Origin of the sequence: Haloarcula sp. Atlit-47R, assembly GCF_003665985.1 — an archaeon.
Taxonomy (GTDB): domain Archaea; phylum Halobacteriota; class Halobacteria; order Halobacteriales; family Haloarculaceae; genus Haloarcula; species Haloarcula taiwanensis.
This window is the reverse complement of record NZ_QPLQ01000005.1, coordinates 1-109035: the sequence shown is the minus strand read 5'-3', so window position 1 is coordinate 109035 and position 109035 is coordinate 1. Positions and strand designations below refer to the sequence as shown.

Sequence of the window (109035 nt, the reverse complement as noted above, 5' to 3'; positions counted from 1 at the left end):
AATCGTCGTCGCTATCGGCACGGTTCTGGGATGGGTGCTGTTTGTCAGAACACCTGACAACCTCGCCCAGTTGCTCGGCGTCCTGCTGGTCGTCGCTGTCGCCGTCGCCACAGCCCGTATCGGCAGCAACATCGCCAGCTCCCTCCTCCCGGTACACAACGTCGCGGAGGTCGCTGTCGAAGGGCCGATCAGCCGTGACGGCGGTAGCGGCATCACCAGCCCGCCGGTCGGTGCGTCGGCTGACGACATCGTCGAACAGATCGAACGGGCCGACGAGGACCGCGGCTCGAAGGCACTGCTCCTGAAGCTCAACACGCCGGGAGGCGAAATCGTCCCCAGCGAGGACATCCGCATCGCCGCCGAGGAGTTCGACGGCCCGACCATCGCTTACGCGACGGACGTGTGTGCAAGCGGCGGCTACGACATCGCCGCCGGCTGTGACGAGCTGTGGGCGCGAGAGGGCTCTATCGTCGGGTCAATCGGCGTCGTCGGATCGCGGGTCAACGCCAAGGAACTGGCCGACCGGTTGGGCCTCTCTTACGAGCAGTTCACCGCCGGTGAGTACAAGGACGCCGGCGTGCCGCTGAAGGAGATGTCCGAGGACGAGCGCGAGTACCTGCAGGGTATCGTTGACGATTATTACGACCAGTTCATCGACACCGTGGCCGAGGGCCGCGAGATGGACACCGAGACGCTCAAAGCCACCGAGGCGCGTATCTTCCTCGGCGAGGAAGCGGACGAGCGTGGACTCGTCGACCGACTCGGCACGCGAGACGATGTCGAGGCGAGTCTGGAACAACGGCTGGGCGAGGATGTGACGATCAAGGAGTACGAGCCTGAACGCGGACTTGCAGGGAAACTCCGCGGGGGCACACAGCAGGTCGCCTTCGCCCTCGGTGCGGGTATCGCCGGCGTCGCCGACGGCGATATCGAAGGCCTCTCCTTCCGGCGATAGCTCGGGAGGTTTTTTATTCGGGGACCGCCTTCGCCGTAGTGTGACTACGCTGGTGGTGTGTATCGACAGAGACAGTCCGGCTGCAGCGGCGTGTCCCGTCGTCGGCCGCGACGCCGTCGAGTCACTCATCACCCAGACGGGCGTCGTTGACCCGGAAGACAGCCGGGTCAACTGCCTCCTCGAAGGGCTCGCAGTCACCGATGAACTCGAAGCCGAGGGGTCCTCGCCGGTCCTCGCCGTCGTCGGTGGCGGGAGCGACAGCGTCGGCTCGGACCGGGAGATAGCTAGCCAGATAGAGAGTCTGGTCGCCGAGCACGACCCCGACTCCGCGGTCGTCGTCGTCGACAGCGCCGACGACGAGCGGCTGGTTCCAATCATCGAGAGCCGCGTTCAGGTCGACGCCGTCGACCGCGTCGTCGTCCGTCAGGCCCGCGACATCGAGTCGACGTACTACCTGCTCAAGCAGTTCCTGGCCGACGAGGAACTGCGAAAGACAGTGCTGGTCCCCGTGGGAATCATCATGCTCGCGTTCCCGCTGTTGCTCGTCGTCACCAGCCCGACCATCGCCGTCGGCGCTATCGCGGCCGCCGTGGGCGTGTTCCTCATCTACAAGGGACTGGGTATCGACGCGTACCTGTCGCGGCTTCCCGGCCAGACCCGGGAAGCGCTGTATTCGGGACAGGTATCGCTCGTGACCTACGTCGTCGCCGCCGGGCTCTCGCTCGTCGGGGTCTTCGCCGGCGTGCTGGGCGTCTCCGCGGTCGGTGACATCAGTCCGTTCTTGCTTGCGAACCGTTTCGCCTTCGCGTCCGTCCCGTGGCTGACCGGCGCGGCGCTGGCCGCCTCGCTCGGTCGCCTGCTGGACGAACTCATCCAGCAAGAGGGGGTTCGGAGCGCGTACGTGAATCTCCCGTTCGGTGCGGTCGCAGTCGGCCTCGTCGTTCGTGGTTTTTCTGCGTACTTCCTCGAACGCGGTGGCGTGTTCGAGCCGTTTCAGGTGCCGGAGACGAACCTCGGCATCGTACAGATTCAGGGGTTCTTGCTGGAGGCTGGCACCCGTCTCGCGCTATTCATCCTCGCGGGTATCCTCATCAGTCTCGTTGGCGTCCGAGTGGCGACCTACGTCAGCCACACCGATATCGAAGACGAACTGGTGGAATAGACAGCGATTTACGCCGCCGACGGCTACCGGCGGCCATGACAGACGGCGCGTGGGTTTCGCTGTTCTCCGGCGGCAAAGACTCCTCGTGGGCGCTGTACCGGGCACTGGAGCGTGGCTACCCCGTCGAGCGACTGGTGACGGTGCATCCGGAGGGCGACTCGTACATGTATCACGTGCCGGCGACCCGGTTAGCCCGCCTGGCTGCCGAGAGTATCGGCATCCCACTGGTCGAGGTCGAGCCTGCCGATTTCGAGGCCGAGGACGTGTCCGACTCGGGCGAGCAGGGCGACGCCGAACTCGAACCGCTGGAAGCAGCACTGCGCGAACTCGACGATGAACTGGACGGCGGCATCACCGGTGTCACCGCCGGGGCTGTCGAGAGCGAGTACCAGACGACCCGCATCGAATCGATGGCCGAACGACTCGAAGCCAACGTGTTCGCGCCGCTGTGGCAAGAGAACCCACGCGACCTCGCCGACGCGATGCTGGATGCCGGCTTCGAAATACAGATTATCCGCGTGGCCGCCTACGGCCTCGACGAGTCCTGGCTGGGTCGCACGCTCGACGCCGACGCGCTCGACGAACTGGAATCGCTCAACGACGAGTACGGTGTCCACATCCTCGGGGAGGGCGGCGAGTTCGAGACGCTGGTCACCGACGGCCCGCACATGGACCGGCGAATCGAACTGGCGTACGAGACGGAGTGGGACGGCAGTCGGGGGACGCTCAAAATCGAAGACGCGTGGCTGGCGTAACTCACAGCGCCTGCAACATCGGTGGCTGTTAGCTCCCGTCCGTCAGCTGCGTGTGTGCACCGATGAGTGCGCCGGCGAGGTCTAAACTCTCGACCTGTGTCTCTCGGTCGATAATCGACTGGCGGATATCCGAATCGAGGATCATCGTGTCCGGGAACACGATGGTGTTGTCGAGGCTTGAGTTGACGACCTCGGCTCCCGAGAGGACGTGGACGTTCGCTCCGAGCGTAGTGTTCTCGATGGTCGCGTCCTCCGCGACAACGCTGTCCCCGTCGAGTTCCCACGCGACGGCCTCCAGATAGCTTTCGGGCGTCCCGATGTCGTACCAGGCGTCGTCGAAGGTGAACGCACGGACTGGCCCGTCCTCGACGAGCCACTGGATGAACCAGCCGGGTTCGTCAGGGTTGTTCCCGTCGTCGAGGTACTCGTCGAAACGAATCGCACCGGGCGGAAAGGCGTAGCAGGCAATCGAGACGAGGGTACTGGTGGGGTCGTCGGGCTTCTCCTGGAACTCCGTAACTTCCTCGCCGTCGAGTTCGATGAGACCGTAAGAGCTGGCCTTTTCTAGGGATCCGACATCGTAGGCGGCGAGCGTGGGGTCGTCGTACTGCTCGAAGTAATCGACGAACTCCGCGATGTCGAAGCTAATGAGGTTGTCGCCGGCAATGACCAGCAGGGCTTCATCGCCGAGTCCTTCTCGGTCGACCAGTTGGGCGAGTGCGCCGACGACGCCGAACTTCTCGTCCTCCTCGGCGGTTTCCTCGACGGTCAGGGACGGCTTCTCGAAGTTGCTCGCGGCGATGTGGTCCCGGAAGTCGTCGGCAAACCGCTGGTTCGTGCTGACAAACACGTCGGTAATGCGATCGTCCGCCTCTAACTCGCCGAGAATCCGGTCGATGACAGTCGTCTCACCGACAGGAAGCAGCATCTTGGGCCGGTGCTTGGTGACAGGCCAGAGTCGGGTGGCATACCCGCCTGCAAGGACAATCGCTTTCATGTTCGAAAAGAGACAAGCAGAATACAAGTTCTTTTTCATCGGCTGGACCGCGGCACTTATCGGTGCCCCGGAGTACAACCCCGTATGACTGACGACGCCGACGGGCAGGGGACTGCGGATGCGAACCTCACGGAAAAGATCAACCAGACGAACGTCGACGAGCGCATTTCCAGTCTGGAGGCGGCCTACGACGAGGTTCCGGTCACCGAGAAGACCTTCGAGCTATCACCTGACGAATATGCCGACGTGTTTACTGCGACACGTGGCACTGGGTACTCCGGGAACAGCGTCGTGTTCGTCACCCGAGACGGCTCCAATTTTCCGGACCTAAGCCAGCAGATACCCGAGCAGGCTGCCGGCGACACCCGCGACCGGGTGCTGCTGGTGCTGGGGCGCGGCGCTGACATGTGGGCACTCCCGGGCGGCGGCAAGGGCGATGAGTACGAGTCAGTGCAAGGGACAGCCATGCGCCGTGTCAACGAACAGACAGGGATCCGCTGTACGGTCACTGGAGTCGCGGAGGTCGTCCACTCCAAGTACTATCCGAACACCGATGCACAGGGGTCGGTACATACGCTCGATATCTACCTCGAAGCGGAGTACAAGAAGGGGAGCCTCGACGTGGACGAGTCGGAACTCGTCGGCGCGGCGTGGTTCGCGGAGCCACCCGAGCGCCTGACGCCGGGAGCCGAGGAACGGTTTGCGGCCCTCCTCGACGACAAGTGAGTATCGCAGGCGGTCAGTGCTCGACCAGTTCCACGAGCACGCCGCCGGTCGACTTCGGATGGAGGAACGCCACGTCGTGGCCCCACGCGCCAGGTCGCGGTTCCTCGTCGATTCGGTCGATACCACAGTCACTGACAGTCTCCAGCGCGGCAGCAATGTCGTCTGTCGCTAGCGCCACGTGGTGGATGCCTGGACCGTTGCTGTCGAGGTATCTGGGAATCGCGCCGTCGGCGTCCGGCAGCGGCTCTAGCAGTTCGAAGTAGCCGTTGTCCATTTCCAGAAACGTCACGTGGAGGCCATCAAACGTCTCCTCGTGGACGACCGGTGTCCCGAAGGCGTCAGCGAACAGTTCTGCGAGCGGGTCGGCGTCATCCGTCGCGATGCCGGCGTGGTCGAATTGCATGGACGGCCGTACACCGGGATAGCTTATAATTCTGGGAGCATGGTGGGCCGGAAAACAGGCTGCAATTTACGTTTCGACCGAGCTTACATCGACGAGCCGGGCTGGTACTCGCCGAACACGTCCCGGAGCACGTCACACACCTCGCCGGTCGTGGCGTACACCTTCACGGCGTCGATGATGTAGGGCATGACGTTCTCGTCGCCCTCGGCGGCCTGTCGGAGCGCATCGAGTTTCGCTTCGACGGCCTCCTCGTCGCGTTCCTCCCGAACTGTGGCGACGTTGTCCTGCTGGGCCTGCTCGACGGCCTCGTCGACCTCCTCGATGTCTTGCTCGCCCTCTTCCTCGACCTGATACTCGTTGACGCCGACGATGATGCGCTCGCCCTCCTCCTGTTCGCGCTGGCGCTCGAAGGCCACGTCCTGAATCTGGCGCTGGACCCACTGCTCCTCGATGGAGCGGCGCATGCCGCCGCGCTCGTCGACCTCTTCGATGAGTTCGCGGGCCTCCGCTTCGAGTTCGTCGGTCAGCGACTCGACGTAGTAGCTCCCGGCGAGCGGGTCGATGGTGTCCGCCGCGCCGGACTCGTGGGCGAGAATCTGCTGGGTCCGCAACGCCGTTCGGACGGACTCCTCGGTCGGCAGGCCGATAGCCTCGTCTTTGCCGTTGGTGTGGAGGCTCTGGGTCCCCCCGAGGACGGCCGCGAGCGCCTGGTAGGAGACCCGAACGACGTTATTCTCGATCTGCTGGGCGGTCAGCGTTGATCCGGCGGTCTGGGTGTGGAACTTCAACTGTTTTGACTTCGGGTTCTGGGCGTCGAAGCGCTCGTCCATGATTCTCGCCCAGAGGCGACGCGCCGCCCGGAACTTCGCCACCTCCTCGAAGATGTTGTTGTAGGAGGCAAAGAAGAACGATAGCTGGGGCGCGAACTCGTCCACATCGAGGCCGGCGTCGATGGCGGCTTCGACGTACTCGATGCCGTCGCCGAGGGTGAACGCGATCTCCTGCGCGGCCGTGGAGCCGGCCTCGCGGATGTGATAGCCCGAGATGGAGATTGTGTTGAACTTCGGCGTCTCGGCGGCGCAGAACTCGAAGATGTCGGTGATGAGCCGCATCGACGGCTCCGGCGGGTAGATGAACGTGTTCCGGGCGATGTATTCCTTGAGGACGTCGTTCTGGATGGTCCCGCGAAGTTCCTCGCGGTCGACGCCCTGCTTGTCGCCGACAGCGATGTACATCGCCAAAAGCACCGATGCGGGAGCGTTGATGGTCATGCTCGTCGACACCTCGTCCAGCGGGATGCCGTCGAACACGGTCTCCATGTCGTCGAGTGAGTCGATAGCGACGCCGGTCTTGCCCACCTCGCCGGCGGCCATCGCGTGGTCGGAGTCGTAGCCCATCTGCGTCGGCAGGTCAAACGCCATCGACAGCCCGGTCTGGCCCTGATCGAGCAGGTAGTTGAACCGTTCGTTGGTCTCCGTCGCGGTCCCCATCCCGGCGTACTGGCGCATCGTCCAGAGTCGGCCCCGATAGCCGGTCGGATACACGCCGCGAGTGTATGGCTCCTGGCCGGGGAAGCCGATGTCCTCCTCGTAGTCGACATCGGAGATGTCTTCGGGGGTGTACAGGCGGTCTACTTCGTGTCCCTCGGTGTCCGTGGTGAACGTCTCCTTACGTTCGCCAAAGCGGTCGACGGTGGGCTGGACGTCGTCTTCTTCCCACTGAGCCTTCGACTCCCGTATCTCCGCCAGCTCGTCGGGGTCAAACATGGGCGGACTGTCGGACGGCGGAGGCTTAAGGGTTCTTAAATCCTTCACGGTTTGTAATACATCTCCTACGGCGATCCACGGCGGGGTGTTCCGAGGTGGGTTTATATCGTCGTCATCTACCGAGGACGTATGCCAATCGAACCGGGTGACGGTGTCACCATCGAATACGTCGGCCGCTTCGAGGACGGGGACGTCTTCGATACGTCACGTCCCGAAGTCGCCAGAGAGCACGGCCTTATCGAGGCACAGGGCGTCGACGCGAGCGAGTACGCACCGCTTTCATTCACTGTCGGTGCAGGAGAGATCATCGAGGGGATCGACGAGGCGCTCGTCGGCATGGCTGCGGGCGAGGAAGCAACTGTCACAGTCCCCCCGGAGAAGGCCTACGGTGAGTTTCAGCCCGACCGCGTCCGCGAGTACGACCCCGACACGTTCGAGGGCATGGTGGGAAAAGAGCCCGACGTCGGAATCCATGTCGAGGCCGAAAACGGGCTTCACGGAGACGTGACTGCTGTCCGAGACGACGTCGTCGAGGTGGACTTTAACCACGAGTTGGCCGGCAAGACACTCGTGTTCGACATCGAAATCGTCGACGTCAGATAAGCCGTTCGTCGTGGGTAGCCGATCAATCGCCCGTGTCGTACTTATAGGTCGCTTCGTCGGGGTCGATGCCGAAGTCTTCGGGACCCTCCTCCGGCTCGGCCTCCTCGGATTCCCCGGCACTAGCCTGCTTGAACCGCGTGCGGAGGTGGCCGGGTACCTCGAATCGGTCGACGGCCACCCGGAGCGGTACCGCGTCCGGCTGGATGTTCTCCTGTTTGGTCGCGAGCCGGTCCCGAAGCGAGTCAGGGAGTTGCGCCGGCTCGAGGCGCTCGAAGCCGAACTGCGCGAGGAACTCCGAGGCGTTCGTCAGCGAGTAGACGGTGTCGAACCCTTCATCGCCCGCGTACTCGACTAGCCGCTCGATGACGTGGGCACCGACGCCCTGATTGCGCCATTCGGACAGGACACCGATGCTGGTCAGTTCACAAACCGGTTCGTCGCCGCCCTTGTGGATACGGATGCGGCCAAAGCCCGCCTTCTCGTGGCTCTCCTCGTCGATAGCGACAACGTAGTCCCGGGATCTGAAAGCCGTCTCGTCCAGCCCCATCTCCTCGATACGGTCGAGCAACCAGACTTCCTCGCGGTTTTTCGCATCCCGGACGTACATACCTAAAAGTTAACTGCCGCAGTCAAAAGGGTTTGCGGCGTGGCTGACATGGGCTAACGAGGTGGCGGAGAGGCAATCACTAAGGCAATCCAACATGATTGATTGCCCATGATATCGCTCGAGATGGACATGGTCCAGTACGACTGTCCGTACATCGACACGACACGGGACTACGAGGTGTCGTTTCTGGCCAAACAGTGGGATTTTCACCCTGTCGAGCGAGAGCTTGAGACCCGGATCATGGTCAACGGGGCGGACCGGGAAGAGCTGGACCGGGGGCTGAACGCGCTCGAAGCACACGACCACATGGAGTCTTATCAGCTGCTCCGCCGGAAGGGCGATCTGGCGCTCATCCGCTCGCGCATCGATGAGACGAACGCGATGAGCGTCATCCGCGACCACAGCGGCTACATCACCGGGCCGTTCCGCATCCGGGATGGGTCGGAGATCTGGCACGTCGGCTTCGATACCGAGCGCGTCGCCGAGGGGACCCTGTCGGAACTGGACCGGGACAACGACTACACGATCCGGTCCCGCGAGTCAGTCGACCTCGAAGATTACTACGACTTGCTACAGAACATCGATTCAGCGAAGCGGCTGGTCGATGGCTGTCGGGAACTATCGGACGTAGAACGAGATACGCTGGAGAAAGCCGTCGAAGGCGGCTACTTCGACACGCCCCGAGACGCCACCCTGTCGTCGCTCGCCGAGGAGTTCGGCGTCTCAAAGATGGCCATCTCAAAGAACCTCCGGCGGAGTCAGCGGAAGATACTCGACCGCGTCACGACGGCGATGAACGACGTGACGGAGTGAAGGTAGTTGATATTTGCCGCTACTCCGCCCCGCTCCCCTGCATCAGTTTCTGGATGTCTTCGTCGGCCGCTAGCTCTTCGGGGTCGCCGCTGGCGATGATATCTCCGCGCTCGATGACGTACAGGCGGTCCACGACTTCTGGGACGTGCGTGACGTTGGACTCCGCGATGAGAACCGCGATGCCTCGGTCGTTGATAGCCCGGATGTAGCGCTTGAGGCTCTCGACGACGACCGGAGCTAATCCCTCCAGTGGTTCGTCGAGGATGAGCAAATCAGGCTGGAGCGCCAGCGCCCGGCCGATAGCGACCATTTTCGCCTGGCCGCCACTGAGGTTCTGGACCTTCGCGTTCCGGCGGTCATCGAGTTCGGTGAGCACGTCGTAGACGCTCTCGATAACTGCGTCCTCGTCGTCGATGGCGCGGGCCTCCCCGCTGGTCCATATCGGGAGCCGGAAGTTCTCGTCGACAGTCATCCCGGTAAACAGCTTCCGGTCTTCGGGCTGATAGCCGATGCCTCGCTTGGGAATCAGCTCCGAGCGGATGCTGGTCAGCTCCTCGCCGCGAAATTTGACTGAGCCGCTCCAGACCGGTGTCAGACCCATGATACCGCGGAAGGTACTCGTCTTACCGGCTCCGTTGCGGCCAACGAGCCCGACCGCCTCGCCGGCGTTCACGTCGAGGTCGATGTCCTCGGTCACCTGGAACCCCTCGACGGCGGCGTTGAGGCCGCGAACGGACAGCAGCGAGTCGCTACTCATCCTCACCCACCCCAAGGAGGAGCCGCCGGAGTTCGTCGTCGGTTTCGAGCATCGTCGGCGGGCCGACCCCGTGGACTGCGCCCTGATGGAGCGCGACGACGCGGTCGGCGTACTCCGTGACGATGTCCATGTCGTGCTCGATGGTGATCGTCGTGACGCCCTCGGCCCGGCCGACCTCGACAATGGTCTCGATGACGTACTCCTTCTCACGGGTCGACACCCCGGAGGTCGGCTCGTCGAGCAGGAGGTAATCCGGGTCGAGGCCGAACGACATCGCCACGTCGAGCAGTTTTCGGTCGCCGTGGGGGAGCTCTTCAGCGACGGTGTCGGCCGCGTCTTCTAGGCGGAACTTCTCGAGCAGTTCCTCGACCTGTGCCTCGACCTCCTCGTGACCGTCGGCCATCGAGAACAGGCTCCAGGTCTTGTCCCGTTCGGTCAGCACGACTGTTCGGAGGTTCTCCCGGACCGTCATCTCCTCAAACACCTTGACGACCTGAAAGCTCCGGGCGATACCGGCGTCGACGCGCCCGTTCGCCGACATCCCGGTGATGTCGTCGCCGTCGAGGACGATGGAGCCCTCATCCGGTGAGAGGAAGCCGGTGAGGAGGTTGATGAACGTCGTCTTCCCGGCCCCGTTCGGGCCGACGATGAAGACGAGTTCGCCTTCCTCCTTGCCGAATTCGAGCGTGATATCGTCCGTTGCGACCAGTTCACCGAAGGACTTCCGCAGATTGCGTGCTTCGAGCATCTCAATCGACTCCAAAGAGGATTATCCGCAGGCTGGTCAGTGCCGCTGTCACCTTCCGTTCTATCGACTGCGCGGCGCTCCGGCCCCACGTCGACAGGATGGACGGTTCCCGGCGCAGTTCACTGAGCCGCGCGTTGACGACACCGCCGGACCGGAGGGACCCGACGATGCCCCGTGGGAACCCATACACCAGTATCAGGAGCACCACGCCGGTCAGGAACTCGTAGTACTGGGTGATGTCCTGCCCCACGTCCTGCAGGAATATGAGGACGACACCGCCGATGAGCGGGCCGACCAGCGTCCGGAACCCGCCCAGAATTGCCATGAACAGGATGTCGCCCGACCGGAGGAAAAACAGCGTCCCCTCCGGGCGGACGTACTGGCGGACGACGGCGTACAGCCCGCCCGCCACGCCGCCGTAGAGGCCCGAGATGACGAACGCGGCCCAGACGTACCGTCTGACCGGCAGGCCGATGAACCGCGCCCGGGTCCGCTCCTGCCCGATGGCGTCTAAGGCGTTGCGGAACGGCGACTGCGTGATGCGGTACATCACGAACAGGCCGACGAGGATGACGACCACTGTCAGGTAGTACGTCAGAATCTGGTACACATCGGGGCTGAACGCAGTCCCGAACAGAAGCGGCTGGTTCGCCGGCCCCGGCCGAATCGGAAGTCCGTCGCTCCCGCCGAGGGCGCTCTGTCCGAGCGCGATTGCGTAGAGGAGCTGTCCGAAGGCCAGCGTCAGGAGCGCGAAGTACAACCCCGTGTGTCGCAGCGACAGGACCCCGATGGTGGCAGCCATCACCGTCGCGGCCGCGATGGCCCCGAGCAACAGCAGGCCGACGCTCTGGACGCCGGCATAGCGTGCGAGGACTGCGGTCGCGTACGCGCCGGTGCCGAAGAAGGCCGCGTGGCCAAACGATGTGAGCTTCGTATGGCGAAGCAGGAGATTCAGTCCGACTGCCGCGAAGCCGAACAACAGCCCCTGATGGATGACGCTGAGCTGGAGGCTATCTGAGAGGCTCGCGATGTCGGGGATGAGGAACAGGAACACGACCCCGAAGACGAGAAAGGCTCCTTCCCGACGGGTCAGCTCAACCCCGAGGAAGCGGTACGCTGGCGTTCCGTCGCGGTCGATGCGCTCAGGCATCACGCTGTCTCACCCCACGTTCCGAACAGGCCCTCTGGCTTGACCAGCAGGATGAGCGCCATGATTGCGAACGGGGCCGCGATTTCGCCGGGCGGGTACAGCGTAATCATCCAGCTCCGGATGACACCGACGAGGAGTGCGCCGACGAACGCGCCGCGGAGGCTTCCGAGGCCGCCGATGACGATGACGACGAAGGAAAGCACGAGCGGATTGGTGCCCATCTCAAGCGTCGCCGCCGTCGGCGGGACGGCCATCGCGCCAGCGAACCCCGCGAGGAAGGCTCCGAGAGCGAACACGAGCGTGAACACGCGGTCGGTGCTGACGCCGATGGCAGTCGCCATCTCGCGGTCGATGGCCGTAGCTCTGATGATGCGCCCGGTCTTCGTGCGTTCGAAGAACCAGAACAGTCCCGCAACGACGGCCGTGCCGACGAAGATGACGAACACGTTGTAGGTCGGGTAGTTCAGCCCGACGAGTTCGCTCGTCGGGATTGTGTTGATAGCGCTGTAGACGGCGTCGGTCCGTATCGAGCTGTCCCCCCAGATGAACTTCTTCACGTCGAGGAGGATAAGCAAGAGAGCGAAGGTCAGAACCAGCTGGTACACCTGGTCGCGGTCGTAGATCTGGCGCAGGAACACCGCTTCAAAGAGGGTGCCGACGGGGAGGAGGATGGCCGCCGTCACCAGCACGGCGGCGAGGACCGCGAGTATGAACACGGCGGTGCCGACGACGCCACCGCCCGGCGGGCCGACGATACCGATAAGAAACCCGAACACGCCGATGGCGGTGTACGCGCCCAGCGAGAACAGTTCTCCGTGGGCGAGGTTCAGGACATCCAGAATCCCCAGGATGACGGTCAGTCCCGAGGCGATCATGAACAGGATGAACCCGAACTGGATGCCGTTGAGCGTCTGGACGAGCGCGGCTGTGGGTGTTACGGCCATGGCTCGGTATCAGGCGCTCCAGCTGTCCAGCCAGTCGCTCCCGGTAACGCCCGGCGGCGGCGCTGTCTCGGTGGCGGCGTAGGTGTTCACGTCTTCGAGCCTGGCCGCGCCGAGATCGTCGTCGTACACCATCTGCCCGGCGAAGGAGTTCGACGCGCCCTGATGGTCCTCGGCGATGTTGTGGTAGCCGGCCGGTGTGAAGAAGCCGTGGCCCTCCAGAACCTGCGCGATCTGCTCCTGACTCGGGTAGGTGCCCAGCAGGTCGATGGCCTTCTCGACGGCCGTCGCCCAGGCGGTGACCGCCCCGTACCCGCTCATGTAGTGAGCCGTCGGGACCGTCACGCCATCCTGCTGTGTCGCGGCGTCGAACAGTTCGCGGCCGGGCTGCCAGTTCCCGAGCGCCGGCAGGCCCCAGTAGTAGTTGCGCGACCCGGAGTAGATGTCCGTCCCGGCCAGTGCATCGCCCGGCACGTCGCCGGCCGCGCTGTACAGCGTCGTGCCGAACACCGTCGTGTTCTCGAACATGTCGTTGGCGTTGGCCTGCCGGACGAACGTCGTCACGTCGCCGCCCCAGAGGCTAGAGAAGGTCACGTCCGGCTCTTCGTTGTTGATCGAGGTGATGTGATTCGACATGTCACTGGCCCCGAGTTCCGGGAACCCCTCGTAGACGATTTCGGCGTCCGTGAGCTTCTGAATGGCCTGTGTGAACACCCGCATCTCGTCCTCGCCGAAGGAGTAACCGGGGTTGACACCGGCGACGGTCGAGATGTTGTCAGCGCCGATGCGCTCGACGGCCTCGCGGGCCATCGTCACCACCTCCATGATGTCGTAGTTCTGGAAGCGGAAGGAGTAGGTCGGGTCGGTGACCGTCTCCTCGTAGAGCGTCGTCACCGTCCCGTCGGTCCCGACGTTGATGACCTCGTTTTTCTCGACTTCGGGGGCGATCTGACTGTGCGTGCCACTGGAGATGGGACCGAAGGTGACCTCTTTCCCTTCCTCGATGAACTGGTTGTAGCTGTCAAGGGGATTTGACCCCTCGTTGACCACGTCCAGTTCGATTTCTCGTTGCCCGCCGATGCCGCCCGCCTCGTTGATGCGCTGGACTGCGAGCTCGGCCCCGCGCTGGGCCTGAATCCCGAGGACGCCCGGTGCGCCACGGGTGAACGTCAACAGCCCGGCCTGTATCGGTTCCTCGGAGATGCCGCCGCCGGACTGCCCGCCCTGGTCCGCCGTGTCGCTGTCGCTCAGCAACGTCGAGCAGCCAGCGAGCGCTGCGGCGACGGCCGAGCCGCCAATCGCGGAGAGCAGTTGTCGCCTGCCGATACCTTCGCTGTCATGGTCCGTTGTCGTTCGTTTCATAGGTGTGTCCCAATACGCCCCGGACGAGTCCGGGGAAGCTGGTCACGCAGTGTGTGCCACGCTCACAGGGATAGCTGTTGATTCCGACGTAACCCCCGAATAACGAGAGGTTTACACGTAAACCACGGTAGCCGGCGAGACAGCGGCACGGCGTTCTCGCGCCGGACTGCGGGTCCCCCACAGCAGCCAGTCGGGTATACATGTCAACCCGCCCCTATTCGGACGTGTCTGGAGAACGTGTGACCGAATGGCATCCAGCACCTCTCACGAACGGCTCGAAGTCGAGCCGATCGACGAGTCCTCGATCCTGTTCGTCGACGACGACCACTACACGAGCGACACCGTCTGTCTGGTGACCGGCGGCGGGTCGGGCATCGGGCGGGCGACGGCGCTGGCGATGGCCGCCAACGGGGTGACCGCCGTCGCGACGGACATCGACGCGGACGGCCTCGGCGAAGTCGCGGACACAGCGGCGGCCCTCGACCTCGATGGGACCGTCGAGACAGTGACCGGCGACCTCGCGAATGATGCGGACATCGAGGCCATCGTCGAGACTGCGGCTTCTCACGGCACGGTTCGCTACCTCGCCAATATCGCCGGCCTCCAGCATATCGACGCCATCGAGGACTTCCCGATGGAGAAGTACGACCAGATGCACGACGTGATGTTGCGCGCCCCGCTCGCGCTGTCGAAACGCGTCATCCCTCACATCCGCCGGACCGACGACGGCGTCGGTGCCATCGGGAACATGGCGTCTGTTCACGGACACTACGTGACCTCGGATAAGGTGGCCTACAACGTCTCGAAGTTCGGCCTGCGGGGACTGACACAGTCAATCGCCGCCGAGGGCGGTGACGGGCTCCGCGGGTTCTCTATCAGCACCGGCTACGTCAAGACGCCGCTGGTCGTCGACCAGATCCCCGACACTGCCGAGCAACGAGGAATCAGCGTCGACGAGGTCATCGACGACGTGATGCTGGGACAGGCCCGGGTCAAGGAGATGATGGACCCCATCGACGTGGCGAACCTCTTCGTGTTTGGCTTCTCGGCCCACGCCGACCATCTCAACGGCGGGGACCTGCTGTTCGACGGCGGCATGACAAAGACGTACGAGTGAGACAATGACGTGAGTAGCTGACCGGCCCCTGTGTCACACGGGCGGTGCGGAACCGGACTACCCGACCGGCCCAGTAACGCGTGCCGGGCGGCGGTACCAGTTTATACCAGACGACCAAACACTACGGAATACTGACGCAATGAGCGAACAAAACCACGTCGACTCCATCGTCCACGAACCGAGCCACGCGTTCGTCGAATCGACGAACGTCTGGAAATTCATGCAGGCGTACGACATCGACAACTACGACGAACTCATCGAGCGAACGACCACAGACCTACCCGAGGAACCCGACTCGGGCGTCGAGTGGTTCTGGGACCTGCTCCCGGAGTACCTCGACATCGAGTTCTTCGAAGACTACGATCAGGTCCGGGACAATAGTGCGGGGCCACAGTTCACCGACTGGTACACCGGCGGGACAATCAACGCCGCCCACAACGTCTTGGACCGCCACGCAGCGCGGGACAGCCCGACCCGAAACACAGTCGCGCTCATCTGGGAGGGCGAACCCGGCGACGTGCGGGAAGTCACGTACCACGAACTGAATCGGCAGGCCAGTAAAGTAGCGAACTACCTGGAGTCCGTCGGCGTCGGCACCGGCGACACCGTCGGCCTGTATATGCCGATGGTTCCCGAAGTCGCGTCGATACTGTACGGCTGTCTCAAGGTCGGCGCAATCGCCGTCCCCATCTTCTCCGGGTTCGGCGTCGACGCGACGGCGACCCGTATCGCCGACGCCGAGTGTTCCGTCCTGTTCACCGGCGACGGCTTCTACCGCCGCGGTTCCGGTGTCCACCTCAAGGGCAGCGCGGACGAGGCCATCAAGCAGGCCGGCGAAGAACTGGGGACGACGCCGGTCGAACACACCGTCGTTTATGACCGCCTCGGCGTCGCGGACGACCCCGACGAGACGATCCGCTGGACCCGCCGCGATGAGTGGTGGGACGAGGCTATCGAGACCGCCGACGACGAGTACGCGGCCACAGAGCTTCCGAGCAATCAGGAGTCGATGCTGCTGTACTCCTCTGGAACGACCGGCAAGCCGAAGGGTATCGTCCACACGCACGCCGGCGCGCTCATGCAGGCGGCCAAAGAGATATACTTCGGCTTCGACCACAAGCCCAGCGACCGCTTCTTCTGGGTGAGCGACATCGGCTGGATGATGGGGCCATGGACGCTGCTGGGGAACCACGCCTTCGGCGGGACTGTCTTCATGTACGAGGGCGCGCCGGACCACCCGGAACCGGACCGCTTCTGGGAGATGATCGACCGGCACGACATCACCACCTTCGGTGTCTCGCCGACCGCGATTCGGGCGCTCCGCAAGAAGGGCGACGAGTGGCTGGAAGGGCACGACCTCTCCAGCTTGCGGCTGTTGGGGTCGACCGGCGAACCCTGGGACCCCGAGAGCTGGCAGTGGTTCTACGAGAACGTGGGCAACGAGGACTGTCCAATCATCAATATCTCCGGTGGGACCGAGATCATGGGGTGTTTCCTGATGCCGATGCCGATTCAGTCGCTCAAGCCCTGCACGCTGGGTGGTCCGGGGCTGGGGATGAACATCGACATCGTCGACTCCGCCGGCGAATCCATCGCTGACACGCACGAGCGCGGCTATCTGGTCGCTCGGGACTCCTGTCCGTCGATGACGAGGTCGCTGTGGAGCGGCGACGAACGCTACCTGAACGAGTACTGGTCGACGTGGGACGACGTCTGGGACCACGGTGACTGGGCACAGAAGGACGAGGACGGCCTCTGGTTCCTCCACGGCCGGGCCGACGACGTGCTCAACGTCGCTGGACGGAAGGTCGGACCGGCGGAAGTCGAAGGCGCGGCGATGGAACACGACGCCGTCAATCAGGCCGCTGCCGTCGGTGCGCCGGACGACACCACCGGCACTGCCGTCGTTCTTTACACCGTGCTCGAGCCCGGCTACGAACCCTCGGCCGACCTCCGCGACGATATCCGCGCCGCCGTCGGCGAGGAACTCGGCAAGCCGTTCCGACCCCGTGAGGTGCTGTTTGTCGACGAGTTCCCCAAGACGCAGAGCGGGAAAATAATCCGCCGAGCAATTGCTGGCGTCTACCGCGGGGAGGACCTGGGTGATATGTCCAGCATCGAGAACCCAGAGGCGCTTGACGAGGTCCGCGACGCGTCGTAATCAGCCCCTGACGGCATCCTCGGTCGGCTGCTCCAGCCGTAGCAGTCCGGGCAGTGCGAGCACCGCGAGGACGACTTCCGTCCCGCCGGCGACGAGGAACGCGGCGGGGTAGCCGAAAGCGCCAGCGACGGTGCCACCGACGAGGATGCCAGCGAGGAAGCCAACGCTACCGAAAATGTTGAACCCGGCCATAGCGGTGCCGCGCTCCGTTTCGCTGGCGAGGTCCGACACGAGCGCCATCGTCGCCGGGGCCATCAGCGCGCCGATAACGCCGGTCAGTACCATCCCTGCGCCGGCGATGGTGACCGTCGGCGCTTGCCCGACGCCGACAACAGTGAGTCCGTACAGCACCGACCCGACAACAATCGGACCGGTTCGGCCGATGCGGTCAGAGAGGATGCCGAAGGGATACTGCAAGAGGGCGAACGGGGCGAAAAAAAGCGCCAGCATGACGCCGGTTTCGCCGGGTCCAAGCTCGAACGTCTCTCTGAAATACAGGGTGCCGACGAGCGCGAAAAAGCCCGCGGTGAGGCGGTCAATGAACCCGAAGGCGTACGGCACGCCGAGCGTCGGCCGCTGTTTGAGCCCGGACACGGTCGCAGAAAGGCCCGACCGCCCGTCCGACGGTGCGCGGTCGGTGACAAGCAAGGCAGCCACTGCGACGACGAGTGACAGCGTGCTCGCCACGTACAGCGGAAGCGTCGTCTGAATTTCGTACAGTTGGCCGCCGAGTGGCGCTCCGAGCGCTGTGCCACTGCCGATCGCAATGCCTGCCGCACCCATATTCTTGCCGTGGCCGCCGCCGAGGTCCATCAGCATCGTCATCGCCAGGGAGAACGCGGCGATTGTCGCTCCACCCTGCAGCACCCGCAAGACCAGCACGCCGACAAATGGAAGCGAGACTGCCTCGGGAAGCCACGCGATGAGGGCGTACAGCACTGCGCCCGCGCCCGCCCCGCCGGCGATGTATGGCGTTCGCCGTCCGGTGGCGTCGCTGAGCACGCCCCACACGCCAGCGAAAACGACGAAAGCCCCGAACTCAGCGGCGAGGAACCACATGCTCGCATTCAGGTCCGTGGTCGCACCCAGCCTCCGGACGAGTCTGTCGACACCCGGATACAGCAGGACCTGCGCCAGCAACACGGCAAAGATAACGCCCGCGAGAACGCCCCGGTCTGTGCGGTCGGTCACAGACAACGGATACAGCGAGCCGAGAAAAATAGATGTCGGACCCGAGTATGGGACTCTCCTCGTGGAACTCGATAACCACCGACGACAGAACAGCACGTCCGGTTACTCGTCCCAATCCGCGTTACTCGGCACTGTGGGGCGGAACGAAACCGCAGTTCGAACAGCCGTTGTGCTTCGTCGTCTGGTAGCTCAATTCCGCCCCGCAGTTCGGACAGTTGTACTGGTCTGAACTCATTCGCTTACCTGTAGTGTTCGACAGTACCTAAACCTTTTCTCGACAATTGTACATAGCTCATCTTACGCATGATTTCAGGGAGTAGACGCCCTCAAATCCGAGGCGGCCTGCTGGTATGGCGGATATTCACACTGTTCAATTACAGTGAACAAGTCACAACATAGAATCGCTGGTCGACATGTATGGCTGTTCCTCTGTAGAAACTGGAAGAAACGCACACTCTGTTGGAGTGAACTGCGCAGTTCCACATGTCCTGAGACCGGGACAGGCGCGGACGACATCGACTCGCGTCGAAGTACTATCACGCCACCATTCAGTGCCGGCTGTCGGCTCCGAGTTCAACAACCACCTTACCGATTGATACGTCACCTCGTGGGGGTGTGGGGACAGATGTGAACGACTCATCGAGGGCAGTGACATAGGTGTTCCTGTCAAAAAAAGAACGACGCAGAAACGGCGAGGCTTGCGCCCGTTTACATGTAGCCGAGGTCGCGCAGGCGCTCCATCAGGTCTTCCTTGTCCTGGGCGCGGCCGGCGCGCTCGGTCGTGTTCGCCATGTCCTGCAGCCAGGCAGGCTCTTCCGCGGACTTGTCGGTGCTGACCTCGCTCCCGAGCGAACGGAATCCAGCGAAGTACTTCGGCGAGACCGGTACGTCTTCCTTCTCGATGCCCTCGGGCAGGTCGTCTTGGCCCTGCGGGACGTAGCCGTCGTCCGGGTACCCCTCGACTGTGTCTGGGACGACGAAGTTCCAGAAGGCTTCCCACACGTCAGCCTCCGCGAACTGGAGAATCGACTGGATGCGGTCGTGCGGCGGGTAGATGTCCGGGTCGTGACGCGGCGAGAAGAACGTCTCGTCGGCGCGAGACTCCTGCTCGTCCCAGCGGATGCCCGACAGGATGCCGTCGACGTCGTGTTCCTCGATAGTGTCGTTGAGCGCCACCGTCTTCAGGAGGTGGTTGCCGACGTAGGTGTCGAGCAGGAACGGGAACGTGTCCTCCTCGTATTCGAGGATGTTCCGGATGTGGTGCTGGTTGTGCTCGGAGAGTTCGTCGACAGGGATGTCGTCACCCGGTTCGAGACCGTTCTCGTCGACGTAGTTGCCCACGTCCTCGTTGCGCGCCCAGATGACGTCGAGGTCCCACTCGTCGGCCCAGTGCTCGACGAAGTCGATGAGCTCGTCGAAGTGCTGGTAGTGGTCGATGAAGACGACCGGTGGGACTTCGAGGTCGAACCGCTCGGCGACTTCCTTGACGAAGTACAGCGTCAGCGTCGAGTCCTTGCCGCCGGTCCACATCACGACAGGGTTCTTGTACTCTTCGAGGCCAGTCTTCGTAACCTCGATAGCCTTCTCGATCTTGTGGTTGACAGTCGGGTACTCTTCGGGGTCTTCGCCTTCCCCGTCAGTGTAATCAACGTCCAGATAGTCCGGGAACTCTGCTGATTCGGACATAGTGTAATGAGATATAATTACGAATGCCAAGTACTTTTTGGATGACCGACAGGTGTGTGAGACAGTGGCAAATGGCTGACGGTCGCGTGCACACGGTCACTCGGTTTTTTGCGGCCCGCGCAAAAGACGTGATATGGACGACCGCCCAAGCCTCCCGGCCCGTCTCTTCCACCGCTGGCTGTTACGCTACGTCCCCGCCGCCGCGCTGATACTGTTTGCCAGCGCGCTGGTCGGGTACGGACTCGGCAGCCAGGTCCCCACCGAATGGCTTCAGACCCCCGGAACGACCGGCGAAAACCCCTTTATGCCGGCTGAGTTAACGACCCTCTCGCTGACGGTCAACAACCTCGGTGCGTTGCTCGTGATGTTGCTCGGCGCGATTTCGCTCGGTTCGATGACGGTCCTCTCACTCGTCTTGAACGGATTGCTCATCGGGGTCGTCGTCGGTATCGCACTCAAGCAGGTTTCGCCTGTCGTCGTCGCTGCACTCATCGTCCCACACGGCCTTATCGAGATTCCCGCACTGCTCATCGTCGCCGCCGTCGGACTCCGGTTCGGCTGGCGCACGATTCAGTACATTCGCGGCCGGACGAACGAACTGGCCACTCGACAGGATATCCGGGAGGCCGGATGGCTGCTTGCGACGGCCGCCGTGTTCATCGTGATTGCGGCCTACATCGAAGCGAATCTCACCATCGAAATCGCGTCGCGATTTACCGACGCTGACCTCTCAGGCATTGCGCCGGCATAGCGGCATAGACCGCCCGGTAACGGTGTTGAGCTGCAGCTCGGCAAAACTGAATCCGTGACCGGGACGGGGCCGCGTTACGAGATAAACTCGTTGTCGCGCCAGTTGACGCCCTCTTCTTCCTCGCCGTCGCGGGGTTCCTCTGCAACGTTGATTGCAGCGGGCCGCTCTTCCCCATCGACGATGCGGACAGCTTCGAGTTCCTCGTCGACCGCCGCAATTGCCGTCAGCGTTCCCTTCTCTGCGACTTTCGCGACGTCACACAGGACTTCGAACATCGCGTACTGGAGTGCAGTGTTCTGGAGCACGGTCTCGCGGTCGCCTTTGAAACAGGCGTACTCGACGAGTTCAGACTCGATCTCTTCCTCCTCCTCTTCGAGTGCGCCCCACTGGGGGCCACCTCCGGAGCTTCCAGTACTCGCGGCTCCGGGCGGCCCCATTTCGTCGGGGTCCTCCTCGTACACCCGATTCTCCGTGACGCTCGCCTTGAGTTGGGCCGTCGGAGTGTACTTGCTCATAGAGTCGTCTTTGGCGACGGCGCTGACGATGAGCGTATTGTTTCGACGGGTGATATCGATGTCAGCGATTTCAGGTGGAAGATCCGGATCCTCGAAGAAATCGTATGCGTCTTCCAGTGGCAGTTCAAGTGTCGAGTGAAGTCTGTATACGCGGCTGGTCATGGTTGGGGAAGCGTGTATCAGTCGTCGAAGGCCGTCCGCTGACGCTGTAGTCACTACACCATAGGGGCCACTTGCTTATATGACCTGTCCTTCATTCGCGGTTGCACCGCTCTATATCAGGCAATCTATCAGGCGTATGTTAAAGGTATTTACAGACCTTCTAGTAGGCCATATGCTAGTAGTATCCAGTGCCTACTAGTCGTCCGCTGGTGTGGGGTCGCCGTCTTCCGGGGTCACATCCCCTTCAATACTGGGCGGGTACTTCCCGCGGTCGAGTTTCAGGTCCGACTGCGGTCGTGCCATGCAGGTCAGTGCGTAGTTCTCCCGTTCCCGGTCGGTCAGTCCACGGGCGGCAGGCTGGGTAACCGACCCCTCGACAATTTCCGCCGAACAAGCCAGGCACATCCCCACGCGGCAGGAGTACTCCTGTGCGATACCCTCCTCGATACACCGCGAGAGAATCGTCTCCTTCTCGGAGACAGTAATCTCCTCGCCCGTCCCCACAAATGTCACCGTATGCTCGGTCATGATCGGCCATTTGATACCCCCCAGCAAAACTCTTTATCACCGCTGCCCCGGAGTGAAACGGACTGTTACCGTCGACGCCACACCAAACACCCGCAACGGACCGCTCATTGCGAAGAATGGTTCCAGTCGTCCGCTGAAACCCGTAGCGGAATAATTTTCTCTCTCCGGGCAGGACGAGAGTGCATGACCACACACCAGGACGGCAACGCCGACGGAGCGTCGGCGACGGCACGGACCGTTTCCGTGGACGTTGTCGTCGTCGGGGCCGGGACATCCGGCTGTTACGCCGCCGCGACTGTCGCGGACGCGGGCTATGATGTCGTCGTCGTAGAGCGCAAAGACGAGACCGAAGCCGGCCACATCGCCTGCGGAGACGCACTGAAGGGAGCCAGCGACTTCCCCGATGCGATTCCGAAGTCACAGCTCGAACCGGCCTTTACCAACACAAATGTCGACCACGGCCGCTTCGAGATTCCGCAGGAAGACACTGTTCTCGAGATCCCCGTCCCGGGCGAACTCGCCGTCATCGACCGCTGGGAGTACGGTCGTTGTCTCATTGAAGGGGCAAACAACAGCGGCGTGGAGTTCCACTACGACACGGTCGTTCAGGACGTGCTACAGGACGACAGCGGCCGTGTGACCGGCGTAAAAGCCATGCGGAAAGGCGACCCCGTCACGTACGAGGGTGACATGGTCATCGACGGGGCCGGCGCACTGTCTATTCTGCAGGACAAGACTGACCTCGAAGACGCGACCTTCGACACGAACGTCCAGTACTCGCAGTTCTGTTCGGCATACCGTGAGATAATCGAAGTCGACGAGCCAGTCGAGTGGGACGACGCGCTCGTGTTCAAGCCGACCGAGCGCTCTGCCGGCTATCTCTGGTATTTCCCGCGCACGGACACGGAGATCAACGCCGGCCTTGGCTTCCAGATGAACGAGGAGCCGATGGAGCTAGTCGACGACCTCAAGCGCGACCTCCAGGGTCGAAGCGAGTTCGAGGGCGCGAAGGTACAGGATAAACTCGGCGCTGCGCTGCCGACACGCCGGCCGTACGATTCCGCCGTCGCGCCCGGATTCATGGCCGTCGGCGACGCCGCCGGACACGTCAATCCGACGACCGGCGGCGGTATCGCCGGTGCAGCCTACGCCGGGACCTACGCCGCTGAACAGGCTATCGAAGCCATCGAATCTGGCCGGACGGACGACGAAGCCGCGCTCTGGGAGTACAACGAGCGCGTGATGGACCACTTCGGCGCACGGTATGCGGCGCTTGACGTGTACAACATATTCACCACCGCCTACGACGTCGACGACCTGATGGCCCTGCTGGCCGCGTTGCCCGGCGAGAAGCTCGCAGAGGCACTGTACGGCGGTTCGACCAGCATCGGACTCGGACTCAAACTCAAGATGGCCGTCAAGAGCATCGGCCACCTTGGGACGATCAGGGACCTCTACCAGACAAAGAAGGCTGCCGACCGGCTACTGGACCATTACGAATCCTACCCGAGCGACCGGAGCGGCTTCGAAGCCTGGCAACGCGAGCGCGATTCGATTATGGACGATATCTACGACGTCACTGGCGCAGACCCCAAGTACTGATTCAGCGGTTCGTTGCGGCTTTCGGCTACATCTAACTCTCTGATAGACGTCTGTCAGTGTCAAGTGTCTGGTTTTGAATGTTATCTCGATAGTAATTAATTACTATATGAACTGAAATTCTGAACGACAAGTTTTATTATTCGACAACATGATAACAAAATGAAGTCGCACCGGCGTCGGTTGACCGGGGGGTCACCGAGATGGTGACAGCGTGTCGACCGTCGCCGAGTGGGGGTCAATCATGCTAGCACGTAGATTCAAATCTGACGACAGTGCAGTCTCGCCAGTTGTGGGTGTCATCCTAATGGTTGCAGTAACAGTACTGTTAGCGGCGACAGCAGCGACGTTCTTCCTCGACTTCGGCTCAGGGAACATCGGCCAGAGCGCGCCACAGGCGGCGTTCTCATTTGATTACGATGCCGGGAGTCCCGACACCCTGACAATCGAACACCGAAGCGGCGACTCGATTCGGGCCGGAAATCTGTACATCACTGTTAGCGGGGCTTCAGGAGCCAACGGACAGCACGATTTCTCGAGTCTCAGCGGCGCGCTGTCGGCTGGTTCGGAAATCACGGCCGGGTCACGGGTGACGTTTTCCGGGGCATCGGACCTTTCTGACGCGACAGTCACACTGAACTGGAAGTCGCCGGATAGCGGCAAATCGATCCGACTCGCCAGCTGGGAAACGCCGTAGCGTAGTCACTCGCTCAGCCGGCGGACTGCCCCGGTGACGACATCGACGCCGATAGCCAGCGAGTCTTCGCCGACATCGAATGTGGGGGTGTGGTGGCCGCCCGGATGGTCGGTCCCGATACCGACAAACGTCGCCGTCCCGCCGTGATTCTGGACGCGGTCCATCAGATAGGTGGCGTCCTCGCTGCCGCCGAGATCGTCGGTTCGAAGGCGGCTGGTGACGCCGGGAACTGTGTCGGCCATTTTATACACCACGTCTGCAAGCGTGTCGTCGCTGACCGCGCTCGGTGCTTCCGCCGTCGTCTCGATGGCGACCTCGCAGTCGTGCATCTCTGCAGCCGACGACATGACGGTGTCTGCCCGCCCGCTCATGTACTCCTTGAGCGGGGTCGTTTCGCCGCGGACTTCCCCTTCCAGCGTCGCCTCCCCGGGGACGATGTTCGTCGCTGTGCCGCCCTCGACGACGCCAGCGTTGACCCGTGTCGCGCCCTCGCCGTGGCGGCGAATCGCATGGAGGTTCTGTACGGCGGTCGCAAGGGCCTGTACAGCGTCCCGTCCCTGTGCTGGATGTCCTCCTGCGTGGGCTGTCTCACCGCTGAACGTCGCCTCGAACTGCCGAACGGCGAGGAAGCCGCCGACGCCGGCGACAATCTCTCCAGTCGGATGGTCGAGACCGACGTGTATCGCCAGCAGGTGGTCCACATCGTCCAGATGACCGCTTTCGGCGACGGCCTTCCCGCCGCCGATGACCTCCTCGGCGGGCTGGAAGACGACTTTGAACGTGCCGCGGAAATCACTCTCTTTCACCGCCTCCAGCACGCCGAGGCCGATTGTCGCGTGGGCGTCGTGGCCGCAGGCGTGCATGTACCCCTCGTTCCCCGAGCGGAACCCCGCGGCCGCCGGGGCGTGTGCGGCGCTGTCGGCCTCCCGTATCGGGAGCGCGTCGATGTCGACCCGGAGCGCGACGGTCGGTCCCTCGCCCTGTTCGACGACGGCCAGCGCACCGGTGAACCCTCCGTTGGCGGCCTCCAGCACGTCCTCCCGGGCACCGGCCTCGCGGGCCTTCGTCCGCCAGGCGTCGAGCTCATCGTCGTCGGGGACCGCCATCCGCGCGTCGGCGTCGACGACATCCCGCCCGAGATGCAACTGGTCGACGCCGATGCGTTCCAGTTCGTCGACGATGCGACTGGTGGTGTAGAACTCCCGCCACGCGGGTTCGGGATAGCTGTGCAGGTCACGCCGGAGGGACCGGAGCCGCTCCTGTTGGGACTCGTTCATGCCGGCGAAACGGGGCACACTCACTTATAATAATCCACGGGAACGGCGGCGGGCCTACGACCCGCTGCCGACCTGCGTGCGCTGTTCGACGCCGGCCTCGACGTGGATGGCGTCCGGGAACGTCCGCTGAGTGACTGTCCGAGCGAACTCCTCGTAGCCGACTATCTCTATGGTCCGGGTGTAGACGGTGTGAGTCCAGGACTCGAAGCGGCCGCCGCCCGGCCCCAGCGACTTCGACTGCGGGATGCGTAGCTCCTGTGGCTGTTTCGGATGGGGGCCTTTCAGTTCGACCCCCTTCTGCTCGGCGTTTTCCTTGATCTCCGTGACGACGTCGTCGAGTCGGTGTCGGTCCCCACTGGTGAAAGTAAGCGTCGTGACAAAGGGCATCTGTAGACGAACACTCAGCCGCGAGTGACAAAAGACCATCTGTTTCCGTTGTGTCTCCGATATTCTCTTAAGTAGCGGTGTCATAAAATCCGATAATGATAGAGGCCACGAGCGCGGGAGCCATCCTCTTTCGCGATACGCGTGGCCGGCGGGAGTACCTCCTGCTCAAGAGCCGACCCGGCGATTGGGAGTTCCCCAAGGGCGGCGTCGAGGGCGAGGAAGAGCTCCAGCAGACCGCCATACGCGAAGTGAAAGAGGAGGCCGGTATCGGCGATTTCCGGCTTTTAGACGGGTTCCGCGAAGACTACGACTACGTGTTCGAGGCGAACGGCAACACCATCCACAAGACGGTCCACCTGTTCGTCGCGAAATCGTTCGAAGCGTCAGCCGAACTGTCCACAGAACACCGCGACCTGCAGTGGCGCGACTACGAACAGGCCATCAACACGGTCACGCAGGACGGCCCGCGCGAGATACTCGAAGAGGCACACGAGTTCCTCGACGAGCGCGACGACGAGGAAGAGTAACCGGAGTCGTGAACCCGGTTCTCAGAGCGCGACGCCGGCCAGCAGCGCCACTGCCGTCGCGTTACCCATACCGATGACGAAGCTCCCGACGACGGCGGCAAAGAGGAGCAGCAGGACCGGAATCCCCAGCAGCGCGACCGCGATGGCGATTTTCGCGCCCGTCTCGCCGCCGAGTTCGACCGCGACGATGCCGAGGATACCGACGAGGATGACCGCCCACGCCTCCCAGGCCCCCTGCTCACTGGCGGTGCCGTTCGAGGTCTTGATGTAGAAGTAGGCCGGCACGGCGATTCCGATGGGGAAGGTCAGCAACGCGACGATGCCCGCCGCAATCCACTGTATCGTCGTGTACTGGTCGAATATCCCGTCGCCGCGGGCGGCGGAACTCATACTGTCCCTCCACTGAGGGCACTGAACGCGGCGTCGCCTGTCGGCTGGGGCGCTGTGTTGAGGGCAATCGCGGCTGGACTGTCTCCAGGCTTCTGGTGTGTCATTCGTAACCGACGGTTTGTTTCTGAAGCTATCACATAAATAATCGGGTTGTGTCACCGAACGAAACGATTGCCAGGGACGCCGGCCCGGACAGGGCTCCGGCATCGGAACGAAGGGTTTTGGTCCGAAGCCGACAACGACTGCTCGTGGCTCCTGACTCCGAGTTCGCCTTCGAACTGGCCGTCTGCCAGTGGGCCGAGCGAGCGTGGTCGCCGTCTGACGACGCCGCGGTGCTGGTCGCCAGACAGTTCGGGACGAAACACCGCCGCTGGGACACCATCATCCTGGAGTGTGACCCCGATGGACTCCGCGAGCGAGCGACGTTCGGCGGAGACGCGTTCGACTCGGACCTCCTGCACGTTCTACAGAACGCGCCGGCCGACTGGACGTACTACCGCGACGCGCTGCCTGATCCGGGCTATCCGTGGCGGTACGTCCGGGAATCGATTCACGAGGCGGCCGACCGGGGTGCCGTCGAGACCCGCAAGCGCGGCAATCGCATCGAAATCCGTCGGGTACGCCCCTATCCGGACTGGCTCCGCCGAATCGTCGCCATAGAGAACAAGCCCGACCTGACTGCCAGCGCCGCCAGGAACCTCGTTCCGCAACTACAGCGGGACATCGCGCTGTCGCTTGCCGACGAGGTGTGGGTCGCGACGGCGGCGACCGACGAGCGCGTGGAGCCGATTCTGCTAGCGGACCTGCCCGCTGCCGCCGGTGTGTTGACAGTCGACCCAGAAGCCGGTACGGCCGAGGCGGTCTGGCAACCGCGGTCGCTGTCGGTCGACGACCCCGGAACGCGCATTCTCGACCGCCCGACCGACGACACCAGCGCGGCCCGCTTCGAGTACGTAGACCCCGACTGGAAGCAGGAGCGGCGACTCACCATCGCGGAGCGAGCGTACGCTCGTGGGTGGCGCGCCTACGCCGACACGATGCGCCCCGACTGCCGGCACTTCCAGCTCACCGCTGGCGAGACTGGCGTGTATCCCTACTGTGCGGCGAAAGACTGTCTGCCGACAGCGGCGGAGTGTCGGGGCCAGTGCCCGTCCTACGAGCCGGAGCCGCCGGCGTGGCGGTCGATGGATTGGCCGCTCGACGGCGGGCCGGGCAAGGCAATAAAGCGGTTGTTAGCGCGGCGACGACGCCGCCAGCGGCCGGGGCTGTCAGAGTAACCGACCGATACCGCGGTCCGGTCTCATTCCTCGGACAGCTCGATATCTAGTTCGTCACGCGGAACGGCCAGCCTGAACGTCGGCACGGTCTTCTCAACGGTCTCCACGATACCCTTGTCCGCGAGGCTGCGAAGCGCAGAGCGAACCTCGTCGGTGTCGCGGTCCTCGCCGACCTCGCGGAGGGCGTGTAACACGGCGACGACACTCTGGCTCTCCTCGTCCGGTCCAGCGATTACGTCGACGATAGCCTGCTGGAGCGGGGTGACCGTCACTGTCTGAATCCGCTCGGAGTCTTCCCCGTCGATGAGCGTCGTCGCCTCCGGCGTCGCACAGATGAGGCTGTTGTCGTTGCGGTAGTAGTACTCCTTGAGTTCGGCTTCGAGGTACTGGTGGACCTCGCTTCCGCTGTCCATGTCCCAGCGCTCCTGCAACTCGCCGTTTTTCGTCGGCTGGAGCTCGACGATGTCGGCGAGTCGCTCGCGGGCCTCCTCCGAGAGGGTCATGGCCCGTCGGTACGACGACCACGTATTTCGGTGTTCTGAATCCGGGTAAGGCTCACTCGTGTCTGAGTGCGTCGATCGGGTCGACCCGTGCCGCCCGCCATGCCGGGTAGAGACCGGCGACGACGCCGACAAGGACGCCGACGCCAACAGCCAGCGCCATCCACAGCGGCGCGAGCGAGAACGTCACTTCAGCGTACCGAGTCGCGCCGTAGCCGACGAGGAGTCCCAGCGGGACGCCGAGCAGCGAGCCAATCGTCCCGAGCAGTGCGGCCTCGACGAGGAACACCTGCATCACGTCTCGGTTGCGCGCCCCGACGGCTTTCATGATGCCGATTTCACGGGTGCGCTCGGTGACGCTGACGAGCATCACGTTGGCGATGCCGATAGCGCCGACGACCAGCGCGATGACGGCGATACCTGTCACGAAGCGCGTGATGCGCTCGATAACGTCGCTAATCTCCTCAACGAAGTCGTTGCCCGACCGCGCGACCAGTTCCGTGTCGTCGGCCGACAGCGACCGCGCGTCCGCGTCGCCGGAGATGTAGCCCTGAATCGCCGACTGGGTCTCCGGAATCGCCCGCGGGTCGACGACGAGCGTCACCTGCGGGTACGCGCGCTGTCGCACGCCCGCCGCCGGGCTCTCGACGACGGAGTCGTAGAACGGGTCGATGGGGACGTACACCCGCGGCTGGCGGGCGAAGTCGCTAACCGGGACTTCCCCGCGAGTCCCGTTGACGACGCCGACGACAGTAACGTTCCGCTCGCTCCCGTCAGGCATCGTCATCGTGAGCCGCTCGCCGGCCGTGAGGTTCTCGGCGAACGACCCGGCCATGCGCTCGTTGACGACGACCGCCGACTCCTCGGCCCCGAAGGACCGGCCCTCGACGAGGACGCCGTCGCCGATGCTGGCCGGTCGCACTGCCGTGACCTGCTGTCTGGCCAACGTCCGGTTTCCGTGTCGTATCGACTGGGTCCGGACGATACCGCGCGGAAGCGCCGCCTGTACGCCCGGAGTCCCCTCCAACTGCTGGACGTCGTACTCGGTAAACACCGGCTGGAGCGTCCGGTCGAAGTCGTCGTCGCCGGCGGGCGTCCCGAACACGTAGATGTTGCCCGCGTTCGAAGTCTCGATGTCGCCGACGATTTCGGCCTCGACGCTGGCCCCGAACGTGGCGAAGGTGATGACCGACGCGATGCCGATGATGACGCCGACGACCGTCAGCGCCGACCGGAGTTTGTGGGCCCTGATAGACCGGAGCGTGATGCGGACGCTCTCGCCGGCGTCCATCACTGTTTGCCCCCGGAGACGTCCTCGACGGACTGGATGTGGCCGTCCTCGACGTGGACGATGCGCTCGGCCCGCTCGGCGACGTGGCGCTCGTGAGTCACGAGCAGGAACGTGTTGCCCGCCGCGTGCAGGTCGTCGAACAGGTCCAAGATTTGCGCGCCGGTGTCCGTGTCGACGTTGCCGGTGGGCTCGTCGGCGAGAATCAACGCCGGGTCGGTCGACAGCGCACGGGCGATGGCGACCCGCTGGCGCTGGCCGCCGCTGAGTTCCGCGGGGACGTGGTCGGTGCGGTCGCCGAGTCCAACCTCAGAGAGGAGCGACCTCGCCCGCTCGCGGCGACGGGCGCGGTCCCAACCGTCGAAGACCAGTGGCAGAGCGACGTTTTCCACCGCGGAGAGTCGCGGCATGAGATTGAACGTCTGGAAGACGAACCCGACCTCTGTCCCGCGGATGTCGGCCCGCTCGGCCTCGCTGGCCGCCGAAACGTCCTGTCCGTTGACCACGACCTGCCCCGACGACGGCGTGTCCAGCCCGCCGATGAGGTTCAACAGCGTGCTCTTGCCGGAACCGCTCGGACCCATCACCGCCGTGTACGACCCGGCCGCCAGGTCCAGGCTCACGTCGTCGAGCGCCGTCACCGTCCCGCCGAGGTCGTACTGCTTGCTGACGCCCTCGACGCGGACGGTCGTGTTCGCTGGCTCGCTCACGGCCCCGCGTACGGACTGGACAGCAATGAGGGGTTCGACCGTGGTCAGCCCCGACGAAAGTTCCGGTGCTGTGATAGGAGCAACCCACTTACCACTCCAGTCCTAAGGCAGGCCAATGACAGCCAATACCGGACGGAGACTGGCTATCGTCGCTGTGTTTGTCACTATCGGACTGCTGGCCGCTGGGGCGGTCGCTGGTGTGTCCGGCCTCAGCGAGATGGGGCAACCGTCCGGCGACGAGGTGCTGGACCAGACCGAGCAGCGCTACGACGCAGCCGAGACGATTACCGGAACCGCGACTGTGACTGTCATGAACGACTCGGCGTCGAAGACTGCAACGGTCGAATATGCCGCCGCTGAGCCGAACAAAACGTGGGCCGCCGTCACGAGCGAGACCCGGTCGTACGAGATGGGGACGAACGGGACTGTCGTCTGGGCGGTCGGCGAGAACCGGTCGTATGCCCGCGAACTGACTGCGGAGTCCGTGGCGATGAACGACTCGACCGACCCGGTTCCCGAGGAGAACGTCACAGCGACGCTCCGCGGGACTTCAGAGGTCAACGGCGAATCGACGTACGTTCTCGACCTCGAACCGACCAACGAGAGCATCGACGCGCCGAACACGACGCTGTGGGTCGATACCGAGGACTACCGCGTTCATAAGATGACCACTGACGACGGAACGAACCGGACGGAGCTCACCGTCGAGGAGACGAATTTCAACGTCAGCATCGACGACAGTCAGTTCGCCCCGCCGGCTGACCGGGTCGCCGTCACGACCGTCGAAACGTACGACACCTACGACGCGGCTCAGTCCGCGACGGATATGGACCTGCCAGAGTACGAGAACGGGACTTTCGAGGAAGCGCGATATATCAGCCGGCCGGAGAGTACGGCCGTGGTCCAGCAGTACGACGCTGACAGCGAGAACGTGACCGTCCTGAGCGCCACTGGCGCGTTGAGGTACTTGGAGGACGTGGAGAACGGGACGGCAGTACAGGTGAACGGCCAGAACGCGACCGCAATCGAGCGCGACGACAGGGCTGTCGTCTACTGGACCGAAGACGCTGTCACGACTGGCGTGGTCGTCGAGGGGACGACCGACGAGGCCGTCGCCGCCGCTGAAGAACTGTAGCGACGCCCGCTAACTGTCTGTATTCTATAGCTCTTCCAGCGTTCTCTTGACTGCTTCCCAGTGGCTCCCTTTCCAGAAGTGTTGCCCGCAGTCCGTACAGCGCCAGACCCGTTCGTCGTCCGCGGTCGGTGCGTACTCCGGCGTGGGTTCGACCGGGTCGACCTGCTCGACCGGCCCGTTACAGACGCCACAGTGGGCCGGCTCGTCGGCGAGCGAGAGTCGGAAGCCGGCGTCGGTGAGTTCCCGCAACTGGTCCTCGACCGCCCGTTCGGTGAGGAGCACGCTCTCGGATGCGCGGGCGGCGAGGTCGCTGTCCCGAGTTATCACCAGCCGGTCCTCACGTGCCGCTACAGCGAGGAGATCGTCGTCGGCCTCGGCGGCCCGGTCCAGCGCGTAGGCCGTGTCGTAGCCACACATCCGGAGATAGGTGGCGAGCTTGCCGAGCATCGCATCGAGGGCGAGCCGGTCGCGCGGGGTCTCCTCAGACATCGAGGAACTCGCGGACCCTCTCGGCGTCGCGGGTGTTCAGCACGTCCGCCGTCTCGGCCCATCCCCGCCGCGCCGTGTGGACGCCGTAGCGCAGGAGGTCGAGGTCGCCCGGGCTGTGGGCGTCCGTGTTGATGGCGATTGTCGCGCCGGCCTCGATAGCCTGCTTTACCGCGCCGCCGCCGAGGTCCAGCCGCGCCGGGTTGGCGTTTATTTCCAGGGCCGTGTCGTTGTCGGCGGCGACGGCCGCGAGCCGCTCCACATCCGCGTCCAGTCCCTCCCGGCGGTTGAGATAGCGGCCTGTCGGGTGGCCGATGACGTTCACGTCGGGATGTTCTGCGGCTGCGACGAGGCGGTCCGTGCCGTCGCCGTCGAGCGCGGCGTGGGGTGAAGCGACGACCACGTCCAGTTCCGCCAGCAAGTCGTCAGCGACCGAGACAGTGCCGTCTTCAGCGATATTAGCCTCGACGCCGGTGAACACGTCGATGTCGGCCTCGGCCGCGACCGATTCGACCTCGGCTATCTGCTCGCGGAGCTTCTCGTCGGAGACCCCGACGCCACCGACCATCCCCGGCCCGGTCGCGTGGTCGGTGACGGCGAGGTAGTCGTGACCGAAGTCGGCCGCGCCCGCGACCATCTCCGCGATAGTGTTCCTGCCGTCCGACCAGTTCGTATGGGTGTGGACGTCGCCACGGACCTCGCCTTCGGCCAGCAGGTTCGGCAGCGTCCCGTCGGCGGCGGCCTCGACCTCGCCGCGGTTCTCACGGAGTTCCGGCGGGACCCAGTCCATTCCCAGCGCGTCGTACACCGCGTCTTCGGTCTCGCTGGCAACCAGTTCGCCGGCCCGCTGGTCGTCGTCCTCGACGCCCTCGACATCGAAGACCCCGTACTCGTTTACCTTCAGGTCCCGCTCTATGGCGCGATTGCGGACCGCCACGTTGTGGTCCTTGCTCCCGGTGAAATACTGCAGCGCCGCGCCGAACTCGGCGGGGTCGACCACCCGCAGGTCGACCCGCACGTCGTCCGCGTAGGCGCTCGCCTTCGTCTCGCCGGACTCGATGACGCGGTCGAGCCCGTCCCAGTCGGCGAACCGCTCGACGACGGCGTCGGCGTCGGTGCTCCCGACGAGCACGTCCACGTCGCCGATGGTCGGCCGCCAGCGCCGAATCGAGCCCCCGAGCGCACACTCCTCGACGGCGTCACCAGCGGCCATGTACTCCCGAATCCGGTCGCCCTGTGGTCTGGCCTCGCCCAGCAGCGACCGTTCGTGGGCCTCGCGGGCGAAGTCGATGTTGTCGAGGATGTTCTGCTCGGTCTTCGCGCCGAAGCCGGAGACCTCCTGTATCTCGCCGGCCTCGGCCGCGGCCTCCAGTTCGTCGAGGGTGGTGATGCCCAGTGCATCGTACAGCGAGCCGACGGATTTCGGCCCAACGCCCTCGACCGCCGTGAGGGCGTCCATCTCGACGGGGAGTTCCTCGCGCAGTTCGGTCAGCTCCTCGATTTCGCCGGTCTCGAAGTACTCGACCACCTTCGCGGAGATGGCGTCGCCGACGCCGTCAATCTCGCCGACGCTGTCCTCGCCTTCGGCGGCCAGCCCCTCGATGGCCCCGGGGTAGTCCCTGATGTTCTCGGCCGCCCGGCGGTAGGCCCGGGGCTTGTACTCGACGCCCTTCGCGTCCAGCAGGTCGGCGAACTCTTCGAGCAGTGTCGCGATTTCGTCGTTCCGGCTCATGTCAGTAGCTCCGCCCGGCACGGCCAGTGCCGGAGTCCGCGTCCTCGTGTCCCAGCGCTTTCTGCAGGAATTTCATCCAGCGTTTTCTGTCAGCCGCCTCCTGTGCCTGCGCTTCCTGCTCGATATCCGCCGCACCGAGCTGTTCGAGGGCGTTGAGCGCCCGGTCGATGCCGATGATGGCCGTGGCGAGCTCTTCGCCGCGCTCGTAGCTCACGTCGTTGTCCTCGATTCGTTGCTTTCGCTGGAGGCGCTCGCGCCGCAGGTTCTTTTTCGCTTGCTCGACGCGCTCGCGCTCGCCCCGCGGAACTGTCTCCCGACGTTTGATTTCGAAGACGAACGACCGAAGTTCGATCTTCTCACCCTGGATGGTGATTTCATCGGGAATGTCCGCACCGACAGTCGCGCTGTCGCGTTCGATGCGCTCCAGCAACTGTTTGCGCTCGAACTCTTTCACTACCGGCTGTTAGGCCGGGGTGCCCTTACCCGCTTCGCCCGTGTTCTATCGAGGGTAGCACAGCGTTGCCCATTTGCTACACTCGCGTGTGCCTAGTTAATAGCCTATCTCAAGCGAACTCTGTGAGCGGTCTCGACCGAGGTCGGCGATATCTTTTTTATCATCTCTATCGTTCGTATGATACGAGAATAACACCGTCCCTCTCGGTTATTATATGACTCTAACCTTCGAACCGCTTGACGACCGTCCGGGACTCGCGGTCATCGACCAGATAGAGCGCCAGCGCTACCGGATACACACGCCCGCTCCCATCGCGCTCAGGGACGCCGCGACCGACGTGTTCCAGTATCCCGTCGGGGACGCCGTCCGGATACGGACCCAGGCCATCGAACTCCCGACGGTCGTTATGGTGTACGTCCGTGACGACGACGGGGCGATAGCCGCTGAGGTCGCACAGTTCGAGTCGGAGACGCTGCCGTCGGACGATTACGTACTGGACCCGCTGACGCAGATAAAGACATATATGCGGGTCGAGGACGCCCAGATTGCCGTCACCGTCGACTCGGACCGGACCCGAATCGAGTTCGATTCCCCGACGGACGTGCTCATCGGCGCTCGGTCCCAGCACGACCGGCCCGCGGCCGCGGTCACGACGACCAAGGACCCGACCGACATGATGGCCGCTGTCGAGACCTTCGGGTCGGCGCTCAAGGCCTACGACCCCGAGCGCTCCTATCCAACGCTTCGCGGCCACCCCCCCGCGCTTGAGATCGGTGAAACGCTGGACATCCCGGCGGCTATCGACAGTCCGGACACCGGTGTCACGCTCGAACTTCCGCCCAATCTCGCGTCGGTTTTCGTCGCCGCACCGCTCTCGTACTACCTCGGAGCCTCGCTCGTCCCCGCATCCGAACCGCGGCTGACGACCGACACCGGATTTACCTACTCGCTCGACACAGCACGGGGCTTCGAATCCGAGGTCGGACGCACGCTCAAACGCCTGTTTTTCCTCGACTGTGTCACGCGCACGGAAGGATTCCATCAGATAGACCTGCACGAACGGGCGGCCATCGAACCGTACGTCGACCTCGACTTCCAATCGCTGTATCAGCAGCCGCTAGCGGAGCAGGTCGCCACCTATCTGCAGGTCCCGTACGACGTTATCGAGGACCACATTCCGAAGTGGCGACTGACGACCCACATCGACCCGGTGCCGGCGAACGCGGAACAGCTCCCGTATGTCGTCGACGACCTCGCCATCGTCCGGACACACCAGCAACAGCGGCTGAACCAGGCGAGCGTTCCGGCGGAGGTCGAGGCCGAGTTCACCCGTGATGATGTCATCACCCGCGCTGCGAGTTCCGACACTGCCACCGCCGCAACCGAGACGGACTACGTCGAACCGCAGGCCGAGGACTCACTGGAACAGGCCTGGATTGGGGACAGTATCCCAATCGGTGCGAGCAAGCTAACCAAAGCAGCGTTCGAACACCGGCTTGACCGCGACACGAACGCCGAGGACATCACGATTCGCGTCGTCCAGAACGACGCCCGGATGGATGAGGAACGACAGCTCGTCGACGACGTGTATGGCACCCGCGACGACCTGCCGTTCGATGTCACGGTCCACGACGACCTGACGACGGCGGAGCTCAGAACAGTTCTCACGACCGACGCGGAGTTCTTCCACTATATCGGCCACACCGAGCATGACGGCTTCGTCTGTAGCGATGGCAAACTGGACGTGACAACGGTCGACTCGGTCGGCATCGACACGTTCCTGCTGAACGCCTGCAACTCCTACAATCAGGGATTGGCGCTCGTCGAAAAGGGTGCAATCGCTGGCATCGTCACGCTCAACGAAGTTCTGAACGACGGCGCAGTTCGCATCGGTGAGACGGTCGCACGGCTGCTGAACTGCGGCTTCCCTCTTCGCGCGGCGCTTACCATTGCACGCGGTGAGAGTGTCCTCGGTGGGCAGTATATTGTCGTTGGTGACGGTGGCGTTACCGTTACTCAGCCAGAAGGAGGAACACCGAATATGCTTAAAGTAACTCCTCGTGGGACAGAGTTTGAAGTCCTCATGAATATGTACCCAACCGATGTCGACGAATTGGGTGCTATTACCATGCCTTTAGTGGATAATTATTCCTATCATCATCTGGCATCCGGCGAGATTGGTCCACTTGTGCTTGATAAAGCAGAATTAGAGGATTTCCTTCTCATGCAAGAAGTACCGGTGCAAATCGGAGACAAATTATATTGGAGCAAATCCCTTGATTTAGCCGAAGCTATCTCATAACTGATCGGTATGGCCTCCTGTCGAACCTGACTCAACAAGCTGAAAAGTTTCTGATTCCCTCCGAAATTACGGACCGAAGTACGAACTATTATTAGCTGCCGCAGTCCCCGCCTGTGACAGTAGCAGCAGGAGGGTGAACAGCGCGCCGGTCATTTTTGGGTGCTCTGCGAGGTATTCGCGCATGGTGGTATCTGACATGATACAACTTCGATGATGGTGGGGAGATAATTAAATTTATTTGAAAAGTACCTACATATTATATATTGTATTAAGCATAGAATTAACAGTCAAATCCAGAAACTAACATCCACAAGACTGGAACCGCACGTTTAGAGGAGAGTAGCGCACGAACCGGTCGTGCGTACACATGAGAGGGAACCAGCGACACCCCCCATCAGTAGCGTTTAGTAGTCTGGTATGTAATTGATAATCAGGGTCTAGTATTGATGCATGAATGGAAAATGGATGATAACTATCTGACAGATACATGTCCTGCTGGTTCGCTCCGGGGGCCGGACGCAGGGCGGATGTATGCGGTAATCGCTACCAGTTTGATGGAATGGCTGCTTGCTGGCGGCTTTGTCGACACCACCCGGAGGAAGGATGACTTCTGAGGAGCAGTGGCGGCTCGGAGACAAGACAGTTGAGCTGTCCAGTGCGGTCATCAGCGGCAGCCGCCGCGCGGCAACGCGCCATACACCGCTTCTCCGGACGGAATCAGTGGACCGACGCGACGAGCTGCGGACAGAGGTTCCGGTTCCACTTGCGAAAGTCGAGCAGCCTCAGGAGTGTACGGTGTTGCACGTCGATGATGATCCGCAGGTCGGTGAGCTGGTCGAGATGTATCTCGAACGCATCAACGACAAGTTCGACGTCGTTACCAAGACCAGCGCCGTCGCTGCGCTTGACGTCCTCCGGAGCGAGCAGGTCGACTGTATTGTCAGCGATTACGATATGCCAAACACCGATGGACTGGAGTTTCTGGAACTCGTCCGTGAGCAGTATCAAGACATCCCATTTATTCTGTTTACCGGCAAGGGTAGTGAGGAGATAGCCAGCGAGGCAATCGCGTCGGGCGTCACGGACTATATGCAAAAAGGAGGGAGGTCAGACACGTACGATGTCCTGGCCAACCGAATCGAGAATGCTGTCGAACAACATCGCACCGAACAGCGGTTCTGGAACGCCCTCTCGTGGTATCAGCGGCTCGTTGAACAGGAGCTTGCGGGCGTCTGTATCATTCAGGACGGGGCGTTTGTCTACGTGAACCAAAAGCTAGCTGATATTTTCGGCTATGACCAGAGTGAACTCATCGACGAGTCTCCGGCCCTCCTCACGGCGGAAGGCGACGGCGACAGACTACCTGAGTCACTCCGAACAGCAGAGTCAGACGAGCTCGATACGTTCCACTCGGAGTTTGAGGGGCGACAGGCCGACGGTGAAACGCGTCCCATCGAAGTATCCGGCGGGTCGATTGAGTACGACGGCGACCCGGCGTGGATAGGCGTGCTCCGAGACGCCAAAAGCAATCCCGGTACTGGCGAGTAAGTCGCTGTTTGGCTGCTGCGTACAGCCCTTTGCTTTTCCGACTCAGACATCGCAGTATCATCGTAGTCTGCCGGTGACTGGCCCAGTATAAGCACAATCCCTTTCCACGGCCCACTCCTACCGTAGTATAATGTCGGAGTGCGATGCCTGTGGGAAGCAGGAGAACATGCCGTATCAGTGCGGGCACTGTGGTGGGACCTACTGTGCGGAACACAGACTGCCAGAGGCCCACGATTGCCCCGGACTTGACAACTGGAGCGATCCGGGCGGCGTGTTCGACAGCGGGTTCGACGAGAGTGTAAACACCGGTCAGACCTCCGGTGGCGTCGCCGACCGGCTCGGTATCGACACCGGGCCCGGCGGGCCGCTGGCGTACTTCCGGGGGAACGTCACGTACCTGTTCTTGGCGATTATGGGTATCGTGTTCATCCTCGAACACGTTGTCATTCTCTCTCTGGGCAGCGACGCGTTTCAGACGCTGTTCGTCCTCCATCCGAACAATCCCGAGTACGTCTGGACCTGGGTCACGTCGGTGTTCTCACACGCTCCCTTCGGGTTCTATCACATCCTCGGCAACGGGATTATTATCTACTTCTTCGGCCGGATCGTTGAGCAGCAGATTGGGTCGAAGAAATTCGCGGTCTTCTTCCTCGCTTCCGGCGCGCTGGCCGGCCTCGGACAGATCGCAATTCAAATGGTGCAGGGCACTTCCGCCGGCGTGCTCGGAGCCAGCGGCGCGGCGCTGGCGATTATGGCGTTTCTGACCGTCTTGAAACCTGACCTCCGCGTATACCTGTACTTCTTGATTCCCGTTCCGATCTGGGCCATCACCGGCTTTTACTTCCTGTTGAGCATCTTCGGATCGCTCAATCCGATGGGGGCCGGCCTGCTCGGCGGTAACATCGCGCACCTCGCCCACCTCATCGGCCTCGTCATCGGACTCTGGTACGGCCAGAAAATAAAGGGACAGGCCCGGATCCCCGGCCAGATACAGTTCGGCGGTGGCGGCGGCCCCGGTGGACCGGGCGGTCCCGGCGGTCCCGGCCGGCGTCGTCCGTGACGATGCAGCTGGTTCGCCCCGAGTTGGTCCCCGACCCGTCGCTCTCGCAGGCCGAGATGGAGGCGCTGCAACGCGACATCGCCGAGGATGCGCGGTTCGAAGACGACCTGGACTTCTCCCCCGAAACCATCGCGTCCGCTAGGGATGCACCGGTCGACGACCAGACGACGCTGCGGACTGGCGACGGGGCCGCTGACCCACCGCTCGTCGCCGGCGTTGACCAGGCCTTCGTCGACGACAAGGCCATCTCGGCCATCGTCGTCCTGCGTGGCGGCGAGGTCGTTGAGCGGGTCAGCGCTGTCGAGCAGACCGAGATTCCGTACATTCCCGGCCTGCTGTCGTTCCGTGAAGGCGGCGCAATCCTGGCCGCGTTTGCGGAGTTGGAGATTGACCCCGACGTAGTGCTGGTCGACGGCAGCGGCCGCATTCATTTCCGGGAAGCCGGGCTGGCGACACACATCGGCGTCACACTGGACGTGCCAGCTGTCGGCGTCGCCAAGAATCTCCTCTGTGGCACGCCGGAGCAGTCGCTCGAGGAGACATACCCGGAAGGGGCGCGGATTCCGATTACTGCCGACGACAGCGTTGAGACCTGCCCTGGTGGAACGGTTATCGGTCACGCGCTCCAGACGCGTCAGTACGATTCACCGAACCGGTATATCAATCCGCTCATCGTCAGCCCCGGCCATCGCGTCAGTGCATCCACGGCGGCGGATATCGTCGACGCTACCACCGACGGCTACAAGCTCCCCGAGCCGACCCGACTGGCCGACAGCTACGCCGATGAGGCGAAGGCGTCCGTGGAGTGATGCTACGGTATCTGCGTCGGATAACCGACAGTATAACTTCCCGGGGTGTGTTCTCCCGGCCAACACATGGCGAAGACGGTGCTGATTACCGGAGCGTCCTCGGGTATCGGGCGGGCGAGTGCCGAGGCGTTCCTGGCCGACGACTGGACTGTCTGGGCGACCGCTCGCGAGGAATCGGACATCGACGATCTCGCCGAAAACGGCTGTCAGACCGCCGAAATCGACGTGACGAACCCCCGCGAGTGCGAGCGGGTCGTCGAGGCGCTCGTCGACGCCGAGGGACGGCTGGACTGCCTCGTGAACAATGCCGGGTATCCGCAGTTCGGCGCAGTAGAGGACGTGTCGACGGCGGCGCTCCACGAGCAGTTTGACGTGAATCTTTACGGGCCGCATCGACTCATCCGCGAGGCCCTCCCGCACATGCGGGCCCGCGAGAACGGCACTATCGTCAACGTCTCAAGCGTTGCAGGCCGAATCGCGTTCCCGAACCAGGGGAGCTACGCCGCCTCGAAGTTCGCGCTGGAGGGCCTCAGCGACGCCCTCCGGATGGAAGTCGAGGAGTTCGGCATCGACGTGGTGCTGGTCGAACCCGGGCCGGTCGAAACCAACTTCAGCGACCGCGCTGACGAGGAACTCGACAACCTGGAAACGTCCGGCGCGTACGACTGGCTGTATCAGGCCCACGCGGATTCGAGCCTCGTCGGCATTCAGGACGCGCTCTCGGTCACGCCCGGGACAGTCGCGCTGACCATCCGCGATGCCGCCAACGCCAGCGATCCCGAACCGCGGTATCCCGTTGGGCAGGGCGCGCAACTGCTGCTCATGCTCGATTACCTGCCGGCGCGGTGGCGTGACGCGGCGTTCGGCGTTATCCGGAAACTGACCAGCTAAGCCGCGGCTGTCGCCTCTCTCAGTCCAGACAGGCCGCGACAACCGACAACAGGCGCTCGCCGCGCACTTCTTCGGCGAACAGCGGGACTCGGCGCACGTCGTGGCCGCGGAACATGTCCTGTGATCGGGCCAGCGCGTCTTGCTGGACTTGCCAGCGCCGCGCGCAAAACTCGCAGTCGGCGTGGTTCGGACCGGCGATGTCCACGTCCTTGCCGAGCACCTCGCTCGGGTCCTGCATCACCCGATTGACGACGACGGTGCTGACCGGAATATTAAACTCGTCGAGTTGAGCGAGCAAGCGCTCGGATTCGACAACAGACAGTTCCTCGGGCACCATCACGATGCGGAAGTCCGTCTTCCGGGGGTCCTGCAGAATCGACCGCAGGTGCTCGATTCTGTCCGACAGCTCCTGAAGATCCTCGATGCCGGCTTCGGCGTCGACCTCGTCGTCATCGCCACCGAACATCCCAGTGAGGTTGTCCATCATCCCCGAGAATCGCTCGCGGAGTTGCAGAATCTTCCCGACCATCGAATCCATCGTCTCGGGGAGTTCCAGCAGTCGGAGCGTGTGGCCGGTCGGCGCGGTGTCGATGACGACGCGGTCAAAGCGGTCGTCGTCGACGTAGTCCAGCAGGAGTCGGAGCGCCGCGGCTTCGTCGGCTCCGGGCATCGAACCACCGAGCAGTCCGTCCTCGCCGCCGATGGGGTCCTCGGCCTGGCTTGGACCTGCCGCACCGCCCGCACCCCCACCGAACATCCCACCGCCGCCGAGGAGTTCGCCCACACCGCCCAGTGCGTCCTCCTCGACGCCCAAGGGCCCCTCGCCCACGGCGGCCTCCGGATCGATCTCTGCGGCGTAGAGGGGAATATCCTCCCGGATGCGCGTCGGTGTCGCCGGGATATCCGCATCCAGCGTGTCTGACAGGGAGTGGGCAGGGTCTGTGGAGACGACGAGCGTCGCCGTGTCATCTCGCGCGGAGGCCAGCGCCGTGGCTGCGGCACACGTCGTCTTGCCGACGCCGCCTTTCCCGCCGTAGAGAACGTACTCCGCCGCGTCGATTCCCGCGGGTGCGTCGATATCGTCGACCGCCTCGACGTCGAGTTCGCTCATGCCAGAAGCTACGCTCGTCCGGCCTTGAGTACTTCCCGAAAAGGAGTTGTCCTACTGTCTCGAAGACCGCGCTTCACGGACATCGGCGCCGTCACGGAGTTTGTCCTCACAGTTCGGACAGACCCGAGGACCGTGACCCTCGACGGCTTCTGGTGTGAAAACCCGTACGTACTGCTCGGTTACGAACTCGCCGCAGTTCTGACACTCGGGCATCTATAGGTACACTCGTTCCACGATGTATATGCCTTCCGCTGCCAACGATTTCTTCCGGTTGATACGCAGGCGGCGTTACCGGTGGTCGGCCCAGAATGAGTCCAGTTGGCTCGCAAGGAAGTCCGGCGTCATCCGAGTGAACTCCTCGCGCTCGCCCGCCGGCAGGTACGGATACACTGAATGTCGTGCGTCCGGTGTGTACCGACGGCCGACCAGTGCCCGCACGCCGACTTCGTCGATGCCACGGATGACGCGGCCGATAGCCTGGCGCGCGCGCCGCACAGCCGGCACTGTCAGGGCGTACTCGAAGGCGTTGTCCTCGCCGAAAGCGTCGCCGTATGCTCGCTGGACACCTCGGACGCGGGGCGAGCCGATGTTCACGAGCGGGATGCCGACGACCGCACAGGTCGAGAGCTTCTCCCCGTCGTAGTCGACACCCTCAGTCAGCGTCCCGCGCGTCGACGTGACCATCACCTTCCCGTCGCCGCTGAAGAACTCGCGTTTCAGCCGCTCGGTCTCCTCATTGCTCGAAGACTCGTCGACGAGGACCGGCTTCTCGACGGCCTCCTGCAGGTATGCGCCGGCCCAGCGCGCCTCCCGATAGTTCGGCATCGCCACCATCACATTTCCGGGTGAGCGGGCCAGCGCGCGAAGCGCCTGTGCGTACTCGTCGCGCGTCGGGTTCCAGTTCTCCCCGAGCGGTCGCATCGTTTCGGGGTCGCCGCGGTTGCGGGCGGTAAACGGCGTCGCGTCGACGAGGTACGATGCCCGGTTTTCCGCCGGGAACGGCAAATCGTAGGTCGTCGACCGGACCGGCCGTCCGTCGCCGGATTGCTCGTCCGGAGCAGTTGACCCTGTCTCGGCCATCGAGTCCAGTCCCGACACGCGAGTAAACACGTCCAGCGGCTCCAGCGTCGCACTCATCAGAATACCGCCCCCGAGTTCGTCGAAGACGTTCCGCAGGGCCGTCGCTGGCATACAGTTGTAACACACTAGACCCGGCGTGTACACGGTCTGGTAGTCGACATCGAGACCCTGTCCGTGGTTCGGTGAGTGCTCCAGTTCAATCTCTCGGAGGAACGTCGCGTGGTCGCGCTCCCACCATTGCCCGGCCAGCACGCCAACGGCGGCACACACCGGCTGGCGGGTCAGGCCCAGTTGGTCGATTGCGTCCTCGACCGCGGCCCCAACTTTCGACAGCGAGCGCCAGAGCGACCCGTCGTAGCCCTTGCGCTCGGCCCACTCGGTCAGTTCGTCCTGCTCAACCGTGTCGGGGTCCCGGAGCGGAATCTCCCTATCGTGTTCCGGCAGGGTCGACGGGTCCGCGCGCCAGCCCTCGTGTTCGGTGTCAAGGAACGACTCGATGCGGTCGTCGAGCCACCGCACGAGGTCGTCGTAGAACTTCCGGGCTTGGTCGACCGCGTCCAGCGGGACCTCCCGAGCGGACAGCACCTCGCGCACCTGCGCCTTGTGGTCGGCGCTCTGCTGGGCGCGCTGAATCAGCATGTTACAGTCGTTGCGCGCCTGCACGATGGTCTGGCGGCCGATGCGGTCCGACAGGAGGTCCCGCACGCGCTCTTCGAGCCGATGGGCCTCGTCGACGATGACGAGCGTCTGGTCGTCGAGCACGTCCGACAGGAGCGGGCGAGAGCCCGGGTCGAACAGGTGATTGTAGTTCCCGACGATAACATCGGCCTCGTTCAGCAGCACGCTCATTACCCGGTGGGGACAGGTCCCTCGTTCCGTCGCCGCTGGGAGGTAGTCGTCCATCGTCACGACGTGCCCCTCCCCGGCGGAGAAATCGACGGGCGAACCCTTGTTGCGGGCGTACCAGTCCGCCTCGAACGGACAGTATAGCGGCGGGTCTGATCCCTCTGCCAGCGACTCCGGGGCCGTTGGCTGGGCCCGCCGGTACGGTGAGGCCGCGCCCGCGGTCGAGAGCGTGTCGTCACCGAGGGTCGACTGCTCGGCCGCGTCGGGGCGCGCGGCCGCGGCAAGGTCCTGTCCTATCCGTGGGTCCCACCACTGGTCGTCGTCGGCCTCACCGTCGATTGCGGCGTCTGCGACAGCCGCGCCGTCCGAGCGCCCATCGTCTTCGACTAACCGCGCTGTCGTCTCCCTGAGGTCCTCACACCGGTCGTGCGTACCTACATCGTCCGGGAACTGACCCTCACGACCGTACGGGCAGAGGTCGCGTTTGCCGACCAGCGAGATGCCGTCGAAAGGCTCCTCGATACCGGCGTTGAGCGCTCGCAGGTCGTCGACAAACTGCTGGAGTTGCTGTTTGACCGGCGTGACGACGACCATCCGCTCGTACAGGTCCGTATCGCGAACCAGCGTCGCGCCGGCGGTGAGCGCGGCCATCGTCTTGCCGGTCCCGCATGGCCCTTCCATTGCGAGAAAGCCGCGTGCCTTGCCCGCCTCGATGGCTCGCTCGACGGCGTCGGCCTGGTTCTCGTACGGCTCGTCGAAGCCGAAATACGTGCGCCAGGACTCCGTGCCCGTCGATGCGGGGTCTGCCATTGAACCGGGGTTAGTCGCCTTCGTATTTGAACCGCAGGGTTCCTCGCCGTCGCAGCTGCTCAGTGCGAATCGCGTCAGAGCCGCAGTGAACCGAAAAACGGGCTGTGACTGACCGCCGTCGTCCAGTCACCGGCACCGAGCCGTTAGTCCAGCAGACCGAGGTCGCTGAGCCGCTCGACGATAGTATCGACGGCTTCTTCGGCGTCTTCCTTTCGCTTGCCACCAGTGACGACGAGCTTCCCCGAACCGAACAGCAGCGCGACCACGTCGGGTTCGTCGAGCCGGTAGACGAGACCCGGGAACTGCTCGGGCTCGTACTCGATGTTCTCCAGCCCGAGCCCGATGGCGATGGCGTTGAGGTTGAGCGAACTCCCGAGGTCCGCGGAACTGACAATGTTCTGGACGACGATTTCCGGGTCATCGTCGACCTGGATGTTCAGGTCACGGAGCTTATCGAAGACGATGCGCAGGCTCTGGTGGACATCGTCCGTGGATTTCGCACCCGTGCAGACGATCTTGCCCGACCGGAAGATGAGCGCGGCGGATTTCGGGTCCTGTGTCCGATAGACGAGGCCCGGGAACTGCTCGGGGTCGTAGTCGGCGCCTTCCAGGTCCATCGCGACGCTCTCAAGGTCGAGTTCTTGTCCGATACCGGTCGAAGCAACGACATTTTCGATGTCAATGCTCTCTTTTGGGTCGACCATATAGTGTTTTAAATACCGGATTTAAATCATATAAACGTTTGTGATGCTGTGATTACTAGTCGTTCTTCGACCTCTACCACGTCCGACAGATTCCATTCAAGTAGGTGTCTGTCGGTTGAGCGCTTCTGCGTTGGCCGGGTATTCCTGCCCTTCAGGCTGCCGGCCCGGCCGTCACTGGGCCGCTAAAAACGAACCTGTAGCGCTATACGGTCCGACCGTCGTTGTCGACGACGCTCGCGAACGCGACGTTTTCCTGTACGGTCTCGATTTCGACGGTCGGTGAGTCGCCCGGTTCGCCGTCGGGGACGATGACGACGTATCCGCGTTCGACCTTGGCAATGCCGTCGCCCTGATCGCCGAGCGATTCGATGGTCACGTTTCGGATTTCGCCCTCGTCGACCGGCGGCTGCGGGACGCCAGTGTCGACCCGGCCCGGGTCGGTCTCCTGTTTGGCCGTCTGTGTCGGGGTTGCCGTCGATGAGCCGGCGTCGACCTGCGAAAGCAGGCCGACACGGTAGGTCTCGCCCGGTGAAACTGCGCCGTGGGAGACTTCACTTTTCGGAACTTCGACAATATATCGGTCCCCGTCAGTCTCTATTTGGGCACTGAACAATGTACTGAGCGCGTCTGGAACTTCGACCATAGCCTATTCTACGGCTCATGATAGATAATGGTCCTGCCCTGTTGTGGTGAAAATTGCCGGCAGTTGTCGATTAGTCGTCGCCTTCGACGCGATTCGTTTCTGTCCCGACCCCGGCTTCGTCGAGCAGTTCCGTCCTGTGCTCGTCTAGCAGCGGTGCGCGACCACTAGGTGAGGGCATCGTCTCGGTCATCTTTATCGGACTGCCAGCGATGGTCATCTGGCTCTCCGCGCCGGGTTGCTCCACCTCGGCGAGCATCTCCCGGTCGTGGATGTGGGGGTCTTCGAAGATGTCCGCGGTGTTCTGGACTGGCGCGGCCGGCACACGCCCTTCGAGCAGACCGAGGAGCGTCTCCGAGTCGATGGTGGCGGTCCAGTCAGCGATCTCGCGGCGCAAGGACTCCCGGTTTGCGAGCCGGCTGCCGGCGTCGGGGTAGTCCGCGGCGAGGTCCGGGCGCTCCATCGCCTCACACAGTGCCTCCCAGTGGCCGTCGGCGAACGCCGCGATGACGACGTGGCCATCGGCAGCCTCGAAGGAGTCGTACGGGAACAGCGTTGGGTGGGAGTTCCCCTGCCGGGTCGGTGACTCGCCGTCACAGGAGTACTGGTACACCGTCCGCTCACATAGTGACACCATCGAGTCGTACATCGCTGTATCGACGTATTGCCCTTCACCAGTACGCTCGCGGTGATGGACGGCCGCGAGGATGCCGACGGCGTTCAGCACGGCGGTGAAGAGGTCGCCGACGCCGGGGCCGACCTTCGTCGGAGGGCCATCCGACTGGCCGGTGATTTCCATGACGCCGCCCAGCGCCTGTGCAATGAGGTCGAACGAAGGCTGGCCCTGCCGGTGAGTTTCGCCCGTCCGCGGGTCGCCAAAGCCCCGGATCGAGGAGTAGATGAGGTCTGGGTTGTGTTCCCGCAGCGTCTCGTAGCCGCAGTCGAACTTCTCCATCGTGCCGGCCTTGAAGTTCTCGACCACCACGTCTGCGCGCTCGACGAGCGAAAGGAACGCCTCGCGGTCTTCATCGGCCTCCAGATCGAGTTCGAGCGAGCGTTTCCCACGGTTGACGCTCTGGAAATACCCGCCGTAAGCCTCTTCATCGCCGTCGTTCACGAACGGTGGGTTCGACCTGATGAGGTCGCCGCCGGGGCGTTCGACCTTTACCACGTCCGCGCCCATGTCCGCGAGCAACATCGTGCAGTACGGTCCGGCGAGGACCTGTGTCAGGTCGAGCACACGCAAGTCGTCAAGCGCACCCATGCAAAAACCACGACGGGGCGGCCGCATAAACCTTCTTGAACGTCCGTTATAAATTCTTTAAGGCCATATTATCATGAAAGACCATTAGGTTTATCACTGCCCGACGACGACGACGTAGTACATGCCCCGGACCGTTATCCTCGGCGTGATTGGCTCCGACGCGCACGTCGTCGGCATCACGATTCTAGAGCAGGCGCTCTCGGCCGCTGGCTTCGAGGTCATCAACCTCGGCGTCCAGACGTCACAGGACGAGTTCGTCTCCGCCGCGAAATCTCACGACGCCGAGGCGGTACTGGTATCCTCGCTATACGGGCACGCCCGCCAGGACTGCGAGGGGCTGCACGACAAGTTCGACGACGCTGGACTCGACGTGCTCACCTACGTCGGCGGGAACCTCGCCGTTGGACAGTCCGACTTCGAGGAGACGCAGGCGACCTTCCGACAGATGGGTTTCGACCGCGTCTTCGACGCGGAGACGGACCCGGAGGAGGCAATCGAAATGCTCCGCGAAGACCTGCAACTGACGACAACAGAGACGGAGCAGATCAGGGTTGACGGGTGACTATGCCAACTGACGAGCGACTCAGCGACGACCAGCTACAGCGCATCGCAAACGACCTCAGAGACAACTGGCACACGGGCCGCGAAGTCGACTTCGAGGAGGCTATTGCCTTCCACGAGTCACTGCCGGCCTCGAAACAGTTCGCCAAAGTGCTGGAATCCGCCGACCAGCCGCTCCTCCAGCCACGGGCGGGCGTTCCCTGCCTCGAAGAACAGATCGATCTGCTGCGGTACCTGCAGGACGAGGGTGGCGCGGACCTCCTGCCGACGACCATCGACTCGTACACGCGGGACAACGAGTACGAGAAGGCCGAGGAGGGACTGGCCGCCTCCCGCGGCAGCGACGAGAACGAACTGAACGGGTTCCCGGCGGTCAACCACGGTGTGGAGGACTGCCGCCGGCTCATCCGTGCGCTCGACGCACCAGTCGAGGTCCGGCACGGCACGCCGGACGCCCGACTGCTGGCGATGGTCACGCTCGCCGGCGGCTTCCAGAGTTTCGAGGGTGGGCCGATATCCTACAACATTCCGTACACGAAACGGCACGACCTCGCGACGACCATCGAGCACTGGCAGTTCGTCGACCGGCTCTGTGGGGCCTACACCGAGCGCGGCGTCACCATCAACCGCGAACCGTTCGGCCCGCTGACGGGCACGCTCGTCCCGCCGAGCATTGCCATCGCGGTGATGCTCGTCGAGGGGGAACTCGCTGCGACACAGGGCGTCCGGTCGCTCACGCTGGGCTACGGACAGGTCGGAAACCTCGTGCAGGACGTGGCGGCGCTGCGCGCCCTGCGGAAGCTCGGCAACGAGTACCTCCGTGACGAGGTGACAGTCACGACCGTCTTCCACGAGTGGATGGGCGGTTTCCCGCCGGACGAGGCCCGCGCTAACGGCGTCATCAGCCTCGGCGGCGCGACGGCGGCCGTCGCCCAGCCGGACAAAGTCATCACGAAGTCCGCCCAGGAATTCCAGGGCGTGCCGACGAAGGAAGCCAACGCGGCCGGACTGCGAACGACGAGACAGCTCATCGACATGATGATAGAACAGGACATCGACCTCGGGGGTATCGAAGAGGAACAGGCGCTCATCGAACGGGAGACGCGCCACCTGATGGACGCTATCTACGAAGCCGGCGGCGGCGACGTGGCACAGGGGGTCATCAACGCCTTCGACAGCGGCGCGCTGGACGTGCCGTTCGCGCCGAGCGACGCCGCCAAGGGGGCGGTATTGCCGGCCAGAGACGACGACGGCCGGGTCCGCATTTTCGAGTTCGCGGACCTCGCGCTCCCTGACGAGATCAAGGAGATTCACGCCGCCCGGCTCGGCGAGCGGGCCGAGACCGAGGGCCGCGACCAGTCGTTCCGGATGGTCGCCGACGACGTGGACGCCATCAGCGACGGGAAGCTCATCGGGCGTCCAACGGGTGACAGCAAGCCCGCAGGGGGGGCCAGCGATGCGGATTGAGGACGTTCGAACAGTCCCGGGTCTGTCGGGCTTTTTCTTCGACGACCAGCGGGCCATCAAGGACGGCGCGACACAGTCCGGGTTCGCCTACGACGGCCAGCCCGTGACCGAGGGGTTCGACCGCATCCGCGAGGCCGGCGAGGCGCTCATCGTCGAACTCGAACTCGCGGACGGCACGGTCGCGACCGGCGACTGCGCCGCGGTCCAGTACTCCGGTGCAGGCGGCCGCGACCCGCTGTTCCGGGCCGAGGCCTACCGCCCGGTCGTCGAGGGGCCCGTCGCCGACGCCCTCCGCGGGCAGGATTCGACGGAGTTCGGGGCCAACGCGACGATGCTGGAAGAGATGAGCGCCCAGCGCTCGGGCGGCGACCAGCTGCACACGGCGGTCCGCTACGGTGTGTCGCAGGCGCTGCTGAACGCCGCCGCGCAAGCGCGGGGCGTGACGCCGACGGACGTACTTGCAGACACCTACGAGACCGAGCCGGCGACCTCTCCGGTCCCGGTGTTCGGCCAGTCGGGCGACGAGCGGCGTATCAACGCCGAAAAGATGCTCATCAAGGGCGTTCCGGTGCTGCCACACGGCCTGTTCAACAGTGTCGAGAAGGTCGGAGAGGACGGCGAAGGGCTGCGAGACTATCTCGCGTGGCTCTCTGACCGGGCGACGACGCTCGGGCCGGAGCCGTACTCGCCGCGCTTCCACGTCGACGTGTACGGCATCCTCGGCAAGGTGCTGGGCCCGCCGTACGACCGGACCGAGGTGATAGACTACTTCGAGACGCTTCGGGAGGCAGCCGCGCCGTATCCCCTACAAGTGGAGGGCCCGATGGACGCCGGCGGGCGGGCGGAGCAGATATCCCGAATGGCCGAACTCCGCGAGGGACTGGCCGATGCCGGCGTCGACGTGGACATCGTCGCCGACGAGTGGTGTAACACCTTCGAGGACGTGCAGGCGTTCGTCGACGCGGAGGCGGCCGACTTGGTCCAGGTGAAGACGCCGGATCTGGGCGGCATCCAGCGCTCGGCCAAAGCGGTGCTGTACTGCGACGGGACGGACACCCGCGCCTACGTCGGCGGGACCTGCAACGAGACGGTCACCTCGGCGCGGGCCTGCGCCCACGTCGCGCTGGCGACCGACGCCGCGCAAGTGCTCGCAAAGCCCGGGATGGGCTTCGACGAGGGCTTCATGGTGGTCACCAACGAGATGCGCCGGGCGCTTGCCAGACGAGACGCCGCCCGGGAGGTGCCGGCCGATGACTGAGTGGTCCGACCCCGACGCCATGGACCTCTCGGACAGCGAGACGTTCGACGCGCTGCTTGACCGCGCCGACACCCGGGAGAAGGGCCACTTCTTCGAGTTCTTCTCGGAGGGCGACGAACTCGCTCACGACCCCGGCCTGCGTCTCTCCCACCACGGCAGCGAGCAGTGGATGGGCCAGACGCTCAACCACGACCCGGCGTACTGGCGGGCCGACACCGCAGCGGAGCGCGGCTTCGAGAAGCGCCCGGTCCACCCGGACTACCTGCTGGCGTGCGTGATGGGCGTCACCGTCGAGGACCTCTCGGAGAAGGGCGGCTACTTCCTGGGGCGCGACGACGTGGAATTTCACAGACCGGCAACGGCAGGCACGCCGCTGTCGGTCACCTCGACCGTCGTCGACACACGTACGTCCTCGTCCCGGCCGAAATACGGCATCGTGACGTGGGAGACAGCGGGCCGGAACCGCGAGACGGGCGAAACGCTGGTGTCCTACCGGCGAACGAACATGATTCCGCGCCGCGAGCCGGCGGCGACCGACGGCGGCGCGGTCGGCGAGCAAGACGAGGGCGGTCCGACGCTCCCCGACACGCTCCTCACGCCTGACGGCGAACGTTTCGAGGACTTTCAGGCAGCCCTCGACCGCGCCGACGCAGAGAACGCCGCCGTCGCCTACCGCCACGAGCGCGGGCGGACGATGGACGACCAGTTGGTCGCCGGCCTGCCGCTGGCGACGCTCAACACCGCGCGCCAGCACCACAACCGCGACGAGATGGCGGACTCGCCGTCGGGTGACATCGTCGCGTACGGCGACGTGACTCGCTCGATTGCGCTGGCCCACGCCCGCTCCGACGAAGCGACATACCGCGAGCAGCGGTTCGCTGACGAGCGGTTCCACGACTTCGTCACGCTCGGCGACACCGTCTACGGCTTCACGCGCGTCCTCGACTGTGACCCCGAGGCCGGGCCGGAGCGGGCCGGCGCGGTCACCTTCGAACACGTCGCGTTCAACCAGGACCAGACCCCGGTCTACTCGGGCCGGCGAACCGCACTCATCCAGCGAGACACATGACACGACTCTGCCGCACCTTCCAGACCGCACCGGCCGCGATACCGAACGACAACAGCGCGAAGTTCCTCGTTTCGGGGCTCACCAGCGAGGGGTTCCAGGCCCCCGACTGGCTCGTCCCCGACATCGAGGACGGCACCGCCCCGTCAATGAAAGGGGAAGCCGTCGACAACATCGTCGAGCACGTCCCCGACCACGCCGACGAGTTCGCTGGGGACATCCTCCCGCGCGTGGAGTGGGCCTACGACGACGCCGACGCCCGCGAACGCGGCATCGAGCAGGTGACTCGTCTGGCTGAGGCGGTCGGCGAGGAACTTGACGGCTTTGTCTTCCCGAAAACCGGTCGGCTCGACGACGTGCGTGACGCTGCGGGGGTCGTCGCCGACGCCGAGCGCGACGCCGGGCTTGCTGAAGGGACGCTGGAAATGGCAATCATTCTCGAAACGGCCCCCGGCCGCTCGGACCTCCGGGAAATCTGCCAGTACGCCGCCGAATCCCGGCTCTCCGGGCTCGTGTTCGGGCCGGTCGACTACACGGCGGAACTCGGCGGCCGCGCGCTCGACGGCGAGCGGCCCCGCTGGGACGGCCTGCTGGAGGCGCTCTCGAACGAGACGAGCGCGGCCGACATCGTCGCCATCGGCGGCCCCTTCGACCAGCTGTTTCACGAACGGGCCGGCGTCACCTACTACAACGCCGAGGGCTACGCCGACCAGGTCGAACACGAGGCGACCATCGGCATCGACGGCTCGTGGTCGCTCCATCCCAAGCAGACCGAGCAGGCCAACCGCATCCACATGCCCACGACCAAGGAACTGGAGCGGGACCTCCACAAGATAGAGTCGTTCAACGAGGCCAAACGGGAGGGGACTGGCGCGGTCGTCGTCGACGGCCAGATGGTTGACGAAGCGACCTACAAGAACTTCGCAAACACCGTCAAAACTGTCAGAGCTATCGACGAGACCCATCCCCCCCAGACCGAGGAGTACTACGATGACGACCTGCTGGCACGAGCGAGGGACGTGGAGCTTATCTTCGGCTAAGTCAGCAACAGCTTTTTATTCGAAATAGTTCCCCAGCCGTTGGGCTGCCTCGTCGACCCGTGGTGTCACCAGCGCAAATCTGACCCAGTCGCTTCTGGACTCGCCGAACGCTTCGCCGGGCATCCCGGCGACGCCGGCCTCATCGATGAGTTCGTACACGTTCTCGAACGACCCAGGGAAGTCGGGGAACCGCGCCATCACGTAGAAGCCGCCTTCCGGGCGGTTGTACTCGGCTCCGGCCGCCGCCAGCGCGTCACAGAAGGCGTCGACCCGGCCTTCGAGACGGCGTCGGCAGGCGGCGTAGTAGTCCGGGCTCGTCGTCTTCAGCGCCCGCAAAACGGCGTACTGGGCCGGCCGACTCCCGGTGACGTTCGTGAGCATGTGCTGGGTGCGAGCACGCTCCAGAAGCGAGCCCGTGGGACCGTCTTCCGGTGGGAAGATCGCGTAGCCGACCCTGAATCCCGTTATTGCCATCGTCTTCGAGAGGGAGTTGGTGGCGACGACGTGGTCGGAGTCGGCGTGCAGCGCCGAACTGAACCGGCCCGCGTAGTCGAAGTGGTCGTACACCTCGTCGCTGAGCAGCAGGGCGTCGTACTCCTCGGCGATGGCCGCGAACTCGGCTATCGCGTCGGCGTCGTACACCGCGCCGGTGGGGTTGTTCGGCGAATTGACGACGATGACGGCCGTCTCCTCGCTCGCGGCCGCCCGCACGTCCGAGGGAGCGAGTCGGTTGTGGTCGTCGACCGGGACGAACGAGATGTCCGCGCCGATGAAGTTCGCCCGGCCGGCGTAGTAGGGGTAAACGGGGTCAGTCAGGAGAATCTCGTTGCCATCGAAGTAGTGGAGCCCGCCGGTCATCGCGAGGTGGTTCGCCTCGCCCGCGCCGTTGGTGACGAGGACGCGGTTCCGGTCCACGCCCCGCCGAGCGGCGATTTCGTCGCGGAGCGGCGTCAGCCCGACGCTGGGCGGATACTGGTAGTCGTCGGCTGGGGCCTCGGCGTAGTCCCTGAGCCCGTCCCGAAGGCCCTCCGGCGGGTCCCAGTCGGGATTGCCCGACACCATGTCCACCACGTCCCGGTCGGCCCGGGCCGCGTACTGCATGACCCGGAAGAACTGGGGTTCCGTGTAGTCCATACGGGTTCTGTGGCCGCCGGCCCCGTCTGTTTTTCTGTCTATTGGCGGACGTACAGCGTCAGCCCGCCAGCCGCCAGCAACAGCAGTCCCCACAGGAGGTCCGACCCCGGCAGGACCCAGAGGAACAGCGTCACGAGGCCCGACGTAACGAGTGACCAGCCAAGCGTCGTCTGATAGCTCATACCCGCAGTTGTGTCTCCGAACTGAAATACCCCGGCCTGCCATGAACGCTTATTCGCCCGTCACGACAACTACCGCCAATGGCAGACGACACAGCGAACCCAGTCGAGAAGCGCGTCGGCAAGCGTCTCCGAGAAGCTGATGCCACAGTCGCTACCGCGGAGTCCTGTACCGGTGGCCTTGTTGGCTCAAAAATAACGGACATCCCCGGCTCAAGCGACTACTTCGACCGCTCGCTGGTCACCTACTCCTACGAGGCCAAGCGGGAACTGCTGGCCGTCTCGCGGGAATCACTGGATGCTCACGGTGCAGTGTCAGAACCGGTCGCAGCGGAGATGGCTCAGGGCGTTCGCGACACCGCCCGAACCGACTGGGGCGTCGCCACGACCGGCGTCGCCGGCCCCGACGGTGGCACACCGGAGACGCCCGTCGGGACGGTCTACATCGCCGTCGCCGAGGCCGCGCCGTGGGGGACAAACGAGTCCGGCGTGACGGTGTCCCGCTACGAGTTCGACGGCACCCGTCGCGAGGTCAAGGCGGCCATCGCGACACAGGCGCTCCGGGACCTGGAAACCGCCTTACAGGAGTAGTAAGCCCTTTCAGTCGGGACACAGACGGTCAGGTAGATGAACAAACGTGGGCACGTCCTGAACGCCGTCCTCCTGAGCATCGGACTGGGGTACGTTCTCGACCCTTCGGGCGACGTGACAACTTTCGCGACAATCGCGGAAGTGTTTCTTCCCATCGTCCTGGGCGCACTGTTCCCCGATGTCGATACGGCCTTCGGCAAGCACCGCAAGACGCTGCACAACATTCCCGTCCTCATCATATTCCTGGCCCACCCACTGTATCACGGCGGCAATCTCCAGTGGGTGTGGCTCGGTGTCCTCACGCATTACGTGCTGGACTACTTCGGCTCCCGTCGGGGCATCGCGCTGTTTTACCCCATCTCGGACACGGAGTACGGCTCACCGACGGGCGTGACAACGTCCAGCGACCGCGCCGAAGCTGTTACCGTCGTGATTACCGCCTTCGAACTACTCGCGGTCGCCCTGCTCGTCCACGTCCTCCCGCAGTACCTGCCGCCGGTGGTCAGAACCTTCGTCGTCGACAACAGCGCATTTCTGGTTTAGTACACCTTCACATCGTTGAACCGACCGTCGTACGCGACATGGTCGGGGTGCGTCGGCTCGGTCCCCTGCAGCATCAGCCGGTCGAACTTGCCCCACGTGTTTTCTAGCCCCAGATGTGCCCACTCGACCGCCCGCCGGAGGTCGTGTGAGAGCCCGTCGCGATGGAACAGTGACCGCTCAACGTCGTTTTTCAGCGCCGTACTGAGCGCCGCCACGTCGTCGAACGCCTCGGCAAAGGTCACGTACGCCTCACCGACAGTCCCACGGACGTGGGCATACGACGAGACGAACGGCTCGTGACCGGTTTCCGACGTGAACGACTGCGCGCGGTCCCGGTGGTGGGCCAGTTGTTTGGGGTTGTACACTTCCAGCGCGTCGATACTGTCCTCATACGCTTCAATATCATCCAGTCCGAGACTGACGTTGAGAAAGCCGGGATGGGGGACGAGGACGGCGGCGTCTTGGCGGTCCAGCTCTCGCATCGCGCCGTCGAAGGTAATGAAATCTGGAATCGGCTCTTCGAGACCGATGGCCAGTACGTGCCGGCGCTGTTGCCAGGTGCCAGTAAAGATCTCTCTGGCTGGAAACACTGTCAGCTCTTCGTCGGAAAACGCCTCTGCTTGCTGCCGTATCTCCGGGAGCCGCGTGAAATGCGGCGCGTACACCAGCCCGTCGAGGCCACGTGCCTTCGCGCGCTCGACGACCCGGTCGTCGAGTACTTTCACGTGGAGATCAACGGCGTACCCCTCGGGTTGCACGGTCGACGCTAACTCCGTACTGCCATTAGGGGTTTCCGTTTCGGCAGTCTGCGAGACAGACGGCTGACAGGTGGCAGCCAACGTTTTTAACCCCGCGTCGCCTGCCACTGAGCAAATGCCACGCTGGGAGTGCGACATCGAAGGGGACGACAGACAGTTCGACCGCGTCGAGGAGCTCATCATCCACCAGTCGGTCGAACACGACCGCATCGAGTGCAAGGTCTGTGGTGCCGTTGTCCCCGACGGCTACTTCGCTATCAAGCACGCGTTCGACGAACACTCCCGCGCGGAGTACGTTCGCGCCTACGACGCCTCCGCCGCCGAGGTCCGCCGCCGCGAACAGATCAAGGAGTCCGTCGAGGCCGCCGCCAACATGAGCGAAGTCATCGACCGACTGGAAGGCGGCGAAGCGTAGCGACTGCCGTTGTGTTACCGCGTCGCCTGACCTGCACAGTGGTGACTGGAAACCAGTTTGAAACCGCTATGTGATCGCTTTTCCGCGGCGTACACCGCTCCGATTCGGGTTGAACGGAGAGCTATCGCTCTTCGGAGTCAAGAACCCGAATCTGGTCACCACGCACGGTAACCGGAATCGGGACCGTCGCCTCGTACAGTTCGACGGTGACCTGGTCCTTGCCCTCGTCGATGCGCTGGACCTGTGCCTTCTCGCCCTTGAACGGGCCGGCGATGAGTTCGACGATGTCGCCCTCTGCGATCCCTTCCACGTCCGGTTTCGGGGAGAGGAAGTGCTCGACTTCCGCCATCGAGGACTCGCCCTGCACGACGCCGTTAGCGTGGGGAATCTCGTCGAGGATACGGTCGAACACCGCAGCGTCGTCGGCTTCCACCATCACGTAACTCGTCAGCGAGTCCGGCGCGAGCGCGGCGTGAATCTCGTCTTCTTCCCGGGAGATGATCATGTCTGCGACGGTGCGTTCCTGGCTGGCCGTGGTTTTGACTGCGTAGATACCCATCGGTTTACACCGGCTTGCTGCCAGGTACGAAGGTCATCACGGCGAAGATGATGAACCCGAGCAGTCCGACCAGCGCGATGCCCGCGCCGGCGATTTTCGCGATCTGGGAGAACTCCTCCCACGACGGCGTACTCGCCAGTTTGAGTACGCGGATGTAGGAGGTGAGATCGTATGGAACGTCCATAGCGGGTCGTACCCACTGGTGGCTTTTCTATATTGTGGTGCGCGGCGACGACTCGAACCGCTCACAGCGTATCGCGTCGCTGAAAAGCGTAGTCGACAGAAGGGCCGACACCCCGGAACGGGCGTACAGAACCCGTTCGGTCAGTCGTCAGTCAGCGCAGTTCCGCCCGCTCCGTGGGTCCCCAGGTCGCCCCCGTCACCGGCATCGTCGGTTTCGAACTGGTCGATAAGCTCCTTGAGGTCAGTCGCCTGACTGGAGAGCGACTGTATCTTCTCGGTGACCTCCGTGATCGACGCCGTCTGTTCCTCGGCGGACGCAGCGACGTTTTCTGCCTCGGCGGATGTCTCCTCGCTGATCGAGCCGACTTCCTCGGCCATCGAGACGACTTCTTCCATCGAGGCGGCCTGTTCGTCAGTCGCGTCGCTGATAGCCTGCACACCGTCGTTGGCCTCGTTGACCTGCTGGACGATACTGGTCAGCGCGTCGGTCGCGTTCTCGACCGTCTCTTTCCCGGTGTCGACGCTCTCACCCATCTCCTGCATGTCCTCGACGGTGGTGTCCGTCCGGGACCGGATGTCGTCGATCATCGACTCGATATCAGTCGTCGCTTCCTGCGTTTCCTCGGCGAGCGTCTTGATCTCGCGGGCCACGACGGCGAACCCTTCGCCCGCCTCACCGGCCCGCGCAGCTTCGATGTTCGCGTTGAGCGCGAGCATATTCGTCTGTTCAGCGATTTCGTCGATAAGCGTCGTAACCTCGCCGATGCGCTCCATCTCCTCTGCGAGGGACTCCACCTGTTCGATAGCTTCGGTGGACTTCCGTTCGAGCGCCTCAATTTCGGCGGCGGCCTGCTCGGCGTATTCGCGGCCGGACTCGCCGTCGTTGACGGCCTGCTGGGACTTCGACGCGACTTCGTCGGTCGACGAGGTGATTTCCTCGACGGTCGCCGACAGGTCGGTCATCTCGTCGCTCACCTGCTGGATGTTCCGGTTTTGCTCGTCAGCGCCTTCGGCGATCTGTTGCACCGACTCACTCACCGACTCGCTGGCCGACCGCACTTCCTGTGCGCTCGCGGAGATCGTCTCCGTCGAGCTGTCGACAGTGCCGGCGAACCCTTCGATGCGGTTGACTGTCCGTTCGAGTTCCGCAATCATCTCGTTGAAACTTTCCGCGATGTCGACCATCGCGTCGTAGTCGCTATCGGTGGCCATCCGCTGGGTGAGATCCCCGTCTGCCGACTTGTCCATCACTTTGCTGAACTCGGCCGCCTTGGCTTCGAGGGCGGCTGCCATCGACTCGGCGTCTTCTTTTGCCGCCTCCGCCTCATCTCTGGCAGCCTCGACGTCGGTAATCAACGCCTGGATGTCCTCGCCCATCTCCTCTAGCGCCGCACCGAACTCGCCGGGGATGCTCTCGTCCAGCGCCGGGTCGTCGAACCGCTTTGCAGCGAGCGCGTCGGCCTGGTCTGCGGCGGTCGTCAGATACGTCTGCATCGATGCGAAGGAGTCGTACAGCTGTCCCATCTCGTCGACGCGAGTAGTCTCCGGGAGGGTGCTGTTGATCTCACCTGCGGCGATATCCTCTGCGCTTTCAGCGACACGGGCGAGTGCGTTCGCGGTTCCGCGTCCGATTGTCACGCCGACGACGAACAGCGCCCCGACGGCAAGCGCAAGCAGAAGCGCAATGTTCTGGGAGACAGCCGACTGCAGTGCGAACGCGCGGTCCTGGGGCACGTGATACAGCAACGCCCATTCAGTGCCGGTCACCGGCGTGTACGCCATCACGTACTTTCCGTCTTCCATGCCCGTTCTGGCAGAGACGGATTTGTAACCGGTTTCGCCGTTCAGCGCCGCCTCAACGCTCGTATCGGTCGCGTCTCCGGTTGCCGCGTACTCTTCGAGAATCGAGCTTTTCCGGTTGTCGAGTATGATCTGGCCACCTGACCCGACGACTTTCACGTCGCCCGTCGCAAACGGTGACGTGAACTCATGAGAGCGCGCCTCAAGCGACGCCGTCAGTACGACGTATTCGTCGCTGCCAGAGACAGGCTGAACGAACGCGATGACTGATTCATTACCGCTCTGGTATGCTTCGGACGTGTCCGTCGGTCCTGACGAGACGACTGCACCACTCGCGTCCGTCCACGGGTCGTCAACGTCGCTCAGTGCGACGCCGTTCAGGTCGTCGTCAGTGCTGGCGGTGACTGTGCCGTCAGCAGCGTCGACGTAATGCAGCGCCCGGACGTCTCCGGGAAGCCCGATGAGCTTCTGTTCGAGCCACCGCTGGTGTTCTGTATCCGAGGTTGACTCGGACCGGTCGCCGATAGACGCCGCGAGGAACGATGCCGTGGATTGCTTGTTCGAGACCCAGCTTGACACGGAACTGGACTGAGACTCCGCAACGCCGAGGATCTGCTCCTCGGTCTGTGACTCGACCAGCGAGCCCGTGTCGAGGTGGATCGCCGCGCCGCCGAGGGCGAGGATGACGACCACACCGAGCAACAGGACGCCGAACTTCGCGGCGTAGCGCCGGCGAATAACGTCAGGGAGCGCACGTTCCGTCGCCTGTACCAGCCGGCTGGGGAGTGAACTCATTGATTGCCTCCTGATTTGAAGAACCGTGACTGCAGTAGCTCCAGCGACTCGACCGACCCGTTCGTGACCCGTTCGATCAGGTACGAACTCAGCGGTTCGAGGTTCGCCGTCAGGTCAACGCTTCCGGACGCGCCCTGATAGTTCACCGCTCGACCTGCCTCGGTGAGTGACCGAACACGACCGAAGTCGCCGACTGAAACAGTGTGTCCAGACCCGCCGGAAACCGACTGAATGGTCTCGGCGATTGCCGGGCCGCTGGCTTCACCGGCCTGTTCGGCGGCACACGCCATCAAAAACAGCGCGTCATACGCGTTGACCGAGTACGCTCTGGGCTGGTCGATATCTGAGAGCCGACGGACGAGTTCGAAGTACGCTTGCGTCCGTGCAGAGGACAGCGACGCGCTGTAGAACCCGTCGTAGTACGACGGGAGGTCGCCACCGAACATCCCTGCAGACAACACCCACGGAACATCGTGCTCCGACTGGCTGTATGCGTCAAGGATACCCCGCTCCTGCCCGGAGACGCTGGTGAAAGTGACGGCATCAGGGTCGTTCTGGAACACGTCCGCAAGCGTGTCGTCGAACGACTCCGACGACGGGTCGTACCGCACATCGGCGACGACCTCGGCGTCCAGCGCCTCACGCTGTGCCGCTGCCAGTCCAGCACCGAACGAGTTGTCGATGCTCAGTAATGCGACGGAATCAGCGTTGATGTACAGCGGGTCGTCGACGACCTTCGCCATCACCACCGCTTGCGTCCCGTCGCTTGGCACCGTTCGGCCGAAGTATTTCCGCCCGTTGGCTCGACCGGCAGTCGATAGCTGCGGGGCAGTACTGGCGGGGCTGACCTCCATAATCTCGTCGCTGGCCGCCTCCGGCGCGAGAGCGAGCGACGCGTCACTGACAAGACCACCGACGAAGCCAATGACGCCACGGTCGACGAGTGTCCCGTACTGCTCGACAGCGGTTTCGGCGTTCGCTTCAGTGTCAAGGATGGTCACTTCGACATCATTCCCGCGGATACCACCGGCCGCGTTGACATCGCTTGCTGCCTGCTCAACCATGCGCTTGCCGTGTTGCCCGAGTGGGGCGAGCGCACCACTGAGCGGGAGGAGCGCGCCGAACTGCACAGTGCCACCGCTCCCGTTCAGGGACCCAAGGCAGCCAGATGAGATGCCCAAACCCCCGGCTGCCAGACATTTTTTGAGTACACCACGCCTCGAATCCGAGTACATGAACAGAGAATCTGAATTTCCGGATAAACGCTTTTCGGCGGGAGTATCATTTATGATAGCAAAAATGTAGATAGAGCGGCACGTAACGGCGATTAGAGGAAAATAAAACCGAGGCGGCGAGGCAGATTAGTCGACGTAGTCGATGTCTTCGCCGAGTTGCTGGGCGGCCTTCTCCTGTTCGGCCTCGCTCTGACCGTAGATCTGTGGACTCTCGACGCCGGTGACGACAATCATCGTCTCCATCTTGCCCTCGAACTCATTGTTGACCGACGCGCCCCAGATGATGCGAGCGTCGGGGTCGATGCGGTCGTAAATCTCCTCGACGACGCCCTCGGCTTCCTCGATGCTCATGTCGGGACCACCGACCACGTTGACGAGCGCGGAGTTCGCGCCATCGAACTCCACGTCGAGCAGCGGCGAGCGCAAGGCAGAGCGGATGGAGTCCTGGGCCTTGTTTTCGGAGTCGGATTCGCCGAGGCCGATCATGGCGACACCGCCGTTCTCCATGATGGTCCGAACGTCGGCGAAGTCCACGTTGACGAGGCCGGGCTTGGTGATCAGTTCGGTCATCCCCTTGACCGAGCGCATCAGCACACGGTCGCAGATCTTGAACGCGTCCTGCAGCGGCATGCTGGGTGCGTAGTCGAGCAGACGGTCGTTCGGGACGACGATGACCGTATCAGAGACGGAGCGGAGGCGTTCGAGGCCGGCGTCAGCGTTGGCACGGCGGCGCTCACCTTCCGCGGTGAACGGAATCGTGACGATGGAGATGGTGAGTGCGCCGGCTTCCTGTGCGGCCTGTGCGACCACCGGGGCCGCGCCAGTCCCGGTGCCGCCACCGAGACCGGCGGTGACAAACACCATATCCGAGCCGTCGATAGACTGCTGGATATCCTCGATATCCTCCTGTGCGGCCTCCTCACCGATCTTCGGGACTGAACCGGCCCCGCGGCCGCCGGTTCGCTTGCGGCCGATGAGAATCTTCGTGTCAGCAGACACCTCGTCGGCGAGGTGCTGTGCGTCGGTGTTTGCGGCGACGAGCTTGGCCCCGTGGATGCCTTCCTCCATCATCCGGGTGACCGTGTTCCCGCCGGCACCGCCACAGCCGACAACCGTGATCTTCGTCTCCAGGTCCTTGACGACGCTTGCCAGTTCCTCGTCGGACATCGTCCCCGACGTCGACATGTCCTGTGACGGCGATGATGTGGTTTCGTTGACAGTTCCTCCGTCCGCGTCCTCCCCGTCTTGTTCTGCCTCGTCGATAGCGTCGTCAATTATCGAATCCATAATTTAAAGCGTCCTTGCAGACGAATAGTTATTAGTTTTCCCCCTCTGTCTGACGCTCGTCTGACGTGTTGATCCCCAGTTTCGGCGGCTAACGCGCCAGTGTTCACAGCGTATATCGACGTATACGCTCGCGCTGGAAGCGCTCCGGTCCGATCTCCTCCCCATCGATTTCGACTGACTCGCCCGAGGCGAGCTTCCCGAATTTCGGTCCTTCAGGGATGCCAGCCGTTCGCGCGAGGTCAGGATCGAACGCTGTCTCGCGGGCGATGAGTTCGTCCGCGGCCCACTCGACACTGTCGAAGCGTCGTTCGAGGATTTCGACGAGCGGGTCGACGACCGCTCGCAGGTCCGTCCCCGCCGGACAGATGATCGGCCCGGTGAACACCGTCCCGTTTTGCTCGGTCACGTACGCGATGGACTGCCGTTCGATGGTCTCGCGCAGCGCTTCGTTATCGACCCCGCGTACGTCCGAGATAAGTTCAGTGGGGAGTTCGAGCACGGTCCACTCGCCGTCGTATCCGGGCGCAAGCTCACCGAACCTCAGGCCATCGTCGACTGGGCAGACAGTGTCTTCGAGCGCCTCGACGAGGGCCAAGTTGACGCCGGTCGTCTCCTGAACGAACGTCTCGCTGACGACGCGGTAGCCCAGCGATTCGATAGCCGCCTGTAGGTCCGGCCGGTCGCCCTCCATGAGGGCGTAGTCGGCCGCACTGGCCTGGAGGGCGCGTTCGAGAACGGCGTCGCGCTCCTCGTCGCTGTCGGCCCACTCCGTCAGCGCATCCAGCGACCAGTCAGCGGCGATGTGACCGACCGCCCAGTCCGTCTCGCGGACAACGCGCTCGAACCGCGGGGCGTAGTGGCCGCCGCCGACACCGAGGAGATGGCGGCGCGTCCCGTTCTCCCGCGGCTTGTCGGCCGGTTCGTCGGCGAGGTCCAGTATGGCTCTGGCGGCGGCCGCAGCGGCATCCGGGTCCTTCCACTGTGGTTCCGCGCTGCCGACCTCGACAAACATCGACGGGACGCCCACCGCTGTCGGGCCGTGGTGCGTACACTCCATGCCGACCTCGTAGTCAGGCGGGGCGTAGCGCTGGAGCGCCGAAACCACTGTCGTGTGTGCACTAGGGCAGGCCCGGGCGAACTGGCCGTCTTCGCCGCCGTACTCCGCGACACCAAAGTTTCCGGTGTGGTGGGCTGTCAGGAGTTCATCCGTCTCGCCGGCGTGTTTCGAGGCAAACACCAGCAGGTCCGGGCTGTCGAACGCCGCCCCGACGCGTTCGATGTCCAGATGCAACGCCTCGAACTCGCGGAGTTCGACGCCGTCAGTTCGGTACACCGTGCCGCCGCCCTCGGCGACGGGCCGCGTCTCGTCGACGCTTGTCTCCCAGTCTCGGAGCGAGCGCAGGTGCTCCCCAATGTGAGTCGACGCCACGTCGGCGTGTGAAATAACGATGCCGAGCATCAGTCCGCGTTCTCCAGAGTAGCTGGGTCACGGCCTATCGCGGTCCGGACGGCGTCTCCGGCCAGCCCGAACAGGTGTTTCAGCGCCTCGCGGCGCTGGACAAACAGTCCGGTCCCGATAATGACGTACAGCCCCGTGTACGCCAGCAGGAGGTCGTGACTCGATATTGGCACAGCGACGAGGTCTCTGATGATAGCGAACTCAAGAACCACCTGCGAGATGAACAGCACGAACAGCCCGATTGCTTCGCGGATGCTGATCTCGAAGTTGACCAGAATGGCGAGCGCAAAGAAGGACTGGGCCGCCGTAATCCAGATCTCTGCGCCCTGTCTGGCGTCGAACGGCAGCACGCTGTACCCGCCGAGCGCGATGGAGTACACCACTGCGATGGTCCCGATGAGCAGTGTCCACTGATTGAGTTTGGACGAGATGAGGGCGTTGAACCCCGCCGTCGACCGGGCCTTGTTGACCAGCACGGCGACGACGATGAGTTCGGGCGACTCGCTGGCCAGCGGGGCGACCCACTGGATCATGAAGAACTCGGGGATGCCGTTCGCGACACCAATCTCCTCCAGCCCGTGGGCGAACGGCTCGACCGCAGTGAAAATCATCGCACCCGAGTAGCCAAACAGCGCCAGGACGACGAGCGGCCGCCACGGCAGCGACCACTCCTGGAAGTACTTCGGCACGCCAACGGTGTGCTCGCTGTGTTCGATGTCGGACTTGAGCACGAGACCGATGTACCCGACGTAGAGGCCGACCAGAAACAGCGTATCGAGGATACCGATGCCGCCGCCGAGGGGGACGAGAAACGCCCACATCGTCGCCAGAAAGAGGAAGGTGATCTCGGTCGCGATGTCGGTGTCCAGCTGGACGGCGTCGGTCAGGAAGCCGTCGCGTTTCGTGACTGCGGGGTCTCGCGTTTTCGCGGCCCGCCAGACGGTGAACACGGCGATGCCGGCCCAGCCGATGCCGATGAGAATACGGTTCGCGCCGGTCATGTTCGCGATGGCGAGATTCGCGTCGTGACAGGCGCGAGCGAGCCCCCCGGTCGCGGACTCGATTTCTGCCGCCGTGAACTGCCGGCAGGCTTCTGTCGTCGCGCCGCCTGCCCCGGCGTTCCAGGCGTACAGCGCGTCGACTGCGTACTCGGGAGCCACTGCGAGAATTGCGAGGACGGCGATAGCGAAGGCCCTCGGCACGTCTTTTTCGGCGGTTTCAGCGCCCCAGGCCAGCAGGAACGACGCCCCGAGAACGGCGAACCCACTGACCGCGACGGTGGTCAGGGTCCCGACGTCAATGCCGGAAGTAAAGAGGTAAATCCAGCCGACAGTCAGGGCCATCGCGACGGCAACCTGCAGCAGTGGGTGACGTAGACGACTCACTGTCGGACATGTGGCTAGGTCCGGCTGAAAAGCTTGCGAAAGTGTCGGCAGGAAGCTGTGTCTCGCAGAGCGTGGCGTTGATACGACCGGGGCGCGCTGACGTTGGTATGGACGTTTACGGACTCATCGGAAACCCGGTCGGGCACTCGCTGTCGCCGCCGATGCACGAGGCGGGCTACGAAGCACTGGGACTGGATGCACGCTACGTCACGTTCGAACCAGCGGCCGACTCTGGTGCCGACGCCATCGACGCGGCGAAGACGCTCGGAATAGACGGCCTCAACGTCACGATTCCGTTCAAGCAGGACGTGCTAGACGCTGTCGACCCCGCGCCGCTCGCCGAGCGCATCGGCGCGGTCAACACCGTCGATTTCACCGGTGAAACGCCCACGGGCTACAACACCGACGCGGTCGGTGCGGTCAGAGCGTTGCGTCATCACGACGTGGCGCTGTCGGGCACAGCTGTCGTCGTCGGGGCCGGCGGTGCGGGCCGAGCGGTCGCGTTCGGGCTCGCCGATGCGGGACTGTCGGTTCGGATTGCGAATCGCACCGAGTCCAAAGCCGACGGACTCGCCGATGAGGTCCCGGACGCCTCCGGCCATGGACTCGACTCGCTTCCCGACCTGCTTGCGGACGCCGACATCCTCGTCAACTGCACCAGCGTCGGCATGGATGAAGATGCGACGCCGGTCCCCGCCGACGCATTGCACGGCGACCTCGCGGTGCTCGATGCGGTGTACACGCCGATTGAGACCCGTCTGCTACAGGACGCAGCGGCCGCGGGCGCAACGACAGTTGACGGCGCGTGGATGCTCCTGTATCAGGGGGTCGAAGCGTTCGAACGCTGGACTGGCGAGGACGCGCCCGTGGATAGGATGAACAGCCAGTTGCGCGAGCGCCTGTAGCGGACCGGTCACCAGCAAGAGATTTGTGTGGGGGATAAATACGTTCATGTATGGGTCTGCTTCAGAAATTGAAATCCGCCCTCGGGCTTGACGGGACTGGGTCAGCCACGTCGGGAACGAACCGCGACGTGGACGTGACCGTCGAGCGAGAGCCCTCTACTGAAGACGAAGACGCTGTGAAGGGGACGAACACCGCTGCGACTACCGAGACCCACACATCCGATACTGCGGACGGGGCCGGGACCGAATCAGGGGATGGGAGTGGAACAGCCACGCAGACGGACGGGTCAGAGCCTGCTGTGTCACCAACTCCCACTGACGACGAAACAGAATCTGTGACCGATGCGTCTTCCGCGGCGTCCGAGCAAGAAACAGCGCTCGACGACGAAGCCGGCGACTCGGAGACCACCGCTGACGAGGAGTCGGCCGAGGCTGCTGCTGGGGACGCGGGTGAGACCGATGACGGGGAAAACACTGCCCCAGTGACGGAGATCAAAGGTATCGGTCCCGCGTACGCCGACCGACTCGCCGGTATCGGCATCGAGACCGTAGGCGAGCTTGCCACTGCGGACGCAGCGGCCATCGCCGCGGACACCGACCTCTCGGAGAGCCGCGTTTCGGGCTGGATCGAGCGGGCGGAAGAGTTCTGAGACAGCTGGCAGTCCATTTCTGAACCGCAAGGGAATTAGTCGCCGCACTGTTTTCGTTCGGTAATGCAATCGGTCGAAACCGACCGGACGACGTTCACCGACCGTGCGGCCGACGCACCCTCAGTGGCGCGCGTCCCTGTCGAGGTTCGGGTGGACGTTGCTGACCCGTTTCTCGCCTATCGCCGGGCGCGCGACGAAACTGGCGGCGTGTATCTGGCGACTACCGGCGGCCAGTCGGGGTGGGGCTACTTCGGGACCGCTCCGGCGGACTTCCGCGAGGTCGACCCCGGAGCGGGCCGGACTCTCGCTGCACTGACCGAGTTCCTCGACGGCGAGCGCCTGGTCCGCGCTGACTGTGACGTGCCGTATCCCTGCGGAGCCGTTGGATGGCTCTCCTACGATGTGGCGCGGGAACTGGAGTCACTGCCCGACAGCGCCGACGCCGACCGCGCGCTCCCGAACCTACAGATAGCTCGCTATGACCGCTTCGCCGCCTGGGAGGAACCCCGCGGTGAGTCGGTGACCTTGCGCGTGACGGCCTGTCCGCGGGTCGGTGACTTCGAGACGCCAGAATTGGCCTACGAGTTCGGCAAACAGCACGCGCTGGACCTGGCTCGGGCGGCCGTACAGGGAGACCCCGCTGTCAAGGAGCCGCCAGTCGAGACCGACGAAGCGACCTTCGAGAGCGACTGCACGCGCGAGTCATTTGCTGACCGGGTCCGAACGGTCAAGCAGTACATCCGCGACGGCGACACGTTCCAGGCGAACGTCTCCCAGCGGCTCCGTGCCCCCGCGGCGGTCCACCCGGTCGAAGCCTTCGACGCGCTGCGAAGCGTGAATCCGGCACCGTACTCCGCCCTGCTTGAGTTCCCCGGCGTCGACCTCGTCAGCGCTAGCCCGGAACTGCTCTTGCACCGCGACGGCGACCGAATTGAGACCGAACCTATTGCCGGAACCCGGCCACGGGGCGAGACGCGCGAGGCCGACGACCGCCTAGAGGCGGACCTGCTCGACGACGGGAAGGAACGGGCCGAACACGCGATGCTCGTCGACCTAGAGCGCAACGACCTCGGGAAAGTAAGCAAATTTGGCAGCGTCGAGGTACCGGACTACCGGCGCGTCGACCGCTACTCGGAGGTGATGCATCTGGTCTCGGTCGTTGAGGGGCGACTCCGTGACGGCGCGTCCCTGCAGGACGCCATCGCCGCGGTGTTCCCCGGCGGCACCATCACCGGCGCGCCCAAACCCCGGACGATGGAAATTATCGATGAGGTCGAAGCCACGCGACGGGGACCGTACACCGGTTCCATCGGCCTGTTCGGCTTCGACGACCGAGCGACCCTGAATATTGTCATCAGAACGCTGGTCCGGTACGCCGAGGAGTACCACCTCCGTGTCGGTGCCGGCGTGGTTCACGATTCAGACCCGGACAGCGAGTATCAGGAGACGCTGGACAAGGGCCGCGCCCTCGTCAACGCCGTCGACGAGGCGCTCGGGAAGCGCGTCGACTTGGCGATGGAGGACAAGGGATGAGCGACCACCGTGGCAGCGGGGGGAGCGGCGACGGCGGGGCCACCAGCGGCAACAACGCCGGAGATAGTCCAGTGACAGACTCGCTGGCTCCGACCGTACTGGTCGTCGACAACTACGATTCCTTCGCGTACAACCTCGTCCAGTACGTCGGCGAAGTAGTCCTCCGCCTCGGCGGGAGTGAGGACGATGTCATCGTCCGGCGCAACGACGCCATCGACATCGAAGACATCCGAGCGATGGGCCCCGACGGTATCGTCGTCTCACCGGGGCCGGGGACGCCCGAGGAGGCGGGCGTCTCGGTGCCGATATTCGAGGCGTTGGAATACCCCACGCTGGGTGTCTGTCTCGGACATCAGGCGCTATGTGCGGCCAACGGCGCGCCCGTCGGCCACGCCGAAGCGGTCGTCCACGGTAAATCCTCGTCGGTTACCCACGACAGCACAGGGGTGTTCGAAGACATCCCGGACCCGTTCGATGTCGGCCGGTACCACTCGCTTGCGGTCGACCGCGAGACCCTCCCCGACGTGCTAACTGAGACGGCCTACACCGTCACCGACGGTGACGCAACGGGCGACGACAGCTCCGAACCGACCGACGTCGGCCAAGGCGGTACCGACGAGTCACGAGTCGTCATGGGCGTGCGCCACGACGACCGCCCGCACATCGGCGTCCAGTTCCATCCCGAGAGCATCCTGACCGACCACGGCAAGACCATGATCGAGAACTTCTGCCTGCTATGCAATACCACGTAAACGGGGCGCTCGTCACCGAAGGCGAGGCGACGGTGTCAGTGCGCGACCGCGGGTTCATGTACGGCGATGCGGCGTTCGAGACGCTCCGGGCCTACGGCGGCGAGCCGTTCCAGTGGCACGCCCACCGCGAGCGCCTCCAGCGGACGGCCGAGACGCTGGGCTTCGCCGACGCCGTGCCCGATGACCTCCGTGAGCGCGTTGACGAGACGCTCGCGGCCAACGACCTCGACGAGGCGTACGTCCGGCTGTCTGTCACACGGGGTGTCCAGCCCGGGAAGCTCACTCCGGGACAGGATGTCGACCCCATTGTCGTCGTCATCTGCAAGGGGCTCCCGAGGGGCGGGCTCAACGGCGAGCGCGTCTGGGACGAGCCGGCGTCGGTCCAGACGGTCCGGACCCGGCGGATTCCGAGCGAGGCCGTCCCGGCGGATGCGAAGACGCACAACTACCTCAACGGGATTCTCGGCCGGCTCGAACTTCGAAAGGCCGCCGCTGGCGGCGAGCCCGCCGACGAATGTCTCATCCGAGACATGGACGGTAATCTGGCCGAAGGAGCGACGAGCAACCTCTTTTTCGTCACGGACAACGGCCTCCGGACGCCGAGTACGGATCTGGACCTACTGCCGGGGGTCACCCGCGACGTGGTAATGGACATCGCCCGCGGCGAGGACTTCCCCGTCGAGACCGGTCACTATTCGCTCGACGCGCTGCGTGATGCTGACGAGGCGTTTCTCACGAACTCGACGTGGGAGATCCGCCCGATTGCGACCGTCGACGGCATCTCCGTCGGGAGCGGGCCGATGACGAAGCTCCTTCAGCGGTTGTTCGACGAGCGAATCGAGGAGCGACACTACTGAGATGGGCTTCGTTTTGTGGGTCATCGCTTCAGTACGTGAATAGGGCCGGAACCGGCGGTTTGAAACGGCTTACGTACTTACGGATGCATAGTATGGACGAGGACAGCCGTATCGTCGCGCTGGACGAGGTGCCCGATGACGGAACGTTTCTGTTCACTGTTCGCGACGGCTTCGACACGAAGGAGGCGATTATCGTCGAGTTGTCCGACGCGGTCGTCGCGTTCGAGAACTACTGTCCACACTGGACAGATGTCCGACTCGACAAGGGCAGTGGGGCGACAGTTCGCAACGGGCAACTGGTGTGTGAGAAACACGGGGCGACGTTCGAATCCGATTCGGGGCTGTGTAACTACGGCCCTTGCGAGGGAGCGGTTCTGGAGGAAGTCTCTATCACCACCGAGGACGGTGACGTCTACCTGACCGACGAGCGCTACGAGTTCGAAAATCAGGGGCCGTCGGGCGACCACGACCTCTCTTCGCGCGGTCGCATCGGCTTCTCGGGGAACTGAACGGCTGGAATCGGCGTCTCCGGGATTCCTTACGGGTTAGCTGATCCGGTACGCCGGCTCCGAGACCGCTTCGCATTTGCACTCCGGACACCGACTCGGTCGGTTTGTCAGGTCGTCGAAGTCCGTGAAGCCGCACTCCTCGCACTCCGGCGGCGCGACGAGGAGCTGTTCGTCGGTCGATTCCAGGGACTTGGAGATATGCTCTACGTGCGTGAGCGCGTCGCTGGTCTGTATCTCGAACTCGTTCGCGATTGTCCCTGCAGCCATCGCTTCGTCGCGTAGTTGGTCAGCGATGCGCTGGCGCGTCGTCCGACTTGCCTCGCGCATGGGAGAAGTTCGCATCCGACTGTTATAGGCTTTGTTCTGTTCTCGGAGCCCCGCAGTGACTCTCTCGGTAGTCCTGTCTCAGCCACGATGCTTTATCACCGACGGCGGTGAATAGCGACACCCAATGTTCGATAGAATCCTCGTTCCGACCGACGGCAGCCCCGGTTCCGAGCGCGCGTTCGAGGTCGCTGCGACGCTTGCCGGCACCCACGATGCAGCGGTCCATGTGCTCTCGGTCGTCGACGAGCACGGGCCCACGGACGACGACTGGGACTACGACGGCGGCTCCCCGGCGGATGCCTTCGTCGAATCCCAGACCGACCACGTCGACACCGAGGGTCTGTCCGTCACCCCCGCCGTCCGCGAGGGAGTCGTCCACGACGCGATTCTCGACTACGCCGACGAGAACGATATCGACCTCATCGTCATGGGAACCCATGGTCGGACCGGTGTCCGACGGTTCCTTCTGGGCAGTGTCACCGAAAAGGTCGTTCGCCTCGCCGATGTGCCGGTCCTCTCGGTCAAAGCCGACGCTGAGCCGGGGACCGTCTCGTTCGACGACATTCTACTCCCGACCGATGGCAGCAGCGGCGCAGAGGCGGCTATTGAACCGGCAGGCGCGCTCGCAAGCGCAACCGATGCCACTACCCATCTCGTTTCGGTCGTGGACACGCGGTCGCTCGGTATCGACGTCGGATCGACTGTCATCGTCGACGAACTGGAGTCGGTCGCGACGGATGCTGTCGGGGGGGCGTCCGACCGGCTCTCCGAGCTGGGAGTCGAGACTGTCGAGACAGCTATCACTCACGGCGTCCCGTATCGGGCCATCCTCGACGCTATCGAGGATACTGACGCCGACCTCGTCGTCATCGGCACTCACGGCCGCACCGGTGTCGACCGCTACCTCCTGGGTAGCGTCGCGGAAAAGCTGGTCCGAACGTCGCCGGTACCGGTGCTGACCGTTCGAGCACCAAGCGCCAGTGACGAGAGCTAACACCGCTACCACCGGTCAAACGGTGAGTTAGCAGGCGGGACGACGCTCGAATGGCGGTGGGACGAGCTATCCGAAGTTCTCGACTTTGGCATCATCAGTGCTAATGCCAGCGGCCTCCAGCGCCTCCGTGGCGGCATCGAGGAAGTCCGCGAAGCCGTAAATGAACACTTGCCCACCGTCCTCAACGGCATCGGCGACTGGCTCGGTCAGGGACGCCTCGCCATCGATGACCGAGACGAGCGCCCCGGCCTCGGCGAGCGCGTCTAGTCGGTCCCCGTGGACCGGCGCGTCGTCCTGATACACGACTGCGGCCTCGTTACCATCGTCCAGTGCACGCTCGGCGATACCGACCGCCGGACCGACGCCGGGGCCGCCGGCCAACACGACGACGCGGCTCTCGCCCTCGTAGTAATCCGACCCGAACGGCCCGGCGATACGGACGCCGTCGCCCGCTTCGAGCGCACCGAGTTTCGGTGCCAGTTCGCCGTCGGGGTCGATACCGACGGTGATCTCGAACGCCTCGTCGACCGTCGGCGAAGAGATAGTGTAGAACCGCGAGATATTCTCCCCGTCGACGGTCAATGTCAGTTTGACGAACTGACCCGGCTGTGCGTCGAAGGCATCCGGTGTCTCAAAGTCAATCGCCACGGTGTCTGGTCCGACATCTCGGACGGCAACCACGTCGAGGACTCGTTCATCCATATCCCAGAGTTACCGTGACTGGGCAAGGGGGTTACGGTCGCGGAGTTTCAGCCTAGTCGGATCGTATTGCCGGTTTTTTCCTACATACGGGTGATTATGCCGGTTTTTGCTCGAGACCATACCAAAATTCACTCAAAAGCGAGTAGTACGCGCGCGGGCGCTTACGGAAGGCTTTTCCTACCACGCTGGCTACCCGAGGGATATAATGCCAGAGGACCTGAACTGGGCCATCGGCGGCGAAGCCGGCGATGGAATCGACTCCACCGGGAAGATTTTCGCGCAGGCACTCTCCCGGGCTGGTCGACACGTCTTCACCTCAAAGGACTTCGCCTCCCGCATCCGCGGCGGGTACACCGCCTACAAGGTACGGACGTCAGTCGACCGCGTTGAGAGTGTCGTCGACCGCCTCGACATCCTGATCGCACTCACCGAGCGCACGATCCACGAGAACGAGGACGAACTCCACGAGGACTCCGTCATCATCTATGACGGCGAGCGTTCGACGATGCAGGACGTGGAAGTGCCCGGCGACGCGACGGCACTCGAAGTACCGCTGAAACGGCTCGCCGAGGACGCGGGTGGGGCCATCATGCTCAACGTCGTCGCCCTCGGTGCGGCGTGTGAGGTCACCGGCTTCCCCATCGAGAACCTCGACGAAAGCCTCGAAAAGCGCTTCGGCGACAAGGGCGAGGCCATCGTCGAGAACAACAAGGAAGCCGCCCGGAAGGGACAGGACTACGTGCAGGAGGAGTACGGCGAGTTCGACTACGACATGGAGACCACCGACGAGGACTACGTGCTCCTCAACGGGGACGAGGCCATCGGCATGGGCGCTATCGCCGCCGGCTGTCGCTTCTACGCCGGCTATCCAATCACACCGGCGACGGACGTGATGGAGTACATGACCGGCCGCGTCGACCAGTTCGGCGGGAAGGTCGTCCAGGCCGAGGACGAACTCTCCGCAATCAACATGGCCCTCGGTGCGGCCCGCGCCGGTGCCCGAGCCATGACCGCCACGTCCGGCCCGGGTATCGACCTGATGACCGAGACGTTCGGGCTGGTCGCCACCAGCGAGACGCCGCTGGTTATCTGTGATGTGATGCGCTCCGGTCCCTCGACCGGGATGCCGACCAAGCAGGAGCAGGGCGACCTCAACATGACACTGTACGGCGGCCACGGCGAGATTCCACGGTTCGTCGTCGCGCCGACCACGGTTTCGGAGTGCTTCTGGAAGACCGTCGAGGCGTTCAACCTCGCCGAGAAGTACCAGACCCCGGTCTTCCTCGTTTCGGACCTCGCGATGGCCGTGACGGAGCAGACCTTCTCCCCCGAGACGTTCGACATGGACGAGGTCGAAATCGACCGCGGCAAGGTCGTCGACGAGAACGACATCGACGCCTGGCTCGACGAGAAGGGCCGCTTCCAGGCCCACTTCGCCGCCGCCGACGGCATCTCGCCGCGTGCGTTCCCCGGGACGACCGACGGCGCGCACATGACGACCGGCCTCGAACACGACGAACTCGGTCGGCGGACCGAAGACACGGACATCCGCATCGAGCAGGTCGACAAGCGCCAGCGGAAAGTCGAGACCGCCCGCGAGCAGGAGGACTTCGACTACCGCGAGTTCGGCGACCCCGACGCGGACACGCTAGTCATCTCCTGGGGCTCCAACGAGGGCGCGCTCCGCGAGGGGCTGACACTGCTGGAGGAGGACGGCTACGACATCCGGTTCCTCTCGGTCCCGTACATCTTCCCCCGACCGGACCTCACCGAGGAGATCGAGGCGGCCGAGGACGTCATCGTCGTCGAGTGCAACGCTACCGGCCAGTTCGCGGATGTCATCGAACACGATGTCCTCGAACGGGTCCAGCGCATCAACAAGTACAACGGCGTTCGGTTCAAGGCAGACGAACTGGCGACAGAGATAAAGCAGACGCTTGACACACCCGCGGAGGCAACACAATGAGTTCCGACGTTCGCTTCACAGACTTCAAATCCGACAAGCAACCGACCTGGTGTCCCGGCTGCGGTGACTTCGGGACGATGAACGGCATGATGAAGGCGCTGGCGGAGACGGGCAACGACCCCGATAACACCTTCATCGTCGCCGGTATCGGCTGTTCCGGCAAGATCGGGACGTACATGCACAGCTACGCGCTCCACGGCGTCCACGGCCGCGCCCTGCCCGTGGGAATCGGCGTGAAGATGGCCAACCCGGACCTCGAAGTGATGGTTTCGGGTGGTGACGGCGACGGCTACTCCATCGGGGCTGGCCACTTCATCCACGCTGTCCGCCGCAACGTAGACATGAGCTACGTCGTAATGGACAACCGGATTTACGGGCTGACAAAGGGTCAGGCCTCGCCAACCTCGCGCGAGGACTTCGAGACCTCGACCTCGCCGGACGGCCCGAACCAGCCGCCGGTCAACCCCAAGGCGCTCGCCTTGGCCTCCGGCGCGACGTTCATCGCGCAGTCGTTCTCCTCGAACGCACAGCGCCACGCCGAGATCGTCCAGAAAGCCGTCGAGCACGACGGGTTCGGCTTCGTCAACGTCTACTCGCCGTGTGTGACGTTCAACGACGTGGACACTTACGACTACTTCCGCGACGCCATCGTGGACCTCGACGAAACCGACCACGACCCGTCGGACCGCGACCAGGCCAAGGACAAGATTCTCGAAAGCGAGAAGGAGTACATGGGCGTCCTCTACCAGGACGAGGATTCGGTCCCGTTCGAGGAACGCGAGGGCGTCGAGGGTTCGATGGCCGAGATTCCCGACGGCGCGCCCGAGGGCGCGATGGACCTCGTCCGCGAGTTCTACTAGGCCAGCCGTTTCTGTTTCTGATCTCCCCGCCCCGTTGGAGCAGTTCCTGCACGTCGATATTGAACTCGGCGGGCAGTTCGAGGGGCGCTTTGAGCATAACACGGGGAGCCGCCGGCACGTCTTCGTGGCAGGTAATCACCGTGGCGGGTCAGAACCTCGATCCTAGCCGGGACAAACCCATCTCTGGTTAGCGGATTACGTCCTCATCAACAGGGGGACCACCGCCGACGTGGCCTGAATTCACGGGGCAAAGCAAGCGTCCGGCACACGAACCCAGACGCGGAAATCATCTGTGCGAACTCGACGATTGCGGCCGATGGGAGCACCATCGCTGGAGAACACGTTCCCGGCGTTGAAGACGGACCGACACTCGCCCACTGTGCTATACTCTATGGCGCCAGATATCTCTTCGGCGCGTGATCACCTACCTCGGCGTTCACGCCGAGGTTTGTCGGTGGACTCCCGGTCTATCCACTATACCGTGGAAGGCGAGTAGTCGCCGTTCCCGTTCAACGTCCCCGACTTGAGGGCGAGGTGATTGGTCGCCCGTCCAGAACCAGACTTGAGGCGATTCTGGACGTACCTGTGTGCGATGTTGCGTGCCGCGTTGTAGTCGCTGTGTAGCTCTTTGCCGCACTTCTGGCAGGCAAACTCGTCGCCGTCGCGGTTGTCCTCGTGCGTGAATCCACAGTCGGCGTGACTACACCGTTGACTGGTGTACGCCGGATGGACTGTCGTTGATGAGGGGCTCTCGCTTGATCCGTGGGTCCCTCTGGCTGCTGGCGTGGTTCTCAGTAGCCGGAAGGTTCTGATAAACAGAAACAACAATCTTTACATATTATTAGGTCAGCCTAAAAATATGGAATATGGTAGTCAGTCAACACGACGCCAGTTACTCGCAGGGACCGGTCTCACAGTCGGCGCGGCACTGGCCGGCTGTGCGTCGATGACCGAGTCAGACAACACGGAAAACTCAAATGAGTCGACTCGGACAGAACAGGCAGACAGCTACGAGGCCTGTATCGAGCCAGTAGGGTGTCAGACTTTCGAGTCGGTACCTGAGACCTACATCGTCAACAACGGCGAGTGGGCCGATATGGCCTTTGCGCTGGGTCAACGCGACGGGTTCCTGACGTCGACGAACATGATACCCGGATTTCTCTTCGAGCCGTTCGGGCTGGACGTACCGCCGCGCTCGGAGACGGAGTCGATGTCGGCGATTAGCTGGGACAAGGAGATCTTCTACGAACGCAAGCCCGATGTGATTTTGATGGACCCTCACTACATGCACGGCACCGGCTGGGACGACTCATGGGACGAGTCAGATACCCGGGAAATCAGCGAAAACGTTGCTCCCTTCTTCGGGAACAACATCCTGCGCCGACGCGATTTCCACGACTACAAACTCTACTCGCTGTACGGGGCCTTCGAGCGGCTCGCTGAGTTGTTCCAGGAACGCGAGCGCTACGAGGCGATGGCGTCTGTTCACGACGATCTTCAGAGGGAGATCCAATCGCGGCTCCCGTCGGATGGCAACCAGCCAACGATTGGTCTCGTCAACAGCGCCACTAATCCGAGCGAAGGGACGTTCTATCCGATGAATACGGATGCCGAAGGTATCGAAATGAAACCATACCAGGATCTCGGCATCGAAAGCTCGTTCACCCCTGAGCTGGTCGAGAATGGAACCATCGACTACGAACAGCTGCTTGAAGTCGACCCCGAGATCATCGTCGTCCACTGGGGAATCAAAACCACCGGCAACACTGATAGCTTCTCGCTGTCAGCGTTCCACAAGCAGTTCGTCGAGCCGATGGAGACCGATCCGGTCGGCAGCCAGCTGACAGCGGTTGAGGCGGGCAATATATACCCCGGTGCGTTCGGGTCACAGGGCCCACTGGTGAACCTGCTCCAGACTGAGATGGTCGCCCAGCAGCTCTATCCTGAGGAGTTTGGCGAGTTCGAACCCGAACGGTTTCCCGAGGTGGCCGACGACAAGCAACTGTTCGACCGGCAGCGGGTGAAAGACATCATTCAGGGACGCTTCTAACTGACGCATGTATCATCTCATGCAGTTCATCGAGGACCACTTAGCCGACGATGAAGCTGTTGGGCGAGAAGTGGCACAGGCCTAGGCGGAGGACCTACAAGAAAGGACGCTCGCGGAGAGACGTTCGTCAGCTTCACGCAACATTGCTATCTCGTTCGCAAACCGGAGTCACGGTAGGTCGGCGATATATGGGAGCCGATGCGCCGGATATCATGCCCTTCTGTCACACACACAATAGAATCGGGTTCGGACCCATATGTCGGTATCTCTAACGGAAGGTATGCACGTCTTCTGGCATCAGCGGGATCTCCGGATACCGGACAACCGCGGGTTGACTGCCGCTGCCGCAGACGACGAGGTACTGCCGGTGTACGTTCTCGATACGGACCTGCTGTCGAAGGTCGGGAAGCGGCAGCGAGCATTCCTGCTGGCCGGTGTCAGAGCGCTGAAAGCGGCGTATCGGGACCGCGACGGTGACCTGCTCGTCAGGAAGGGGGCCGCTGCCGATGTGCTCTCAACCGTCGTCGAGGAGTACGACGCCGACCGGGTGTACTACAACGACCACTACCGGCCGGCGCGCCGGAACCGACAGCGCCGTGTCGATGAGGCCGTGCCGACGAAGTCCCTGACCGACCTCGTCCTCGTCGATCCGGCCGGGCTCGACAGCCGGTACGAGAACCACAGCCGCTTCTACGACGACTGGCAGGCCCACCACAAGCTCCCGCCGGTCGACCCGCCCGAAGCGGACTCGTTTGCCGACGTGTCGGACCCGACGACGGCTCCGAGCATCGAGTCGGATATGGACCTGCCAACCCCCGGCTACGAGGGGGCACGGCAGCGGTACGACGACTTCCTCACCGGTGGCATCGAGACGTACAACGAGACCCGTGATGACATGCAGGCAGCCGTCGAGCGGCCGACCAGCGCCGTCTCGCGTATGTCGCCGTACCTCGCGGCAGGGATGATTGGTATCCGCGAGATATGGCGAGATGCGTCCGACCGCCACACCGAAGCCACCGGTGACGCCCAGCGGAACATCCAGAAGTACCGCTACGAACTCTCGTGGCGCGAGCAGAGCTATCACCTGCTGTACCACAACCCCACGCTGCTGTCAGAGAACTACAAGTCGTTCCCGAACCGTATCGAGTGGGAAAACGACGGGGACAACTTCGAGGCCTGGAAGCGCGGCGAGACGGGGTATCCGTTCGTTGACGCCGGGATGCGCCAGCTCGAACGGGAAGGATACATCCACAACCGGCCGCGCCAGAACGTCGCGTCCTTCCTCACGAAACATCTACTGGTCGACTGGCGCGAAGGCGCACGGCACTTCAGGAAGCGACTGGTCGACCACGACCCCGCTAACAACGCCGCAAGCTGGCAGTGGACGGCGTCTACCGGGACCGACTCCGTGGACGTGCGTATCTTCGACCCGGTCGCACAGATGAGCAAGTACGACAGCGGGGCGGACTACGTCACGGAATACGTGCCGGAGCTTCGTGATGTTCCGGCGAACAAGATCGTCGACTGGCCGACGCTCTCTGACGGCGAACGCGAGGAACTGGCTCCGGATTACTATCATCCAATCGTCGACCGAAACGCCGCCTACGAGCGAGCACAGCGCGTGTTTGAGACGGCGTTAGGGAAACGCTGAGGGAGGGGAAAGACAGTGGCGCTATGCCCTGTACTGCACGAGGAAATAAACCGCCACTGCAACAGAACCGGTGACGCCCGTGAGCCAGATGTCCGTGCTCAGGTACAGCCCCGGCGTGGGCGGGTGGTACTGTGTCAGTGGCCACAGCACTTCGTACGACCGCCCAGAGGCCTTCAACAAAAGCGAATCGGCGAGCAGGTGACTTACAGCCCCGAGCGACAGCAGCATGAACACGCGCCGTCGGTCGGCGCGGTTCACGACGACCGTCCCTACGAGGACTGCAACGAACGCGCCGCCGAGTGTGTGGATACCCAGCCAGTTGAACGGGATCCCCAGCGCCGCCTCGACCGCTGCAGCGTCCACGAGAAGCTTGATCTTCGCCATGTCCGGGATGAACGCGCCGGCCATCCCCACGGTGACGTACTCGCCAGTGAGCCAGTTGTACCGTAGTGACAGGAGGGTACAGATGGTGAACGCGATGAAGGCGTGCGAGAGCAGGTCCGGCATCAGGCACGCACCTCTTGTACTCTCTTGTGAAGCGCCTGTATCGGCCGAAGTGGCTCCTCACGCCGGCACAGTCCCCCTGTCTGCCAGTTCAGCCGCCACCCACAGACCAGTCGCCACAGCGTCCACAGGCCGGCGAGGGCAGAAACGATATACATCGCCATGTAGTTCACTGCCGGCACGCGCACGCTGTTCTCCGCGGTGATGGTCCGGTCTGGACCGAACGTGCCGTACACCTGCAGCGACTCGCCTTCGTCGACGGCTATGTCGACATTCCGGACTGTAACCGTGAGCGTGCCGCTGTGGTACTCGCCGCTGGCAGTGTACTCGTATTCGACGGCGATTTCGACTGGCTCGGTTCCGATGACACTGCCGGTCACCTGAACGGCCTCACCGACGTGGCTGTCAGGATGCTGGGCCAGCGCGTTTCCATCGGGATAGTCGCCCAGTTCGGGGGCCGGCGTGGCCATACCGAATCCGATCATGAGTGCGAATAAGATGGCCAGCAGTCCACAGACAGCTGCGACCCTGCCCACCCGCGAATGAAGCATTCAAATCTCGGTGCGGGCGGCGAGATATAAACTCTGGTGCTTGGGCCGGGCCGGTGTCGCTCGTGGGCCTACTCAGGCTTGCCGGGCAGGACATCCGGATTTCCGGAGCGGTAGATGTACTCAACAGCGACGCCGGTCAGCGGCGAGTCGGCGGCCGTTGCGTACGACTTCGCGAGGTCGAGATACTGTTCGGTCACGTCGACGACTCGTCGATAGGCGGCTTCGTCGTCGGGCGCGAGCAGGTACTCGGCGGTGACGGGCGTCAGTTGGCCCTCCGCTCGATCATCCTCGTAGTCGTCTACGTCGTCGAGCCACACCTGTGCGCCGATAATGGCGAGAACGATGGCCTTGGCGAACTCGTCGTCGATGTCGAGGCCAGCGAGTCGGTAGAGGTCGAGCATCCCGTCGTAGAGGACACCGACGCGGGCGTACTGGGTTTTGCTGTAGGGAAGTTTCTTCTCCGTCTCGGTGAGCGTCGCTGGCGCCTCGTCGTACTCGGCGAACTTGTACGCTTCCCGGATATCGGTCAGCGCATCGGCGTCACCGTCCTCAGCCGCGGTCATCAGTTCCCGGAAGTAGTCGTCGCGGTCCTGATGGGCCTCGCTGTAGTCGACAGCCCACTGGTAGGCGTTCTCGACGACGGGAGGCATATCCTCCAACAGGCCGTCGAGGTGGGACTGCAGCGCGGATTGGGCGACCTCGGCGACGCGGCGGCGGTCCGCTTCACTCGCGTCAAAGTCAACCTCGAAATCTTCGAACTCGTCATCATTGATAGCGTCGCGCATGTCCCCGTCGATGAGCGCCTCGATGGAGAGGCGAGTCATCTGCTCGGCGCGCACGACCATCTCACGGGGTGCAAGGTCCTGTGCTGGCCCCTGTTCCAGCGCCGTCTCATCGACGGTCGGAACGCCGTCGGCGATTGTATCGATGACAGGGTCGCCGGGGGCCTGCTGACGGGCGTTACGGTAGACGTAGCCCAGCGTCAGCTGTGCGGGGAGAATGAGCTTCGTATCGTATGAGAACTCGACCGGACAGCCGAACTCGTCTTCGAGGGCAGCCTCAATGCGGTCGGTCACGTCGTCAACCATCGCTTCGGTCCGGTCGTCAATCTCGGATTTCAGTGAGAGGCTGCCGGCATCGAACACGCCGGTGTCCGCGTAGTATCCCAGCACCGCCCGTAGCGCCGTGGGCAGCCGCCGCCTGTCCGCGAGCACGCCCGCGCCTGTCTTGAGAACCATTGTATGTCGCCCCGGGTGTTCCCGTCATGGTAGTGGGGCCGTCTTTACCCTTTCGAGACCGCCCTCGGTGTATTCGGAAAGACTGATTACCGACAGGCAACACCCACAACCATGCGCGAGCGCTTTGACGTGGTGATAGCCGGAGCCGGGCCCGCCGGGGCGCAGTGTGCCCGTGATCTAGCGGAGCGAAACTACGAGGTGCTCGTTCTCGAAACCGAGTCCGAAGACGAGTTCCCGCGTCAGAGCAACAAGTCCACCGCCGGGACGTTCATGTCGGCGATGACGGGCTTTGCGATTCCCGATGACGTGGTGATGAACTACACGGACAACGTCGTGCTTGAGTCCCCCAACGACCACTACGTCCGTAATCAGACTGGGGCCGTCCTAGAGTTCGCGGAGTTCAAACAGTGGCTTGTCTCTGAGGGACGGAATAAGGGAGCGACCTACCGCTTTGACGCCCGCGTCTCGGCCCCCATCATGGAGAACGGGGAAATCGTCGGCGTCCGCTACGACGGCGACGAGGAGGTGTACGCGGACATCGTCATCGACGCCACCGGCCCCGCCGCGCCGCTGGCGAAGGAACTTGACGTGTGTGACCTCAAGCGGGACCATCAGGCAATCGGCGTTGAGTACGAGTTCGAGGGCGTTGAAATGGATCACGATGACTACGCCGACCTCCGGGATGCGATGATGCTCCGCCTGGATCACGACCTCGCCCCGGGTGGCTACTCCTGGATTTTCCACACCGGTGAAGACACAGCGAAGGTCGGCCTCTGTTACATCCAGAACGGCTCTCACCAGAAGTACGCGAAAGACGGGATGGGCATCGACGACTATCTGGAGTACTGGCTCGATTCGGACCCACGGTTCGATGACGCCGAGCGAATCGAGGGGACGCAAGCCCACCGCGGGTCAGCCCACATCCAGCCTCCTGACTCGATGAGCACGGACAGCTTCATGGCTATCGGCGACACTGTCCCGACTGTTGACCCGTTGTGGGGTGAGGGCATTCACAAGGGCATGAAGTCGGCCCGTGCCGCCGCCGCAACGGCCGACTCGGCGCTCAAGCCTGACGAACCCGACACCTCGGCGGAGAACCTCTCTGTCTACGACCAGCTCTGGCACAGCGAGGTGGCCCCGAAACACAACGCCCGCCTGATGATGACGGAACTGCTGTATCTCGCTCCGAACGAGCGGTACGATCAGTTGATGGACGACCTCCGGAGTACCGGACAGGACACACTCAGGCAAATCAACGGCGGCGACCGTCGGGCGATTGCGAAGCTCACCCATCTCTCGGACATGCCGATTCTCGTCGAATACGCCCGCCGCCGCCTCGATATTTGACGTGACCGCGAGAAGTGCGGCAGGTTTTTTTCCGCCGGCCCGGAGATTCAGGTGATGGGAACCCCCATTGGTGTGGTCGGTGACAACGCCCTAGCAGACGTGCTTCGAGACGCCGGCATGGCTGTTGAACGGGGTCGTGACGGCGCTGTTCCGAAGACCAACCGGGTCGTCGCTGTCGGCGAGGACGCCGTTGCTGCCGTGGCACGGGCTGTGGGTGACCCGCTGGTGTTACCGGTCGCGGCGGGTCGCGGCGTCCGGTCAGTACCCCGGGACGACGCTGTCGCTGCCGTGTCGGGACTTGCTGAAGCACGGGTCGAAAGACATCCAGTTCTCCGCGTGACGATGCCTGACGGGACGGTCGAACAGGCGTTCTGGGACGTGACCCTCGTTACCGCAGACGCCGCCCGTATCTCCGAGTTTACTGTCACGTCGACGGCCGACCGCATCGGACAGTTCCGGGCCGACGGCGTCGTGATCGCAACGGCCGCTGGCTCGCCGGGCTACGCCCATCGCGTCGGCGGCCCAATTCTGGCACCGTCGGAGCAGGCGGTGGTGGCACCGATCGCACCGTTTGCGACTGATCCGGATCACTGGGTCTTGCCGGCCGATGGCCTCAATGCCTTGGTTGAACGCGACGAGGCGACCGTCAAGCTACTCGTCGATGACCACATATCGCGGCCCGTCAGCTATCAGGAGCGTATCACGATCTCGCTCGGGTCCCCCGTTCGAACCGCCGTCGTTGACGAGAGTCGGTCCAGATTCGAGTGAGATTGGAAAGACACTAATGGACGGTGGACAGAGCTTTGCATATGCAGCCATCCGTAACGTTCTTTGGGCCACTGGATACCATTCTGGGGAGTCCCACAGTCGGCGGTGCGCTCCTCATCGAATACATCATCTTCGGAGTGGTAATTGTCAACTTCCTCACGCGGCAGCTCGCCCATAGAAGCCACGTCAAGCAATATAAAAACGATGGCGCAGAGGCGATCAGCCGTCACCCGGCACACACGTTCAGCAACATCGCACTGGTCGTGTTGTCGTTTTTCTACATGACGCTCCACCATCACGGTGGGATGGTCCTGTCCGTACTCGTTCTCGGCGCAGTCATCACTGACTTCTTCGAGTTCGAGTCCCGCAAGGTCGAAGCCCGCCGTGACATCCCGCTGGAACGGCCAAAAGGGGCCATCGTCGCCGCTCTTGTGGTGTTCATGTATGCGGGCTACCAGAGCCTGTTCTGGCTCATCAAGGGCCCGTGGAGCGCCATCGTCTGAAGACAGATTCTCGTTTTACCGACTTCGTCTACCTGTCGCTTCCCAGCCGCGTCTATCGATAGCGCTGCGCGTGCGGCCGGCAATCACCACACAACTACACAACCCCGTATGTGTGGTTTTAGTTTGAAATACTATTTGAGTGTGTAATTGTACTCGCGCACACTGTATGAACAGACGAAAATCTGGCGAAATAGTTTAATACCACCACAACGTTGTGTCGGTGTAGAGGAAGATGTCACACAGGTCCCTCACAACGGCGCTGACGCTGTACCGCGGGGAAACATTCACACTCGAAGAAGCAGCGACGTACAGCGGGGTGTCACCGAGCAAGTTCGCCACGGCGCTTCGGTCCCGCGGGATTCAGGTACGCGACGAAGACCACACGCCGGTGGATCGGACTGCAAACTGAGGGCGGCGTCGGCCCCGATTAGAAAGACATAACGACTGCGTCCTGTTATGCCGACCGCTCGTTGAGGTACGCCTGGAATTCGCTGATCAGCGGGAGCACGACCCAGAAGGTCAGTGCGCCCAGCACTGCGAACCAGAAGAACGCGTCGCCCATGAACAGGGCGATCTGGTCGAACGTGGTCGGTTCCTCGATAGTAAGTTCGCCAGTGAGCTGTGCCCCTTCGAAACTCGGCGTGTTGTACCATCCCTTGATGGTCATCCAACCCAGTCCGCCGACCATGAGGCACGCGAACCCCTTCATGAACTCGTCAGCCATTATCCGAACGTTAGGTAGCGTCGTCTTTAGACTTTCCCATTTCCTCGGTACGGAACCGCGTCGAGAACGCGTACACGACTGTGCCAGCGAGAATGCACGCGATTCCGGCGATGCCGACCGGCACGTCAATCTCCGAGGCCGGCGCTGAGGCCCGCTGTGTCGCCACGTCGACGAGGATGAATCCGGCGACGACGCTTATCACCGCAAACAGCGTCGAGAACACCGTCACAGCCTTGTACACGCGCAGCGGGACCACGACATCCCGCCGGTCCGAACCGTCTTCAGTCCCCGCTGGCTGGTCCTCTGTCATCGCTACTACTACGGACGGGAGCCACTTTACTGCGGCGAGACGAAGTCACTACGCTTGCGGTGGAACTGAGCTGCGGATGCAAAGAAACGACGGAGAAACTGGCCGAGTCGGTTACTTCGGCGGTCGCAGCCGGTAGTACCGACGGTTGAGGTCGAACATGTAGCCCTCGCGCATCGTCTTGAGCACCGCGTAGGTGATCGTCGCGCTGACGATGGGGACGAGGAACGTCAGGTCAAACAGCAGGTGCGAGTCCATCGGAACGAGGTTCTTGATGGACAGTGCGGCGATGGTCAGGCTGAAGATGACGCCGGACATCCCGACCGCGGCCCAGAAGGGCTGCTCGACGGGACGGCGCGCGGACCCCTTGTTCAGGAAGGGGACGATGGCGACGAAGCCGACGACCACGACGTTTGCCAACACACCGTAGGTTCGGTCGGCCATGAGCTTCGAGCCGCCGAGGATGCTCAGGTCGGGGTTCAGCGGACCGAGCTTGAGCAGGCCAAAGGACCAGTAGAGATACCAGTCCGGCAGGATAATCGCCGGCGTCACACTGGAGTTAGCAGGGTTTGGCATCTCCGGGGGCAGCGTCGCCGAGACGAACAGGATCATGCCCACGAAGAAGGACGTCAGCGCGATGTTGCGCATCATCTCGTGGGGCCAGGCCGGGAACGCGAGCACGTCACGCTCGACGTAGTCCGACTGCTGGCGGAGGTCCTGGTCCTCGCGGCGTGCCCGTTCGAAGTACTCGTACGTCAGCCGGGAGAGCCCCTGTGTCCGTTCCTTTCGCTCGGACCATGCGGGAGTCTCGTCGTCCGGCGAAACGATACCGGTGCCGGAACCGTCCGTGCGAACGTCGTCTGTGTCGTTGTCGCTCATAGTATTAGTGTGGTTCAGCGATCCCCTGCATCCAGACGATGCCGATGTGGACCGCGATGATGGCAGTCGTGATGAACGGCAGGAAGAACACGTGCAGGATGTACATCCGCTGTAGCGTGGCCTGCGAAAGCGTGAACCCGCCGAACATCAGCTGTGCGACCCACTCACCGATGAGCGGGATGGAAAGGGACATCTCGACGCCGATCTGGCCGGCCCAGAACGAGAGCTGGCTCCACGGCAGCAGGTAGCCGGTGTATCCGAACACCAGCGTCAGCGAGATGAGGACGATGCCGATGAGCCAGTTCAGTTCGCGCGGTTCCTTGTATGCCCCGGTGAAGTACACACGAAGCATGTGGAGGAACACGGCAGCGACCATAATCTGGGCGGCCCAGCGGTGGACCGAGCGCAGGAAGTAGCCGAGGTTGAGCTGGCCCATGATGAGCATCACCGAGTCGTACGCGACCGTCGGTGACCCGTCGGCAGCCGCGGCGGCCGGGGCGTAGTAGAAGCCAAGTAGCGCGCCGGATATCGCGGCAACGATGTACGCAACTGTCGAGAACGACCCGAGTGCGTACAGCGGGTACCAGTACCAGAACTTGTTGTCGAGGTTGTACTGCTCCGTGTGGCTCTTCGGCATCTGCATGTTGACCTTGTAGTAGAGATCTTCGAGGATCTCAAGATAGTCAACGACGCGCAGCCGTCGGTCGAGCCAGATAAGCACGGTCAGGTACACCGATTCGATCGGCGTCAGCTCGCGCGATTCCATCCAGCCTTTGTGATCGTGTTCGTCTTTGCGTTCGAGACTCATTGATTACTCCGTCTGTGGTGGGCGTGGCAGCGCCACGAACGTCGATTGCACGGGACTGAACGGGTCGTACACGGACTGGTGGCACTGACAGTAGATATCGTTGGCTGCGGCAAAGTTAGCGCTCCCGCTCTGCGTTTTGAACCCTGGCACGCAACAGAAGTGCGTGCATTTGTTCAGCCAGGCGATGAAGCCCTGGTCAGTCGCCTCGGAGACGAACGACTGGACGCTGCTGGGAAGCTCCGCGTACTCGCCCTCACCGTTTGCCATCTTTTCGACTTCGACGGACCTGATTATCTGCACCGGAGCGCCGTTCTTTCCGTCGCTGTTGGTCCGCCAGACGACGCTCGCAGGCTTTCCGACACCGGGGTCACCGATGCCGTTGCCCCATTCTTTGTAGTCGTCGAACATGTCGACCGTGAGTGGTTTGCCGGATTCGTACTCCCCTTGCCAAGAGAAGGTCCCGGTGTCGTTGAGGAACGTACTGTTCCGGTCGGATTGCGGATAGATGGCTGCGGTGCTCTGGATACCACAGTACTGGAACCACTGCGAGGAGTAGTCGATGCCGCTCCCGCCGAAGTCCGGTGCGACGGCTGCGCCGGCTTTCTCGTCGTACTCCGGCCAGAGGCCACTGATCTCGCCACCGTTGATCTCGATAGGGATGATCGGCATCCCTCGCGGGGCCGGTCCGGCGGTGTTCTCGACGGCGACGAACGGGGTCGTCCCGCCACCTTCGCCGGCGGCGTCTGTCGTCGCGTCGACGGCTGCGGCGCCACCGACACCGACGCTGGAGAGTGCTGCACTCCCGACGACGCCCTTTACGAAGCGACGACGGCCTGTTTCAGCCGGATATTTGTCTTCATCAAGTGGCATATTATTTCTTGTAGTATGGGTACACTGCGCGTTTGAATGTCTCTGCAAGCTTGTCGCCGTCCGCCATCGTCGTGCCGTCGACGTCTTCCTGACGGATATAGAGGTCTTCCCACTTGCGACGGCGCTTCTTGACGATCATCACGTCTGGGAGGAACTCCTTGCGGTACAGCAACATGATGAACGCCAGATCGATGAATATCGCTGTCAACACGCCGCCCATGAACATATTGGCCTCAATGAGGCGGACGGTCAGCGTTGTCCCGATACCGGACGCCCATCCGGCAATCATGCCGTACGTGAACAGCCCGACAAGGGCGACCTGAATGATCGTCAGGAGGACGATACCAACGGCCGCCGCTGTGCTCTCACGCGGCGGCTCGTAGCGGTGAATGTCGCCGTAGGTGGAACCTTCGGATGCCATTAGTTGTTCCCTCCACTAGTGTGGGGCGATTCGCCGTACTTCAACTGGAAGAAGGTGAATATCAGCGGGATGATAACTGCGAGTCCAGCGCCAAATCCGACGAAGTGGGGCTGGATCGGGACGCCGGCGTAGTGCGGGTCGACTTCGACCGGACCACCGCCACCGATTGTCTGTGTCGGGTACTCTTCGCCGACGACGATCGCACCCTTCATGTTGAGTCCCTCGTGGGGGACACAGAGGTACGGGTAAATGCCGTCCTCTTCGAAGGTATGCTCGTAGTTGACGCCGGCGCTGGACGTCGTACTTCCGGAGTCCAGTGGTCCGTCGCCGTCCGAGACGACGTTGTGGCCGCCGCCGTTGCCCGTCCATTCGAACTGGACGGTTGCGCCGTTGTCCACGTGGACAGCTGGCGGACCGAACCCGTACGCGCCGCCGTTGGCCTGCACGCCGACCTCGACAGTTACTGTGTCCTGCCCGGTCGCATCGACGGTCGACCCGTCGAAGTTCCCGACCGAATCCAGGAAACCGCCGTAGTCCGGGACGGTTTTCGCACCGTCACCGCCTTCCTCCTGTGCGGCGGCAGCGCCGGTGGCGCTGAGGGTCGCCGCAGCACCGGCGGCCCCCCCTGCTGTCCGGACGAACTCCCGTCTGTTCATATACACTGTAGAATCAGGACTGAGTTTGTATAAACCCACCGAATACCACCCGCAGGAACCGTCATTACCCGGCTTCGTCAGTTTCGTCAGCCCCCGCTTCAGACCCCGAATTCTGCGGGTCAAGCTCCGGGACGAACTCCGGTCGTTCGCCGTCCTCAAGCCCGATGGCACGCAGTCTGTCTCTGTACTCCTCGGAGCGGAAGGTATCGGAGAGTCGTGCGTTTGCGACGGTGAAAAAGAGAACGAGCGAAACGCCGATGAAAGCGACGCCAGCCACGACCAACAGCGCGATACTGGTTCCTCTGTTGCCGATGACGCCAGCGGTCGCGAGTACTGCGCCCCCCAGGAGTGCAATCCCGGCCAAAAACTGTGCCCCAGCAATCGCCTGCAGCATCCAGTTCCCGAGTTCGCCGCCACCCTCGGGGACCTCGTCCGGCTGGGGAAGGGGCCGGTCGGGGACGTTCTCAGGTACGTCGTAGGAATCCATGGAACACAGGGCGACTGTGGGCTTTACGTCACGCATGACGGTCCCCTCGCCTTCGAGACTTCCATCGGGATAGACGACCGCGTAGCCCTCATCAGAGTACGCAAGCACTCGCGGTGGGTCCCGGTGGCGTTCGATACGGGCGAACACGTCGCGGTTTGCGACGCGGTTTCGCAGGTCCCGAGCGACCCGGTCGAGGAGTTCGTCGCCGGTGATCCAGGAGTCTTCGTCGAAGGCAACGTCCCACTCCTCGGCGGTCATCTCGGCCATATCCGCCGGGCCGAAGTTGTCGAAGTCGTACTTTTCTTCGACCTGCTTTCGGAGCGCCTCCGTGTCGAGCTCTTCGTCCGGCTCACTGTCGTCACCCGACTCGCCGTCTTCGACCGTCTCACCGCCGTCGCCCTCGGCCCCGGGCTCGCCGGGTTCTGGCTCGGCAGTTACTGCGTCCGCAGGGGTGTTCCCGCGCTCGTCCTCCGTGGGAGACGTCGAGTCCGGGTCGGCCATTGCTCGGGTGTACGGACCGCGACGGCTTACAAGTTCTGACCTTCTGCATCCGGCAGTCTTTAGCGAGCACTGTCCCTAGGTCGACTCATGGTGTCGGACGGCCTCGTGGCCACAGTCGTGTTACTGTCGGTAAGCCTCAGCCTCCCCTGTTTCCTGTACGGCGCGTACTACATCATCGAGACAGAGCCAGTCACCTGGGACGTGCTCGTGCATCATCTGAAGTTCGTCACGACGGGGCTGGTGTTGACCACCGTCCCGATGGTGGTCTGGATGATCCCGCGCCTGCCGGATCAGCTCGGTGGGCTGTCCGCTGTTCACGCGATGCTCGGGCTCCAAGCCTACGCGTTGCTTGCCTTCGGTGGAACGGGCATCGTCCGCATCTTCCGTGCAAAGCGGGAACATGACCTCTACAACGAGTACGATGAAGACCTGTTACTGGACGAAATCGGTGACGAGACGTTCAGCCACTGGCGCTCACGGCTCCGTATCGGCGTGTTCGGCTACGTGATCTTCTGGCTGCTGGCGTATCTGGTCGGCATCGTCCGGTTCGCTCTCCGGTACGTCGCGTAAGTGTCGCTGACAGCGGGCCTCATTCTCGGCCTCTGCGAACAGGCTAGATGTTTCATTAGCATGGCATGTCCATCGCTAGCTGTGGTTCCAATGTACGAACACATTCTCTTTCCGACAGACGGGAGTGACGGAGCAGCAGCCGCGCTGGCACACGCACGGAATCTCGCCGAGACGCACGACGCGACGTTACACATCATGACCGTGCTCGATACGTCGTCGCCACACATCGGGATGACCTCCGCCGGGCCGGAGGAAGCGACGACCGGCATGATTGCGGAGGAACACGACGCGTCGGAGCCGGGGATGGTCGGCGAAGAGCACAACATCGAATCGTCACTGCAGGAGCGAGCGCAGGCAATCGTCGAGGCTGCGGCGGACGAGGTCGACGGCGTCGATACCGTCACCGCTGTCGAACGCGGCCCACCGCACAGCGCGATCCTCGACTACGCCTCCGAGAACGACATCGATCTCATCGTGATGGGAACCCACGGCCGGACGGGAATCGAGCGGTATCTACTCGGCAGCGTCGCTGAAAAGGTTGTTCGAACGTCCGACGTGCCTGTGCTCACTGCACGTCTCGGTGACGGCGAAAACTGAGCCGTTCGGCACGCGGCTACCACGCCTCGCCGGTGGCAAGGTCGACCTCGCTGTCGCCCTTTTCAGAGGGACAGACATCCGCGAGTACGCACGCATCGCAGTCCGCCGAACGCGCCCCACACACCGCTCGTCCGTGGTCGATGAGCAAGTGTGTGAACTGCTGCCACTCGTCTTCGGGTACCACGTTGAGCAGATCCTGCTCGATAGTTTCCGGGCGCTCCTGGTCCGTAAGGCCCAGCCGTCGTGACAGGCGTTGGACGTGCGTGTCGACGACGATTCCCTCGACGATGTCGTGGCCGTGCTGGAGGACGACATTCGCCGTCTTGCGGCCCACGCCCGGGAGGTCAGTGAGGGCTGACATCGTGTCCGGGACCTCGCCGCCGTGTTCGTCTGTCAGAAGTTCTCCGATTCCCTGAAGATAGCCGCCCTTGTTGTTGTGGAACGTGATGCCGTAGATGTCCTCGGCGAGTTGCTCCTCGGAGGCCGCGGCGTAGTCTTCGGCGCTCTGGTACTTCTCGAACAGGTCCGCTGTGACTTCGTTGACTCGTTCGTCAGTGCACTGTGCCGAGAGGACGACGGCAATCAGCAGTTCCAGCCGATTGCTGTAGTTCAGCGAGATAGCTGAATCGGGGTATTCCTCGTGGAGACGGTCGACGACCTCCGTTGCCTGTTCCTCGCGTGACTCCAGCGGCGTTCCCATACCGCAGGGCAGTGCTGGGCCCCCTTTTCCGTGTCGCTTTCCGCCGGGTCGTATTTGTATGGTGTCGCCTCACAGACTACGGTAACACCCTTGTATCAGTTGCGAGTGGAGTTACACATGCCAGGTCCAGTGTTTCTCCACGGCGACCGGGTGACGCTTCATCCACAGCAAGCAACCGACAGCGACCTGCTCCAGCGCCTATTCAACGAGCCGCAGGTTCGGCAGAACATCGGGTTCTACGAGCCACTTTCCGAGTCTGCCGCCGAAGATTTCGATAGTCGCGATGCCGATACGCACTTTGTTGTCTGTGTAGACGATGAGCCGGTCGGGTCGTGTCTGCTTCACGAAGACCGCCATCAGTGGGGGGTTGGTATACTCGGGTACTCAATCCGTCCGGATCACTGGGGCAACGGCTACGCCACCGATGCTGTCGACTGTCTCGCACAGTATGCGTTTCAAGAACTGCGGTTGAACAAACTCGGTGCGGACTGCTACGCCACCAACCCGGCTTCCGCGCGTGTGCTCGAAAAGGTGGGGTTCCAGCAGGAGGGACGACGGCGCGACCACGCCTTCGTTGACGGCGAGTACGTCGACTTGCTGGAGTATGGCCTGCTCGCTGACGAGTGGACGGCCTGAAATACACTCACACACCTACCGAAGCTTCTTTCAGTACCCCCTCGTCGGTTCGTGTATGCCCGGACCAACATTCCTCCGGGGCGAAACAGTAGCGCTCCGAACGGTCGAAGACGAAGATGTCGAGTTCCTGCAAGAGACGGTCAACGACCCGGATGTCAGACACGGCCTCTCGGCCACAGAGCCGATCTCCGAACAGGCAGAACGCGAGTGGGTCGAATCCGTCGCCAGCGGCGAGACTGATGACGTGCATCTGCTCGTCTGTGTCGACGGCGAGGCGGTCGGCATCATCGGGCTGAACGACGTTACAGACCGGATCGGAATGGCCGAACTCGGCTACTGGCTCACGCCCGACGCGTGGGGCAACGGCTACGCGACCGACGCCGCCCGGACGATCACCGAGTACGCCTTTCAGGAGCGGCGGTTTCATCGGGTGTACGCGAAGGTCTTCGCCGGCAACGAAGGCTCCCAGCGCGTGCTCGAAAAGACCGGGTTCCAGCGAGAGGGGACGATGCGGGACCACTGGTTCCGCGACGGCCGCTACGAAGACGTGTACCTCTACGGTCTGTTAGAAGACGAACTGAACCGCGATGCGTAGCTACAGCTCGGCAAGGCCACGCAGGACCGTGTCGAGAGCCGACGCGACCCCGTCGGTGTCGCCGACCACAGTCGCCGCCCGAACACGACATCGCTGGTCGACGACGAACACCGCTCGCTGCCCGTGTCCGTCCTGCATTCGGACGCCGAACTGAGCAGCGACGCCGTGGGTGTCGGCCAGTAACGGATAGGGAAGCGATAGCGATGCCGCGAGCGACCGACAGTCGTCGATATCTGCCGCGAGAACGCCGAAGACAGCCACGGCATCCGCTACGCTCGCCCAGTCTGTCTGGGCTAACTCGGTGAGGAGAGTCTGTGAATCGGGGTCGTCACTGGGAACGAACGCCACAACCGCCGGCGCGCGGTTCGTCGCAGCCGACAGTCGATAGGCACCAACACCCCTGTCAGCGGTCCCTTGCAGATCGAAATCGGGGGCAGGGTCACCGGGCGAGAGCATACTGAGCGAACGGGAGTGCGGGCCAAAAGTTCCGTGGCCTGACCAAGCGACCGCTCCCCGTGTGGAGGCAGCGCTATCGGCGCGATGGGAGCAGCCCGACGGTCGGGTTTCGAACGGACTGCGTGTGAGTGACGCCCCGCATGACGGATGTTTCAGTCGCAAAGAAGCTTTATAACCCGTCCGACCAACCACCGTCGTATGGGAATGGAGAATCTGCCACAGGAGATTACAGCCCTCGTGGGTCGCGAGGTGTATTCGAAAAACGGCGTGTTTGTCGGCGAAGTCGAAGACCTCCGGCTGGAACTCGACCGCAAGGAAGTGACAGGACTGGCACTCCACCAGCTTAACACGGAGCTATTTGACGAAGAAGTGAACGCGGCACGCGGCGTCATTATTCCGTACCGGTGGGTCCAGGCCGTCGGCGATGTCATCATCGTCAGCGATATCGTCGAACGGCTCCGTCAGCCCGAGGCCGGCGACGAAGAAGAAGAAGTTCCCGCCTAGTTGCCGTTCGAACTCTCGCTACTGGAACTATCGACACCCATCGCTTCGAACAGTTTCCGCTTGACTGCTTCTTCAGTGAGTTCTAGCAGGGTGTCTCTGTTGTCGTCGCTCGTATCCAGGCCGGTGAAGATGCCCAGTGGTATCTCGACGCTGGCGTCGGTGGAGTGGCCCGCAGTCTCGCCCATCCCGCCGAACGCGTCCGACAGCACCTTCCCGATGTTCATCCGGATGTCCTTCGAGCGCGCGGCGAGGTAGATGGTGTCGTCGGCGATGGCGAACACCGCTGTGGTCGTGATGCCTTCCAGATTCAGGAGGTGCTGGGCTGCCTGCGCTAGCGCGTCGCGGTCCCGGATGAACCCGGCGTTGGAAACGAGGTGGCTCCCCTGGACCTCGCGGTTCCGGATCGCTTCGGCGAGCACGTCGAGGGTTTCCGGACTCATCGACGGCGACTCGACCTGTTCGAGGGTGTCGTGGTCGGCGAACGGGTACAGGTACGCCGCGGCGGTCAGGTCCGCCGGCGTCGTGTCCCGCTTGAAATCCAGCGTTTCGGCGCGGATTCCGTACAGCAGCGCCGTGGCGACACTCTGGTCGAGATTGAGGTCCAGCTCCTGGATATACTTCGTCAGAATCGTCGACGTGGCCGAGATGTTCGGCCGGATGTCGGAGAAGGTGGCGTCGTGTTCCAGTTCGTGTTCGTGCTCGTAGTGGTCGACGACGATGTCGACCGAGTCGATAGCCGGTTCGCCGCCCTTGGCAACGTCCACCAGCGCGAACGTATCGTACTCGTCGAGGTCGACATCCTCGTTCGATGTCAGTTCGATACCGAGGAGATTGACGAACGCGCGGTTCTCCTGGTGACCGATTTCCCCCTCGTAGATGATGTCAGCCTCGACATCGCGGCTCGCGGCGATGGCCCGCAACGCGGCGGCCGAGGCGATGGAGTCCGGGTCCGGCGACCGGTGAATCAGAATCGCCATACGCTCTTCGGTCCCATCGATGACATCGCCCAGCTGTGAGGCCTTGTACTCAAGTTCGCCCGTTTCGAGCGCCCGGAGCGCAGAGTCCGCGATGACCGCGGAAGGGTTGATGACTATATCGGCACCAAGTTCAGTAAGGTCGTCGGCCGACACCGGGTCGTCGGCGCGAGCGACGATGAACTGTTCGCCGCCGGACTCGCGGATGTTTTGGACTGCTTCGGCGTTGGCGTTCACGTCCGGGGACATGATGAGAACCACGTCGCGGTCGGCAACTGTTTGAGCGACGTCAGTCTCGCAGATGTCGGCTTGCTGTGCGTTGAGGTCCTGATCACGGAGCGCCTCGACTCGCCCCTCGTCCGCGTCGAGGATGAGTACGTCTTTCCCCTCCTCGACGAGTTCTTCCGCCACGGCGTGGCCAACACTCCCACACCCGAGGATGGCGTAGGTCGACATAGAGGCCATCGTGATGCCGCTGGCTGTGCTCATTAGTGTCTGTATCGCTTGGCGTCAAGCCTCTTTAATGCCAGCTATTTCCCCAATAACTGGGAACGTCCACCAGACAGGCTGGTCTGAGAGGCCGTCAACCGTCGTTCAGAACCGTCACAGGAGTGCCCCGGTTCTTACCACAGTCAATCGCCGCTAGCCGAGTGTTGTGTGCAAGAAGCGTGAGACCGACCGACACGAGGCGTCCGAATGAAAACCTATTTTACCAGGCCGTCCAGAGCAATGAGTGCACTGGGCCGGTAGCTCAGTCTGGCAGAGCGACGGCCTCTTAAGCCGTCGGTCGAGGGTTCAAATCCCTTCCGGCCCGCTTCTGCGAGGAATAGACCCGACGAGCGAAGCGTCCACGGAGGGATTTGAATGACGGCACGAGCGAGTGTCAATGAGCGACGTGCAGGTGGTTCAAATCCCTTCCGGCCTGTCAGACGGGCACGTCAGCCATTCAGCCGCTTTCGCATCTTGACGTGTGGAATGCCTGCTTCCTCGAATTCGTCACTAACTGTCTCGTAGCCGAGTTGTGCATAAAACGGCTCGACACGAGTCTGTGCGTGAAGCTTGAGCACTGTTGCGCCGTCGTCACGCGCGGCGTCTTCGACGGCTCGCATCAGTGCTGTCCCGACGCCATCGTCCCGATAGGGCTCGCGGACCGCGACCCGCTCGACCTTGCCGACCGTGGGTTCAGGAAACCGGAGCCGGGCAGTGCCGACTGGATACTCGCCGTCACAGGCCAGAAACTGAACGGCGTCCGAGTCGTTCCCGTCGAGTTCTTCCGCCTCAGAAACACCCTGTTCCTCGACGAACACCGCCTTTCGAACGGCAGTTGCTGCATCTGCGAATGTCTCCCAGGTGCCGACCTCGACTTCTAAGTCACTCATGGCCGGAGGTTCGAGCGGGTCCCCTGTATGTGCTGTTACTGAGAACCGCCGAAACCATCAACACAGACCCGGGTGTAGCGGGCATGCATGACGTACGACTACGCTCGTGACCACGAGCACGAACTGTCGGCGGAGTATCTGTACGCCTCTGACGCGGAGGTCCTGGGAATCTACGACGCCGATGACGCTCTACAGGTCGACGTGGCGGTCATCTGCCCCGAGTGCAGCGAGACACTCCGTCTGGAGACGACCGTCGACAAAGTCACGTCGTCCGGGACGGAGCTGCCGCTGGACGAAGACTACTACGACTGACCGCCAATCCCGAAATAATTTTTTCCGCGGCGCGAGTACAGCGGGTCGCTATGTCCGACTTCGATACGTTCGAGTGTTCGAGTTGTGGTGAGTCGTTCAAAGCGTACCCCGACGCGAATGCGGCACAGAAAGAAGCGTGTAGTCCGGTCTGCGAAACCGCGTCGTAGTCGACTGCGGGCTTTTCCTTAGCTGTCGGGGCTGTAGTTGGGTGCTTCGTCCGTAATCATCACGTCGTGTGGGTGACTCTCCTGCTGTCCCGCGGCAGAGACCCGCACGAACTCGGCACGTTGCTTGAACTCGGGAATCGTCTCGGCCCCGACATAGCCCATCCCGGACTGCATCCCGCCGACGAGCTGGTGGAGTTCGGAGGCCAGCGAGCCCTTGTACGGCGTCGCGGCCTCGACACCCTCGGGGACGAACTCTTCGCCCTCCTCGTCGTCCTTGAGATAGCGGTCGCCGCCGCCTTCGTTCATCGCGCCGACGCTGCCCATCCCGCGGTACTGCTTGTACTTCTTGCCGTTCATCGTGATGACGCGGCCCGGGGCCTCGTCGGTGCCGGCGAAGTACGAGCCGAGCATGACCGCGTCCGCGCCGGCGGCGATGGCCTTGATGGCGTCCCCGGAGTAGCGGATGCCGCCGTCGGCGATGACCGGCACGTCGTGCTGGCTCGCCACGTCGGCGACCTGCGCGACGGCAGTGATCTGAGGCATTCCCGAACCCGTGACCACGCGAGTCGTACAGATAGAACCGGGACCGATTCCCACCTTGATGCCGTCGGCGAAGTCGACGACGGCCTCGGCGGCCTCCCGGGTCCCGATATTGCCGACGACCACGTCGGCGTCGACTTCGGCCTTAATCTCGCGGGCGCTCTCGATGACGTTCGCGTTGTGGGCGTGCGCACAGTCGATGAACAGGATATCGGCGCCAGCCTCGTCCGCGACCTGCGCGCGGTCCATCTCGAAGGGGCCGACAGCCGCGCCACAGCGGAGCGAGCCGTCGTGATCGCGGGCGGCCTGGTCGTACTCGCGACGCTGGAGGATGCCCTGCATCGTGACCAGCCCGACGAGTCGGTTCTCGCCGTCGACGATGGGGACGCGCTCGATCTTGTGGTCGTACATCAGCTCCAGCGCTTCGCGGGGCGTCACGTCTTCGGGGGCGGTGACGACTTCGTCGGTCATCGCGTCCGTGACGGCGTCGTCCTCCCCGACTTCGAGGTACGGGCGGATGTCAGTCCCGGAGATTATGCCAAGCACTTCGCCGCTGTCGTCGTCGACGACCGGCGCGCCAGAAACGCCCTCCCGTTCCATCATCTCGTCGACCTCGCGCACGGTCTGGTTCGGGCTGGCTGTCACGACGTCGCGGATAATGAGTTCGTCGGCGCGTTTGACCCGCTCGATTTCGGTCGCCATCTGGTCGGCGTTCATGTTGCGGTGGAGGACACCGATACCGCCCTGCCGCGCCATCGCGATCGCCATGTCACTCTCGGTGACGGTGTCCATCGCCGCGGAGAGGACAGGGACGGTCAGTTCGACCGACTTCGAGACCCGCGTCGTCGTGTCTGCCTCGTCTGGTTCGACGCGAGACTCCTTGGGTCTGAGGAGTACGTCGTCGAACGTCAGCGCCTCCGGTACTCGGAGCTTCTCTGAGAAAGGCTCGGAATCGTTCGCCATGTAAATCGTCCACGACGGCCCGGCAAAAGCGTTGCGAGACTCGGCGCTACGTGGGGTTCGATGCCACACCTGTCCTCGGCAGCATTCCAGAAATCCGCTCCTGACCACTCATTTGTCACACCCTGCTGTTGAAGGTGAGACATCCGTCCACAAACGACGGGGTATTCCGGAAAAACGGTGGCGCATGTGCGCAGTTCTCACGCAACGATTATGTGCGAATGAAGGATAATTAAAAACATGCGACTCACCGAACCCGCACGGAACGGTACTGCCCGTCAGATGACGTCCACAGCGTCGGGCAACACAACGTTCACGTGGTTCGGTAACAAGTTCTGGCAAGCCTGTCGTGTTCGTCAGGACCGAGTGAGAACTTCCCGACGAGAGTTGGGTTACGCTCGACCGTAACACGACATGAGTATCTCCAGACACCCGATTGCTCTCGACATCGAGCAGCAGGTCGGCCGCGGTGGTCGGCTACTGGCGACTGTCATGGGTCTCCCCCTCGTCGACGGCATTTTCCCGGTACTCGTCCTTGCAGGGGCACTTTCGACCTGGATGGGCGTCCTTGAAGTGGGCTTGCTCGTCTTCGGCGGATCGGCCACTGTTGCCGTCGTGTTAGCCGAACTCGAAGGCGGCCCCCGACAGCAGGCGCGCTCGGTCCTCATCATCGGCGCTGTGTTGATGCCGATTGCGCTCGTTGAAGCAGCCCTTGCGCCGACGATCGCCGGGATCGTCAAACTGGCGACCCTCGAACGCTTCGCCGGCCTCGTCATCCTCGCAATCGCCGCACAGACCGCAAGCGCCCGCATCGGCGAGTACCTCCCGCGGCCGGCCGTTATCGTCATGCTCGGCCTGCTAGCCAGCCTCGACCCCGCGGGCGCAAAGCTGGTCACCGCCATCGAACCCGGCGTCTTGCTCCGCGCCGCCGCTACCACCGGCGTCGGTATCGGCTTCGCCTTGGCTGTCGCGCTGGCGAGTCCGTGGCTCCGCAACGCTGTCGACATCGACCGGTTCCGCTTCGGTAGCGCTGTCGCGCTCGGCGTCCTCGCCCTTTCTGTTCTCGGCGTGATGCCGACCGACGCGCCAGTGGCACTGGCTGTGCTCGCCGTCACGGCGCTGCTGTCGTTCGACCCGGAAAACGCCCGCACGCGCCACACGGAATACCGACCTGACGCCGTGGACCTCACCGCTGCCTTCGCCGACGGCGGCGCGTCACAGGGCGTCGCCGCCGACGAACAGACCGACGAAGGAGCTGCGGTCGAGTACGAACCCGAGCAAGAACGCGCCCCGTGGCTATGACGAGGGAGAACTTTTAGGCCCATCAGGCCCGGCTGTCCGGTATGAGCGACAATCGCGTGGTCCAGGGACGGATGCAGACCCCTGAGAGCCTAGCCGAACTCATCGAAGGCGAGGACGTCATGGACGCAGAACCGATCGAAGACGCCGATTCCGACTGTCCGGAATGTGGTGAAAACGTCATCTCTGTAGGTTACATGCCCTCTGCACTGGAATTTGTTACTGGATACAAGTGCCAGGAGTGCGACTGGGCCGACACCGACCGCGACTGATCGCCGTCTGCCAATCGAAATCCCTTTAATGCGAGTCGGCTTACGCCGGAGTGCGGGGTCGTGGCCTAGTCCGGGAAGGCGGCTGACTCCAGAGGCCACGCGCCTGGGACGACACTTCGAGGGCTGATATACTGAGCGGCCGGCTGATCACCGGTTCGCGACGATGACCCTCTGGAGTTCCGAGGCGCAGGACGGAGATATCAGCCGATCGGGGGTTCAAATCCCTCCGACCCCACTCCGTATAAAAGTAAAGCGGTTTATTTCGCCGCTTTCGCTTCACCACTCCAGAGCGGTTAGCACGAGGTGGTCCGCATGAGCCTCGACCGCCGCTCCACTGAGGGGCTTCCCCTCATCTGCGAATTCTGCGGCGAGGTTATCGAGGACGACGACCAGCGCTGTCCAGCCACCGACGACGGCCGGAGGTGTCGTCCCTAATGCGCTGGCGCGAAAAGAGGGTTCTTCAGTCCCTCTACATCGACCAGAAGCTTTCGATGGAAGAAATCGGTGAGCGGCTCGGATGTAGCGCCCGGACCGTCTGCCGATGGCTCAAAAAACACGGGATCGAATCTCGCGACCAGCATCAGGCACATTCTATCAGGCACGACGCGGTTCCGTTCAGAACTCACACAACGAGCTACGAGCGGTGGCTGCATCGCTACCGTGGTGAGCGAGAGTCAGTTCGTGTCCATCGTCTTGTAGCTGTTGCTGAGTATGGATTCGACCAGGTTGTTGGTAAGGATGTCCACCACAAGAACTCAATCCCATGGGACAACAGACCCGAGAATTTGGAGCCGGTGTCCCATGCAGAGCACAGTCAAATACACGGCTTAGAGCGGGCTGAGAACGAAAAGCGAAATCGAGGTGAGTCCGCGTGACGCCCGAACCCACGCTGGAAACGCCGTGCCTGGCGAACGGGCGCTGGCAGCGGGCCGCCGTAGACTCGACGCGCGTCGCCGACTTCGACTTCTGTAGTCAGTGCTTCCCCGACGGCGAGAGAACCGTCGACGAGAAGGATATCGAGACGTTTCTGGTCACCCCGAAAAACGGGTCGAAGCTTCACCGGAGCATCGATACCGGCGACGACGCCGATACGAGTGAGTTCGGCGACCACGACTATCCCGAAGAGACCCTTGCCGCCCAGCTCGCCGATCCCTCTACCTCGCTTGATCACGAGTTCGAGTGGGACAAGCAGGGAGGTGATGCGTAGATGGTCACCCACGACGACGAGTGTGACTCCTGCGGCGCCGTCGGTCGGACCTGTCGAATGCGGTGGCCCGATGGTGAGGCCCGCGAGATGTGCGGACCCTGCGAACGGCGCTGGACGTACATTTGGCGGTGGTTCTGTGAATCTCAGCCCCGACAGGCCAACCGCGTTCGCGCGAAAGCGAACCGAAAGAGCCGTGCCCGCCCCGACGGCGGCGAGCCGATGACCGACGGTGGGCAGCCTATGGATGGTACTGACCGCTGTCTCGACTGTGATAGCCGGCTTCCACCGGGTGGAGGTATCGACAGCGCGTTCGCTCGCGAGGACGGCCAGTACTGCCACGAGTGCGTCGATACGCCGCGAGTCGCGTTCGTCGCGTGTGGCTCTGCAAAGCAGGATCTCGACGAGGGCGAGACTGTCCCAGCAAAGGACCTCTACACCTCACCGTACTTTTCGCTGAAGCGTGAGTACGCCGAGGAATGCTGTGATGAGTGGAAAATCCTTTCGGCGAAGCACGGTCTCCTCGATCCCGAGACGGAAATCGAGAGCTACGACGCCTCGCTGAACCCTCGGTCAGACAGCTATATCGGCGACTACGAGGCCGGCGTGTGGGCTGTCGAGACCGCTCAATCGCTCTCTGTCTGGACCTCGATGAAGATACCGTACACTCGCTACGTCGTGCTCGCTGGAGAGGACTACGTCGGCCACCAGCACATCGAGGACGAACTTGATCGTCACCGACACGTTGCATTTCCGTTCCGTGGGGATGATATTGAAGGGATCGGCGATCAACAGAGCTGGCTCCGCGAGGAAATCGACAGCTACCATCCACCCGGGCAGGCGGACATCCAGCACTACGTTGCTACCGACGGTGGGGGATCACTACGCACGGCCACCGACCAGGAGGGGTCGCGGTGAGCGCCACGTTCGACTGCGACGGGTGTGGTGAGGAGACGCCGACGGACAAGCGCTACCGCTACCTCCGTCCCAACCAGCCCGACGACGAGGGCGAGCCCGTCACCGACGAACTCTGCCCGCGCTGCTCAACGGGGAAGGATTCGTCGCGACTGTTCCGTGCTGACGCGGACCTCACAGGAGGTGATGACGGTGCGTAGCATCACCCGCGAGCACCTGCTGGGCGCAACCGTCTGGGCATACAGCAGCGGCGGCGTGAGCGTCAAGCCCTGGACTCGTCGCGAGCACTTCTCGCGGTTCTGGAGGGTCGCCTGATGAGCACCGACGCGTTCGCCCAGCCGAAGGCGATCGGGACGGACATCGAGACACTGGTCGTCAACGCCCTCGGTGTCCTTGATGCAGCTGATAATGACGATGCGCATCACGACGCCGTTACCGCTGGGCTGCTGGAACCCTCCTCACTGGATGCCCGTGTCCCTGTCGTCTTCGCCGGTACACCGCTCGTTGAAGCTGGAACGCTTGTCGAAATCAAGGCCGCGAAGCGTTGGACGAGCAACGGTTCCGGTGACGTTCGAGGACGGTGGGTCCTGAAAGGTCGCGATGCAGGCCAGCATGCTACGCTATTGGACAGCGCCGCTATATACGCCCTGACAGTCTACGAGACGACGCCCGACGACGAGCGACGACTCCTCGCTATCGCGATTATCCCTGCGACACTACTCGATGAGCATCTCCGCGGTCGATGGCGCGATACTGACCGTCGCGAGGGAACACTCGCGAAGCTCGGCTGGCCTCACGTGTTAGCAAGGGTACTCGGAGGTGACGGTGCGTAATGCCGTCGGAGAACCAGGCAGGAGACCGCCGCGAGCGGCTGCGCTGTCCCAGGCTTGTCGAGGATATCGGCGAGGACCCTGCCCGCTGGCTGGATCAGGACCTGCTGTCGCACCCGGATCGCCGCAAACTGGTCTTCTCGCTCATCGACGGCATCGACAGTATCGAGCGGATTCGTGCTTGGCGAGGTACTGAGCGAAAACTCGCGAGTGACCGTGTTGCCGAGAAAGCGCGAAACCCGCTCGAAAAACCGCGGGCGAAGATCATGCAGCGTCTGGAACAGCGCGAGAAGTGGCTTGAACTCCACGGCGAGAGACCAGACCGGCTGCCGTGTGGCCCACGTCGCCCTTGTGACTGTTGCGACGGGGAGTCGGAGGTCACGCCCGAGGATCTCCGGGAGCGTGACGAAGCTGCCGCCCAGCGGCTCGTCGAGAGCTACCAGGCTGACGGCGTCGATACGAGCGAGACGAGTCCGGAAACGGAAGCGTCGACGCTTGGAGCGTTCGCGACCGACGGGGGTGAACCGCAGTGACGCACGTCGAGCCACACATCCACGAGGCCGATGCGTGGCTGTACTATGGCCCGGTCACCGACGGGAACAGCAAAGCCGACGATTACGACGGTCTCGACCCATACTGGGCACTCGCCGACTTGCTTATCAACGAGTGCGACGGCTACACCGAGGTCTCCGAGGTCGTCATCGACGGCGAAGTGTGCGACCTCCGACTGAACTACTCGGGTTCGGGCATCGCGCCACGGCTGACTGATCCCGTCGACAGAGACACGCTGTACGAGTTCGACATCCACGTCGACGGTGAAGGTGAACGTAAGTGCAATTTCAACGTCTCGCCCCGCTTCCCGGAGATGCGGAAACCGGACGGCGAAGCGCTGACGTTCCCGTTCCACCACAGTTCTGCTGACTCCGGAGTGAGTGTGCACGCCCAGCCATCGAACATCGACCTCGACGAACTCCCGAGCCTGTTGGCGCGGGCGATATTCGAGCTGGCCAACGACGCTGGCATTGGTCTTTACCACGGATACTTCGACGCGCCCTTTGACGGTCACGTCAACGCTGTTGAGCGGTACATTCGACTCACCCGCTCAATGAACGAGAAACTCATCGGGACCGGCGGTGTTTTCGACCGGCTGACGATGCTGCTGTCCGATGCGGATGGCACTGTCGGCGAGTTGAAGTGGGACAACGAGGAAGAGCGCGGCCATCTCCACAGACTCAAGCACGGGTCTGTCAGCGCCCGCGAACTGGTTCCGAACCACCGTCTTGGCGGGCAAATCAAGAGCTACCTGCCAGAGAATCCAGAGAACTTCACACCCGACGATCCGCTATACCACCCGAAGCTTGGTGTGAAGTTCGGCTCGGGGCGCACGTCGACGGGCTCGGTCTCGTGGGCCGACCGCCACGACGTGGTTCAGGAACTCGATGAACGTCTGCTGTCGCTGCTGTCGTGGGCAGACGTGCCGACCGAGGCTGGCGGAACCACGTTCGTCGCCGACGATCACTTCGAGGCAGCCCCCGCAGACTCTCCGGTTCCGATCCACGAGGACCCGCTGCCACGCCTGGAGGCACAGCAAGAACATATCCTGATGTCTGTCCTGCGCGACATGACGCCGTCAGATAAGAACCTGACTGAGACGCTTGCCACCGACGGTGGGATGCCCGCGGAGGACCTTGCCGACGCCACGGACACATCTCTCTCGACTGTCTATCGAATGCTGCAGCGGTTAGAGGGAGTCGTCACCAGTGACAATGGTCACGTTCGATTCGTCTCCGAGAAGCTCCGGCAGGAGGTTCGTGGGCTCGTTGAGTCCGTCGAGCACGCGATAGACTCTGCTGCCGACCGGGCGGCGCGCATCGTCGATATGGATGTGCGACAGTCGGTGTCGAGCGCGTTCGACCGCTGGCTCGCTAAGTACGGAGCTGAGTTCGATGCCCCCGATCACGACGGACAGCGACCCGTCGTCCGCATCGACACGGTGCTGTCCGAGCTGCGGTCAACGGATAAGCCGCTCGTCGGTAAGGTCATCACCGAAATGATGCGTGCATGGCGGAAGGACGGTCGCGACCCAGAGACACTGCTGGACGCAACTGTCGATGTCAGCATCGACGGTTCGCGGTCTGAGCGCCCGGTTCGGACCCTCCGGTAACGCCCGACAGCTGAGAGGCATCACTGTTCTGCGGCCCGTTCCTTTATAAGTGGTCCCGCGTTTGACCACGGGCCACGGTCTCGCATCGAGTCGCTTCTGGTCTGGTGTTGCGTCCGTCAGCAGTTCGGCGCTGGCCGCGTTCCCGCCCGGCGGGCAAACCCCCTTAGCGGGTGTGGCTAAGGCCACGCCCCTGCGGGGCGCAAAAATACACACCGCACCGCTCCGCCATCGGTTGTGTAGAAGATATATTCTATCGCTTGTCTTAGCTATCTACAAACCCCCAATCGCCAGATTATAGCAAAGCTTTACAATCCCGTGTTGAAGATATCTTCTGTATGACCAAGTGGACAAGCCGAGATAAGATATGGAACACCGCACTCAAGAAAACCGACGAGATTCGGCCTGAAGCATTCGCCCACGCAATCGGCGTCAGCGAGCGCACAGCGAGGGACTGCCTCGAAACGATGCACGAGTCGGGCGTGTTATCCAAACAGGGCGGGAAAGGCAGAGAACCTGCCGTCTACAGTTCACTCGTCGACCATCCCGAAGCCGCTGAGTGACCCAAACATATATTTTCAGAATGTTCGTAATATCAGATATGAACTCCGGAATGCAGGGGTTTGTTATCGTGTCGGGGCTTGTCTTCCTCACATTTGCGTACTATCTCTATACGGTCTATCGGGACGGGTACGACCCGCTAGCACTGATCAAGACTGGTGAATTAATCGAGCGCTAATCGTCTGGTTCTTTCAGTTTCTTTGCCGGGACTATTACAATCACTCCAAGAATCAGCAGACCTGCTGCCGGAAACCCGGCTAGGTAATCAGACACCGCCACGGATTCAGGGGTGAATACGCCGATCAGCGTTGTACCAGAGGCTGCAACGATGATTGACCGCAGTGCATCATCCAGTGTCAGCCACTCTAACAGCCCCGCAGGCCCTGACACTCGCTCGGACATGATACCGATTACGAGGATCAGGAGGCCGGCAATCGGTGTCCCATACACCCGTAGCAACTCGGTGTTCTGTGTGTCGACCGCGTACAGCACCGATAGCGACGTGCCGATGGCGACGACACCGATTCCATTAACCCGCGAAAGATAGTTCCAGATATTTCGACTGGTGAAGGTCTGGATCAACACCAGCAAGCCGACTAACCCTACCGCGGTGATAGCTGCTATAGTCGCCAGTCCTGACTCAAAACCGGTCAGTTCAGCAGTCTGCTGTGCAACAGTCGAAAACAGTGTTGTGAATGCTTGTATCATACTATTTCAGATTGCCCTCCGGTCGACGGCCGGGTTAGTTTCGTCGCCCCAGTAGGCTACTAACTGCCCGACAGCAAGACTCGACAGCGCGAGCCCCAGCCACCACAGCATCGGGCCGCCGATCCCCACGAGCCCCAGCCCGACGACCAGCGCACCGAGCTTCCGTGGGTGGCCGCGCGCCTCTTCGACCCACGAGCCCTCGGGCACAATCACGAGTCTCCCCCCAGCGCCCGGTCAAGACTGTCCCGCATCCCGGCCAGCACCTCGTGGCCGTCCTCGGTCACCGAGTACGTTTCTCGTCGCTTGTTCGGTCCAGACGCTTCGACCAGCCCCGCCGACTCCAAGTCTGCAAGCGTGCGCCGCACATGACGCTCGCTGGTGTCGAGTCCCTCCTGTGCTTTCTGCGTGATGAGTCCGCGCCACCCATCGCCGTCGTGGGCTTCGACCAGCAACAGACAGGTCTGTGCGACCGGCGAGAGGTTCTCGAAGGCCGCCCAGTCCGGGTCGTCCTCGACGCCATCGAGGTCCGCCATTACAGCACCTCCGTTGTGAGCCAGTCGACGGCCCCTTTCCCAGCCACGTCCCACGCGGTGCCAGCCCCAGAGACGATATCACCGATCATCTGGCCCACGTCGACGCTAATCCAGCCCGTCGCCATCCCCAGCACGAGCGCCCCGACGGTGAGCGCGCCGAACGTCGCGACTGTGCCGACGGCCGCCACCAGCCCGCCGATGATACTCTTGATACGCCGGAACTTGTAGCCGCCGTACACGACAGCAGTGACCAGCGCGACCTCTTTCCCGAACTGTGCAACCAGCGCACCGAACCAGTCGAACATCAGTCGTTACCCCCACGGAACTCCCGGACGAACACGCCCTCGACTGGTGTCTGACACAGCTCCCAGTCGACCCGCTCGCCGGGATCGGGCGCACGGTCGGAACGCATCACGACGACTGGTGCCCACTCAGCCATCGGCCGCGTGTCTCGCCACGGTAGCCACTGGTCCAGCCGACTCGGGGCGTCGTCGTTCAAGACCACCACCGTATCCTCGCCGGCCAGTCGTTCGAGGTCTTCGCCGGTTCGGTAATCGCTTCGCTCGTTGGCGTCCAGCACTTGCACGGCCGAGGCGTCGGCGAACATCAGTCGTCACTCCCTCCGTTGCCGCCACTGCGACGAGCGATGATGTTCACCTGCGGTTGGTCGTCGTCCGGCGAGTTGTTCGCGCGGTACTCCCGCACGAGCTGAACCACGGCGTAGCCGGCGATGACCAGCACGATCACGAACGCATCGGAGTTCACCAGTGCCGTCAGCAGGTCGCCCTCACCAAGCCATTGCAGCGCCAAAACGCCGAGGACACCGACAATAACGACCCATCGCGCCGTCGTGAACTCGCCGATCCGCTGCAGGAATACGAGCGATCCGATAGCGAGACCGGCGACGGCCAGCATCGCGCCCAGTTCCGGCCCGATATCGATGTAGCCCGACTGAATGGCTGCCACCAGTGCCGCCGCGCCGACGGCGCTCGTTAATATGGTGTTCTCTCCCAGCGTGACAATCGCATCGCCGAGCGCTTCGATGCCGCTGGCGACACCGTCCTCGACGAGCCCGCCGACGCGGGGCAGCTGTCCGGCCGCCGACCCAGCGCCGGACGCAAGCGAGTCAACCACGTTACGGGAGCGCTCGGGCCGCCGGCCGATCACGAACAGCATCGCAATCGAGCCGAACAGTGCGACCAGCCCGACGAGGTTGCCCTGGTCGGCCGCGCCGAAGATTGTCGACGCCCCGTCCGGGTTGGCCGTCGGTGCGGGCGCTGTCTTGACTCGAATCACCGAATCGATGTTGTCTTTTGGCACCGTCATCGGCTCACGGCCTTGCACGCGGTCGAATCGCTTGGTCGTGTCAACCTCATAGACGCCGTACCACGAGCCTTCGGTCGCGCCCAGATACTCGACGGTGAACGACTCACCCGAGCGCTGTCCTGGAGCGACGGTAAACGCCGGGCTGGTGGCGTTCGTCTGTTGTTCTGGCACGCTCGCCCGGATAGTGCCATTGACCGGCGAGAGTTGGACGGGTGCGGTTCGGACACCGACCTCGCTGCCTGCAGTGGCTTCCGGGAAGTGAACCTGCTGGGCGTGGCGTGTCGAGAGTTCGGCGTAGTCGCCCTCTGCCGAGTAACTCTCGTTGACGCCGTAGTGAAGCTGCTGGGGCTGTGACGTGTTCCCGACGCTGATGTAGGAATCGCTGGCCCAGCTGTCCAGTCGGACCCGCGAATTGAGATCGGTCCCGACGGGCGTGGCATCGAGGACAGTCACCGCGCCGTTATGAACGTCGACCTTCGAGCCGACCGAGCGCACTTCGACGGTCGTTCCTTTCGGGACGGTGCCGCCGGTCAGTTCGGCAATGTCGATCTGCAGTTCCGTGCCCTGCATAGTGCGGGCCGACGCCGGTATCTGGGTCCAGCTCCCGGACTGGCCGACCCGCACTTCGAGCGACCGCAGGGAGATGATGTTCTGTGCGTGCGGTATCGTCAGCGTGGCACTCTCGCGGCTGGAGAGGTACGTTCGCGAGATGTTGTAGCGCTCGCTGAATGCCTCGTCTTGGAAGGTGACCGCCCGCCGGGTCGTCAGCTCGTGCTGGTAGTCAACGTCGACGGTCGGCGCTGGGGCATCAGTGCCGGTGTCGCCGTCGCCAGCGACGACGGTGACGTTGTTCTGGCCGGACTGCAGCCAGCTCTTATTCGCCGTGAGCGTCGTCGTGTCGTCTTGGCTGAGTGTGCCGGACATCCGCACCGGCTGGCCGTTGATAATGACACCAGCGTCCTCGGTGACCGTGCGTTCCGTGTAGCCGATATCAACGTCGACAGCGCCCGATTGCGTGCCGACTGTGGCATTGCTGACCGACGAGTCGAACTGGTCAATCTGGACGGTCTGGGATTCGCCCTCATTGAGCTTCCCCAGGTATTCCGCTTCGGCCATCCCGTCGCCGTCGATATCCAGCGTTGGGTCCTCGGTCGTCGTGGTGATCGTCGAGCCGGCTTCGACGCCGACCTTGTGGCCGGTCGCCACCTGTGCCGTTTGTGACCCGGACTGGATATCTGGCAGTGACCGCGTGACCGTCTCGCCAGCCATCAGAACGCCGTCATAGGAGGCATCGGCCGTCCCGTCGTCGTTGATATCTATCGACGGGTTCTTTGTCGCCGTGCGCTCGGTGAACGAGAGGTCTGTATCGACTTTACCACCGTCAAGTGAGATGGTTGCAGTGTGTGAGCCGGTTGGGACGT

General features: G+C 63.2%; 123 protein-coding genes, 2 tRNA genes and 2 pseudogenes (1 of these 127 only partly in view). 63 read left to right on the top strand and 64 right to left on the bottom strand.

Annotation, left to right across the window (positions count from 1 at the left end; all coding sequences use genetic code 11):
* The 3 genes in view from sppA to DVK00_RS17540 are tightly spaced (at most 40 nt apart) and all read left to right on the top strand, a layout consistent with a single transcriptional unit that may run on beyond the window.
* Positions 1-955 carry the 3' portion of a signal peptide peptidase SppA gene (gene sppA / locus DVK00_RS17550; protein WP_121578115.1) on the top strand. It extends 41 nt beyond the left edge of the window, so 955 of the gene's 996 nt are visible here — the last part of the coding sequence; its start codon lies off the left edge, out of view; the stop codon is at positions 953-955.
* Between the two features lie 40 nt (positions 956-995).
* Positions 996-2117, top strand: a complete 1122-nt coding sequence (locus tag DVK00_RS17545; RefSeq protein ID WP_101349885.1) for a DUF373 family protein — start codon at positions 996-998, stop codon at positions 2115-2117.
* Positions 2118-2152: 35 nt separating this feature from the next.
* Complete coding sequence (locus DVK00_RS17540; RefSeq protein WP_121578114.1) at positions 2153-2872, top strand: diphthine--ammonia ligase; 720 nt, start codon at positions 2153-2155, stop codon at positions 2870-2872.
* A gap of 28 nt (positions 2873-2900) precedes the next feature.
* Here the strand turns inward: DVK00_RS17540 and DVK00_RS17535 are convergent, their stop codons facing one another.
* A complete protein-coding gene (locus DVK00_RS17535; RefSeq protein WP_121512428.1) occupies positions 2901-3869 on the bottom strand; it encodes a sugar phosphate nucleotidyltransferase in 969 nt (322 codons plus the stop codon).
* 84 nt (positions 3870-3953) lie between these two features.
* On the opposite strand from DVK00_RS17535, the gene DVK00_RS17530 reads away from it, so the two are divergent.
* The gene (locus DVK00_RS17530; RefSeq protein WP_101349888.1) at positions 3954-4595 is read left to right on the top strand and encodes an NUDIX hydrolase; all 642 of its coding nucleotides are present in this window, start codon (positions 3954-3956) and stop codon (positions 4593-4595) included.
* A 13-nt stretch (positions 4596-4608) separates the two neighbouring features.
* Here DVK00_RS17530 and mce read toward each other — a convergent pair whose 3' ends face one another.
* Positions 4609-4998: a methylmalonyl-CoA epimerase gene (gene mce / locus DVK00_RS17525; RefSeq protein ID WP_101349889.1), complete on the bottom strand. Its 390-nt coding sequence runs from the start codon at positions 4996-4998 to the stop codon at positions 4609-4611.
* Positions 4999-5081: 83 nt separating this feature from the next.
* Positions 5082-6764 (bottom strand): methylmalonyl-CoA mutase, encoded by a 1683-nt coding sequence (locus DVK00_RS17520; RefSeq protein WP_121537728.1) that lies wholly within the window; start codon positions 6762-6764, stop codon positions 5082-5084.
* 129 nt (positions 6765-6893) lie between these two features.
* Between DVK00_RS17520 and DVK00_RS17515 the strand changes: the two genes are divergently transcribed.
* A complete protein-coding gene (locus tag DVK00_RS17515) occupies positions 6894-7367 on the top strand; it encodes a peptidylprolyl isomerase (RefSeq protein WP_101349891.1) in 474 nt (157 codons plus the stop codon).
* Positions 7368-7389: 22 nt separating this feature from the next.
* Here the strand turns inward: DVK00_RS17515 and DVK00_RS17510 are convergent, their stop codons facing one another.
* Positions 7390-7974: a GNAT family N-acetyltransferase gene (locus tag DVK00_RS17510; protein ID WP_121578113.1), complete on the bottom strand. Its 585-nt coding sequence runs from the start codon at positions 7972-7974 to the stop codon at positions 7390-7392.
* Between the two features lie 108 nt (positions 7975-8082).
* On the opposite strand from DVK00_RS17510, the gene DVK00_RS17505 reads away from it, so the two are divergent.
* Positions 8083-8787 carry a helix-turn-helix domain-containing protein gene (locus tag DVK00_RS17505; protein ID WP_101349893.1) on the top strand — a complete coding sequence of 235 codons (705 nt, stop codon included), beginning with the start codon at positions 8083-8085 and terminating at the stop codon, positions 8785-8787.
* Between the two features lie 19 nt (positions 8788-8806).
* Here DVK00_RS17505 and DVK00_RS17500 read toward each other — a convergent pair whose 3' ends face one another.
* From DVK00_RS17500 to DVK00_RS17480, 5 genes are read right to left on the bottom strand one after another with little or no spacing between them, the layout of a single operon-like run.
* Positions 8807-9544, bottom strand: a complete 738-nt coding sequence (locus tag DVK00_RS17500; protein WP_101349894.1) for an ABC transporter ATP-binding protein — start codon at positions 9542-9544, stop codon at positions 8807-8809.
* The gene (locus DVK00_RS17495; protein WP_121578112.1) at positions 9537-10292 is read right to left on the bottom strand and encodes an ABC transporter ATP-binding protein; all 756 of its coding nucleotides are present in this window, start codon (positions 10290-10292) and stop codon (positions 9537-9539) included. Before DVK00_RS17495 ends, DVK00_RS17500 begins: the two co-directional genes overlap by 8 nt.
* Position 10293: 1 nt before the next feature.
* A complete protein-coding gene (locus DVK00_RS17490) occupies positions 10294-11442 on the bottom strand; it encodes a branched-chain amino acid ABC transporter permease (protein ID WP_121578111.1) in 1149 nt (382 codons plus the stop codon).
* Positions 11442-12386 (bottom strand): branched-chain amino acid ABC transporter permease, encoded by a 945-nt coding sequence (locus DVK00_RS17485; protein ID WP_121537733.1) that lies wholly within the window; start codon positions 12384-12386, stop codon positions 11442-11444. Before DVK00_RS17485 ends, DVK00_RS17490 begins: the two co-directional genes overlap by 1 nt.
* A 9-nt stretch (positions 12387-12395) precedes the next feature.
* Entirely contained in the window at positions 12396-13745 is a 1350-nt protein-coding gene (locus DVK00_RS17480) for an ABC transporter substrate-binding protein (protein ID WP_121537734.1), read from the bottom strand.
* 247 nt (positions 13746-13992) lie between these two features.
* Here DVK00_RS17480 and DVK00_RS17475 point away from each other — a divergent pair, with 247 nt between their 5' ends.
* Positions 13993-14862 carry an SDR family oxidoreductase gene (locus tag DVK00_RS17475; RefSeq protein WP_101349899.1) on the top strand — a complete coding sequence of 290 codons (870 nt, stop codon included), beginning with the start codon at positions 13993-13995 and terminating at the stop codon, positions 14860-14862.
* 139 nt (positions 14863-15001) lie between these two features.
* Complete coding sequence (locus DVK00_RS17470; RefSeq protein WP_121578110.1) at positions 15002-17023, top strand: AMP-binding protein; 2022 nt, start codon at positions 15002-15004, stop codon at positions 17021-17023.
* On the opposite strand, the gene DVK00_RS17465 is transcribed toward DVK00_RS17470, so the two are convergent.
* Both DVK00_RS17465 and DVK00_RS17460 read right to left on the bottom strand, forming a co-directional pair.
* A complete protein-coding gene (locus DVK00_RS17465) occupies positions 17024-18214 on the bottom strand; it encodes an MFS transporter (protein WP_101349901.1) in 1191 nt (396 codons plus the stop codon).
* Positions 18215-18922: 708 nt separating this feature from the next.
* Positions 18923-19900 carry a phosphoadenosine phosphosulfate reductase family protein gene (locus DVK00_RS17460; RefSeq protein WP_101349902.1) on the bottom strand — a complete coding sequence of 326 codons (978 nt, stop codon included), beginning with the start codon at positions 19898-19900 and terminating at the stop codon, positions 18923-18925.
* 133 nt (positions 19901-20033) lie between these two features.
* On the opposite strand from DVK00_RS17460, the gene DVK00_RS17455 reads away from it, so the two are divergent.
* Positions 20034-20651 carry a stage II sporulation protein M gene (locus DVK00_RS17455; protein ID WP_121578109.1) on the top strand — a complete coding sequence of 206 codons (618 nt, stop codon included), beginning with the start codon at positions 20034-20036 and terminating at the stop codon, positions 20649-20651.
* Positions 20652-20725: 74 nt separating this feature from the next.
* Here the strand turns inward: DVK00_RS17455 and DVK00_RS17450 are convergent, their stop codons facing one another.
* Together DVK00_RS17450 and DVK00_RS17445 are read right to left on the bottom strand one after the other, a co-directional pair.
* Entirely contained in the window at positions 20726-21328 is a 603-nt protein-coding gene (locus DVK00_RS17450; protein WP_053968013.1) for a hypothetical protein, read from the bottom strand.
* 195 nt (positions 21329-21523) lie between these two features.
* Positions 21524-21856 carry a 2Fe-2S iron-sulfur cluster-binding protein gene (locus DVK00_RS17445; protein WP_101349904.1) on the bottom strand — a complete coding sequence of 111 codons (333 nt, stop codon included), beginning with the start codon at positions 21854-21856 and terminating at the stop codon, positions 21524-21526.
* A 183-nt stretch (positions 21857-22039) separates the two neighbouring features.
* Here DVK00_RS17445 and DVK00_RS17440 point away from each other — a divergent pair, with 183 nt between their 5' ends.
* Entirely contained in the window at positions 22040-23458 is a 1419-nt protein-coding gene (locus tag DVK00_RS17440; RefSeq protein ID WP_121578108.1) for a geranylgeranyl reductase family protein, read from the top strand.
* Between the two features lie 241 nt (positions 23459-23699).
* Positions 23700-24152 carry a type IV pilin gene (locus tag DVK00_RS17435; RefSeq protein ID WP_121578136.1) on the top strand — a complete coding sequence of 151 codons (453 nt, stop codon included), beginning with the start codon at positions 23700-23702 and terminating at the stop codon, positions 24150-24152.
* Positions 24153-24157: 5 nt separating this feature from the next.
* On the opposite strand, the gene DVK00_RS17430 is transcribed toward DVK00_RS17435, so the two are convergent.
* On the bottom strand, positions 24158-25429 hold the full coding sequence (locus DVK00_RS17430; RefSeq protein WP_121578107.1) for an amidohydrolase: 1272 nt from the start codon (positions 25427-25429) through the stop codon (positions 24158-24160).
* Positions 25430-25483: 54 nt separating this feature from the next.
* Positions 25484-25816, bottom strand: coding sequence for an uS10/mL48 family ribosomal protein (locus tag DVK00_RS17425; RefSeq protein WP_101349907.1), 333 nt, complete (start codon positions 25814-25816; stop codon positions 25484-25486).
* A gap of 95 nt (positions 25817-25911) precedes the next feature.
* Between DVK00_RS17425 and DVK00_RS17420 the strand changes: the two genes are divergently transcribed.
* On the top strand, positions 25912-26343 hold the full coding sequence (locus DVK00_RS17420; RefSeq protein ID WP_101349908.1) for a bis(5'-nucleosyl)-tetraphosphatase: 432 nt from the start codon (positions 25912-25914) through the stop codon (positions 26341-26343).
* Positions 26344-26364: 21 nt separating this feature from the next.
* On the opposite strand, the gene DVK00_RS17415 is transcribed toward DVK00_RS17420, so the two are convergent.
* Positions 26365-26733 carry a hypothetical protein gene (locus DVK00_RS17415; RefSeq protein WP_101349909.1) on the bottom strand — a complete coding sequence of 123 codons (369 nt, stop codon included), beginning with the start codon at positions 26731-26733 and terminating at the stop codon, positions 26365-26367.
* 248 nt (positions 26734-26981) lie between these two features.
* Here DVK00_RS17415 and DVK00_RS17410 point away from each other — a divergent pair, with 248 nt between their 5' ends.
* Positions 26982-28010 carry a DUF5787 family protein gene (locus DVK00_RS17410; protein ID WP_121578106.1) on the top strand — a complete coding sequence of 343 codons (1029 nt, stop codon included), beginning with the start codon at positions 26982-26984 and terminating at the stop codon, positions 28008-28010.
* Positions 28011-28033: 23 nt separating this feature from the next.
* Here DVK00_RS17410 and DVK00_RS17405 read toward each other — a convergent pair whose 3' ends face one another.
* From DVK00_RS17405 to DVK00_RS17395, 3 genes are read right to left on the bottom strand one after another with little or no spacing between them, the layout of a single operon-like run.
* Entirely contained in the window at positions 28034-28513 is a 480-nt protein-coding gene (locus DVK00_RS17405; protein ID WP_101349911.1) for a DUF5797 family protein, read from the bottom strand.
* A gap of 52 nt (positions 28514-28565) precedes the next feature.
* On the bottom strand, positions 28566-29801 hold the full coding sequence (locus DVK00_RS17400) for an ABC transporter permease (protein ID WP_121578105.1): 1236 nt from the start codon (positions 29799-29801) through the stop codon (positions 28566-28568).
* Entirely contained in the window at positions 29801-30508 is a 708-nt protein-coding gene (locus tag DVK00_RS17395) for an ABC transporter ATP-binding protein (RefSeq protein ID WP_101349913.1), read from the bottom strand. The genes DVK00_RS17400 and DVK00_RS17395 overlap by 1 nt, the downstream gene beginning before the upstream one ends.
* A 115-nt stretch (positions 30509-30623) precedes the next feature.
* On the opposite strand from DVK00_RS17395, the gene DVK00_RS17390 reads away from it, so the two are divergent.
* Positions 30624-31643: an outer membrane lipoprotein carrier protein LolA gene (locus DVK00_RS17390; protein WP_121578104.1), complete on the top strand. Its 1020-nt coding sequence runs from the start codon at positions 30624-30626 to the stop codon at positions 31641-31643.
* Positions 31644-31667: 24 nt separating this feature from the next.
* On the opposite strand, the gene DVK00_RS17385 is transcribed toward DVK00_RS17390, so the two are convergent.
* From DVK00_RS17385 to DVK00_RS17375, 3 genes are read right to left on the bottom strand one after another with little or no spacing between them, the layout of a single operon-like run.
* A complete protein-coding gene (locus DVK00_RS17385) occupies positions 31668-32132 on the bottom strand; it encodes a Mut7-C RNAse domain-containing protein (RefSeq protein ID WP_121578103.1) in 465 nt (154 codons plus the stop codon).
* On the bottom strand, positions 32125-33861 hold the full coding sequence (polX, locus tag DVK00_RS17380) for a DNA polymerase/3'-5' exonuclease PolX (RefSeq protein ID WP_121578102.1): 1737 nt from the start codon (positions 33859-33861) through the stop codon (positions 32125-32127). Before polX ends, DVK00_RS17385 begins: the two co-directional genes overlap by 8 nt.
* 1 nt (position 33862) lies before the next feature.
* On the bottom strand, positions 33863-34315 hold the full coding sequence (locus tag DVK00_RS17375) for a DUF5788 family protein (RefSeq protein ID WP_101349917.1): 453 nt from the start codon (positions 34313-34315) through the stop codon (positions 33863-33865).
* 214 nt (positions 34316-34529) lie between these two features.
* Here DVK00_RS17375 and DVK00_RS17370 point away from each other — a divergent pair, with 214 nt between their 5' ends.
* Positions 34530-36617: a caspase family protein gene (locus tag DVK00_RS17370; RefSeq protein ID WP_121578101.1), complete on the top strand. Its 2088-nt coding sequence runs from the start codon at positions 34530-34532 to the stop codon at positions 36615-36617.
* A 66-nt stretch (positions 36618-36683) separates the two neighbouring features.
* Here the strand turns inward: DVK00_RS17370 and DVK00_RS22325 are convergent, their stop codons facing one another.
* Positions 36684-36815, bottom strand: a complete 132-nt coding sequence (locus DVK00_RS22325) for a hypothetical protein (RefSeq protein WP_255410829.1) — start codon at positions 36813-36815, stop codon at positions 36684-36686.
* A 405-nt stretch (positions 36816-37220) separates the two neighbouring features.
* Between DVK00_RS22325 and DVK00_RS17365 the strand changes: the two genes are divergently transcribed.
* The 4 genes from DVK00_RS17365 to DVK00_RS17350 all read left to right on the top strand — a co-directional run bounded on the left by DVK00_RS17365 (position 37221) and on the right by DVK00_RS17350 (position 40925).
* A complete protein-coding gene (locus DVK00_RS17365) occupies positions 37221-38165 on the top strand; it encodes a response regulator (protein ID WP_121578100.1) in 945 nt (314 codons plus the stop codon).
* 130 nt (positions 38166-38295) lie between these two features.
* Complete coding sequence (locus DVK00_RS17360) at positions 38296-39225, top strand: rhomboid family intramembrane serine protease (protein ID WP_101349920.1); 930 nt, start codon at positions 38296-38298, stop codon at positions 39223-39225.
* 2 nt (positions 39226-39227) lie between these two features.
* Positions 39228-40034: an endonuclease V gene (locus DVK00_RS17355; RefSeq protein ID WP_199722478.1), complete on the top strand. Its 807-nt coding sequence runs from the start codon at positions 39228-39230 to the stop codon at positions 40032-40034.
* 66 nt (positions 40035-40100) lie between these two features.
* The gene (locus DVK00_RS17350; RefSeq protein WP_121578098.1) at positions 40101-40925 is read left to right on the top strand and encodes an SDR family NAD(P)-dependent oxidoreductase; all 825 of its coding nucleotides are present in this window, start codon (positions 40101-40103) and stop codon (positions 40923-40925) included.
* A gap of 19 nt (positions 40926-40944) precedes the next feature.
* On the opposite strand, the gene DVK00_RS17345 is transcribed toward DVK00_RS17350, so the two are convergent.
* The 6 genes from DVK00_RS17345 to mct form a co-directional block, all read right to left on the bottom strand.
* Positions 40945-42036, bottom strand: coding sequence for a TRC40/GET3/ArsA family transport-energizing ATPase (locus DVK00_RS17345; RefSeq protein ID WP_121512400.1), 1092 nt, complete (start codon positions 42034-42036; stop codon positions 40945-40947).
* A gap of 51 nt (positions 42037-42087) precedes the next feature.
* Entirely contained in the window at positions 42088-42249 is a 162-nt protein-coding gene (locus tag DVK00_RS21840; RefSeq protein WP_004516852.1) for a hypothetical protein, read from the bottom strand.
* Between the two features lie 75 nt (positions 42250-42324).
* Positions 42325-44772 (bottom strand): ATP-dependent DNA helicase, encoded by a 2448-nt coding sequence (locus tag DVK00_RS17340; protein WP_121578097.1) that lies wholly within the window; start codon positions 44770-44772, stop codon positions 42325-42327.
* Positions 44773-44915: 143 nt separating this feature from the next.
* A complete protein-coding gene (locus tag DVK00_RS17335; RefSeq protein WP_004516850.1) occupies positions 44916-45476 on the bottom strand; it encodes a TATA-box-binding protein in 561 nt (186 codons plus the stop codon).
* A gap of 202 nt (positions 45477-45678) precedes the next feature.
* Positions 45679-46119, bottom strand: coding sequence for a TRAM domain-containing protein (locus DVK00_RS17330; protein WP_101349925.1), 441 nt, complete (start codon positions 46117-46119; stop codon positions 45679-45681).
* A 70-nt stretch (positions 46120-46189) separates the two neighbouring features.
* The gene (gene mct, locus DVK00_RS17325; RefSeq protein ID WP_101349926.1) at positions 46190-47380 is read right to left on the bottom strand and encodes a succinyl-CoA:mesaconate CoA-transferase; all 1191 of its coding nucleotides are present in this window, start codon (positions 47378-47380) and stop codon (positions 46190-46192) included.
* 121 nt (positions 47381-47501) lie between these two features.
* On the opposite strand from mct, the gene glmS reads away from it, so the two are divergent.
* The 5 genes from glmS to citE are packed head-to-tail and all read left to right on the top strand — an operon-like array spanning position 47502 to position 52772.
* Positions 47502-47942 (top strand): methylaspartate mutase subunit S, encoded by a 441-nt coding sequence (gene glmS / locus DVK00_RS17320; RefSeq protein ID WP_101349927.1) that lies wholly within the window; start codon positions 47502-47504, stop codon positions 47940-47942.
* 2 nt (positions 47943-47944) lie between these two features.
* Positions 47945-49408, top strand: a complete 1464-nt coding sequence (locus DVK00_RS17315; RefSeq protein WP_121578096.1) for a methylaspartate mutase subunit E — start codon at positions 47945-47947, stop codon at positions 49406-49408.
* On the top strand, positions 49398-50666 hold the full coding sequence (locus tag DVK00_RS17310; protein ID WP_121537754.1) for a methylaspartate ammonia-lyase: 1269 nt from the start codon (positions 49398-49400) through the stop codon (positions 50664-50666). Before DVK00_RS17315 ends, DVK00_RS17310 begins: the two co-directional genes overlap by 11 nt.
* Complete coding sequence (gene mch / locus DVK00_RS17305) at positions 50659-51735, top strand: 2-methylfumaryl-CoA hydratase (RefSeq protein ID WP_121578095.1); 1077 nt, start codon at positions 50659-50661, stop codon at positions 51733-51735. The genes DVK00_RS17310 and mch overlap by 8 nt, the downstream gene beginning before the upstream one ends.
* Positions 51732-52772 (top strand): L-malyl-CoA/beta-methylmalyl-CoA lyase, encoded by a 1041-nt coding sequence (gene citE, locus DVK00_RS17300; RefSeq protein ID WP_101349931.1) that lies wholly within the window; start codon positions 51732-51734, stop codon positions 52770-52772. The genes mch and citE overlap by 4 nt, the downstream gene beginning before the upstream one ends.
* A 15-nt stretch (positions 52773-52787) precedes the next feature.
* On the opposite strand, the gene DVK00_RS17295 is transcribed toward citE, so the two are convergent.
* Together DVK00_RS17295 and DVK00_RS21835 are read right to left on the bottom strand one after the other, a co-directional pair.
* A complete protein-coding gene (locus tag DVK00_RS17295) occupies positions 52788-53906 on the bottom strand; it encodes a pyridoxal phosphate-dependent aminotransferase (protein ID WP_121578094.1) in 1119 nt (372 codons plus the stop codon).
* Between the two features lie 38 nt (positions 53907-53944).
* Positions 53945-54088 carry a hypothetical protein gene (locus tag DVK00_RS21835; RefSeq protein WP_198560230.1) on the bottom strand — a complete coding sequence of 48 codons (144 nt, stop codon included), beginning with the start codon at positions 54086-54088 and terminating at the stop codon, positions 53945-53947.
* Positions 54089-54166: 78 nt separating this feature from the next.
* Between DVK00_RS21835 and DVK00_RS17290 the strand changes: the two genes are divergently transcribed.
* Positions 54167-54676: a CinA family protein gene (locus tag DVK00_RS17290; RefSeq protein ID WP_101349933.1), complete on the top strand. Its 510-nt coding sequence runs from the start codon at positions 54167-54169 to the stop codon at positions 54674-54676.
* 36 nt (positions 54677-54712) lie between these two features.
* Positions 54713-55219: a metal-dependent hydrolase gene (locus tag DVK00_RS17285; RefSeq protein WP_101349934.1), complete on the top strand. Its 507-nt coding sequence runs from the start codon at positions 54713-54715 to the stop codon at positions 55217-55219.
* Here DVK00_RS17285 and DVK00_RS17280 read toward each other — a convergent pair.
* Positions 55216-55977, bottom strand: coding sequence for a PHP-associated domain-containing protein (locus DVK00_RS17280; protein WP_121578093.1), 762 nt, complete (start codon positions 55975-55977; stop codon positions 55216-55218). The two genes, DVK00_RS17285 and DVK00_RS17280, sit on opposite strands and share 4 nt — an antisense overlap.
* A gap of 115 nt (positions 55978-56092) precedes the next feature.
* Between DVK00_RS17280 and DVK00_RS17275 the strand changes: the two genes are divergently transcribed.
* Positions 56093-56392, top strand: coding sequence for a hypothetical protein (locus DVK00_RS17275; protein WP_004516837.1), 300 nt, complete (start codon positions 56093-56095; stop codon positions 56390-56392).
* 121 nt (positions 56393-56513) lie between these two features.
* Here the strand turns inward: DVK00_RS17275 and DVK00_RS17270 are convergent, their stop codons facing one another.
* The 7 genes from DVK00_RS17270 to DVK00_RS17240 form a co-directional block, all read right to left on the bottom strand.
* Positions 56514-56951: a transcription elongation factor Spt5 gene (locus DVK00_RS17270; RefSeq protein ID WP_053968046.1), complete on the bottom strand. Its 438-nt coding sequence runs from the start codon at positions 56949-56951 to the stop codon at positions 56514-56516.
* Positions 56952-56955: 4 nt separating this feature from the next.
* Positions 56956-57135, bottom strand: coding sequence for a protein translocase SEC61 complex subunit gamma (locus tag DVK00_RS17265; RefSeq protein ID WP_004516835.1), 180 nt, complete (start codon positions 57133-57135; stop codon positions 56956-56958).
* 140 nt (positions 57136-57275) lie between these two features.
* On the bottom strand, positions 57276-59729 hold the full coding sequence (locus DVK00_RS17260) for a methyl-accepting chemotaxis protein (protein WP_121578092.1): 2454 nt from the start codon (positions 59727-59729) through the stop codon (positions 57276-57278).
* Positions 59726-60964 (bottom strand): ABC transporter substrate-binding protein, encoded by a 1239-nt coding sequence (locus DVK00_RS17255; protein ID WP_232794539.1) that lies wholly within the window; start codon positions 60962-60964, stop codon positions 59726-59728. Before DVK00_RS17255 ends, DVK00_RS17260 begins: the two co-directional genes overlap by 4 nt.
* A gap of 126 nt (positions 60965-61090) precedes the next feature.
* Positions 61091-62251: a cell division protein FtsZ gene (gene ftsZ, locus DVK00_RS17250; RefSeq protein WP_121537766.1), complete on the bottom strand. Its 1161-nt coding sequence runs from the start codon at positions 62249-62251 to the stop codon at positions 61091-61093.
* Between the two features lie 103 nt (positions 62252-62354).
* Positions 62355-63710 carry a D-aminoacyl-tRNA deacylase gene (locus DVK00_RS17245; protein WP_121578091.1) on the bottom strand — a complete coding sequence of 452 codons (1356 nt, stop codon included), beginning with the start codon at positions 63708-63710 and terminating at the stop codon, positions 62355-62357.
* Complete coding sequence (locus tag DVK00_RS17240) at positions 63710-65071, bottom strand: sodium:calcium antiporter (RefSeq protein WP_121537822.1); 1362 nt, start codon at positions 65069-65071, stop codon at positions 63710-63712. Before DVK00_RS17240 ends, DVK00_RS17245 begins: the two co-directional genes overlap by 1 nt.
* A 131-nt stretch (positions 65072-65202) precedes the next feature.
* On the opposite strand from DVK00_RS17240, the gene DVK00_RS17235 reads away from it, so the two are divergent.
* The 6 genes from DVK00_RS17235 (at position 65203) to DVK00_RS17210 (ending at position 70301) form a co-directional block, all read left to right on the top strand.
* A complete protein-coding gene (locus tag DVK00_RS17235) occupies positions 65203-66000 on the top strand; it encodes a shikimate dehydrogenase (RefSeq protein WP_101349939.1) in 798 nt (265 codons plus the stop codon).
* A gap of 50 nt (positions 66001-66050) precedes the next feature.
* Positions 66051-66650, top strand: a complete 600-nt coding sequence (locus DVK00_RS17230) for a helix-hairpin-helix domain-containing protein (protein WP_101349940.1) — start codon at positions 66051-66053, stop codon at positions 66648-66650.
* Positions 66651-66713: 63 nt separating this feature from the next.
* A complete protein-coding gene (gene pabB, locus DVK00_RS17225; protein WP_121578090.1) occupies positions 66714-68183 on the top strand; it encodes an aminodeoxychorismate synthase, component I in 1470 nt (489 codons plus the stop codon).
* Positions 68180-68935 carry an aminodeoxychorismate/anthranilate synthase component II gene (locus DVK00_RS17220; RefSeq protein ID WP_121578089.1) on the top strand — a complete coding sequence of 252 codons (756 nt, stop codon included), beginning with the start codon at positions 68180-68182 and terminating at the stop codon, positions 68933-68935. Before pabB ends, DVK00_RS17220 begins: the two co-directional genes overlap by 4 nt.
* Complete coding sequence (locus DVK00_RS17215) at positions 68920-69792, top strand: aminotransferase class IV (protein ID WP_121578088.1); 873 nt, start codon at positions 68920-68922, stop codon at positions 69790-69792. Before DVK00_RS17220 ends, DVK00_RS17215 begins: the two co-directional genes overlap by 16 nt.
* A 92-nt stretch (positions 69793-69884) precedes the next feature.
* Entirely contained in the window at positions 69885-70301 is a 417-nt protein-coding gene (locus DVK00_RS17210) for a Rieske 2Fe-2S domain-containing protein (RefSeq protein WP_101349944.1), read from the top strand.
* 36 nt (positions 70302-70337) lie between these two features.
* Here the strand turns inward: DVK00_RS17210 and DVK00_RS17205 are convergent, their stop codons facing one another.
* Positions 70338-70628 (bottom strand): transcriptional regulator, encoded by a 291-nt coding sequence (locus DVK00_RS17205; RefSeq protein ID WP_004592932.1) that lies wholly within the window; start codon positions 70626-70628, stop codon positions 70338-70340.
* A gap of 124 nt (positions 70629-70752) precedes the next feature.
* Between DVK00_RS17205 and DVK00_RS17200 the strand changes: the two genes are divergently transcribed.
* Positions 70753-71622, top strand: coding sequence for a universal stress protein (locus DVK00_RS17200; RefSeq protein WP_121578087.1), 870 nt, complete (start codon positions 70753-70755; stop codon positions 71620-71622).
* Positions 71623-71688: 66 nt separating this feature from the next.
* Here the strand turns inward: DVK00_RS17200 and DVK00_RS17195 are convergent, their stop codons facing one another.
* Entirely contained in the window at positions 71689-72324 is a 636-nt protein-coding gene (locus tag DVK00_RS17195) for an FAD-dependent oxidoreductase (protein ID WP_101349946.1), read from the bottom strand.
* 205 nt (positions 72325-72529) lie between these two features.
* Between DVK00_RS17195 and DVK00_RS17190 the strand changes: the two genes are divergently transcribed.
* Both DVK00_RS17190 and DVK00_RS17185 read left to right on the top strand, forming a co-directional pair.
* Positions 72530-74290, top strand: a complete 1761-nt coding sequence (locus tag DVK00_RS17190; RefSeq protein WP_101349947.1) for a 2-oxoacid:acceptor oxidoreductase subunit alpha — start codon at positions 72530-72532, stop codon at positions 74288-74290.
* Entirely contained in the window at positions 74287-75150 is an 864-nt protein-coding gene (locus DVK00_RS17185; RefSeq protein ID WP_004517803.1) for a 2-oxoacid:ferredoxin oxidoreductase subunit beta, read from the top strand. The genes DVK00_RS17190 and DVK00_RS17185 overlap by 4 nt, the downstream gene beginning before the upstream one ends.
* A 474-nt stretch (positions 75151-75624) precedes the next feature.
* Here DVK00_RS17185 and DVK00_RS17180 read toward each other — a convergent pair.
* Positions 75625-75885 (bottom strand): annotated as a pseudogene (locus DVK00_RS17180) (zinc ribbon domain-containing protein); the annotation flags it as partial.
* 124 nt (positions 75886-76009) lie between these two features.
* On the opposite strand from DVK00_RS17180, the gene DVK00_RS17175 reads away from it, so the two are divergent.
* Together DVK00_RS17175 and DVK00_RS17170 are read left to right on the top strand one after the other, a co-directional pair.
* A complete protein-coding gene (locus tag DVK00_RS17175) occupies positions 76010-77200 on the top strand; it encodes an ABC transporter substrate-binding protein (RefSeq protein WP_121578086.1) in 1191 nt (396 codons plus the stop codon).
* 280 nt (positions 77201-77480) lie between these two features.
* Positions 77481-78851 (top strand): deoxyribodipyrimidine photo-lyase, encoded by a 1371-nt coding sequence (locus DVK00_RS17170; protein ID WP_064287992.1) that lies wholly within the window; start codon positions 77481-77483, stop codon positions 78849-78851.
* A 21-nt stretch (positions 78852-78872) separates the two neighbouring features.
* Here DVK00_RS17170 and DVK00_RS17165 read toward each other — a convergent pair whose 3' ends face one another.
* The 3 genes from DVK00_RS17165 to DVK00_RS17155 all read right to left on the bottom strand — a co-directional run bounded on the left by DVK00_RS17165 (position 78873) and on the right by DVK00_RS17155 (position 81144).
* Entirely contained in the window at positions 78873-79358 is a 486-nt protein-coding gene (locus DVK00_RS17165) for a metal-dependent hydrolase (RefSeq protein WP_101349949.1), read from the bottom strand.
* Entirely contained in the window at positions 79358-79906 is a 549-nt protein-coding gene (locus DVK00_RS17160; RefSeq protein WP_101349950.1) for a hypothetical protein, read from the bottom strand. Before DVK00_RS17160 ends, DVK00_RS17165 begins: the two co-directional genes overlap by 1 nt.
* A 68-nt stretch (positions 79907-79974) precedes the next feature.
* Positions 79975-81144: a hypothetical protein gene (locus tag DVK00_RS17155; RefSeq protein ID WP_101349951.1), complete on the bottom strand. Its 1170-nt coding sequence runs from the start codon at positions 81142-81144 to the stop codon at positions 79975-79977.
* A gap of 111 nt (positions 81145-81255) precedes the next feature.
* Here DVK00_RS17155 and DVK00_RS17150 point away from each other — a divergent pair, with 111 nt between their 5' ends.
* The 4 genes from DVK00_RS17150 (at position 81256) to DVK00_RS17135 (ending at position 84171) form a co-directional block, all read left to right on the top strand.
* Complete coding sequence (locus tag DVK00_RS17150; protein ID WP_121512376.1) at positions 81256-82491, top strand: digeranylgeranylglycerophospholipid reductase; 1236 nt, start codon at positions 81256-81258, stop codon at positions 82489-82491.
* A 54-nt stretch (positions 82492-82545) separates the two neighbouring features.
* A complete protein-coding gene (locus tag DVK00_RS17145) occupies positions 82546-83259 on the top strand; it encodes an NAD(+)/NADH kinase (RefSeq protein ID WP_101349953.1) in 714 nt (237 codons plus the stop codon).
* 41 nt (positions 83260-83300) lie between these two features.
* Positions 83301-83762 carry a hypothetical protein gene (locus DVK00_RS17140; protein ID WP_101349954.1) on the top strand — a complete coding sequence of 154 codons (462 nt, stop codon included), beginning with the start codon at positions 83301-83303 and terminating at the stop codon, positions 83760-83762.
* 232 nt (positions 83763-83994) lie between these two features.
* Entirely contained in the window at positions 83995-84171 is a 177-nt protein-coding gene (locus DVK00_RS17135) for a UPF0175 family protein (protein ID WP_077067787.1), read from the top strand.
* 45 nt (positions 84172-84216) lie between these two features.
* On the opposite strand, the gene DVK00_RS17130 is transcribed toward DVK00_RS17135, so the two are convergent.
* From DVK00_RS17130 to DVK00_RS17095, 8 genes are all read right to left on the bottom strand, one after another.
* Complete coding sequence (locus DVK00_RS17130; protein ID WP_004517812.1) at positions 84217-84486, bottom strand: hypothetical protein; 270 nt, start codon at positions 84484-84486, stop codon at positions 84217-84219.
* A gap of 10 nt (positions 84487-84496) precedes the next feature.
* Positions 84497-84796, bottom strand: coding sequence for a hypothetical protein (locus DVK00_RS17125; RefSeq protein ID WP_101349955.1), 300 nt, complete (start codon positions 84794-84796; stop codon positions 84497-84499).
* A 111-nt stretch (positions 84797-84907) separates the two neighbouring features.
* Positions 84908-85672: a cytochrome bc complex cytochrome b subunit gene (locus DVK00_RS17120; RefSeq protein WP_053968070.1), complete on the bottom strand. Its 765-nt coding sequence runs from the start codon at positions 85670-85672 to the stop codon at positions 84908-84910.
* Between the two features lie 4 nt (positions 85673-85676).
* Positions 85677-86480, bottom strand: coding sequence for a cytochrome bc complex cytochrome b subunit (locus DVK00_RS17115; protein WP_058996093.1), 804 nt, complete (start codon positions 86478-86480; stop codon positions 85677-85679).
* Positions 86481-86483: 3 nt separating this feature from the next.
* The gene (locus tag DVK00_RS17110) at positions 86484-87350 is read right to left on the bottom strand and encodes a cytochrome B (RefSeq protein ID WP_101349956.1); all 867 of its coding nucleotides are present in this window, start codon (positions 87348-87350) and stop codon (positions 86484-86486) included.
* Position 87351: 1 nt separating this feature from the next.
* Positions 87352-87771 (bottom strand): hypothetical protein, encoded by a 420-nt coding sequence (locus DVK00_RS17105; protein WP_101349957.1) that lies wholly within the window; start codon positions 87769-87771, stop codon positions 87352-87354.
* On the bottom strand, positions 87771-88427 hold the full coding sequence (locus tag DVK00_RS17100; protein WP_101349958.1) for a halocyanin domain-containing protein: 657 nt from the start codon (positions 88425-88427) through the stop codon (positions 87771-87773). Before DVK00_RS17100 ends, DVK00_RS17105 begins: the two co-directional genes overlap by 1 nt.
* A 64-nt stretch (positions 88428-88491) precedes the next feature.
* The gene (locus DVK00_RS17095) at positions 88492-89415 is read right to left on the bottom strand and encodes a hypothetical protein (protein ID WP_121578085.1); all 924 of its coding nucleotides are present in this window, start codon (positions 89413-89415) and stop codon (positions 88492-88494) included.
* An 87-nt stretch (positions 89416-89502) separates the two neighbouring features.
* On the opposite strand from DVK00_RS17095, the gene DVK00_RS17090 reads away from it, so the two are divergent.
* Positions 89503-89985, top strand: a complete 483-nt coding sequence (locus DVK00_RS17090) for a hypothetical protein (protein WP_101349960.1) — start codon at positions 89503-89505, stop codon at positions 89983-89985.
* A 90-nt stretch (positions 89986-90075) separates the two neighbouring features.
* Positions 90076-90582, top strand: coding sequence for a universal stress protein (locus DVK00_RS17085; RefSeq protein ID WP_121578084.1), 507 nt, complete (start codon positions 90076-90078; stop codon positions 90580-90582).
* A 16-nt stretch (positions 90583-90598) separates the two neighbouring features.
* On the opposite strand, the gene nth is transcribed toward DVK00_RS17085, so the two are convergent.
* The gene (gene nth / locus DVK00_RS17080; RefSeq protein WP_121512371.1) at positions 90599-91282 is read right to left on the bottom strand and encodes an endonuclease III; all 684 of its coding nucleotides are present in this window, start codon (positions 91280-91282) and stop codon (positions 90599-90601) included.
* Positions 91283-91399: 117 nt separating this feature from the next.
* Here nth and DVK00_RS17075 point away from each other — a divergent pair, with 117 nt between their 5' ends.
* Positions 91400-91918, top strand: a complete 519-nt coding sequence (locus DVK00_RS17075) for a GNAT family N-acetyltransferase (RefSeq protein WP_101351429.1) — start codon at positions 91400-91402, stop codon at positions 91916-91918.
* A 55-nt stretch (positions 91919-91973) separates the two neighbouring features.
* Positions 91974-92513, top strand: a complete 540-nt coding sequence (locus tag DVK00_RS17070; protein ID WP_101349963.1) for a GNAT family N-acetyltransferase — start codon at positions 91974-91976, stop codon at positions 92511-92513.
* Here the strand turns inward: DVK00_RS17070 and DVK00_RS17065 are convergent, their stop codons facing one another.
* Positions 92514-92969, bottom strand: coding sequence for a redoxin domain-containing protein (locus tag DVK00_RS17065; protein WP_101349964.1), 456 nt, complete (start codon positions 92967-92969; stop codon positions 92514-92516).
* Between the two features lie 204 nt (positions 92970-93173).
* Between DVK00_RS17065 and DVK00_RS17060 the strand changes: the two genes are divergently transcribed.
* On the top strand, positions 93174-93473 hold the full coding sequence (locus DVK00_RS17060) for a PRC-barrel domain-containing protein (protein ID WP_101351430.1): 300 nt from the start codon (positions 93174-93176) through the stop codon (positions 93471-93473).
* On the opposite strand, the gene DVK00_RS17055 is transcribed toward DVK00_RS17060, so the two are convergent.
* Entirely contained in the window at positions 93470-94936 is a 1467-nt protein-coding gene (locus DVK00_RS17055; RefSeq protein WP_101349965.1) for a DHH family phosphoesterase, read from the bottom strand. The two genes, DVK00_RS17060 and DVK00_RS17055, sit on opposite strands and share 4 nt — an antisense overlap.
* Before the next feature lie 251 nt (positions 94937-95187).
* Here DVK00_RS17055 and DVK00_RS17050 point away from each other — a divergent pair.
* Positions 95188-95261 (top strand) — tRNA-Lys (locus DVK00_RS17050).
* 124 nt (positions 95262-95385) lie between these two features.
* On the opposite strand, the gene DVK00_RS17045 is transcribed toward DVK00_RS17050, so the two are convergent.
* Positions 95386-95826, bottom strand: coding sequence for a GNAT family N-acetyltransferase (locus tag DVK00_RS17045; RefSeq protein WP_101349966.1), 441 nt, complete (start codon positions 95824-95826; stop codon positions 95386-95388).
* Between the two features lie 87 nt (positions 95827-95913).
* Between DVK00_RS17045 and DVK00_RS17040 the strand changes: the two genes are divergently transcribed.
* Positions 95914-96138 carry a hypothetical protein gene (locus tag DVK00_RS17040; protein WP_101349967.1) on the top strand — a complete coding sequence of 75 codons (225 nt, stop codon included), beginning with the start codon at positions 95914-95916 and terminating at the stop codon, positions 96136-96138.
* 185 nt (positions 96139-96323) lie between these two features.
* On the opposite strand, the gene guaB is transcribed toward DVK00_RS17040, so the two are convergent.
* On the bottom strand, positions 96324-97808 hold the full coding sequence (gene guaB / locus DVK00_RS17035) for an IMP dehydrogenase (RefSeq protein ID WP_121578083.1): 1485 nt from the start codon (positions 97806-97808) through the stop codon (positions 96324-96326).
* Positions 97809-98219: 411 nt separating this feature from the next.
* Here guaB and DVK00_RS17030 point away from each other — a divergent pair, with 411 nt between their 5' ends.
* The 14 genes from DVK00_RS17030 (at position 98220) to DVK00_RS21830 (ending at position 105225) form a co-directional block, all read left to right on the top strand.
* Entirely contained in the window at positions 98220-99107 is an 888-nt protein-coding gene (locus DVK00_RS17030) for a DUF5794 domain-containing protein (protein WP_101349969.1), read from the top strand.
* A gap of 41 nt (positions 99108-99148) precedes the next feature.
* Positions 99149-99376: a DUF5795 family protein gene (locus DVK00_RS17025; RefSeq protein WP_101349970.1), complete on the top strand. Its 228-nt coding sequence runs from the start codon at positions 99149-99151 to the stop codon at positions 99374-99376.
* Between the two features lie 54 nt (positions 99377-99430).
* A tRNA-Trp gene (locus tag DVK00_RS21425) sits at positions 99431-99611 on the top strand.
* Positions 99612-99688: 77 nt separating this feature from the next.
* Positions 99689-99811 (top strand): hypothetical protein, encoded by a 123-nt coding sequence (locus DVK00_RS22320; protein ID WP_255410231.1) that lies wholly within the window; start codon positions 99689-99691, stop codon positions 99809-99811.
* Entirely contained in the window at positions 99811-100251 is a 441-nt protein-coding gene (locus tag DVK00_RS17020) for an HNH endonuclease (RefSeq protein ID WP_121537786.1), read from the top strand. Before DVK00_RS22320 ends, DVK00_RS17020 begins: the two co-directional genes overlap by 1 nt.
* On the top strand, positions 100248-100583 hold the full coding sequence (locus DVK00_RS17015) for a hypothetical protein (protein WP_121537788.1): 336 nt from the start codon (positions 100248-100250) through the stop codon (positions 100581-100583). Before DVK00_RS17020 ends, DVK00_RS17015 begins: the two co-directional genes overlap by 4 nt.
* Entirely contained in the window at positions 100584-101498 is a 915-nt protein-coding gene (locus DVK00_RS17010; protein WP_121537790.1) for a DUF6884 domain-containing protein, read from the top strand.
* Positions 101495-101695: a hypothetical protein gene (locus DVK00_RS17005; RefSeq protein WP_121537792.1), complete on the top strand. Its 201-nt coding sequence runs from the start codon at positions 101495-101497 to the stop codon at positions 101693-101695. The genes DVK00_RS17010 and DVK00_RS17005 overlap by 4 nt, the downstream gene beginning before the upstream one ends.
* A complete protein-coding gene (locus DVK00_RS22315; protein WP_255410232.1) occupies positions 101688-101810 on the top strand; it encodes a hypothetical protein in 123 nt (40 codons plus the stop codon). The genes DVK00_RS17005 and DVK00_RS22315 overlap by 8 nt, the downstream gene beginning before the upstream one ends.
* The gene (locus DVK00_RS17000) at positions 101810-102328 is read left to right on the top strand and encodes a hypothetical protein (RefSeq protein WP_121537794.1); all 519 of its coding nucleotides are present in this window, start codon (positions 101810-101812) and stop codon (positions 102326-102328) included. Before DVK00_RS22315 ends, DVK00_RS17000 begins: the two co-directional genes overlap by 1 nt.
* A complete protein-coding gene (locus DVK00_RS16995; RefSeq protein ID WP_121537796.1) occupies positions 102328-102858 on the top strand; it encodes a hypothetical protein in 531 nt (176 codons plus the stop codon). The genes DVK00_RS17000 and DVK00_RS16995 overlap by 1 nt, the downstream gene beginning before the upstream one ends.
* Complete coding sequence (locus tag DVK00_RS16990; protein WP_121537798.1) at positions 102855-104489, top strand: helix-turn-helix domain-containing protein; 1635 nt, start codon at positions 102855-102857, stop codon at positions 104487-104489. Before DVK00_RS16995 ends, DVK00_RS16990 begins: the two co-directional genes overlap by 4 nt.
* A gap of 335 nt (positions 104490-104824) precedes the next feature.
* Positions 104825-105049: a hypothetical protein gene (locus DVK00_RS16985; RefSeq protein ID WP_121537800.1), complete on the top strand. Its 225-nt coding sequence runs from the start codon at positions 104825-104827 to the stop codon at positions 105047-105049.
* A gap of 38 nt (positions 105050-105087) precedes the next feature.
* Positions 105088-105225, top strand: coding sequence for a hypothetical protein (locus DVK00_RS21830; protein WP_199722362.1), 138 nt, complete (start codon positions 105088-105090; stop codon positions 105223-105225).
* On the opposite strand, the gene DVK00_RS16980 is transcribed toward DVK00_RS21830, so the two are convergent.
* The 6 genes and pseudogenes from DVK00_RS16980 to DVK00_RS16955 form a co-directional block, all read right to left on the bottom strand.
* The gene (locus tag DVK00_RS16980; protein WP_121537802.1) at positions 105222-105755 is read right to left on the bottom strand and encodes a hypothetical protein; all 534 of its coding nucleotides are present in this window, start codon (positions 105753-105755) and stop codon (positions 105222-105224) included. The two genes, DVK00_RS21830 and DVK00_RS16980, sit on opposite strands and share 4 nt — an antisense overlap.
* Before the next feature lie 6 nt (positions 105756-105761).
* Complete coding sequence (locus DVK00_RS16975) at positions 105762-105962, bottom strand: hypothetical protein (protein WP_233560827.1); 201 nt, start codon at positions 105960-105962, stop codon at positions 105762-105764.
* A gap of 2 nt (positions 105963-105964) precedes the next feature.
* Positions 105965-106288, bottom strand: a complete 324-nt coding sequence (locus tag DVK00_RS16970) for a transcriptional regulator (RefSeq protein ID WP_121537806.1) — start codon at positions 106286-106288, stop codon at positions 105965-105967.
* Positions 106288-106593: a hypothetical protein gene (locus DVK00_RS16965; RefSeq protein ID WP_121537808.1), complete on the bottom strand. Its 306-nt coding sequence runs from the start codon at positions 106591-106593 to the stop codon at positions 106288-106290. The genes DVK00_RS16970 and DVK00_RS16965 overlap by 1 nt, the downstream gene beginning before the upstream one ends.
* A complete protein-coding gene (locus tag DVK00_RS16960) occupies positions 106593-106895 on the bottom strand; it encodes a hypothetical protein (RefSeq protein WP_121537810.1) in 303 nt (100 codons plus the stop codon). The genes DVK00_RS16965 and DVK00_RS16960 overlap by 1 nt, the downstream gene beginning before the upstream one ends.
* Positions 106895-109035 (bottom strand): annotated as a pseudogene (locus tag DVK00_RS16955) (hypothetical protein); the annotation flags it as partial. The pseudogene DVK00_RS16955 and the gene DVK00_RS16960, both read right to left, overlap by 1 nt.

Coding starts and splice junctions, on each gene's coding strand:
- DVK00_RS17140 (WP_101349954.1), top strand. CDS start 83,301: ATGCAGCCATCCGTAACGTTCTTTGGGCCACTGGATACCATTCTGGGG.
- DVK00_RS17520 (WP_121537728.1), bottom strand. CDS start 6,764: ATGTTTGACCCCGACGAGCTGGCGGAGATACGGGAGTCGAAGGCTCAG.
- citE (WP_101349931.1), top strand. CDS start 51,732: ATGACACGACTCTGCCGCACCTTCCAGACCGCACCGGCCGCGATACCG.
- DVK00_RS17285 (WP_101349934.1), top strand. CDS start 54,713: ATGAACAAACGTGGGCACGTCCTGAACGCCGTCCTCCTGAGCATCGGA.
- DVK00_RS17310 (WP_121537754.1), top strand. CDS start 49,398: ATGCGGATTGAGGACGTTCGAACAGTCCCGGGTCTGTCGGGCTTTTTC.
- DVK00_RS17210 (WP_101349944.1), top strand. CDS start 69,885: ATGGACGAGGACAGCCGTATCGTCGCGCTGGACGAGGTGCCCGATGAC.
- DVK00_RS17125 (WP_101349955.1), bottom strand. CDS start 84,796: ATGACAGAGGACCAGCCAGCGGGGACTGAAGACGGTTCGGACCGGCGG.
- DVK00_RS16970 (WP_121537806.1), bottom strand. CDS start 106,288: ATGGCGGACCTCGATGGCGTCGAGGACGACCCGGACTGGGCGGCCTTC.
- DVK00_RS17230 (WP_101349940.1), top strand. CDS start 66,051: ATGGGTCTGCTTCAGAAATTGAAATCCGCCCTCGGGCTTGACGGGACT.
- DVK00_RS17335 (WP_004516850.1), bottom strand. CDS start 45,476: ATGGTCGACCCAAAAGAGAGCATTGACATCGAAAATGTCGTTGCTTCG.
- glmS (WP_101349927.1), top strand. CDS start 47,502: ATGCCCCGGACCGTTATCCTCGGCGTGATTGGCTCCGACGCGCACGTC.
- DVK00_RS17265 (WP_004516835.1), bottom strand. CDS start 57,135: ATGGACGTTCCATACGATCTCACCTCCTACATCCGCGTACTCAAACTG.
- DVK00_RS17195 (WP_101349946.1), bottom strand. CDS start 72,324: ATGGATGAACGAGTCCTCGACGTGGTTGCCGTCCGAGATGTCGGACCA.
- DVK00_RS17460 (WP_101349902.1), bottom strand. CDS start 19,900: ATGTCCGAATCAGCAGAGTTCCCGGACTATCTGGACGTTGATTACACT.
- DVK00_RS22320 (WP_255410231.1), top strand. CDS start 99,689: ATGAGCCTCGACCGCCGCTCCACTGAGGGGCTTCCCCTCATCTGCGAA.
- ftsZ (WP_121537766.1), bottom strand. CDS start 62,251: ATGGATTCGATAATTGACGACGCTATCGACGAGGCAGAACAAGACGGG.
- DVK00_RS17215 (WP_121578088.1), top strand. CDS start 68,920: ATGCAATACCACGTAAACGGGGCGCTCGTCACCGAAGGCGAGGCGACG.
- DVK00_RS17200 (WP_121578087.1), top strand. CDS start 70,753: ATGTTCGATAGAATCCTCGTTCCGACCGACGGCAGCCCCGGTTCCGAG.
- DVK00_RS17170 (WP_064287992.1), top strand. CDS start 77,481: ATGCACGTCTTCTGGCATCAGCGGGATCTCCGGATACCGGACAACCGC.
- DVK00_RS17450 (WP_053968013.1), bottom strand. CDS start 21,328: ATGACCAGCCGCGTATACAGACTTCACTCGACACTTGAACTGCCACTG.
- DVK00_RS17490 (WP_121578111.1), bottom strand. CDS start 11,442: ATGCCTGAGCGCATCGACCGCGACGGAACGCCAGCGTACCGCTTCCTC.
- pabB (WP_121578090.1), top strand. CDS start 66,714: ATGCAATCGGTCGAAACCGACCGGACGACGTTCACCGACCGTGCGGCC.
- DVK00_RS17095 (WP_121578085.1), bottom strand. CDS start 89,415: ATGGCCGACCCGGACTCGACGTCTCCCACGGAGGACGAGCGCGGGAAC.
- DVK00_RS17025 (WP_101349970.1), top strand. CDS start 99,149: ATGAGCGACAATCGCGTGGTCCAGGGACGGATGCAGACCCCTGAGAGC.
- DVK00_RS17115 (WP_058996093.1), bottom strand. CDS start 86,480: ATGAGTCTCGAACGCAAAGACGAACACGATCACAAAGGCTGGATGGAA.
- DVK00_RS17430 (WP_121578107.1), bottom strand. CDS start 25,429: ATGAACGAGTCCCAACAGGAGCGGCTCCGGTCCCTCCGGCGTGACCTG.
- DVK00_RS17020 (WP_121537786.1), top strand. CDS start 99,811: ATGCGCTGGCGCGAAAAGAGGGTTCTTCAGTCCCTCTACATCGACCAG.
- DVK00_RS16965 (WP_121537808.1), bottom strand. CDS start 106,593: ATGTTCGACTGGTTCGGTGCGCTGGTTGCACAGTTCGGGAAAGAGGTC.
- DVK00_RS17075 (WP_101351429.1), top strand. CDS start 91,400: ATGCCAGGTCCAGTGTTTCTCCACGGCGACCGGGTGACGCTTCATCCA.
- DVK00_RS17135 (WP_077067787.1), top strand. CDS start 83,995: ATGTCACACAGGTCCCTCACAACGGCGCTGACGCTGTACCGCGGGGAA.
- DVK00_RS17295 (WP_121578094.1), bottom strand. CDS start 53,906: ATGGACTACACGGAACCCCAGTTCTTCCGGGTCATGCAGTACGCGGCC.
- DVK00_RS16960 (WP_121537810.1), bottom strand. CDS start 106,895: ATGTTCGCCGACGCCTCGGCCGTGCAAGTGCTGGACGCCAACGAGCGA.
- DVK00_RS17365 (WP_121578100.1), top strand. CDS start 37,221: ATGACTTCTGAGGAGCAGTGGCGGCTCGGAGACAAGACAGTTGAGCTG.
- DVK00_RS17275 (WP_004516837.1), top strand. CDS start 56,093: ATGCCACGCTGGGAGTGCGACATCGAAGGGGACGACAGACAGTTCGAC.
- nth (WP_121512371.1), bottom strand. CDS start 91,282: ATGGGAACGCCGCTGGAGTCACGCGAGGAACAGGCAACGGAGGTCGTC.
- DVK00_RS17440 (WP_121578108.1), top strand. CDS start 22,040: ATGACCACACACCAGGACGGCAACGCCGACGGAGCGTCGGCGACGGCA.
- DVK00_RS17105 (WP_101349957.1), bottom strand. CDS start 87,771: ATGGCATCCGAAGGTTCCACCTACGGCGACATTCACCGCTACGAGCCG.
- DVK00_RS21840 (WP_004516852.1), bottom strand. CDS start 42,249: ATGCCCGAGTGTCAGAACTGCGGCGAGTTCGTAACCGAGCAGTACGTA.
- DVK00_RS22325 (WP_255410829.1), bottom strand. CDS start 36,815: ATGTCAGATACCACCATGCGCGAATACCTCGCAGAGCACCCAAAAATG.
- DVK00_RS21835 (WP_198560230.1), bottom strand. CDS start 54,088: ATGAGCTATCAGACGACGCTTGGCTGGTCACTCGTTACGTCGGGCCTC.
- DVK00_RS21830 (WP_199722362.1), top strand. CDS start 105,088: ATGAACTCCGGAATGCAGGGGTTTGTTATCGTGTCGGGGCTTGTCTTC.
- DVK00_RS17315 (WP_121578096.1), top strand. CDS start 47,945: ATGCCAACTGACGAGCGACTCAGCGACGACCAGCTACAGCGCATCGCA.
- DVK00_RS17155 (WP_101349951.1), bottom strand. CDS start 81,144: ATGGTTCTCAAGACAGGCGCGGGCGTGCTCGCGGACAGGCGGCGGCTG.
- DVK00_RS17185 (WP_004517803.1), top strand. CDS start 74,287: ATGAGTTCCGACGTTCGCTTCACAGACTTCAAATCCGACAAGCAACCG.
- DVK00_RS17330 (WP_101349925.1), bottom strand. CDS start 46,119: ATGGTCGAAGTTCCAGACGCGCTCAGTACATTGTTCAGTGCCCAAATA.
- DVK00_RS17045 (WP_101349966.1), bottom strand. CDS start 95,826: ATGAGTGACTTAGAAGTCGAGGTCGGCACCTGGGAGACATTCGCAGAT.
- DVK00_RS17110 (WP_101349956.1), bottom strand. CDS start 87,350: ATGCCACTTGATGAAGACAAATATCCGGCTGAAACAGGCCGTCGTCGC.
- DVK00_RS17145 (WP_101349953.1), top strand. CDS start 82,546: ATGGGAACCCCCATTGGTGTGGTCGGTGACAACGCCCTAGCAGACGTG.
- DVK00_RS17515 (WP_101349891.1), top strand. CDS start 6,894: ATGCCAATCGAACCGGGTGACGGTGTCACCATCGAATACGTCGGCCGC.
- DVK00_RS17540 (WP_121578114.1), top strand. CDS start 2,153: ATGACAGACGGCGCGTGGGTTTCGCTGTTCTCCGGCGGCAAAGACTCC.
- guaB (WP_121578083.1), bottom strand. CDS start 97,808: ATGGCGAACGATTCCGAGCCTTTCTCAGAGAAGCTCCGAGTACCGGAG.
- DVK00_RS17405 (WP_101349911.1), bottom strand. CDS start 28,513: ATGACCCTCTCGGAGGAGGCCCGCGAGCGACTCGCCGACATCGTCGAG.
- DVK00_RS17065 (WP_101349964.1), bottom strand. CDS start 92,969: ATGCTCTCGCCCGGTGACCCTGCCCCCGATTTCGATCTGCAAGGGACC.
- mct (WP_101349926.1), bottom strand. CDS start 47,380: ATGGGTGCGCTTGACGACTTGCGTGTGCTCGACCTGACACAGGTCCTC.
- DVK00_RS17085 (WP_121578084.1), top strand. CDS start 90,076: ATGTACGAACACATTCTCTTTCCGACAGACGGGAGTGACGGAGCAGCA.
- DVK00_RS17420 (WP_101349908.1), top strand. CDS start 25,912: ATGATAGAGGCCACGAGCGCGGGAGCCATCCTCTTTCGCGATACGCGT.
- DVK00_RS17270 (WP_053968046.1), bottom strand. CDS start 56,951: ATGGGTATCTACGCAGTCAAAACCACGGCCAGCCAGGAACGCACCGTC.
- DVK00_RS17130 (WP_004517812.1), bottom strand. CDS start 84,486: ATGGCTGACGAGTTCATGAAGGGGTTCGCGTGCCTCATGGTCGGCGGA.
- DVK00_RS17235 (WP_101349939.1), top strand. CDS start 65,203: ATGGACGTTTACGGACTCATCGGAAACCCGGTCGGGCACTCGCTGTCG.
- DVK00_RS17425 (WP_101349907.1), bottom strand. CDS start 25,816: ATGCCCTTTGTCACGACGCTTACTTTCACCAGTGGGGACCGACACCGA.
- DVK00_RS17355 (WP_199722478.1), top strand. CDS start 39,228: ATGCAGCTGGTTCGCCCCGAGTTGGTCCCCGACCCGTCGCTCTCGCAG.
- DVK00_RS17535 (WP_121512428.1), bottom strand. CDS start 3,869: ATGAAAGCGATTGTCCTTGCAGGCGGGTATGCCACCCGACTCTGGCCT.
- DVK00_RS17175 (WP_121578086.1), top strand. CDS start 76,010: ATGGAATATGGTAGTCAGTCAACACGACGCCAGTTACTCGCAGGGACC.
- DVK00_RS17030 (WP_101349969.1), top strand. CDS start 98,220: ATGAGTATCTCCAGACACCCGATTGCTCTCGACATCGAGCAGCAGGTC.
- DVK00_RS17345 (WP_121512400.1), bottom strand. CDS start 42,036: ATGAGCGAACTCGACGTCGAGGCGGTCGACGATATCGACGCACCCGCG.
- DVK00_RS17060 (WP_101351430.1), top strand. CDS start 93,174: ATGGAGAATCTGCCACAGGAGATTACAGCCCTCGTGGGTCGCGAGGTG.
- DVK00_RS17455 (WP_121578109.1), top strand. CDS start 20,034: ATGGACGACCGCCCAAGCCTCCCGGCCCGTCTCTTCCACCGCTGGCTG.
- DVK00_RS17090 (WP_101349960.1), top strand. CDS start 89,503: ATGGTGTCGGACGGCCTCGTGGCCACAGTCGTGTTACTGTCGGTAAGC.
- DVK00_RS17150 (WP_121512376.1), top strand. CDS start 81,256: ATGCGCGAGCGCTTTGACGTGGTGATAGCCGGAGCCGGGCCCGCCGGG.
- DVK00_RS17000 (WP_121537794.1), top strand. CDS start 101,810: ATGAGCACCGACGCGTTCGCCCAGCCGAAGGCGATCGGGACGGACATC.
- DVK00_RS17255 (WP_232794539.1), bottom strand. CDS start 60,964: ATGTACTCGGATTCGAGGCGTGGTGTACTCAAAAAATGTCTGGCAGCC.
- DVK00_RS17360 (WP_101349920.1), top strand. CDS start 38,296: ATGTCGGAGTGCGATGCCTGTGGGAAGCAGGAGAACATGCCGTATCAG.
- DVK00_RS17260 (WP_121578092.1), bottom strand. CDS start 59,729: ATGAGTTCACTCCCCAGCCGGCTGGTACAGGCGACGGAACGTGCGCTC.
- DVK00_RS17070 (WP_101349963.1), top strand. CDS start 91,974: ATGCCCGGACCAACATTCCTCCGGGGCGAAACAGTAGCGCTCCGAACG.
- DVK00_RS17100 (WP_101349958.1), bottom strand. CDS start 88,427: ATGAACAGACGGGAGTTCGTCCGGACAGCAGGGGGGGCCGCCGGTGCT.
- DVK00_RS17475 (WP_101349899.1), top strand. CDS start 13,993: ATGGCATCCAGCACCTCTCACGAACGGCTCGAAGTCGAGCCGATCGAC.
- DVK00_RS17190 (WP_101349947.1), top strand. CDS start 72,530: ATGCCAGAGGACCTGAACTGGGCCATCGGCGGCGAAGCCGGCGATGGA.
- DVK00_RS17370 (WP_121578101.1), top strand. CDS start 34,530: ATGACTCTAACCTTCGAACCGCTTGACGACCGTCCGGGACTCGCGGTC.
- DVK00_RS17510 (WP_121578113.1), bottom strand. CDS start 7,974: ATGTACGTCCGGGATGCGAAAAACCGCGAGGAAGTCTGGTTGCTCGAC.
- DVK00_RS17010 (WP_121537790.1), top strand. CDS start 100,584: ATGGTCACCCACGACGACGAGTGTGACTCCTGCGGCGCCGTCGGTCGG.
- DVK00_RS17505 (WP_101349893.1), top strand. CDS start 8,083: ATGATATCGCTCGAGATGGACATGGTCCAGTACGACTGTCCGTACATC.
- DVK00_RS17040 (WP_101349967.1), top strand. CDS start 95,914: ATGACGTACGACTACGCTCGTGACCACGAGCACGAACTGTCGGCGGAG.
- DVK00_RS17435 (WP_121578136.1), top strand. CDS start 23,700: ATGCTAGCACGTAGATTCAAATCTGACGACAGTGCAGTCTCGCCAGTT.
- DVK00_RS17340 (WP_121578097.1), bottom strand. CDS start 44,772: ATGGCAGACCCCGCATCGACGGGCACGGAGTCCTGGCGCACGTATTTC.
- DVK00_RS17120 (WP_053968070.1), bottom strand. CDS start 85,672: ATGAGCGACAACGACACAGACGACGTTCGCACGGACGGTTCCGGCACC.
- DVK00_RS17530 (WP_101349888.1), top strand. CDS start 3,954: ATGACTGACGACGCCGACGGGCAGGGGACTGCGGATGCGAACCTCACG.
- polX (WP_121578102.1), bottom strand. CDS start 33,861: ATGAGCCGGAACGACGAAATCGCGACACTGCTCGAAGAGTTCGCCGAC.
- mch (WP_121578095.1), top strand. CDS start 50,659: ATGACTGAGTGGTCCGACCCCGACGCCATGGACCTCTCGGACAGCGAG.
- DVK00_RS17205 (WP_004592932.1), bottom strand. CDS start 70,628: ATGCGCGAGGCAAGTCGGACGACGCGCCAGCGCATCGCTGACCAACTA.
- DVK00_RS17445 (WP_101349904.1), bottom strand. CDS start 21,856: ATGACCGAGCATACGGTGACATTTGTGGGGACGGGCGAGGAGATTACT.
- DVK00_RS16995 (WP_121537796.1), top strand. CDS start 102,328: ATGCCGTCGGAGAACCAGGCAGGAGACCGCCGCGAGCGGCTGCGCTGT.
- DVK00_RS17055 (WP_101349965.1), bottom strand. CDS start 94,936: ATGAGCACAGCCAGCGGCATCACGATGGCCTCTATGTCGACCTACGCC.
- DVK00_RS17390 (WP_121578104.1), top strand. CDS start 30,624: ATGACAGCCAATACCGGACGGAGACTGGCTATCGTCGCTGTGTTTGTC.
- DVK00_RS16985 (WP_121537800.1), top strand. CDS start 104,825: ATGACCAAGTGGACAAGCCGAGATAAGATATGGAACACCGCACTCAAG.
- mce (WP_101349889.1), bottom strand. CDS start 4,998: ATGCAATTCGACCACGCCGGCATCGCGACGGATGACGCCGACCCGCTC.
- DVK00_RS17485 (WP_121537733.1), bottom strand. CDS start 12,386: ATGGCCGTAACACCCACAGCCGCGCTCGTCCAGACGCTCAACGGCATC.
- DVK00_RS17415 (WP_101349909.1), bottom strand. CDS start 26,733: ATGAGTTCCGCCGCCCGCGGCGACGGGATATTCGACCAGTACACGACG.
- DVK00_RS17400 (WP_121578105.1), bottom strand. CDS start 29,801: ATGGACGCCGGCGAGAGCGTCCGCATCACGCTCCGGTCTATCAGGGCC.
- DVK00_RS16980 (WP_121537802.1), bottom strand. CDS start 105,755: ATGATACAAGCATTCACAACACTGTTTTCGACTGTTGCACAGCAGACT.
- DVK00_RS17350 (WP_121578098.1), top strand. CDS start 40,101: ATGGCGAAGACGGTGCTGATTACCGGAGCGTCCTCGGGTATCGGGCGG.
- DVK00_RS17245 (WP_121578091.1), bottom strand. CDS start 63,710: ATGCTCGGCATCGTTATTTCACACGCCGACGTGGCGTCGACTCACATT.
- DVK00_RS17480 (WP_121537734.1), bottom strand. CDS start 13,745: ATGAAACGAACGACAACGGACCATGACAGCGAAGGTATCGGCAGGCGA.
- DVK00_RS17470 (WP_121578110.1), top strand. CDS start 15,002: ATGAGCGAACAAAACCACGTCGACTCCATCGTCCACGAACCGAGCCAC.
- DVK00_RS17500 (WP_101349894.1), bottom strand. CDS start 9,544: ATGAGTAGCGACTCGCTGCTGTCCGTTCGCGGCCTCAACGCCGCCGTC.
- DVK00_RS17220 (WP_121578089.1), top strand. CDS start 68,180: ATGAGCGACCACCGTGGCAGCGGGGGGAGCGGCGACGGCGGGGCCACC.
- DVK00_RS17495 (WP_121578112.1), bottom strand. CDS start 10,292: ATGCTCGAAGCACGCAATCTGCGGAAGTCCTTCGGTGAACTGGTCGCA.
- DVK00_RS17160 (WP_101349950.1), bottom strand. CDS start 79,906: ATGCTTCATTCGCGGGTGGGCAGGGTCGCAGCTGTCTGTGGACTGCTG.
- DVK00_RS17290 (WP_101349933.1), top strand. CDS start 54,167: ATGGCAGACGACACAGCGAACCCAGTCGAGAAGCGCGTCGGCAAGCGT.
- DVK00_RS17165 (WP_101349949.1), bottom strand. CDS start 79,358: ATGCCGGACCTGCTCTCGCACGCCTTCATCGCGTTCACCATCTGTACC.
- DVK00_RS17385 (WP_121578103.1), bottom strand. CDS start 32,132: ATGTCTGAGGAGACCCCGCGCGACCGGCTCGCCCTCGATGCGATGCTC.